This window comes from Paenibacillus sp. FJAT-26967 (genome assembly GCF_001541095.1).
GTDB lineage: Bacteria > Bacillota > Bacilli > Paenibacillales > NBRC-103111 > Paenibacillus_F.
The window spans coordinates 980,333-1,095,675 of record NZ_LMXH01000001.1 but is presented as its reverse complement, the minus strand read 5'-3'; the positions used below and the strand labels follow the sequence as shown (position 1 = coordinate 1,095,675).

Here is a 115,343-nt window from a genome sequence, read left to right as displayed (position 1 = left end):
CGCCTTTGACATAAATTTTCGCTTTATCTACAAACATGTGCATCACACCTCAACTGATGTCTGGTAAGGCAGCCGCAGGGCGAAGGCCGCCTCCTGTTCCTGATAGTCACTTTGTTCCACAACCGCGTTGACCGATCTGCCTGCTCCGGAGCGGACCACATGCTCCAGTGCTGCTTGAAGTTCTTTGCGGACGTAAACTCCCTGATAAACAAAATCGAGCAGCAGTGAATCCTCTTCAGGAACGATCTGCATATTCAGAACACTGCCTTCTTCATTTTCCCCTGCGGAAGCTTGTTTGAAACCTTCGATTAATTCGGGAATGAGTCTGCAGACGGCCTCACCATTAAGGCTGAGCTGCCTGAGATTCACTTCTTTCTCAAGTTCGACTTCAAGCTGCATATGCTTGGCGCCAGTCCTGCATGACAGCAGGAACATAATCAAGGCCGGGTCACCCAGCTTGGCCAAGTGACTCTCATCCTGCAGTTTCCCCATGATATTGGACATGACAGCATGGAGATGATCGTATTTCTTCAACTGGATATACCCAAGCAAAACCTGAATATCATTCATCCAATCGTGACGGAGATGATTAATCATATGAAGCATCTTCTGCTGGGCAAGCAGTTTCTCCTGATGACGCTTCTCCTCTGCTTCGAGCTCCGCCATGCGCTTCTGTAAAGTCCATACAGCAATCCAGCATACCGCTATCATTACCGCCAGAGCAAGCCGGTATAGGGCCGCCATCGGCACAACAGCCAGCACTGTCAATCCAAGCAGGCTTAAACCCGCCAGCATCCACGTACCGTTCTTCATTTACGCATACGCTCCGTTTCTAACATTCCGTTAGCACATTATACCATCTCCGGCCGCAAAACTCATCCGGCGCAGCGGACTAAACAGTCGCATATGTATCTGAAGAGCCCGATAAAAGAAAGAAAGCCCCAGCAAACATTACGTCGCCAGGGCTGTACATGCATGAATCTATTCTTACGCTTCTACAGTAGCTGCTACAGGAGCAACTTCGTGTGGGTATACGCTAACTTTCTTACGATCACGTCCCCAACGCTCGAACTTCACAACGCCTTCCACTTTAGCAAACAATGTGTCATCGGAACCGATGCCGACATTGTTACCTGGGTGAATTTTCGTTCCGCGTTGGCGTACGAGAATGCTGCCTGCAGTAACTGTTTGACCGTCTGCACGCTTAACGCCAAGGCGTTTTGCGATACTGTCACGACCGTTCTTTGTGGAACCTACACCCTTCTTGGATGCGAACAGCTGAAGATCCAAATTCAACATAGATGTCAACCTCCTTCATTATAGGTTGTATGAATGGCTATATATTCACTGTAATTAACTGCGATAGTCTGAAGCATCACGATCATCGATTCCAGAATCAGCTGCACCTGTGCCATTGAACCCGGTTCAAGATCAAGAGGCAGGATAACATCAAGCCAGCCCTTCTCCATCTCCGTCCCTGCAACAACACCAGTTAACGACTCCACCGAGTTGACCGTCCCGACCGTAATGGCCGATACCGCGGCGCAGACGAGGTCTTTGCCGGGAACGTCGAATTCCGCATGTCCTTCGACTTGGTAAGCTTCAATGGCTTGGTCTTCTTGAGACCGTCTAAAAATCGTAACGTGGATCATCTTGTCGGCCTCTTAAGCTTCGATATTCTCGATTACGACTTTCGTGTACGGTTGACGATGACCTTGCTTACGACGGTAGTTCTTCTTCGCTTTGTACTTGTAAACGATGATTTTGCGTCCTTTGCCTTGTTTCTCAACTTTACCAGAAACTGTAGCACCTTCCACGACTGGGGATCCCAGAACGAGACCTTTGTCGCCGGAAACAGCCAGAACACGGTCAAATTTAACCACATCGCCAGCACCAGCTTCCAACTTCTCGATGTAAAGAACATCGCCTTGTTGTACTTTGTATTGCTTGCCGCCTGTTTCAATAATTGCGTACATTTCGTTGCACCTCCTCATGTCTCAGACTCGCCAATATCCAGGTGACGCGGCATCGGCAGAACCTCTGCGCGTGCTTAGTAAAACCCGATCCGTGCGGTTACAGCGCATGCCTAAGCAACGCACTCAAAATATTATAGCAAAAGGCATATCCAATTGCAACGGTTATTATTTATTTGTTCCGAGATCAATTTGCCGGGGCCGCCGGTAGAAGAAGCTCGCCACTGCAAACAGCAGCAGACTCCCGCCTAACAGAAAGAACAACGCCTCTCCCGATACGTATTCCATCAGCAGGCCGCTCAGAGCCGGTCCGGCCAGACTGCCGCCGTCAAAATGAAGCGAAGCAAGGACGTTGCCCGCAGGCAGCAGAGTAAGAGGCAAGACCCCCGCGATATAGGCTAAGCCCAGCGAGAAGAACGATCCGACAAAAATTCCCGCGCAAGCGATAAAAATCAGCAGGGATATTTCATTGACGGCCAAGTACGGGATCGCGATAAAAGTAAAGCCGCCTAGAATGGAGCAAACCATCATAATCTTATTGGGACCGATTTTATCACTCAACATACCGATCGGCACATTAAACAGCAGACTCCCGGCCACAAAGCACGGCAGAATAATGGATATCCAGCCGACAGAAATGCCTTTGTCCGCCGCATAAATCGGAAAACTCACATTGAGCGCAGCTTCCATCATACCGTACAGCATAGGACCCAGAAGCGGGAGCCAAATCATCATGTAAACAGCCGGATATTTCACGGCATGCGCACCTGTGCGGTCCCGGACCGGAGGTTTCTCGTTAGTCACAAAAACAAGCGAGGAACCGATCAGGGCAAGGAGCACGCCGGTGACGGCAAACGGAACCCACTGACCGAATTCGAGAAGGTTAATAAACAACGGCCCGATCGCAAAGCCCGCTCCGTACATTAATCCATACCAGGACAAGTAACGCCCCCGCTTGTCGGGCGGACTGATCGCAGTCATCCAGGTTTGGGTAGAATAGTGAATTAAGCTGTCCCCCGCTCCGATCAAAAACCGAAGCAGCAGCCACAGTATGGGCATGTACCCCAGTGTGAACGTAAGCGTACTTCCCGCGACCATAATAAAGCCTGCAACGATAAGCGGCTTGTATCCGTATTTGCCGATGAGGCGTTCTCCTGCAAAAACGACCGAAATCGCCCCGATATATAGAACTGCAGCCTGCATATTGTTAGCCAGAGCCGATACACCCTGCTGCTCGAGCAGCAGGGAAAGCAGCGGCAGGATCATGCCTTGACTAATACCGGCAGCCAGGATCATCCCAAGCAGAATAATTAGTTTACGATTCATTCATTCTCTCTTCTTTCCTTATGTCATGGTGCGTCTCTTCTCGTGAGAATGACATTTATTCAAATAGTTGTATCAGTATGCCCTATTTCACCGGAACACAGACCGCAAAAAAACCCTTCCCGCAGGCAGAGTTTTTCTTGTCCATATGTTGATATAGAATCATAGGAATGCAGCGAGCAATATCTATCAGAAGCAGCGGCATGCGGCTAGAGTTTGATTCCGCAGCACGTTGTACTTCGGCCGAGTCATTTGCGTTTGCGCGTGATTTCCAGCAGGCCCAGCTTGGTCCAGCCAAGCAGGACGGTCTTCGAGCGGTCTTTCTTGACCGCTTCCGTCATGGTTTCCAGCACCCTCTCACGGTGCGAGGGCAGCTCCATGTCGATGAAGTCGACAATGATAATGCCGCGCAGGTTGCGGAGCCTGAGCAGCCGCGGAATCTCAGCGGCCGCTTCCAGGTTCGTGCGGAACACGGTCTGCTCCAGGGACGAAGTCCCTGTATAGCGCCCCGTGTTCACATCGATCACCGTCAGCGCCTCCGTCGGATCGATGACGAGATACCCGCCGCTTGGCAGCCAAACCTTGCGGCGCATAGAACGCGCGAGCTCTTCGGTGATACCGAAGCGCTCGAACAGCGGCTCGGCGCCGTCGTCCAGCTGGACACGCGCCGCAAGCTCGGGACTGCGCTGCTTCAGCAGCCCGCGCAGTCCGTCGCAGACGGCCGCGTCGTTCACCCGGATCTCGAGCACGTCATCAGTGATGACATCGCGCGCCAGGCGCGGCAGCAGCTCGAGATCCTGGTAGACGCAAGACGGCGCTGCGGCCGAAGCGGCCCTCTGCTCGACCAGCGCCCAGATTTCGCGCAGATCGAGCAGGTCCCGGCGCAGCTCTTCTTCGCTGCGTCCTTCGGAGACCGTGCGAAGAATGAGCCCTTCTTCGCCGAACCGCAGGCTGTCGGCCGCGGCCTTCAGCCGGGCCTTCTCATCGTCCGCTTCGATTTTGCGCGAGACGGCCGTGTACCCGGCCCCCGGCATGTAGACCAGCCAGCGGCCCGGAATGGAGAAATGGGTCGTGATTCGGGCGCCTTTGCTTCCTTCCGGCTCTTTGACGACCTGAACAAGTACCTTTTGACCCGGAGTCAGAAGATCTCCGATAGGCGGCTTCGTTTTGGGCTGTTTCTGCATATGAACCGGCAGTACATCATCTATGTAGAGAAAAGCATTCTTCGTTAATCCGATATCCACAAATGCGGCCTGCATTCCCGGCAGCACGTTAACTACCCGGCCCAGGTAAATACTCCCGGCACGCTGTGTGTCGCTCGGGTGCTGAGCGTCGTATTCTACGAGCTTGCGTCCTTCGAGCAGCGCAGCTTGAATCGTTGACGATTCGCAGCTCACAATCAATTGTTTCATGATGTTTCACCCCATCATTATTGTACATGAAGGAGATGATTTTCGCACTTTACTGGGTTAAAGCGATAAATTAACTGTGACATACGGCTTTTTAAAACAAGATCATTTGGACTGAGGACGGTACAGAACTATCCTGTTTCGTTAAGTCAGAAGGTCAGAAACCGTACTGGAACGGTTTTTATCCAGCAAATAGGAATCGACGAGTTTCTGTTCAGGAAGAGTGCCTTGAATACGCCCCTGATTTCCTACTATATAGATCAGATGGTATTTTTCCCTCATAAAAAGCTTCACCACTTCACCAATGCCGCGCTGTCCGGACACGACAATCGGTCTGGCATGAGTCCCCATGAAGGCAAGCCGTTCGGATACCTTTTGCCGATTCATCAAAAACCTTAGAAAATGATAGGGCAGCTGCTTACGGTGAACCCAGTTCTGGTAGAAAAGAAATAAGCCGATCATAAGTAAATTCATTTCAATGTGACCCGACCCCGATGGCCACACCGCCCATACCGTAACCAGCAGACTCAGCACCATGCTCGTCCAGGCTGCATAGACAATGGTCCTCTGATAAGGAATCCATTCCCCTAATACGCCTTGCAGCAGTTTGCCGCCATCAAGCGGAAGAATCGGCAGCAGGTTAAAGAGCCCGATCATCACATTCACTTCTATAAAATATTGCCACCATACAGGGTCTCCTACGGCGAGTGATTGACAAAGAAGCCCCAAGGCAATTAACCAGACATGCTGTAAAGGACCAGCCAGCGCCACGATCATTTCCTCTCGGGAGGGGACCGAAGCCAGTTCATCAACGATTAAAACCCCTCCGAAAGGCAGCAGTCTTATTTCGCGGACACGCCAGCCAAAAGCGGCGGCAGCCCCATAATGGCCGAGCTCATGCAGGAACACAATACCGAACAATGTAGCCGATTCCAGGAAGTGTCCGGTTGCGAGCGATAACAGCATCACGATCGTAAAGAGCGGGTGAAAGCGGAAACGCACCTGCAGCCACTTACTCAATGGAGATCACATCTGCCGGGTTCACATACCCGTTATTCTTCTGGATGGCGAAGTAAAGAAGCCCTTTGCCGCTTTTCGCATCCCGTGATACTTGACCGATGGTTTCGCCTCCCTTGATCCAGTCGTTTACTTCTACACGGGACTGTTCGATCTGCCCGTATTCAGACTGCAGTCCCCCCGGATGCCGGATGATGACCGTATAGCCGGTGTCCTCTCGGGAGCCGGCATAAATAATCTGCCCCGCATCCAGTGCGTTAACCGGAGCGCCCGGATCGGCTGTTACCACCAAAGCCTTGTGCTGGTCGGAGTAGGGAACCATTATTGTTCCTTGTATGGGAGCAAAAAACGACCTTTTGCTGCTACTCGCTTTTATAGCAGGATTATTACCCTCCGAATGAAAGGCAGGGATAAATGATGGCGCTCCATCGAACATGTCACTGTACCAGGCAGACAGCTTCTGAAAATCCATCGGCTCCGTCAAGGCAGCCGTGACCAATCCTTTACCGCGTTCCAACAGAGGATGCTGAAGCTGAAACATCCCCCATACCAATCCGAACAAAGCCGCACTAGCCACAAGCTGCCGCAGAAAACGGACGCTAAACGGTACATGCACACGGTCATCCTCATTATGAGGCGGTCTAGACCCTGAACCGGCATACGAAGGAGGATAGACATCCGGTTGGCGAAGCTCCCTCTCCATTTTCTGCTTCCACACGAATTCCGGATCATTCCACCTCGGATCATAAACAGATTCATGTCGGACTGAATTCCGGCTTGCAGGCTGCAAATCTGAGTAAGCCACCGGCGGTAATTCTATCGGCTTGTTGGTCAATCTTTCTTGATTGGCCGTGAATTCCTGTAATTTCCTGATCTTTTCTAATCTCCGCTGGCGAACATTATCCTTATTGTCCATGGCTTGACCTCCTGTGAGGCAGGGCTTGTTTACTACAGCATATGAGCGGTTTGTACAGATTATGAGAAGAGTTCCCTTTTGTTCTCGATTAGAAAAAGGACGCAAAAAAACGAGCCCGGGCGGACTCGTTTTGCCTACTCTTTTATTCCTTCTTCATCGTATATCTTAACGCTCAAGACCATCCCGATACAAAGCATATTAATTAATAGAGATGTTCCCCCATAACTGACGAACGGAAGCGTAATACCTGTCAGCGGCATCAAACCGATCAGCATCCCGACATTCTCGAAGATCTGGAAAACGTACATCGCTACAACACCCACAATAATATAGGCCCCGCTTCTGTTCCTGCTTTGAATAGCAATCAGAATCATACGGTAGATCAGGAAGAAATACAGCATAAGCATGATAGCTGCACCGCGGAAGCCGAACTCTTCTCCAACCACTACGAAAATCGCATCCGAATACGCATAAGGAATGAAGTTGGAGTGAATCGAGCTTCCATTCAGGTAACCTTCTCCGCCAAGTCCACCCGAACCGATCGCCCGTAGGGAGTTCTCTGCCTGATATCTTAGGTTATAATTCGCTCGTTCCGGAAATAAAAATGTATCTACTCGATCAAACCAGTGTTTTTTAAAACCTAAATATTCGCCAAGATAATGCTTAAACAACCAAGGATACATGGAATAAAAATAGATCGCGACAATAAGGGCGCCTCCGATGACGACAAGCGCGAAAAGCGCATGAGAGTATTTCATATTCCCGATCCAGTACATCCCGATGAGAATGCCGATTAATATAACGGCGTTTCCTAAATCCGGTTGTACAAACACAAGACCGAAAGGAAGTAAGGTAATCAGACCCATCGGTATAACGTCTCTTATTAACAGGAGATCCTCTCCCTGCTTCTTGTGCAGCCAGGCTGCAAGAGCAATGATCAGGACCAGCTTCATCAATTCGGCAGGCTGAAAGGAAAAGTCCTCTGTTATCTTGATCCAGCCGCTGGATCCATTAATTACTTCAGCTGTTCTCCACACATAGACAAGCAGCACTATCGTAATTAAATACGGATAAAGGGAAAACCGGACCAGAATCCGGTAATCAAAAAAACTGCTGGCTACCAGAGCAATTAAGGCCATCACATAGATGATAATCTGTTTTTTCAGAGGAATATTGATCAAAGGATCACTTACATCGGCGCTGTGTACAAGTAGAGAACTTATAACCATAAAAACCAGCAAAATAAGAATGATGGTGTAGTCCAACTTTTTTAATTTTGCAAGCATGGGGCGATCATCCTAATTTAAAAAACTGTTTTAATTTGGTGAACATACCGGGTTTCTGCTCTAGCGGCATTAACGGTACCGATTCCCCGAGTATACGACGGGCCACATTGCGGTAAGCAATTGCAGCGCGCGAAGTCGGATTCATAACCGTCGGTTCACCTGCGTTAGCAGCTTTAATCACATGCTCGTCATCCGGTACAATCCCGAGCAGATCGATCGCGAGTACCGAGCAAATTTCATCGATATCCAGCATTTCGCCCTTCTTGACCATGTTGTGACGAATGCGGTTGATGATAAGCTTAGGAGCATGGATTTTCTCATTCTCGAGCAGTCCGATAATACGGTCCGCATCGCGGACGGCCGCATTCTCCGGCGTGGTCACCACAATCGCCTTATCCGCACCGGCAACGGCATTGCGGAAACCCTGCTCGATTCCGGCAGGGCAGTCGATAATTACAAAATCAAAATCTTTCTTAAGCTCCAGTACGATGTCCTTTACGCTCTCCGGGGAAACCGCATGCTTGTCTTTGGTCTGCGCAGCAGGGAGCAGATACAATTCCTCGAACCGTTTATCCTTGATCAGTGCCTGGGGCAGCCTGCAGCGTCCCTCAACGACATCCACCAGATCATAGATAATGCGGTTCTCCAATCCCATGACAACGTCCAGATTGCGCAGCCCGATATCCGTGTCGACCATACATACTTTCTTGCCCTGCAGAGCGAGTGCGGTCCCTACATTAGCCGACGTGGTCGTTTTGCCGACGCCGCCTTTTCCGGAAGTAACGACGATTGCCTCTCCCATGGTATTCACTCCTCAGCGATCCGATTATTGCGTACAAAACTGCCGCTTATGCGGTCCGTCTTTGTTCTATGCAAGCACCATGCGGTGCATTCCATTCAATTTGTCGATTTCCATATGACCGTCTTTGATGCAGGCATATTCCATGAAAGCCTCCTGGAACCCCCATTCATCTGGAGGACGGCTAATTACACTCGCAATACGCAGCTGAGTCGGACGCATATGAGAAGCCGCGATAATCGCTGTGTCATCTCCATCCGACCCGGCATGAGCCATACCTCTGAGTGAGCCCATTATGTAAATACTGCCGGTACACAGGATAGTACCCCCAGGATTCACATCTCCCAAATAAAGAAGATTCCCATCGTGCTGCAAAGTCTGTCCAGAGCGGATCATACCTTTGAGCACGGTGATCGGCGCTGCGGTTCCGGCAAGCGGTTCCGGTTCATCGGATTCAATGGATTGTATAAGAAGATTGCCCTTCTGTCCGATGATAGCCCGGATTTCCTCTTTTTCTTCATCGCTGACAATGCGCCTGCCAAGTCTTACATGGACATGCACGATGGGGCCTGTCAATATGCGGTCATGGGTGCTTTCCAGCTTATGCCGCAATTCATCCAGAACAGCCGCCAGCTCGCAAGAATCATCGAGAAGAAAGTTTAGGCCGTCTTTGACTCCCTTAATAATCACATGATGTTTACCAGCCGTCGTCATAAACGTTCCTACCTCCCACCCCATACAATTCGGCTTGCAGGCTGTGTTCTCCTGCCGGGGCGTATCCCGCAGGCAAATTTATTAATCCGCCTGAACCTTCTGACCTTGCAGGGCTTCCATCAGCTTCCGCATCGGAATATACACCGCAAGAGCAAAAAGCATATTGAATAACACGCTCGGCAACATAATATGGGTAAACGCAAATTCAAAGTCCATGTTCATAACATCAAATAAGCGGTATACCCCATACTTGGTCAGTTCGAACAACAGCACCCCGATCCCCATCATCAATAAGGTAGACAGGATCAGGCCGCTTTGCCTCCGGGGCATCATTCCCGCAATATAGCCAATCAAGCCGAAGCCGAAAGAATACACGCCGAGAATATGTCCGTAATAAACAAAATCATGAAGCATACCGAAGGCTAGACCATAGAGCAGGGCCGAATGCCGGTTTAAATAAAGTCCGATGTACAAAATAATAATAAGCATAAAATTAGAAGATATCTGAACGATATCCTGCCAGTTCTGAGGGATAAGCCAATGAATAAGAGACCCTTCCAGAATAAGCAGTCCCATTAAAATGAGCCAGAGCGAGTTACGAATCATGATCATTTCACCTCGGGCACTTCAACAATGAACACTTCATAGATGTGCCGGAAATCGGCGAATGGCTTCACAGCGACTTTGTGCGTAATTCCGAAGTCTCCGGGTTCACGGGAAACAACCGTTCCTACAGGAATTCCGCTCGGGAATACTTTGCCCAGGCCCGATGTAATTACGGTATCCCCAATTTCAAGCCTGTCATTGACATCTACCTGATTCATGATCAACAGGCCTTTCTCCTTATCGAAGGATTGAATCATTCCATAGGAGCCTTGGTTCTGACCTGATTTATACTCTTTTCCTTTAACCGTAGCGGCAATTGCTTTGGATTTGTTCGCTTGCGTATCGCTAAGATCGGTAAGAAGCTGTACGTTAGAGGTAAACTCGGTAACGGTCAGAACCCTGCCGAGCATGCCGTCCACGTTCATAACGGCCATATTCGGTTTGATCCCGTCTTTCTCACCCAGATTCACGGTAATCGTCCCGTTATAAGGATCGGGACTTGCAGCTATCACATCCGCAATCCGGTACCGGTAATTCGATACCTGTTTCTGCCGCTCTGTAAATTCCAGAGCTTCTTTATATCTCTTATTCTGGTCTTCCAGCGAATTCAGCTGCTGGGTAGCCAGTGCGTAATCGGTAAGCCTCTTCTTAAGGATCTGATTCTCCTCATGAATGGTCTTAAGTTTGCTTACGTCTTCAAAGAAACCTGAAACACTTGCAGCCGGTCGGTAGAACAGGCTTTGTGTCCAAGCGATGGAGTCTTTCAAAAATTTCTCCGGCCAGTAAAAACTAGTCCGACCGCTAAGCGTAAGACCCATCAGAATAAAAAAACAGATGAGTCCCAGCATTAGCACGATCAGCCTTTTGTTCCCCATGAATTTTAACAATTCAGCACCTTCTCACGTCGTCGCGATTAGACTAACGTCTGTACTTGGCGCCAGATCTTGCGCCTTTGAACAGATGAATATGGTCGAGAGCACGACCTGTACCGATGGCTACACAATCCAGAGGGTTATCTGCCACAATGACAGGCATTCCTGTTTCGCCTGCAAGGAGCTTATCCATATTACGCAGAAGAGCGCCTCCGCCTGTCAGCACGATACCGCGGTCCATGATGTCTGCAGCGAGCTCCGGCGGGCACTTCTCCAAAGTTACTTTGACCGCGTCAATAATGGCATTGACGGTGTCTGTCAAAGCATCTGTAATTTCGTCTGAAGTGACGGAAATTGTCTTGGGCAGACCTGTGACGAGGTCACGACCGCGAATTTCAAGGAATTCAGGCTGCTCCATCGGCAGCGCGGAACCCACTTCCATTTTGAGCGTCTCTGCAGTCCGCTCACCGATCATCAGGTTATACGTGCGCTTAATGTACTGGGTAATCGCTTCGTCCATTTCATCACCGGCGATCCGGATGGAACGGCTAGTTACGATGCCGCCGAGAGAAATTACGGCAACTTCGGTCGTACCGCCGCCGATATCCACAACCATGCTTCCGGTCGGTTCCCAAACCGGCAGATCCGCGCCAATAGCCGCAGCAAAAGGTTCCTCGATGGTATAGGCATCGCGTGCGCCTGCCTGCTTCGTAGCATCTTCTACCGCGCGCTTTTCAACTGCGGTAATTCCGGACGGTACGCAAACCATCACGTTAGGATGCCTTTGGAACATAAAGCGGTCTTTCTGTGCCTGGCGCAAGAAATAACGGATCATTGTAGCCGTTGTTTCAAAATCGGCAATAACGCCATCTTTCATCGGACGAATCGCACGGATGTTGCCCGGAGTCCGGCCGATCATTTTCTTAGCATTGTCGCCGACAGCCACAATAGTTTTGGTATCCGTACGAATCGCAACGACCGACGGTTCCCTCACTATAATGCCTTTTCCTTTTAAATACACCAATGTATTGGCAGTACCCAAATCGATACCTAAATCCTTTGTAAAGCCTCCGAACATAATAAAACGGCTCCTTCCCAAAATCCATCTTCTCTCTGATTAGCTGCTCAACAGGCAGCAAAATACCGACGGTTTATTGTTTTCGTCATAGTTTTCGTATTCATTGTCGAAATTAGGGGTCTTTCTCGAACATAATCTCTATTATATTACATATGACCTTGCTCCTTCAAACTGACGTAGCGATCGTCACCGATGACCACATGATCCAGTACATCAATACCGATAATTTCGCCTGCTTCGATCAGCCTGAGAGTGAGTTCAATGTCCTGTGGGCTTGGCGTAGGATCCCCGCTGGGATGGTTATGTACGCATACGATAGAAGCGCTGCTGCGCTGGATGGCAGCCCGGAAAACTTCCCGCGGATGTACAATGGAGGCATTCAGAGTGCCGATAGACAGCGTTTCTCTGCCGATGATGTGGTTCTTGGTATTGAGGAACAAACAAACGAAATGTTCTTTCTGCAAATATCGCAATTCATCCTTCAGCAAGTCAAAAACATCAAATGGAGAGCGCACTGTCGTAGTCTCATCCATCCGGGTCCGCGAAATTCGGCGGCCGAGTTCAATTCCTGCCATGATCTGCAGTGCCTTGGCATCGCCGATGCCTTTGATCCGGGTGAGCTCCTCTCTGCTGGTCTCAACTAACCCGCGTAAACCGCCGCTTTCGGACAATATCCGCTGAGCCAGACCAAGTGCAGATTCAGAATAAGTTCCGGTACGCACCAGAATAGCAAGCAGCTCCGCGCTGCTGAGCGATGAGGCCCCTACCTGCATCATTCTCTCGCGCGGCCTCTCTTCGGACGGAATCTCGCGCAAGGTGACAATTGATGATATCATATATTCCCTTCTTCCGGTATGTAGTTTACGAAATTCCTGATATTCCCTAAGCCGGAATTCTCTATGTATCCGGGCAGTAAAATAGTCTTTTGATAAAAAGAACGAACCAAAGAAAGAGAATAAGCTTGCAGGGGCTTCTATGTAACGACGAAGCAAGCCGCTTGAAAGTCTGCAGCATGAATATATTTTGTTACTGCGCCGCAATAGAAACAGAATAATTTGTCGTGCGAGATTGCTTTTGCAGAAGGTGTGTACCAAGGAAGTGCCTGAAAAATAACGGCCGTGGGCATGTCCTTACGCTTGTTACAGATAAGTCGCAGCTAGCCTGTGAGCTTACTGTGTGAGTATTTTGTGGGAACAGTTTTACGGGAGTAGGGTTTGGGTTTGGGTTTGGGTTTGGGTTTGGGTTTGGGTTTGGGTTTGGGTTTGGGTTTGGGTTTGGGTTTGGGTTTGGGTTTGGGTTTGGGTTTGGGTTTGCGTTTGGGTTTGCGTTTGGGTTTGCGTTTGGGTTTGCGTTTGGGTTTGCGTTTGGGTTTGCGTTTGGGTTTGGGTTTGCGTTTGGGTTTGCGTTTGGGTTTGGGTTTGGGGAGTTGCATACGGAAGGACTAGCTGCCTCTGCCTGACAGGAGCAGGCATACAGCACGTGCCCGCTCGTTAAGTCAGAAGGTTTAAGAAATAACGGCAGGCACCGGTTATAATACTGCGTTCTTCTCGGATTGGTTTAACTTGCGAAGCATACTTCCAATCGTAACGCCTTTGAGATAGTGAATCATATTCTGTTCAGCTCCATCGAGCATTTCATCCATAACGTTCTGCATATTAGCAGAAATAACACAATCGTCATCTTCATTACCTGAACACCAATGGGGCTTGAGTGTTCCTAGGGAGGTCAATGTGTAAATGTCCCCCAGAGTAATCAGGTCCGGGTCGCAGTTAAGGATAAACCCTCCCCCGCAGCCTTCTTTGGTCCGGACATATCCTGCTTTGCGCAAACAGCCCATAATTTTACGGATACGCGCAGAATGTGTCGAAACATTAAGGGCGATATCGTCACTCGAAGCCATATGCTCCGGCAGATGGGCCAGTAGCACCAGACTGTGAACCGCGATCGTAAACTCACTGTTCATGACAAAAGCACCTCCTTCTCCTGATGTCCTCCTTATTGTACCAGAAGCGGGGGATCTTGAAAACGGCCGGAACGACTCCGCATGGCTTTTATAGGACCATAATCCCAAAAGGGATGAGCATGTCGCTCAGCAGGGAGACCGGCAAGCCTACCACATTGAAATAATCCCCCTCGATTCCTTCTATCAATGAAGCCCCGATTCCTTGAATTCCATACGAACCGGCTTTATCCGAAGGTTCTCCCGTGGCGATGTAGCGCCGGATTTGGCCCGCATCCATCGGTTTCATATGTACACTTGTTCTCCGGTGACGGACTTCTCGCATGCTCCCGTTCACACGAAGACAAGCTACACCGCTGTAAACCTCGTGCGTCTTTCCTTGCAGTGAAGAAAGCATCCGGAAAGCATCCTCTTCATCCACAGGCTTGCCCAGCACCTGTCCCTCCAGTACCACAATGGTGTCCGATCCGATAACCACGGTCTCCTGGTCGTGCGGACTGGAGTGAAAACGCCCGGAGACTGCCTCTGCTTTGCGGATTGCAAGCGCCTCTACAATTTGCGGCGGAGTCAGACCCGGAGTAACACTTTCGTCAACATCACTCACTACAATTTCAAACGCAAGCCCCATCCCTTGTAACAGTTCCTGCCGCCGGGGCGACGAAGAAGCCAAAATGATCCGTGGTATGGTTGTACTGGTTGGTCTCTGCATTTCATCCATGAACTAAAGCCTCCCGAAAATTTGTGACAAGTTAAATACATGCAGCCTGAGAATGCTCTTAGGCTGCCTTCCCGACTATAGCGGCCTGGTAGCCAATAAACGGTGAAAACCGCTATCTATTGCTTATACTTTGCGGTACAGCCAGAAGGCAGCAGCCAATCCGAGGATACTGCACAAATTCAGCTTAATTTGAAGATTGATGTCGTAACTGATCACCTGGAGATCTGCCCGAGGCTGCCAGACAATGCTTGTCGATTGGGTGAGGAATGACAGGGCTTTGACAGGAGCCAGCAGCTGACCCGTTATAATGCCGACAATAAGACCGATGATCAGAAATAAGATAAGGGTGAAGCCATTTTTCTTCATTCATTACCCTCTCTTCCCTTGTTTCCCCATAATTATACGGAACCTCCTGACTACGTTCAATCCAAGAAAACAACAATTTGTAACATATTTCTTGCTTACGGCACTGGTAAGTTCCTGTACAATTGGAAACGGGAGGGGAATTCCAGATGAGAAAAAGCAGCAAACTCCTATGGCTGACCCTTGTGCTTCTGCTCGTTTTCCCTTATGAAGCTATGGCCTACAAAGTAGTAGTAGACCCTGGCCATGGCGGGAGCGATCCGGGAGCCATCGGTGTAAACGGTTTGAAAGAAAAGACGGTGAATCTCGATATTTCACTGAAACTCCGGGATGAATTGATCAAAAAAGGAATCGGAGTGGTCATGACACGATCGGACGACCGTTACTTGACACTTGCCGAGCGAGTGGAATTCACAAATGCCCAAAAAGCAGATATTCTCGTCTCCGTGCATGCGAATTCCAATCCAAGCTCATCACCGGGCGGTTCGCAGGTGCTCTATTATGACAGCGCTTATCCGCAGTCAAGTTATCCAGCCAGCCCTGAGATGGAAGCACTCACACCTTACAGTAAGCAGCTCGCGCAAAAAGTGCTGAACTCCGTGCTGAAGCAGACCGGTCTTAAGGATCAGGGGCTTGTCCCAAGCGCTGTCTATGTGGTCCGCAAAGGTACGATTCCAAGCGTACTGGTAGAGACAGCGTTTCTGAGCAACTCCAAGGAAGCTGCAATGCTTGCAGATTCCGCTTTTCGCCAGAAAATGGCCAAAGCGATTGCGGACGGTATCGCTGAGTTCCAGCCGCCTGTTTTTGCAGATACGTCGGTCCACTGGGCTAAAGACGCTATCCTGCGCATGAAGAACAAGGGCTGGATGGAGGGAATCGGGAATCTGTTCGAGCCTAACCGCGCTTTGACACGTGCCGAATTCGTGACCGTGATGGACAGAGTCTTCCATCTTGACGGCCTGACTTCAGACGGTCCTGATAACGAAGTGCCTGTCTTCAGCGATTTAAAAAGCAATCATTGGTCCTACACGGTCATGTCCAAAGCCGTCCGACTCGGACTGCTGGACGGATACGAGGACCATACGGTTCGTCCGAACCAGCCGATTACGCGTGGAGAAGTAGCAGCCGTTTTTCAACGGCTGCGGCAAATGACCGGCGTACCTACTCAGACGCCGCCAAGCGGCAGCCTTGTTTTCAATGATGTGCCAGCCTCCGCCTGGTATGCGCCAGCGGTTTTTACACTTAAAAAAGCAGGCATCATTGATGGCGTGACCAACACCGAATTCAAACCGAACCGTTACATATCCAGAGCGGAAATTGCCGCAATGATGGACCGATACGCTACAAATCAGCCATAGAATACAACAAGAAAACAACGCCTGGACATAAACAGACCAGGCGTTGTTTTCTTGTTGTAGAAGCAAGTCTAACGGCTGTTGGTTCTGGCCGTTGCAGTACTGAACTCTGCGTAATTTCACTACTGCTTAATTTCGCTTAAGCCCCTCTGCGCGGATAAACGGCCGCGCCTAAGCCGAAGCTGCGGTCAGCAGCTTCATCAGCTGCTTCTCGGCGACGACGTACTGCATCAGCGCCTCCTGCGCCTCCGCAAGAAGGCCGGCAGCCGGCGCTTTGGCATAGTCGCCGAGCTTCGCTACCGCCCGGCCGAGAGCGGCATTCATCGCGTCGATCTGCGGCTTGGCCGCGTCGGGGACGCCGGCTCCGACCGCCGGCTGCAGTGCCGCCCACGTGCTCCGGGCGGCAGTCAGCTGCTGCAGCGACGCCGCATCGAGCGCGCCCGGGGCCGCTTCCGCAAGCTCCGCTGCGGAGAGACTGCCGGCCGTGCCCGCCAGCTTCGCGCCCTGCGCGAGGTAATCCGCGAGCGGCTGGGCGCTGCCGCTCTTCCAGAACACCTTGCCGACAGCAGGAAGATCCAGCGGCTTCGCGAAGACCTCCATCTTCTTCGCGGCAAGAGCGTTCTTCAGCTTGGCGGCGTCCTCCTTGCTCCCGGCGACACCGACGTACACCGTCGTCTTGGCCCCGGGCTCCGCAACCGCCGCAGCGCCCTTGCTCCGCGCGTCGGAACGCGCCGTCTCCGCGCTCTGCGGCGTGCTGAAGATGCCATGCTGCAGCACCGTGTAGGAACGCGCAGGGATTGACACAGCAGCGGAGTTGCCGCCTACCGGCGTCAATGCTGTGCCGGCGGCCCCCGCGGCCGGAGCCGTGACGCCAGGAAGGGCTGCAGAGTCTTCCGGCTTCTGCGTCGGCGTGGTGACGCCGCTGACCGGCTGAGAGGTTACGACCGCAGACTGGCCCACGTCGATAGAAATCGGCTTCTCACTGTTTCCCGAGAACATGGATAACACAAAATAGCCAAAAGCTGTGCCGGTTACAAGCGCGCCCGCTACGGAGGTCGCCACCTTCAGCCAGCCTCCTTTGTCACCGGAACGGGCATAGCGGACTCCGCCAGTCCCCGGCTCATCCCAGTGCAGCCGGTTATACGGATCTTCATAAACGGGCCCCCGTTCTTGAACTTCTTCATACGGAACTGGACGGCGGTGACTTTCTGTATGGAGCTCATACTTTTCAAACTGCAAATCCCGTCTGTTTTCCCTAGAAAAGTCAGGCTCATCATCTTCATCTAAAGCTTCCGGCGCATAAGATGGCGCTAATTCCTTGTTCTCTTCCTTTATTTTCTTCTCGTTCACGGGATAAACAAAATCAGTATCCGTTTGCCTGTTGTGAGCTTCTATTCTGTCTTGCTTATGAGAAGCCTCCCGGCCCGAAGAGACAGGTTCAGAACTATCCCTGTATTTCTGCTCCATTTCCCATTCGTACGTACCGAATTCCGGCTTTCTGTCCCGAGCTGCATATTCATACCGATCCCCCGTCAAGACCGGATCTTTACTTCCTGACAACCCCGGTTTATTCTCTGCGGAGGTACGAGTTTTTCCACGCCTCTGATCCTGTGCTTCTTGATCCGCAGGGTTAGATTCGCGAATGAGCCGGGCGATACGTTCTGTTTCCTCATCAAAAGGGCTCTGCCAGGATCCAAAGTCAGAAGTAAATTCATTCAATCCTTCATGTTCATGCGCAGGTCCTCTCCTGTGTTTGCCGGTGTCAGCACCCCCGTGCCCACCTCCGGCGTCCGGTGATACGGTATTATCCTCCCTCCAGAGCGTTTCGGATACGGAGAACTCCTCTCTTGTCAGAGGTATAATTTTGCCGCCTGATTTATGATCTTTATGTTCCGGGCGGTCATATTCCTCATCCATCCGGTACGTAATTCTCGCTTTATTCATGATCTTCCTCTCCTTATGACTGTTCTGCTATGAGTCTATGAACCGCAAAAGGAGAATATGCCTATCGCTTGCACAAGATTGATAGATTTGTGGTCCGTCACCGTACAGAGTCCCTCAAACACAAAAAAGCTCCCCTTCATCCGAAGATGCAGGAGAGCTTGTGAGTCATATATACAGTTACCTTGCAGACCGGAGTTTCTCCGGATTATTCTTCGTAACGGGCACGCAGAGTCTTAGCTAGACCATCGGCCGTTTTCCAGATGTCGCCTGCGCCCATCGTAATCACAAGATCCCCCGGCTTGACGCGTTCGGTCAGGTAAGTCTCCGCTTCATGGCGGGTCGGGATGTAAGTAACATTCGGATTGCTGTTCTTACGGATCATCTCAACCAGCTTCTCGGAGGAGATTCCTTCGATCTGTTTCTCTCCCGCAGGCGAGTAGATGTCCGTAATAAGCACTTCGTCCGCTTCTTTAAAAGCATGACTGAACTGCTCGAATAAGTAAAAGGTGCGGGTATACCGCTGCGGCTGGAACACAGCAATTAGATGCTTGCCGGTTGCTTTGGCAGCGCTGATCGTCGCTTCGATCTCTGTCGGGTGGTGAGCGTAGTCGTCAATGACCAGGATGTCATTCACCTCGCCAAGCACCTGGAATCTGCGCTTCGCGCCGCGGAATTCCTCAATGGCAGCGGCTACCTGCCCGAAGGTCAGTCCCGATTCCATACACGCAATCAGAGCGGCCAGCGCATTGTAGACATTGAAACGTCCGGGTACCGACAGACGCATCCTCCCCAGTGTCTCGCCTCCACGCAGTACGGTGAATGCGACTTTACGATCGCCAAGTTCTATATCCGTTGCCATGTAATCCGCCTCACGGTCGATTGCAAAAGTAACCGTCTTGCTGCGGATTTGCGGCACCATTGCACGCAGATGCTCATCGTCCAGACAAATAATCGCACGGCCGTCTTCACGAACCTGACTCAAGAACTGGGCATAGGCAAGCTTCAAATTCTCGAAATTCCCGTCATAGTTCTCCAGATGATCGGCTTCGATATTATTTACGATGGCAAGGGTCGGATGATACTGCAGGAAAGTTCCGTCGCTCTCGTCCGCCTCAGCCACTACATAGTCGCCTTTGCCCGCTTTGGCATTGGAGCCGATGTTCATGATTTCGCCGCCGATGATATAGGTCGGGTCTGTTCCGCAGCGTTCCATCACGAGTGCAATCATGGAAGAGGTGGTGGTTTTACCGTGCGCACCCGCAACGGCAATCCCTTTACGCTCATTCATGAGCCTTGCAAGCATCTGGGAACGGTGGATGATCGGAATATTCAATTCCCCTGCCGCAACCATTTCCACATTATCTTTGGATAAAGCCGTGGAGTACACGACCAGATCTGCGCCCTCTACGTTCTGCGCTTCGTGGCCGATAAAAACGCGGGCTCCTTTGGCTCTGAGCTTCTCGGTCAGTTCCTGCTGGGCAAGATCGGAGCCGGATACCTGATAGCCCATTTCGAGCATCACCTTAGCGATTGCACTCATGCCGTATCCGCCGATGCCGATAAAGTGTACGTGTTCTAGAGTATTCAATGTCGTTCTCACCATCCTTTTTCAGAGTCGGTCGTGTATAAGAGCCAAGAACGAACATCGGAGATCATATAGAGCGTGCCGGATACGACCGCCAAATCTTCCTGTCCCGTTCGCTGCTTTAACTGTTCAAGCGCCAGCTTCCAATCCGATTCCACTACGATTTCAATATCACGGTCTACTTGTAGTTCCTGTAGTGTTTCTTTGGCACGCTGGGCAAGCCGGGAAGCACTTTCTTTTTTATGAAAATCCGGTTCCGTAACAATAAGGGTATCCACCATTGGTAGTATATGCCTGAAATACCCGGGTTGATTCTTAGTGGACAACATGCCGATCATCAAATGAAGTTTCTTATACGTGTAAATATCCTCCAGGGCAGCTGCCAGGGTTTGCGCCCCTTCTGGATTGTGCGCGCCATCCAGCAAAATGCGGGGCGACTCCGACACCATTTCAAGGCGTCCCGGCCATTTGGTTTTGCTCATAGCTGCATACAAGTCTTCTTCTTCGACAATAAGCGCATTGTACTGCCGCAGTACTTCGAGTGTCATGAGCGCGGCAGCCGCATTCTTGAATTGATGCGCCCCGTCCAGCGAAACAGGCACATTCTCGATTCTGCGGAAAGGGCCGTTAAAATTCAGCCGCTGCTCACCCAAACCGGCAGATACCGACTCATAGCTAAAGTGCTCACCCAGCACATAGGCTGTCGCGCGCTTACTTTTGGCTTCATTCTTGAAGAGCTCGATAAGCTCCGGCTGCTCCACCGTCGTAATAAGCGGAACGCCCGGTTTGATAATACCGGCTTTCTCCATAGCGACTTTCTCAAGTGAGTCTCCCAGAATGTCCATATGATCATGACCAATGTTCGTGATGACAGATACGACCGGAGCTACTATATTGGTGCAGTCCAGTCTTCCGCCGAGTCCCACTTCCAGGACTACGTAGTCCGGGTATGTAACGGTCCCGAAATAAAGCAAAGCGAGCGCTGTGCAGATTTCAAACATCGACGGGGAACCGAGCTCCGTAGCCGCGATTTCATCCGCGACCGGTTTCAAGCGGTTTGCCAGTCTCAGCAAAGTCTCTTCTTCTATGTCTTGACCGTTATACTGTATACGGTTCGTAAACTTCTCCAGATATGGGGAGGTAAAAGAACCGACATCATAACCGCATTGTCTCAAAACTTGAGTTAAAAAGGCGCAAGTGGAGCCTTTGCCGTTCGTTCCGCCTACATGAATGAACTTCAATCTGCGATGAGGATGGTTCAATTTCTCCATCAGCAGCTCCATCCTCTGAAGTCCCGGTTTGATTCCGACGGGAATTAAACCATTAATCCAGTTTACCGCTTCGCTATACTGCCTGAACGCGGGAATGGCTGTTCCTTGTTCTTCCATCATAATCATCCCTTTAGTTGATATGAATCGCGGTGCCTCCGCCGTTAAAGGGCGTCATGCACCGCGATTATAAAAGTGTTATGCGCTATTCTTTGAGCTCGGCCAAACGAGCCTGTACTTTATCCCGTTTCTCGGCATAATCGGCCATTTTGGCTTTCTCTTCTTCAATAACTTTGGCTGGAGCCTTGGCGATGAAGCCTTCATTCGAGAGCTTCTTCTCAATCCGGCTGACTTCGCCGTTCAATGTCTGGATTTCTTTCTCCAGACGGGCGACTTCCTGGCCGATATCGATTAAGCCTGCAAGCGGGAAGAACAGCTCCGCGCCTGTCACTACAGCGGTCATAGCCTTATCCGGCGATGCAATATCCATGGAGATGCTCAGCTCGGAAGTGCTGCAGAAGCGGCGGATGTATTCTTCGTTGCGCGACAGAATCGTCTGCGCGTCCGGAGTAGACGGTTTGACGAGCAGCTCGACTTTCTTGCTCATCGGAACGTTGACTTCCGCCCGGATATTCCGTACGGCACGGATCACGTCCATGAGCAGTTCCATCTCGCGCACAGCATCGGCAGCTTCGAACTTCTCGTCATAAGCCGGCCACGCTGCCAGCGTGATCGTGTCGCCTTCGTGCGGCAGATGCTGCCAGATTTCTTCAGAGATAAACGGCATGAACGGGTGAATCAGGCGCTGCGTACGATCGAGTACGTAAGCGAGTACGGACTGAGTCGTTTTCTTCGCCGCTTCGTCCTGACCGTACAGGGACAGCTTACTGAATTCGATGTACCAGTCGCAAAGATCATCCCAGATGAAGTTGTACAGCAGACGGCCGGTTTCGCCGAATTCGTACAGATCAATCAAGCGCGTCACTTCACGGGACGTTTCGTTCAGACGGTGCAGGATCCAGCGGTCTGCCGTTCCAAGCTCCCCGCTAAGATCGATGTCCGCCGCGGTGAAGCCTTCCAGATTCATCAGCGCAAAGCGCGATGCATTCCAGATCTTATTCGCGAAATTGCGAGTCTGCTCTACGCGTTCCATGCGGAAGCGCAGATCCTGGCCTGGCGTGCTGGAGGTGGAGAGCATGTATCGCATGGCATCTGCCCCGTAGTTCGCAATAACTTCGAGCGGATCTACGCCGTTGCCGAGCGATTTGGACATCTTACGTCCATCCGCATCCCGGATCAGACCGTGCATCAGCACATCTTGGAAAGGAACTTGATCCGTAAATTCAAGGCCGCTGAAAATCATCCGCGCTACCCAGAAATAAATGATGTCATAGCCGGTAACGAGTACATTGGTCGGATAGAAGCGCTGCAGATCTTCGGTCTGCTCAGGCCAGCCAAGGGTAGAGAAAGGCCACAGCGCGGAAGAGAACCAAGTATCCAGGACGTCTTCATCCTGGCGGATATTTTCACTGCAGCAATGCGAACATTGGTGAGCATCTTCATGAGCTACGGTTACTTCCTGGCAGTCCGAGCAATACCATGCCGGAACGCGGTGCCCCCACCACAACTGACGGGAGATACACCAGTCACGTACATTCTCGATCCAGTTCAGGTAAATCTTCTCGAAGCGGTCCGGTACAAAGTTAACGCCGGAACCGTTCTTCTGAGCTTCGATTGCGCGGTCGGCGAGCGGCTTCATCTTAACGAACCACTGCGTGGACAAGTAAGGTTCCACGACGGCGCCGCTGCGCTCACTGTGGCCAACCTGGTGTATGTGCTCCTCGATTTTGACGAGGATACCCTGTTCCTGAAGATCCGCCACAATCTTCTTGCGGCAATCCGCGCGGTCCAGTCCCTGATACGGGCCTGCATTGCTGTTCATTGTGCCGGATTCGTCCATCACGAGAATTTGCGGCAGATCGTGACGCTTACCTACTTCAAAGTCGTTCGGATCGTGAGCCGGCGTGATTTTAACCGCACCGCTTCCGAAATCCTTTTCTACATACTCATCTGCAATAACCGGAATCTCGCGGCCCACAACCGGAAGCACGAGCATTTTACCGATCATATGTTTGTAACGGTCATCCTCCGGGTGAACGGCTACGGCTGTATCGCCAAGCATCGTCTCCGGACGCGTGGTAGCGACGGTAATCGAGCCGCTGCCGTCCTTGAGCGGGTATACGAGATGGTACAGGTTGCCCTGCACTTCTTTATATTCAACCTCGATGTCAGACAGGGCCGTCTGCGCTTTCGGGTCCCAGTTAATAATGTATTTGCCCCGGTAAATGAGCCCTTTGTTATAGAGGCTTACGAATACTTCACGCACGGCTTTGGACAAACCTTCATCGAGCGTAAAACGCTCGCGGGAATAATCAAGAGAAAAGCCCATTTTGGCCCACTGGTCCCGGATCGTATTGGCGTAGAGGTCTTTCCATTCCCAGACCTTCTCCAGGAATTTCTCGCGGCCCAGATCATGGCGGGATAATCCTTCCGCACGCAAATTCTGTTCAACTTTGGTTTGTGTAGCGATACCCGCATGGTCCGATCCCGGAAGCCACAGCGTATCGTAGCCCTGCATCCGCTTCGTACGGATCAGAATATCCTGCAGGGTGAAATCAAGCGCATGGCCCAGATGCAGCATGCCTGTTACGTTCGGCGGGGGAATAACGATCGTATAAGTCTCCGCATCCGGACGCTGGCCCGCACGAAAGTATCCGTTCTTGATCCAATAGTCGTACCACTTCTTCTCGCTTTGCGAGGGATCATACGTAGTCGGCATGGAAACCGAAGTTTTATCGTTTGTTTCTGCCATAGTCCATTTCCTCCATTTCAAATACCTGCACACTATTTAAGCCAACAAAAAAATCCTTCCGCCGCAAAGGACGAAAGGATGTGCTTCCGTGGTACCACCTTCATTTCACGCCCGTTCCGCGAGTAAAAGGAGACGGTGCATGACACTTGAGGCGCAGATAACGGTGCGGCCGGTTTGCGCTAATCGACTACCGTGTCCAGCACGGCAAAGCATTCACGCAAACAACTCCGGGGCGACTTCGTACGGCCGTCTTATCCCTGCGGAACCTTCCAGCGCTGCGGTTCCACTCTCTGAAGGGCTCGCCGTCTACTACTCCCCATCTACGTTGATTCAGTCATTGAGAACGATTCATAGTTAAGCATATAAATTACACTCTATGATAAACCAGAACTACCGATAACGTCAATCTTTTCGGCCCTGAAGCTACCTGTTTTCATCCTTCCCAACTTAGCATCTGTATAAACTCGCATCGTGTATTTTCATAGACGGATTTTATTACAAATGTTTGAAATAAAAATAATTGTATTATTTCATAAAAATACCAAAATCGAAACAATTAAATAGGGATAATAGTTATACTCACTAAAAAACCATTTTAGAAGGAGTTGTATTATGAACCGTGGTTCGAAACGAGTCCTCTTGTACAACGTGGAGGTGCGGGAATTACTTGGACGTAACTTAGAAAAACAACCACGAATTAACTTCCTAATGCTATTATCTAATATAAGGAGGTGATGTATTTGGATGAAAATTTAATAAAATTAATAGTGCCTATACTTCTTTCTCTGGTCGTTACAATTATTTTTAGTATGAGGAGTATTAGACATAGCCGCTTGAAATCGACATTATTATATACGGCTCTTATAAATGGTGTAATCCTGCTTGCAGGATTCTTATGGCTCTGGATAAGCGCTCCTGATGGACTTGCTCAGCTTGTTCAAGCGGGTATTTACGGGATTTCATTTATCATCATTCTGGCAATAAATATTGTGATTGTATTAATCGGCAAAAAAAATCAGTTTAAATTTCAAAACAAACAGCTTTAGTCCGGTGTCAGACCGGGCTAAAGCTGTTTTGTTGTCTCTGAGGAATGAGAGGGTTGTTGCGCGCTGAAATTTCATCATACCCAAGAATGCCGCCGCATAAACTGGTAGCGGTCATTTTTAAACCAAACGAAGGGGATGCTCATGCAAAAATGGTGGTGGAAAACCCGGTACACTGTTCGGGGCGTGCTTTTCCCGCTGATCTGCATACAATTTGTACGCACGCTGATCCTTCCGACGGGTCTGGACGTGTTTCTGTTATTTGTCCTATTTCTCGCTTATCTCGGTTTTCTGTTAGACATGTATTAAAGACGCCAAGGGCGCTTATTAATGAAGGAACCGTTCAGCCGCTCCGTACAACAAGGTCAATGGTGCTTCTTGACAGCGTAAAAGGAGGTGCCTTTATTAACCGGCACCTCCTCCGCTTGTCATACAACACATGAACCCGAATTTTCCTCGTGCTGCTTCTATAAGAGACGCGTCTCTCGCGCCCTTCAGAATCCTCAAATTAAACAGAGCCGCTCACGAGGCGCCCCCGGTGCCATACCGCTTGGCGCTCCGCCCTTCGCGCCACCGCTTCGGCGGAGCAGCTTGCATGGACCAGTACAAAGCTGGCCGTATCGCCGGCCTTAGGCCATACCTGCTCACCGTCTTGATTCAGCGGTGTTATCCCGCCTGTAATCAATCCGAGAGACCGGGACAAGGACCATTCATCCTGGTACCCGTACAATTCTGCGTACCGCCCTGCTTTCTCCAGTTGATCTCCATTCCCAAAAGGTGACCAGTGATCCGTAAGGCTGTCTGTTGCCAATTTGACGGTAACACCCTGGTCAATCAGCATAGGAAGGGGCATCGCCGTTCTTCCGATCGGTACCGTTGAAGCGATGGACATGCCAAGCGCCGCCAGCCTTCCGGCTATTTCTTGCGCTTCTTGAGGCTCAGCGCCTGCAAACCAGAATGCGTGGCTGATTGTGACTTGCCCCTGTAGTCCAGCTTCCTCGGTCAGATCAGCAAGTCGCATCAGTGTATGCTTGCCCGCGTCTTCGCTATCGTGCAGGTGAATATCAATACCGGCTTGATGCTGAACCGCTAATTCAACCAGGGTCTGCAGTGATTTCTCGATATCCCCATCCACCGTGTGCGGATCTACTCCGCCTACATGTGTCGCCCCCTCGGCCAAGGACTGTTTGACCAGCTGGGCAGAATCCGACCGGAGCAGTCCATGCTGCGGAAAAGCTACAATTTCCGATGAAATTTTGCCGGAGAATGTATCCAAAGCCTGCACGGTCGCCTCTAACCTGCGCAGACCGCTGACCGGCTCGATATTGCAGTGGCTGCGTACATGTGTTGAGCCCAATCGTTGAATAAGCGCCAGAATAGCTTCCGCTTGTTGTCTCGTGAGTGGCAGCAGCTTAGGCAATAATGCCTTCTCTTCCTCAATCCGCCCGAAGATGCCAGGTACCTGCTTGACCGCTTTCCACGGGCCGCCGTAATACGTTTTATCCAAATGAATATGTGCTTCTTCGAAAGAAGGGAGCAGCAGCAGCTCTTTACCGTCATATTTCGGAAGATCACTCGCAGGAAGCGGCTGTGACCGGATCACTTCAGCGATTACACCGCCCTCAATCCGAATGTGACAAATCTCCGTGTCTGTGCCTGCTATTTGTCCATCTTCCATGATATAGCCCTGTTCTATTCTTACATTCGTTAACCAGTAGGAAGCATTTAACATACCACCCCGTCCTTTCTTAACTATATAAAAGAGACATCATTAAGCCCCGGCATCTGCCAATAAACGTTCGATCGCTGTAAAATGATGCGCTTTTGCATGTTCCAGCGGTGTAACCCCATTCTTATCCGGGATCGTCACATCCGCACCGTGCTCAATCAGCAGCCGGATGACCTGCTGCTGATTTTCCCCGCCGTCACTCAAGACAATCGCTTCCATTAATGCCGTCCATCCCAGATTATTAACATGATTGACGTCAACCTCCGAACCCGTAAGCAGCTCCCGGACAACGTCTACATAGCCGTGTTCCGACGCAGGTATAAGCGCTGTTCCTCCATAGCGGTTCGTGATCGCCGGATCTGCTCCGGCATCGTTTAATATCTTCACGATTTCGAGCAAGCCTTCCGCGCCGGCGTATAGGAAAGGATTGTCCAGTTTGTGATCCTGCAGATTGATATCGGCGCCCGCTTCAATCAATGCCCGGACCGTATCTGCCTGGTTGCCGTGTGTGGCGGCAAGGATCGGTGTCCTTCCCTGCTCATCTCTTGTATTGATATCTGCCCCATCCCGGATTAGTTGCAATACCCGGCTCGTATCTCCGCTTTCTGCGGCTTCAATAATGGATATATTCATTGTCGACACATCCTCTTCGGCTAAATTTGCAGGCTGCTGACAACCTGCCAACAGCCAGATAACCATGGAAATGATGATTATACGCATGAAAGTCGCCCTCTTTCTTCTGAAGGTACTTGTATGGTACCATAGCCAGTACTATACGAAAAATATTTATAAAGTTTAGTTTCCATACTTTTATCGTTTGAATAGGAGACCTTCGCCCAATGGATATTCGCCAGCTGCGCTACTTCATAGCGATCGCGGAAGAGAAGCAAATTACCGCAGCAGCCCAAAGACTCCACATGACGCAGCCCCCGCTCGGACAACAATTAAAGACACTGGAGCAGGAGCTCGGAGTCCAGCTTGTGATCCGAACCGGTAAACTCTTAGAACTGACCGATGCCGGTCAGGCCTTATACAAACATGCCATTCACTTAACCAAGCTCTTGGAAGAATCGCAGACCGAGGTCAAAGAAATCGGCATGGGAATACGAGGCAAGCTGACGATCGGAGTCAACACCTTGTCATCGGCCCCTTTGCCCCGTTTGCTGCGAGCTTTTAAAATCCGCTACCCCAAGGTTACTTATAAAATACAGCAGAATGAATCCAACCAGCTTCTCCGGCTCATGAGAGAACGCTCCATCGAGCTCGCCATCGTAAGGCTCCCGCTGGATCTGAGCGATTTTGAAGTGCTGCGGCTTCAATCCGAGCCCTTCTACTTCGTAACAGCTAATACCTTCGTGCCTGAAGCACGCGAATTCAGCTATGCCGATATCCAGCACTATCCGCTTATTCTGCCCAGTGCAGAAGGACTCGGACTCTATCGGAGCATCATGGATCAATTTGCCGGACGCGGTCTGACCGCCGATGTCATCGGGGAATGCTCAGATATCGTCACGCTGCTGGAGTGGGTATCTTCTGGTGACGGGACCACGATTATTCCGGAGTCCATCCTGAAGCTGCATCGCGGATACGAAATTCAATCCTTTGCCATCGCAGATAGCCAGCTGAGATTCGCCACCGGACTAATCTGGTTGAAGAATCGCTATTTAACCAAAACCGCGCAGCACTTCATCGAACTTATGAAAGAAATGAAACTGACGGAATAAGGAAATAAAAAAAGACGATCGGCTGTTACTCCGGTTCGTCTTGTGTTGCATATAGCATAAAAGAGCAAAACATATCTTGCGTTATGAGCAGAGAGCGCCTGCCTTACGCTCCAAACCTCTGTCGATACCCGCATTTTCTGCACAATTCTTCGACCGCTTCCCTGCGGGAAAACCCATCGACGAGATTATTTGCCCGCTCGCCCTCCACGATGTCAGCAAATGAAGTCTGATTAATGTTCCCCAGATTGATGACTCCTTCTCCATCCAGGCAGCACGGCACCACTGTCCCGTTCTCAAGAATGGCCGCCTGGCTGCGAAGTCCATGGCAGAAGCCTTTTCCGTCATCCTCCGGTGCTGTCAGACTTGGCCATTGGAATTCATAATCCTGGTTCAAATAAACATGATCGGAGATTCTCACCCCTCCGCCAGGTACGACCTTTTCTTCAATTTTGTAATCGAGTCCGAATTCCTTCTCTATCATTTCGAGTGTCTGGCGGTTCCTGCTCTTTTGAAGGTTGGTCGCGTTATCCTGCGTCAAATTCCAGAGACGGAAAGAAAAGATAACCTTGTGTTCCTCTGCCTCACGGACAAAGGAAAGGATCTCTCTCAAATATCCCTCGCGGTTAGTTGAACCCTCATGTCCGTCAAAACTGTGGAGCGAGAAGTTCATTTGCCTAAGGGCAGGCTTGCCCAGCAGTTTGTGCCGATTCTTCGCAATCAATGTTCCGTTCGTCGTGATATTGACCTTAAAGCCCTTCTCATGGCTAATATCCAGCAGCTCCCCGATCTTGGGATGGAGAAGCGGCTCCCCTTTGACGTGCAGATAAATATAATTTGTATAAGATTTGATCTCATCCAGCCTCTTAGCAAAGTCCTCCACTTTAATAAAACTCGCCTTACGTTCGGTAGGCGGACAAAAGGTACAGGCAAGATTGCAGATGCTGGTGATCTCTATGTAGACTTTCTTAAATGCTTTCAAGATGTTCTGTCTCCGTTCCATATGTCTATAATGTTAGGATATTTACTAGATCTCACCCAACATCGTAACATAGGAGGGATTGTACAGCTAGAGTTAAACCTTAACTGATCCAAGTCTCTTTCGATTCTTTAAGCTTCCATCTGTCGTTTTTAAAATAAACAATGCCCTTCACACCGACAGCCCCATCACCCGCTCTATATTTAGCGCCTTCAAAAATAAAATCATTCGTGGCATTGGATACGAAGTCAACGTTTTCAATTTTAAGAAGCACACCTTTTAAAACCAGGGTGTCGGGATTATACAAGCCTTTTTCTTTCAGTTCTTCATACGAAGCTTCCATAACTTCGACTTTATATTTTTCATGAAAATATTTTGTGATTTCTTCCTTATCCTGTCCGGTCAATTCATCCGAATTTTTCAAGTCAATCGCTATGAACTCCATCTCATTACTTAAGGCTTCGTCTTTTTCCATGATGGAATCCAGTGCGATGCTGTATATCTCTCCCAAATAATCTTGTGCTTTGATTTCATTCCTATTGCCGCAAGAGGCAAGTAAAAGCAAAGTTATAATCAACACAGCAACCTGTTTTATTCTCAAAATAAACACTCCCTTGCTGTAAGTTACTTTACGATAACAAGATCGGCTTACCGCCGTCAGCCAGCGCTACCTTTATATCCTTGATTATTCTTATAATACTATACATTTCCAAATTAACAATTCCTTTGCCTGACCATACCGTGTTGCTTGCCTTAGCTTGGCTTAGGTTAAGCATTTTGCCATCCTCTTTTTCCTTTTGGTAAAAACAAAAAAACGCGCAAGACCTCTTGGTCCTGCGCGCTCACGCCGCATGAGGCTAACGCAAGTAGCGCCAGCCCATCCTGAATAAATTGCTGTTGTGCTATAAATTTAAAAGCGCAGGGACTTCTTCAGGGAAATCCGTAAGGCCTAAACGGAAACTGTAATCATTTATACTAAAATGAAGTTGACCCTTTTCGTTATTTTCATCATAATGTATGCCTTTTGCAGTTAAATTTGTTTTGACCATCTCAATAAACCCGGAACTGCTTGCGCCAAAAGATACATTCATCTTCGGCGGTAAAGCAGTCATGGCAATCGGAATCCACTTCCGTTTTTTGGAAGCGATAACCGCATGAGCTGTTCCACTAATAGCAAAAGTAAAGTCATCGAATACTTTATCAAGTTTGAAATTGAAAATATCAACTAATAACTCTCTGAAATCAATTACACTATCGACCGGAAACCCAATTTCTCTAAGGTACAGTATCTTTAACTCGCCACCAGGAGACAGTATTCCTTCTTTAACATATGTATGCGTAATGATTTCGAGTAAATTGCCATCCCCGTCTCGGAAGTAAACATTCTTCCCCGTTCCGAAATCATCAATATCTCTGCCGTCTGGCCATTTCAAAAATGTAATACCAGTTTCACGCAGCCCCTCCACTACATTTTCAAATTCAGAAGCAGGTATTTCGAAGGCAAAATGGACAGGAGATAATGGCTCTGCAGCTTCTTTAAATGATAGTGTAAAGTATTCAGTCGGCTTGAAACATATTTCATTATCAGATTCATATACAATAGGGAGTCGTAACTGGTCATGATAAAATTGTTTGATACCTTGTATTGAAACCGTATTTAATTGAAGTTGAGCGAAATGCGTAATCATGAATTGTCACGCCCCTTTTCCGGAAAATGAAAGACTCAAATTTTATATACTTAGTATACATTTATGTTTATAAAGTAGCAATATTATTAATTGAAGTATATGTCCGTTAGCTGCGATTTACTTTAGGCCTCTATCAAATTCTGCCCCTGTCAGAATAAAAAAAGATGGTGCCTGGAAGGTCACCATCTTGGAGCACAAACTTATACGGCTTGAGCCTATTCTTCTTTATAATCAATCTTTGTATCGATTCCGATCGTGTTGGTCTCACTATCCCAAGTAATGCCGATGTTGAACGCTTTGGCGATGTCACGAAGCTTCAAATAGTTATTACCGTCAATGTTATAAGCAACGATTTCTATTTCTTGACCATCCAGATACATCTTAGAATTTGTTGGTTTGGCCTCTTTAGAAATCGGATTGTCCGATAGTGCAAGTTCTCCGCCGGCAGTTGTATAGGCTTTGCCCGATTCAAGATTTATAGCATTTTTGGCATCGTCCCAGCTTACCTCAAAATTCTTATCGGTTCCATTCACAACCATAGCAAGATCACGAAGCTTGAAATAGTTGTTATCGTTTATGTTATAGGCTTGGAAAGCTATTTCTTTTCCGTTGACCAAAACCTTGGAAGCTGTTGGTGCAGCCAAAGCTGCATCCTGTTTAACGGTTTCACTTGCCCCGGCTTTATCTACAAACATAAAATTCAACTCGTTAACTGAGAAGATACTATCCCCATTTTCATTCTGAACAAAGAAATCAAATCGATAGGCGGCTTCCGTGGTCACCTCTGGCTTCAAATTATACATAAAGCTGCCATCAGCAGAAAAATCTCCGTTAACATTATCCATTTGTCCCCACAGGACGTCACCTGGATAGGAGTCTAAAGTCTTGGCACTTTTATCCGTAGTGATAACTTTAAAGATAGTATATGTACCGTCGCTATTCTTTTCCGGTTTTTCCATGACAACAACATTACCTTCAAAAACATCTTCTTCAGATTCCAGCTTAACTTGTTTAATCTCAACAAAGTTAGGAACCATTATTTTGTAACCGGAATTTTCATCAACCAGATCAAAAGTCTCCCCTTTAAATTCCTCGGCAGAAGCATTGATTGATGCAAAAACTGAAATTACTAAAGCGAAGATTAGCGTAACCGAAACTTTCTTAAACTTCCTGCGCATTGTTTCATCTCTCCCATTTCCCTTTTTTACCTGAGGAATGCTCAGGCTTCAAACTTATAAATTTTTACTTTCCAGATTATTATAAACAAAGTATGTTCAAAAATCCATTTAATATATGTCTATTTACCTAGTTATTCATGAAATAAAATAAATCTTAAGTCCTAATTTTTATAATCATGAAAACTCTATGCGTTTAACGCTGAACCGGAATCGAACTGGACTCGTTTGGCTTTGACTAAGGCGAAGAGCATTACCATAGCGACAAAAGCAAAAATCGCACACCATAGATAGACGTTGCGGTATCCGAACGCATCCGATAGTAAACCGAACAGCAGGAATCCGAGCAAGGAGCCGATTTTGCTTGTGTTGGAATAGAGAGCCGTTGCTGTACCGGGCATTTCCGGTATGAAGTCCTGGAAGTAGGTAATAGCAATGCCGCTCGTAATAGAAATGTATGCCGCGCTGAGTATCTGGATCGGGAATATATGCCAGATTTCAGTGGCGAAGAAGATCGCTCCAAAGTAAGCGAAAGCGAGCAGAGAGCCTAGACGAATCAGGTTATCGCTCTTGATCCGCAATGCCAAAATGCCAAATCCAAGCATAAAAGGAATTTCGAATACTGGCGGAATGCTGAATATGATACCGATATCCTTCTCCTCACCGTTCAACACTTTCGTTACGAATTGAGCCATATTCAGCGAGCCGATCGTGTTCGCTACTGAAATCAGTGTGAAGGCAATCAAGTTAACAAATATAAACGGTTGGAAGATGACCTGCCGCAGAGGGACCGAAGCTTGCGGTGGTTTGGGTGCGGCTTTTTCCTTGGATGTCTTTTTGAGAGAAAGCAGAACGATCCCTACAACGATGATATAGCAGGAGGCTGCTACCAGGAACATTCCTTTGAAACCGAAATATAGCAGGACATAAGCCGCGATGGCCGGACCTACGGTCCAAGAGAGGGCAAATAGAACTCGCAATATATTCATATAAAACGGAATCTCTTTGGCAGGCAGTTTAGCCTTCACTAATACCTCCCGTCCGTAAGCAAAAACTTGTGGAAAGGTGGAGGACGCTATACCTAAAAATATGGCAGAGATGGCGAGAAGCACATAATAGTTGCGGGAATAGGCAAAACCGATATACCCGATTGCTCCAGCGAGAGCACAAAGAATTAGAATCATCTTACGATCAGATGCACGGTCGGACAACTTGCCGATATACGTACTAATGCCAACACCGCAGAGCGTGGATACCATCATAAAAACACCGAAAGCCGTATTGCTCATACCGATTTCATCAATCCCGAACATGGAGTTAAACGGCAGTACAAATGAGAAAGCGATTCCAAGAAAAACATTTACCAGCAAAATGACAGGAAAACCATCAATACTCATTACAGATTGTGTACGATTTCTAACTGCAGCCAAAAAGTTACTCATCCCATCCCCCACCTTTTCTCTATCTAATACAATATTTTGGAATTAGTTTATCGTACAGTAATGAATAGTTACTCGTAAAGTTGCTTAATCAACGAATTTTTACCGCCAACAACTGGCGTGTCTGAATGAAACTGCCTTAAGTTCACCCCCTAGGCAGGAAGAAACATAAATATTAAGTAAAAAAATTATTATATAAAAAGTTTCTCTAGAATTTATCTGAAATTTATAAGTAAGATGTACGTCAGATAAAATTGAATGGAGGAAATTTTATAAATTATAACGAGGAGTGTCTTTTCGCATAAATGTCTGGAAGACGATATACCGCCTGTCCGGACAAGTACAGTCCTTCATTTTCAAACTAACCGGATTGGGCTATAATCATAAGGGTATGAATGGGAAAAATCTTGTTCATATCCTGGTTTTTATACATAAAAATCCACCGCGAAGGAGCCTGAAGATGAAAAAAAAGTTTTTATCCATACTCATGGCCATTGTCATGGTCCTGTCTGTCAGTGTATCGGCGTATGCTGAAAAAACGCCGCCGGCGACAAGAGGAGATCTTGTTGCTGCTTTGCTAAAGGCTGCGGATGCCTACAACTCCGGCATTTCGAAAGAAGCCGTTATTGAAGGCTATGAAGACGGAGATTTGAGAGAGAAGGATCCAGCCAGGAAGGTTGAAGCCTTGATTATGTTAAGCAGGGCATTCGGCAAATTGCCGCAGCCGGTCGGAAATGATCTGCGTACCGGGACATTTGATGTTAAGTTCACCGATGTACCGGCTTGGGCTAAGGAAGATATCGACAAACTGGCTCAAGCAGGCGTGCTGACGGGTAAGTCTGACGGCACACTTGGCGTAAACGACACGATTACGATCCACGAGTTCCAAACCGTTATCGCCAGAATATGGGCGCTTAAAGGCTCTCATTTAAATGACGATTTTTATGAGTCCATCAATAAAGGGTGGCTGAATAAATCGACCATTCCGGCCGGAGAAATCATGGGCGGAGGATTTTCGGAGCTGAGCCTGCAAAACGACGAAAAAATAGCGAAAATCATCAAGGAGCTGACCGGCAAGCAATTCGCGGAAGGTACTAAAGAACAGAAGCTTGCCGATTTCTATGCGGCGGCGCTTGATACCGAGAGTAGAAACAAACAAGGGTTAGAGCCCCTTCAAAAATATGTAGCGTCAATCGACGGGGCTAAAACTCTGGACGAGCTTGTTCAAGCAGATCTGGTCATGGAGAAAGAATTGGGGCTGAGCTTGCTGTTCCGCTTTACTATCATGGGCGACGCAAAGAACAGCAGCGAGAATGCTCTGTATTACACCGGATTAACCACAGGTCTGGATAAAAACAGTTACGTAACGGAAGACGCGAAAGCGAAGGAAGCCTATGTCCAATATATAACCAAACTTCTTGTGCTGACTGGCGAGAAAGAGCCGGTGGCGAAAGCCCGTGCCGAGAAAGTATATGAAATGGAGAAAAGCCTCGCCTCCGTCTCGCTTGAACCTCATGAACAAGGCGACGTGAATAAATACTACAATCCTTACACAATCGGACAATTCGATGACCTGCATAAAGAAGTAAATATGAAACAGGCTCTGGAATCGATGAAAGTCGGCAATGCGGATAAAGTAATCGTATTCGACGTGAAGCTGGCACAAAAAGGCGCGGAGTTTATGACGGAAGCTAACTTGGAATTGCTTAAGGCTTACTCCAAAACACAACTGCTTACGGCAGCGGGCAGTTTGTTGTCGGATGATTTCAGAGACGCAGCAGACGATTTTGCCGCAACATTGTATGGCGTTTCAGGGAAAAAGACGAATCAGGAACTTGCCGTAACCATGACGAAGTCCGCGATGGGCGGATACTTGGAGCAAATGTTTGCTGAGAAGCATTTTTCGCCGGAAGCCAAGCAAGATGTGGAGCAAATGGTAGACAAATTAATCGCTACGTATGAGAAAAGAATACAAGCGCTTGATTGGATGTCGGAAACAACAAAAGCCAAAGCGATTAAGAAGCTGGATACGATGATCGTGAAGATCGGTTATCCGGATAAGTGGGATACGACATTAGACAAAGTCGCTATCAAGACCTATGACCAAGGCGGCTCGCTGTTCTCGAACTTCTTCTCCGTAAACACGGCGGCCGTTGATAAATTGAAAGCCAAGCTGGGAAAACCGGTGGATAGAACGGAATGGGTAACCAGCGTGTACACAGTCAATGCTTTCTATAACCCGCTGAATAACGAAATTACGTTCCCTGCCGGTATTCTCCAGGCGCCTTTCTACGATATTAACGCTAAACCGGAAGAAAATTATGGGGCAATCGGGATGGTCATCGGCCACGAGATCAGCCATGCATTCGATAACAACGGGGCGGCATACGACGAGAACGGGAATGCGAAGAACTGGTGGACGGAAGAGGACTTTAAGAAATTCAAAGAGAAAAACCAGGAACTGATCGAATTCTACGATGGAATTGAGATTGTCCCGGGTGTACTGAACAACGGTCTGCTTACACTAAGCGAGAATGTCGCCGATTTGGGCGGATTGGCCGCGTCCCTGCAAGTTGTATCCGAAATGAGCAATCCGGATTACAAAGGGTATTTCGAAAGCAATGCGGAAATGTGGAGATTCACAACCACAAAAGAATTTGCAGTGCTCCTAAGTACAAGCGATGTCCATTCAGCCAATAAAATCCGGGTAAACCGCACGGTTGTGAACTTCCCGGAATTCTATGATACCTATGGAATTAAGCCGGGGGACGGCATGTTTGTCGCTCCGGAGGATCGGGTCACGATCTGGTAAAATAAGCACGCATAACGGTAATTAACGAATCGCGCCAGTTGAAAAAACCTGATTCCGGGTGTCTGTTGACACAAGGAGCCAGGTGATTTCACTGGCGCTTTCTTCACTTCGTTCCGGGTGGACAGGTCATGAGAGTGCCGCATTATTTGAGCCTGTTTGCTTATAAAGTGATCCCAGTCAGCAGCGATCACTTTCTCGTTATCTTGGAATCCATCTCTATTACTTCAAAAGGGAGACTGCGGTGAAATGATATCGGCATTTTTTAGTTGCTGTATCGCGGCAGAAATTTCTTTAATAAAAGAGTTCACATATCCCACATCCAAACATACCTTGGTTAAAGGACTAGAAAGGGGAAAAATCAATGTATTTGATTTGGGTGTTAATCGTGGGTGGATTGATAGGTTGGTTAAGCGGCAATTTTATTGGCAGGGATGTTCCGGGTGGCGTGCTGGGGAATGTGATTGCAGGGTTTATCGGCTCGTGGTTAGGTATAGAACTGCTGGGCGCGTGGGGACCGGTTGTAGGTGGATTTCATATCATTCCGGCCATTGTTGGATCTATCGTCGCCTTGCTGATTTTCTTTGCATTGGCCCGCGGGGGCGCTTTCCGTAAACGGTAGAAGCTTACGTATTCCGGGAAACGGTCTTGTGGTACGATTCTACGTGTATCACTAGGTATTAGAATTTAAGAGGCACCCAATGGGTGCCTCTTTGTGAAGGTCCCGGATGTTCCTATCAAGCTGATTACTTCCATCCGTTTACTAGAATGTAGCCACTCATACTGCGTAATGCCGTAATGTGTAGATGTATAGGATCTGTACCCCCAAAGATGGTTCGTCTTAACATCGAAAAATCGATTATGATAAATCACATAAAAAATAGATAGGATGAACTGAAACATTAATCCAGTTGCTGATAATCCATTTTAATTAAGATTCATAATGTACTGCGCCGTAGTTCATAAAAATACTGCACAATTGGATGCTTTAACTTCATTACCTCGGTCATGTTCAAAATCCGCTTTTTTCCAACCCGTCTGTCCACCAAAGCTAGAATATTCAACAAAATATCATTGCTCTCTAAGCTTTCTTCTATAGAAGTAGATAAAAACTTATTTGCTATAACGATAAAATTTGATTTACTTAATGAAGCCTGTGCCGACAAAAGCTCTTTTGCATATTCGGATATTTTTCTGTTTCTTACCATTACTTGTAGACGATCCTCCGGAACGTTCCCCTTGGTTTCTATTCGGATCGTTTCAATTTCTTCATGGTTGACAGGAATTTGGATATCGGAATCATTCTTAATTTCCAGCTCCGTCTGATACCATTTGATTAAGCCCGTTCTATCACTCATATTAAGTACGTTCTTTTTATCTACCGAAATATAACAAAGCCCTGCTTTATCAGGTAAATAACGGTAACTGGTTGCGCGGTACTCGACCCTGCCATGTAAGGCGGGACAGAGAAAACTCTCCAGTTGTTGCTTCAGTTTGCTCCAGGACATTATATCCTCCTATGTTCTCAATATTGGCTTCACTGATGACCTGCCAGTATGTTTACTGATTCTATTTCTACAACAATTTGTTTCTCTAATACTTGAATTTTCTCTACAACAGCATCCTGAAAATCTAAGAAATCAAAGTATTCATCGGTCGTGGAATATTTCCATACTTTCAACGTGCTTCACCACCATGGTTTACTGCCTTTTATCTGGATCCTTAATCCAGTCCCAAAATGCTTTCCCATAATGCATCGGAGCAGAAATAGTATCGTCTGGAATGAGTCTCCTTCTCTTTTCAAAAAAACGTTTCTTACTTTGTAGCATCTGTATTTCATTCGTGAAATCTAAAGTCTGTTTTAATTGCCTATCATAAACATCAACATTCTTTCACCATATTCATCTGATGTTATCACTGCCTTGTTATCTTTAGCAAAAAGCAAAAAATTATAAGATTCCCACCCCATGAGGTCCACCCTGTTTATAATTTTTCTTTTCATTCGCCCCAATCTATCTCATCACACTTATCAAATAAACGTTCAAAGTCCCCTGTGTTTAACAGATGTTCAATAACTTCTTCAATTCGATTGCGACTACATTCATCAACAAGAATCATGTCACTTCCCCAAAAGTACTTACCACATAAGCACTCGCCAGTTTGTTGATTCGTTCTAGCAAGCGTCTGTATGTTTGTATAGCTAAAAAAAGAAGCAACCCATCTTGAGCCATCTTCAAATGTCACATTTACATCCGTATTATCATCATGTATGTTCCATTCTCCTTCGGCCCACTGCTCCGCTTCAATCCAAATGGTATATGAATTACCCTTCAATTCATTACCCCCAATATTTCGTGTAATTTATTGTAGCATATGTGGGAATATCCAATAACTCTTTAATCTGTTCTATGTAAAATCGTGAAGCAAAGCTTCGAAGCTTCGAAGCTTGACTATTACACTAGTGTTACAGTTTATACTACCTTTGAGGTTTAATAAAAGAAATGGAAAGGTGGGAGACCTTGATTATAAAATCATTACCACCCTGGGCTATTCAATATTTGAACTACATTCAAGTTCCGGTTCAAGAGCCTTCTTATGACTATTTAACAATGATTTGCACTGCCCATCTAAATCGAATTCCTTTTGAAAACGTGAGTTCATTATTGAATTTCAAAGCGTACCACAAGCAAAAAAGGCTTCAGCAGGATGAGCAGAAGTTTGTGAAGCAACTCTTTCAGCATCATACGGGAGGAACATGCTATGTCATCAACAGCAGCCTCAACCAATTGTTGAACCGTCTTGGATTTCACAGCCGCTACGCTTTATTGGGCGGCGGTCACGTTGGACTGCTCGTCCGGCTCCCGGATGAACAAGAGGAAATGTACGTGGATTGCGGGAACAGCGCCCCATTTTTTGAGCCCGTTCGATTGGAGACGGATCCTAATCAGGTATCCCGTTTTGGCGGTATAGAAATTAGGCTGCGCCCGGGGGATGAACCCGGAACGTACACGTACCACAGAGAAGTCGACGGAAAGCCGCTTACCGAAATGAACTGGACGTTCGATATCCGCAAAATATACCGCTTCGATGATTTTCAAGAGGCAATCGAAAACTATTACAAGCCAAACGGTATTTTCACCTCGTTCTTACGGTGTCAAATATGGCAATTGGATCGCCAGCAATCACTTTCATTAGTCAACAACGTGTTGAGTATCCGAAACAACCGCGGGGAGGTCGAAAAGCACACATTAGCTAACCGAAACGAGGTTCGGGAAGTGATCGACCGTGAGTTTAACTTACCGAGACTACCTGTCGAGAAGGCAATCGATGTTCTTGAGGAACTGGGTATCAATTTGTTCCAAAACCACAATCCGAAGGGAGAGACACAATGACCATTCTAGTAACAGGCGCAACCGGAAATGTCGGCCGCCATGTCGTTCAACAGCTTGTTCAGTCCGGACAACAAGTACGTGCTTTGACGCGTAATCCCGCAGCGGCAAAAGATATTTTGCCCCAAGGAGTAGAGCATGTATATGGGGACCTTACGGCACCGGAGACGCTCGCATCGGCAATGCAAGGAGTCAAGGGCATCTACTTGATGACCAGCAGCGGGGGTGGCGCTCCTCTGCAGACCGGAGACGACATCATTGACCTGGCTGTAAAAGCAGGCGTACAACGCGTTACCATTCTGTGGAGCGGTGTGAAGGGAACGGTGGAACAAGCAGCCGAAGCGAGCAATCTTGAGTGGACGCACATTCAACCCTATTGTGAATTCATGTCCAATACACTGTCGTGGGCCCAGTCGATCCGTACGGCAAGCTTCGTTCAGGAACCCTTCGCCAATTCCTTAAACGCCATCGTCCACGAGGCGGATGTGGGCTCAGTAGCGGTGGCGGCATTAACTGAAACGGGGCATGCCGGTAAAACGTACACGCTAACGGGGCCTGAAGCTTTGACTCCACGCGATAAAGTGAACATCATCGCAGCAGCGCTCAGCCGGGACATTCGATTTGACGAACTTACGAAGCAGCAGGCTCGCGAACGACTTAAAAAAACAGGTGTATCGGATGAGATGATTGATTATGTACACAATTGGCACGAAAATCTGCCTGAAGAAGCGTACAACGTAGTACCGACCGTTAAAGAAGTGACCCGCCGAGATGCCCGAACGTTTGCACAATGGGTTGCAGAACATTTACACGTCTTTAGCTAATAAGCTTTGCAGCAACCTCAATCAAGGCGTTGTTGCATTCAAGAGTGCCTCCATTGTTTGTCCAGAACAGGTTGATATGCCATACTATGGAAAAACAATAACAGGATGTTAAGGAGCTGTTTTCGTTGAAAATCAGCCAATTGGCAGATTATACAGGGGCCAGCATACGCTCCATACGCCATTATGAGTCCAAAGGACTGCTTCAGGTTTCACGACTAGCCAATAATTATCGCGAATTTGATGAATCGTCGGTTAAAAGCGTTCGTACCATACAAATGTATTTGGGCTTAGGTCTAACAATAGACCAGATCAGGGATATCATGTATTGCAAGTACCCTGAAATTCAGGAAACAGACGAGAATAAAGGGATATATTGCGAAGAATTGCTGCAAGTGTACGAAAAAAAACGAATGGAAATCATTGAACAAAGAAAAACATTGGACGAAGCACAACAAAAGCTGGAAATGCAAATCAATCTGCTGAGAAGAAATCGGGAGAATTTAAAAAACTGATGCTATCAGACTTTTATCTTCGAAAGCCGTCGAGAGAACAATTAGAGTCGTTGAAAATCCGAACGGACTGCATAACAAAAACACACCGTTATTGGGTGTGTTTAACTTTTGTATTTGGACATTGCTCGAAAAGGACTAGATTCAGACGCCGTGCTCCTAAACTTGAAGCATATCTTCGGAGCCCCTTCAATCGTTCCGTCTATTTTACAGCCATATGCATGGCTGCGACGCCGCCGCTGTAGCTTTTTACATCAACTTTGGAGAATCCCGCTTCTACAAACATTTGTTTAAGTACATTTTTGTTCGGGAAATCACGGGCTGATTCTTGCAACCATGAGTATTCATCATAACTTTTGGCAATAAATTTTCCAAGCAGCGGCATAATATAACGCATATAAAAGAGGGAAAGTTGTCTATAACCGATTAATGTTGGTTGGGATGTCTCTAAACAAACTACTTTGCCGCCAGGTTTTGTTACCCGGTGCATTTCGCGTAAAACGGTTAAATAATCGGGTACATTCCTTAAACCAAAACCAATGGTTACATAATCAAATGAATGATCTTCAAAAGGGAGCTCCATGGCATTGCCTTGGATAAATGTAAGCTGCTTTAAAGCTTGCTTTTCTTGCTTATCTTGTGCAATTTTGAGCATGTTGTTGCTAAAATCCAGTCCAATTACTTCTCCGCGCGTTCCAACAGCATCTGCTAATGCCATCGCCCAATCCCCGGTTCCCGTGCATACATCAAGAGCTCTGCTTCCTTCTTGAACATTCATCCGTTTCATGACATCTTGACGCCATGCGATATGTCTCTTAAAAGTGATGATAGAGTTCATCGAGTCGTATTGATTCGATATCTTTTCAAATACATGATGAACCCTTTCCGACTTTGTTTGTTCAGACATGAAATCCCCCTCTTTCACAAATTCATTTTTTAATTTAATCCCATTTAATAGAGAACTGCCGCTCTTGCTCACTAACTGTGAATACAAATATACCATATTTATAAGCTAATGTTACAAGTTAACTATGGCGGCTAAATGAACGACCACACCTGTCAAGAATATAACCAGCAGTATTTGATGCACTCTTTTCTTCAGATTAAAAAGCATGATTTGTAAAATGGTTCTCACCATCCAAAATATCATTGCACCATATGTAACCGCTTCGCCTAATGATGTCGTCCGCATTTCGTCCGCATGGAAAAAATACAAATAGGCCGTTAAAAAAAGCACAAATGTCAAACACAAATTCAACGTCTGCATAACCGCTCTATTATCTGGTGACACCCGCTTTAATTCGACTTTCCATACGAGTAATTTCCAGAAAGTTAAATGAAAGATGCCAAACAACAGGTTGTAAATAGCGCAAAGCATGAACCAAGACATGACGAAGCCCCACCTTTAAAATACTAGTTTGTAATCGTTTTTTTGTTTAGAACTATTTGTCATAGGGCTCGCGCGTATCACTCTATCAACGAATTATAAAAGGGACACCCTGATTGGAGGGCCCTGCAAAACATCAAAAATGACATAATAGTCTCATTGATAGCTAATTAGGCAATTTCTTTTATCAAGGAAATAATCTTTTCAATTTCCTTATTTCCGGCCAACCACCAATTACGACTCCAAATACGATGGATTCTCCATCCCTTACTTTCCAAAAATCGTTGCCTATACAGATCTCTTTCTCTGGCCACTTTTGAAGAGTGAAACGCAGCTCCATCACATTCAATGCCCAGGATGTATTTCTCCTTACTTACTGGATCAACGATGGCCAAATCTATTCGATATCCCGAGAAACCTACTTGAGTATGAACCTCATATCCACGAGCCCGTAAAGCATGGCAAACTTCTTCTTCAAATCCACTGTCAAATATCAGCTGGTTGTGTAAGTCCTGTACATTCGTAGCATCCACGAGCCCATTTAGCATTGACTGAGCCAGTTCATAGTTGTTATCAGATATGGCTTTACCATATTCTAAATACCGTTTGAACAATTTAACCCCTCTGGCATACGTTTCAACTCTTGTCCATTCACTTGGCTCAAATGAACAGACAATATATACTTTTTTCTTCGCCCTAGAGATCGCAACATTCAGACGATTTTCTCCGCCATCTCTTGAAAGCGGGCCAAATTGACTAACCATTTTCCCCGACATGTCTTTTGCATAGCCCACTGAGAAAAGAATTACATCCCTCTCATCACCTTGAACATTTTCAATGTTTTTAATAAATAATCCTACGTTCTCTTCACCATTTTTCCGCGACTTGGCTTCCTCGATCAGCATTTTGTTATCTGTATTAGCCGCCATTCTTGCTTCAAACACATCATTAATTAAATCAGCCTGTTGTTTGTTAAATGTTATGATCCCAAGCGTTGGTTTCCTTGTATCATTTTGAAGAACGTCAATAACGGTATCTACGATTCTTTCCGCCTCAATTCGATTGGATCGATTTTCCCACTGGCCATCCACTTTGATAAATTCAATAGGTTTTGAATCGCCACCCTTTGCAACTGAAGGAGCAATTTGGACTCTTTTATCGTAAAAAGCATAGTTCGAAAAATTAATGAGCTCTTCGTACTCAGAACGATAATGCCATGTTAACCATTTATCAGGGAATTTCGGTTTTGCCCATTCTAATAAGCTTTTCGCATGTTTGTCCGTATTATCAACGTAAGCAGCATTATCTTCTTCCTCTTCGTCTTCATCATCACTGGAAGCTTGAAAGAAAGAACTAGGTGGAAGCTGTTTCTCATCCCCAGCAATTATCAATTGCTTGGCACGATAAATCGAAGGGACGGCGTTCTCAACAGGACACTGTGAAGCCTCATCAAATATGACGAGGTCAAACATATCCTGATTCATTGGAAAAATGGCACTGACTGCTTCAGGTGTACATAACCAGCACGGAATAAGCTTTAATAAATCCTCATAGAAGTGCCCAACAACTTGACGAAGAGGAATTAGTTTTCGTTTCTTATTAGATTCATGTTTTAGCTTTTGCCTCGTGCTCCCTACTACCTGAGCTGATGTATTCGCCAGTACCGAATCAATCAGTGATGGAACAGTTTTGCGTTTCTCCTTTAGTAGATCTCTGAATCTCGCCAAGTTCCGATCGTAAATCTCTGTCGAGACATCCTTAACTTGAGGATCGGTAGATTCAATCTGTAGAATCCAAGCGTGTAAAAAACTGTTTCGAATAACATCAATCCAGTATGTAACTACATCTGGAGTATCTTCGAGTGATGATTTCTTAGCACATCGCTCGAGCAAAACATTTTTAAAACTCCCTAACTCCTCCTTCATTTGATCCAAGCGACATAAGCTATCGAACTGGTTCAATGTTTTATGTAGACCTTCATAGTCAGAAGGGTTATATATACCCGCATTAATCTGTTGTTTAAGATCATTAACTTGTTCATCGATCAAATATAATCTCAAACTACTTAATTTTATATGCAGTTCTTTAGTAAGTTCGGCTAATTTTATAAGTCCTTGAACTTGTTTAACACCAGCTTCGCTATGATAATCTTCTAGAACGCTATTACTCTCTGGATTCCTAAGCAACTGCGGGAATGCCACTTGTGCTTGCACAAAGGCATGAAGAAATTGGATCGACTTCTCCTTTAACTTCAACCAGGTATTCCACTGTTCGATTTTATTCTCCATCGTAGAATCCGAAAAGAAGGGTACATCAAGTGTATCTAGACGAAGTTTTTCAAATAATAAGAAGGATTCAATCTTCTCTTGGTACTCTCGCACAGAATGACCATCAAAGGAAATCCCATTTGCCTTACAATGTTCTTGAACTTCCTTTTTTAATGAGTACCAATTAGAATTAAGGAACCTCGTTAGCTTCTTATTAAATTCATCAAATTTAGTAATTTTCTCATTCCATTTTGTAGCCTCTTCATAAGAAAGATTAGTAATAGGTTCTGGCCGATGATTTAAAATGTTTATCTTTTTTAGAAGTATCCCATAATTTTGTCTAACCATTTCAAGATAAACTTCGTTATCGGACTCTCGTTTCTCATCATTAAAAAACTTTGTAATATGTTTATACAAACCTCGCTCTTTCAGCGCCACAATCGCTTTTTCCAACTCTTGAAGTACGGGCATGTTCTCAAGATAATATACAGGTTCAAACAATACACTGGTTTCTCTCTTTACTTCAACGGCTTTTTTAATGTCCATAACCATCGGTTCTAATATACTATTTAATTCCAGATGTTGCTTTACTGTGAAGGCAGCGAAGCTCTTTCGTTTGCTCCATGGATAGTTACGATTATCGTACTTCTTTTTAAGTTCAATAATTGTCTTAAGATCAACAAGATGCGATTCCAAATCATTATAAGTTAGGTTGTTTAGTAAATCTTCTACCTCGATGATCTGAGCCTGATCCAATTTGGCCATACTGTACAAATTAAAAAGACTTTTTCCAAACGGACGTTCTTTGTGCAAGGCACTTGCAATTTGATTTAGCTTTTCTGCTAATACATGCTTTTCGTTAGAGATGCGGCTATAATCCTGTCCTGTCTTAGGTAAAGCTCGATCAATGACCGAAGCTATTTTTCCATACACATCTACCTTGTTCTTATTAAAGTCATGTACTAAAGCCACATGACTTTGTAAATTGATTTGTCCTAATCGATTATACACAACATCAAGAGCGGCGGGTTTTTGACACACTAATAGCACTTTTTGCCCTTTTGACATACGATCAACAATTAAATTTACAATTACCTGGGATTTCCCTGTTCCAGGTGGACCATGCACAATGAGTCCTTTTTTATTTCTTGAAGCAATTACCACCGCTTCTTGGCTCGCATCTGTATCAAGAACAAAGAAATTCTCTGAAGGATGTACCTTATTCAACTCTTCAAGTGATATTTCATCAAAATCGCCTTCACTATTTTCCGACCCGTTAAATAGCTCATTTAAGAACCCAGTCTCGGGCATGTTTTCAAGCAATGAATTATAATCGTTTAACAAAGTACTAGCAGATTGCTGGAACTTGCCCATTAATGCATAGGGATACAACGTAAATCCCTTTTTACCTTCTGGAATGTTTTCCTTCTTCATGTTTTTAAAGGGCATGATTACTTGGGAAGTCTCTAATGTCAAGGAGATATCGTGTTTCCTAAGAAGTTCATAAATATAAGGTAAAATCTCTGGTAAATTAGCAGGCAATGAAGACAACTCTTCTTGTATCGATAAACTTATGTCTCCTCCGACGTACTTATGAATAGCCATGATGAAAGTTCGATTAATAAATGGAGAAGCCTCTTCGCCTACTTCTAACATCCAAAACGGTTTATTATTTACGTTTTTTCTAGACAATCTCACTGGATAGAATAAAATAGGACATCTGATAAAAAAATTAGGTACTAAATAACCTTCAAGAAAACCATAACCAACGTAGAATGGATTATTCCCAGTTTCCTGTTCAATGAGATCAATTTCTCTCTTGAGTTGGATGAGTTTACGATTTGCAAGGACAGCTTCTTCCTCAAGACTACTCTGTGGAATAAGAATTATCTCGTCTTTCTGTGCACAAACACCTTCCATAACACATGTTTCAAGCCCCTTTTCAATATTCGCAAATGAGTGAATGTCAAAATGGTTTTTATTAGTGAGCCTCATCAGTTTGAGACTTTTATTATTTGCAGTAAGATCTGTCAAACGATCTCGATATAGTTTCAGTATTTCCTGCATTTGATTTCTCCTCAGTTAATGTTTGTGTTAAACAGTAGGTAAAAATACCCATATCCATAGTATCATTAATGCTGTTCTTATATAAATATTATTTTACAGAATTGTCCTCATTTTGTATTTCGTATGAAATTTCGGACTATTTATGATACAGTTCACCACATATCATCTTAAACCATCCGGCCCGTGACCTGAGTGTACAGTCACACCTGATGTGGCAGTATTTTCTTAACAATGAAATGAATTATTTAAGTCTACTGAAAAAATTTGTTTACCCAGTTATAACACTCCCACAGTTCTTCATCTGAGACTAAATCTGACCTATGCTCGAACATTATCTTTACGTTCTTGTTCTCTTGAATGATGGTATGTAAGTATTCTTGGATTGGAGCCCAGCCTTCACTTGGGTTTTGACTAGGCAACACGGGATATCGATTGTTTTTAATAGTATTATCGTCCGTGATTTGAACATTAGACAAGTGAATCGTGTCTGCGAATCTTGCATATTTCTTTATGGCTAATTTGGAATCAAAGAATGGATCTAATCTATCTTGCAAAAATAACCTTGCTGTATCCAGACAAAGCCTTATATCGCTATGCTTTTCCAACAATTGTTCAAGAAAATTATCGTTGTATATATATTTATTCAAAACATCAAACTCTAAAATAGGAGTAAAGTTATACTCACGACCTTTTTGGGAAAGCCACGTAAATAAGAGTTCACTAGTTTCTTTGAAGTCCTTAAAGGAATGTAAATTTTCATACTCATATTCACTTCTATCTTCAAAACGCCACTTACTCCAATCAACCCTCTCATCTAAGATAACAGGCTTGGGATAATGAAACAGAACATAAGAAGGCTTTATAGCAGCTATAAAATCTAACTCCTGTTGAATAATATTATAGGCCTCTAATCTAACAATCCTATCACTGGACAGAAACAACGCATCCCTAAGTCTTGAAATTCCTGCCCGCAAAGGGAAATGCACGCCTATTTGAAATCCTACTTTCTTGGCTTCTTTTAATAAGTTCGCAATATCATTTTCATGATTAAACAAACACGCTTCAATACCATAAAATCCTTCTTTGAAGTCTCTGTTGTACTTCTTATAGTCAAAGCTCCCGTATTGACCTATGATAAATCTGTTCATGTTCCTTAACCCCCTTAGCTTAAGCCTGCCACGATGTTATGTAGAGTGCGGCTTGTTCTAACTTTATTGCTTCTTCTCCATAGCTTAATCATCATGGACGGTTCAATCCAAATCAGTTACAACTTCCAAAACCTAAAATAGGGGGCGCGGCCTATTTAAGCTCGCCCCCCATTCCCTCCATAAATACATCCTTTATCGTCGATTCAAGTTCACATTATAAGAATAATTAATCCATCGCTGTCCAAATGTCTAAAGCAAGTGTGCGAATCTCAATGTTTATGTGATTCCTATAGGATTTTAGAAGGTTAACACAATCCGGACTCCACAATAAAGCTCTTCCGGCAACCTCAAGTATAGAAAGTCCAATAAACTGGGATTCGTAACAACCTTCAGACCACAGTACTTCTACAATAGCTGCAGCGGTTTCTGGATTCCAATACCCTTTGCTGTCTTTTAAACTTAGCGCAGTCTGCTTATAAGCTTCACTCAAAAGATGCGGCTGCTTTGAAATACGACTAACCATCCTGTTTAGATTCGCAACGGCTCCCTCTACATGATTCCAATCCATTGAGGCGATATACAATTTCATTTCAACATGCTTGAGTGTCTCATTGGGCTCCAGAGCGTCAATAATACCCCTATACAAAGGTGTAAGGTTTACACGCGTACCCGTCGGCAAAGATACCAGCTTGTCTGCAAATTTCAAGAGACGTTGCCGATGAGGCAGATCTCTTGCAGCATTTGCATTCCAATCATCACTTATTGCAGCACTAGCCAAATGCTTAAACACGCCTATTACAATCTCATTGACCTTACCGTCACGGCATGTTTCGATCAACGTGTTCATTGCAGCATTCCATCTAGAACTATCTTCTAAATCCACAATAGCCTTTGCCGTGGCAATCGCAATTCTTTCTTCGTTGCCATTCGTCCAATGCATCATACAATTGAAAGCATATCTTCCTACATCCGCATCCGTATGACTTGCAATTGCAATGATTAATTCTAGATATCGAGGTCTATATTCTACTGGAAGCTCATTAGGCTGTTGGAATAATAAACTCCTTGCAATATCACTTTGTGATGAAGTTGCCATTGAACTTATAATCGTCCATCCACGTTCATCATCCAGAAGCTGCCTTGCAGCATGCCCTATTGCAATGATGACATCCTTATGTGAATTTGTTTTTTCAAACTCGTTCATTAACAGCGGAATGCTGTCACTACTTCTATAAGCACCCAGTAACCTGATGGCTTCTTTTCTAACCGTGATTTTCAGTTTGTCCCGATTTAAAAGTTCTTGGAGCATTGAAGTCAATACAACCGGATTAACTTTACGACTGCATCTGGGGATCGAGTACATGGCTACACGAGCTCTATCTCCATCTAAATTCTGTAGTAGAATGGGGAGTGCCTTTTCGGGTTCGTCCGATAATGAAAGGGCATAAAGTGCAGCTTCTACTACAGATACCTCGTCATCCTTCAAAAGTTCTAGTATCTTACCCGGGCTAAGATCAGGCATTCTCGCCATGATCTTGATAACTCTTGAACGCTCCCAAAGACTGTGCTTAGCATCGAATGCAATTCTTTCTAATAAGGAACTGAACGATTTTTGCTGACGCGGCAGCCACCTGTTAAACCCCTCCGCAGCCGGAACAATATAAATGGTTTTGCCCGATAAAAACTTACCTTTAATAACGGCACCCGAAATAAAGGGATCTAACCATTCTTGACGTTTTAGATGCAAATGCAGGAATACTTCATGAATGGTAATAAAAGATTTATCCGAAGCTAGTAATTCTTTGACTCTTTCATCACGTGTTTTATTAGACGCAAGCCAATGTCTTGTCGCCTGCACGGCTATAGAATCTATATTCGCTTTCGTCGCTTCCTTTAATAAACTTTGAAGTTTGGATAGGCTAAAACCTCTTTTTCCGAATGAATTTGCCAAACTAATCACAAAATTATAGTTTTCTCTTTTGTTTTCCTCCACAGCTAATGGATACATCTCGTCAAATAGTATTTCTTCTATACCTCGAGGAAAATTTCCCTCTAAGGATGGTAATAGCGGGTGGCCCTTCTGTTTAGCTAGTTTTACAATCGTTCTTAAAGCGAACTTGAAAATCTCGCTTTGGGGATTTGATGCCTGGTACCGCATAATGAGAAAAGCTAAGTTTTGAGTTGCAGCCTTTGTACCATATGAAGTATCCCTAGCTTCAATCACACTATCAACAAGTAGTGTAAGCTCTCTTATATTCTCATCCGTGAATAGGGACATGGGACTGTTTGAAAGCTCTGCCAACACTGCATATCGCACAGAGTCCTGATCATTCTTGATACGGCCCAGAAACACTAAAGTCTCCGTAACACCTTGTCTCGAAAGAGCCGTACTCTTAATCAGCTGCGTAAGTGCCCTAGCGCGTTCTTCTGCACTGGATACATGTGCTGCTTTTTTAAGCATCTCCCTTGAATGCTTAATAGAACGACAAGCAGTAATGCTCATTGTTTTTTCCCGATTATCATAGATTTCACGGATACCAAGCATTCGGGCTGCTTCCTTATCACGTAAAGCATGCGGCAACTCATACAGTAATATTTCTGGAAAAATGCGCTCTTGGCGTTTATCTTCTTCATATACGGAATCAAAGAGCACTTTACGATTTGAAGGAGCTATATGGTGAAGTAATTTCGCTACATGCACCGGGTATTCGGCAAGTAATTTCGCCAATTCGATCCATTGATCTATTGAAAAACAATCTCTCCTTTTTAAAATACCGTCCGGTACTCCTTGAGAAATCAGATCGCTTCGCGACTCATTTCGTGTTAGCAGCCTATACACGGCATCAGGATTGATACGAATTAAAATACCCAGCTGTTTTTTTAGCGCAGGATGTATGATTCCCATCGGGCTGTGTTTCAGGGCACATTCTAAAACCAAATCCCCTTTTAAATTGCATAACATTTCGATAGCGGATGAAAATCTCCACCAAACAGATCCCTTTTCCCTAAGGGGTGTGCTTTCTAAAGTTGTTTTAAAATACTCCGCAACCACGTCAATATGCCGACTAGCTAATTTAGACCAGCTTTGAATCGCATATCCAATATCTAATATCCATTTACTAACCGTTTCCTTATGACATGCCGGCAGTAAAATGGATGCCTCCTGCGCTCCCCACCGGGCATACACAAGAGGCAATAGACGCTCTGCCAATTCTTTGCGATCTATAAATGAAATACTGTGCAATAATTTGCGGCGACAATCATACGATAAAGTTACTATTTCACGTTCAATATCCATATCGGAGACCACTTTGGCTAAAAGTCCTGCTGCCTGATTTCTAACAGAGGCTTTAGGATGCTTTAATGCCAGCAAAATAATAGCTGCATTGTGTGTTACACTCGCACCGGTTAATGCAAGATGTGCCTCGTAGGCACCACCTTCCAGTAAAGAAAAAAGCAATTTGGAATACGAAGCGGATCCAATATTATTACGACCTAGTATTGCTATTCTATGAATTCTGTCTGAATATCCAAGTGTATCTAATTCTTCAAGTAAATTCTTCTTATCCAGCAGATCTTTTTTGAAAAACATAAGTCCCCCACTTTCACCTGTTCTTATTTTCATGCCACTTTATTCTCTATTTAACCATCTGTTCCCTTTAATAAATCCATGGAAGCGATGCTCTCCTGTTAATCCAACCAACGAAGCGTAGATGTATCGAATAAACGGACCAGAGATATGGGCTGTAGAGGGGCATTTACAGCAAGATTTGATTAAGAGAGGACACTAATAACTGTAAGAACATTCGCAATTCGAAATATGTAGTACAATCAGGTGTATATGGAGATCATTAAGGAAGGAAAGATAAAGATGTTAATTGACCTTTCTCATATCATTCAAGATGGAATGCCAGGGTTTCCAGGAGATACGGAGACAGTATTGTTACAATCCAAGTACATACACAAGGATTATTATAATAATCATCAGATAACCATTAATATGCATGCAGGTACTCATATCGATGGCCCCATGCATCTAATAAATTGTAATTTGTACCTTAACGAATTTCCCCTCGAGACCTTTGTGGGTGAGGGATGTTTACTAGATGTATCTGAAGAAACCACCATCCATTACAAAGAAGAGTATGAGCAGTCCATCAAACAGGAACAAATTGTTATTTTATATACGGGTCACAGTAAATACTACGGGCAATCAAATTATTTTACGGATTATCCCGTACTGACAGAAGAATTCGCGGAGTTATTAGTAAGGAAACAAGTGAAAATGATCGGTTTGGATACACCGTCACCGGATAAGTATCCATTTGACGTACATAAGTGTCTGTTTCAAAATAACATTCTAATCATAGAAAACTTAACGAATGTTGAACAACTACGACATGTAAAGTCTTTTGAAATCATTGCACTGCCTCTGCATATCAGGGCGGATTCTTCCCCTGCACGTGTGATTGCGCGAGTGAAATGATCTATCTTTACAGACCGTTGATCAATGCTAGTGTGATAATCACGCATTACGCTATCTAACAATTCATAATCAAATGGGGTGTTCATTTGAGAAGAACCGAAATTGTTCCTTGGACGGAAAACTGGTTTGATTTATACCGTAAAGAAGAAGCCCTGTTACAGTCCATATTCTCGAACGAGTTAATTGATATCCATCATATTGGAAGTACTTCCGTACCTCAGATCGGGTTTGCAAAGCCCATTATTGATATACTCATTATCGTCCAGAATATTATCAAGGTAGACGAATATAACGAACAAATGATTCATCAAGGCTACAAATCACGAGGGGAACAAGGAATTGCTGGACGACGATATTTTCCGAAGGGTGGAGACTGTAGAACTCATCATGTACATATTTACGAGGCCGGAAATATAAACATCGAGTATCATCTGAACTTTAAAGAATACTTAATGAATCATCCTGATGAAGCTACAACATACGGAAAATTGAAATTACATTTAGCCCAACAATCACCGGATAATGTTCATGCCTATCAAGATGAGAAAGAAGCCTTTTGCACCGAAATTGTAAAGAAGGCAATGAAATGGGCGACTGAAAATGAAAGAAAAGATATATAGCGTAGAACCGAGCTTTGCTGCCCATACATCGTCATGCCGAAGTAGTCGGGGTTGCGCTTGCGCTAAAACTGTGCGATAGATTTGCGGCTGCGGTACAAAAGGAAGGGCTCTTCCCTTCGCAGATAACCTGCGAGGGAGAGCCCTTCTCGTTTGCATGCAAGATTCGCTAGATCAGATCAGATTTCGCCAACAGCTTCCGAACAACCTCGGCGACTTCAGCGCGCGTCATCGAAGCTTGCGGCGCAAGTTCCGATGCGTTCCGACCGGAGATAATTCCCGCCTTCACGCTCCCCGCAACCGCTTCCTTCGCCCATTTGGAGACCGCATCTCTGTCGGTGAACGGCTGCAATGCGTCTGCCGTGCTGCCGTCAGCCTGCAAGCCGGTCAAATTCATCGCTTTCGCGATAATAACCATTGCTTGCTCGCGTGTAATCTTGTCGTTCGGACGGAACGTACCGTCCTCAAATCCGCTGATCAGTCCAAACTGAGAGGCCGATGCGACCGCATCATGGTACCAGGCTTTCTCAGCTACATCCGAGTACGATACGTATGCATCCGTACCCTCGGGCTTCAAGCCGAGTCCGCGAACGACAATGGCAGCGAATTCTGCTCGAGTGATATCGCGATCGGGACTGAACAAGCCGTCACCTTCGCCGCTTATAATAAGGCGCGAGCCCATCTCGTTCACCGCCGTCTTCGCCCAGTGCCCTTCAACGTCTGCGAATTCTACCTCGTTACCGATCAAAGCATACACACTGTTCGTCCTGCTTTGAATGAGCGCGTGATATTTCCCGTCCAAGACGACGAGCTTCGTAGGCACATGACGTACCGCACCGTCCGGCTCGACGACGACCGCCGTTGTGATCAGATTCGGATCGACACCGTCAGGAATCACGATCGTCCGCTCGACGTAAGCGTCAAACTGAGTGACGGTCACTGACTTCTCGCCGTGTACGCTTCTTACAGTAAACTCAAGAGGCGAAACGACGAGAGAGAATCCGCCTTGCGCTGCAGCGTTTTTTGCAAGGCTTGCCCTGCCGGACGCAGCCGAAGCGATCTCGACCTCGAGATTCACGTCATTCACGTCAGTCGTGCCAATCTGCTTCAATATTGCATCAAGATCAATGAGCTGCGCCGGAAGCGAATACGACGCATTCGATGTCTGGAGCTTCAGTGTCATCTGCTTCTCATCCAGGCTCTTCAGCAATGAGCCCCTCACAGATAGCACAATGACGTCTGCCGACTGGGTCACCGGCACTGTGACGATGCTGCCCTCTTCTGCCGCAGCAAGCAGCGACTTAGCGCCATCCGCACCGATCGCTACAGTCGTAACCTTCCGGCCGCCGACCGCAGCGCTGGAGGCGGATACGTCCCGAACGACTTTCCCATTCACGCGCAGCTCAATTTCGACTTTCTGTTCAGTATCCCCGGCAGTCGGTGGAGTGATACCGGTACTGCCGCCGTCGCTGCCTCCAGCGGGATTATCTTCCCCGCCAGTATTACCGCCTTCGCTACCTCCGGCGGGATTGTCCTCCCCGCCAGTATTACCGCCTTCACTACCTCCGGCGGGATTGTCCTCCCCGCCAGTATTACCGCCTTCGCTGCCTCCACCCTGAGCCGCAATTGGCGTGGCGCTCAGCTCGTTTGAAATCTCGCTGTCCCCTGCTGGACTTGTCGCCTTCACCACGTAGTAGTAAGTCGTTCCATTCGTCAGTCCCGTATCCACATAGCTGTGTACTGCGCTGCTTACAGAATGAATCGGCTCTCCGTAATCGCTCGATAACGTGCTCCGGTATACCTCATACCCCGTCGCAAACTGCACTTCCGACCACTCGAACGTGACACTCGTATCTCCCGCTTTTGCCGAAAGAAGCTCCGGTGCCTGGTCCAGCGCCCACTCCGCATATAACGAGAGACCGGTTGAGCCGACTTTCATTTGCGCTCCGGGCGCGACATGCGTCCCGCTTCTATCGGCCGCCGTGTTCCACCCAACGAAACGGTAACCTTCCTTCACAAGGCCGCTTGCATTGCCGGCGATCTGCGCATAGCTTCCGGACGTATATGCTTGCGGATCGATCGGTACCGTCCCATCAGTCTGGCCATTGCCGTAGTAGGTCACACGCGACATCGCCAGACGACGTAACGTCGGATAACCGGCTTGAACATTAGAGTCGATCATCCAGATCTCGTTCATATCCCATCCCGCTTCCGAATACGTAGCAGCCGACTTCATCTGTGAAGTCGTTAAACCATAAGACGGATGCGCTATATTCGCGACATCAGCGTCGTAGAAGCTTTTTTCAATCATTCCGTAGCCGTAGGGTCCAGCAATTCCTCCTACTTGATTCCCCCCCGTCACCTTGATCACTGCATAACTTGTACCGATTCTGCCATAGTTTCCTCCCGCGATTCCTCCGGCACTTCCCGATCCGCTTATACTGGCAATCGCGTAGCTGTTCTCGATTTTGCCGTTAGTATCATTGTAACCGACCAAGCCGCCTGCCGAATTATTGCTTTGCACTTCTGCCTCAGCATAGCTTCGTTGGAGAGTGCCGTAATTTTCGCCGGCCAGGCCGCCGACTTGGATATTGCCCATGGCTTGGCCGGAGAAAGCGCTCCGTTCGATGACAGCTGTGCTGTCATTAATGCCGACCAAGCCGCCAACAACATCGCCTCCCTGTACGATGCCGGCCACCACGCTGTCCGAAATGGCCCCTCGGTTCACGGCAGCCACCGCTCCGACTCTTCGGGAGGACTTCGCATTAACGCCAATCAGCTTTAGATCACGGATCTGAGCTTCTTCTCCAACGTAGCCGAACAAGCCGCCATCGCTCTTAAGATCAAAGGCCAGGTTCGATATGGTAAATCCGTCGCCGTCCAGTTGCCCCTTAAAGGGCATCCTCTCTGTACCGATCGGATCCCAGCCCGAATCATCAGTTGGTTTACTCATATCAATGTCCGCTGCTAACTTGAAATAAACATCCTTCATGCCAAGATGCTGCCTTATTTGGTCCATGTGATCCGGTTCTGTGATCAGATAAGGCTGCTGCTTAGTCCCCAGCCCTTTCATGGCTGTGTGCCGCAGCACATTCACCGTATACGTCTTCGACGTTTGGCTCGGCAACGTGACGGTGACAGGAATCTTGTTCCATCCTACATTCAGGAGGATCTCCCCGCTCGGAATACCGGATTCTGCAGCCGCTCCATTGATCGTCAACGACCCGTCGGGCCTATACGCAGCTGCCGTAACGGACAGGCTCTCCACGCTATACGGCACCTTGACCTTATAAGAGTTTACACCGGGGTGAAATGCCGGCTCCATGCTGCCGCCCCACAGTTTCAAATCCGACAAATCTGTCGCACTGTCAGAATGCAGCAGCTTCGGTCCCGACCAGATGCGTAATTGCAGATCCTCAATGGCCACTCCCGAGGGCGGTTTAATCACAAACGTGACCTGACCGCCTGTTGTAAAGGAGGAGAATCCGCCATTGGCGTCGCTATTCCGGTTCCCACTATCCATCGGATCCGTATTTTTAAATTGAGCGCCCTCCGCTCCAACGAACACCTCTGTCCTGCCGGTAACCGGCAACTCCTGCCCGCCGCTTGTGCCATACACGTTGAGCGTGACGGAATAGAAACCATCGAACTCAGAATTCGGAACGGAAACGCCCTTGTGGATGGACGTTGCCGCGAAGGCAGGCTTTTCTGCCGCAGTAGAATTGACCTTTACAGTAAAACCATCGTACGAATAACCGGCGACCCAGCTCACGGTGCCGTCCGTAATATAAGCGCCGACGATTTGCTTGCCCAGCGGATTATCGATTGTAATAGTCGACTTGCCCGCTTGGTCAGCGGACGTCGCTATCGTCCCGTCAGCGAAGCGCATATACAACTGCTCCCCTGCCGACAGCTGCGCCTGCATGTCGAACGTTACGGAGCTTGACGTCGAAATACAACCGGCTAAGAGCGAACAAACCAGCATAATGCTGATAAACAAGCTGCCGAGCTTTGTCATCCTTCTGTTAAAATACATGTTTCCACCTCATCTGATTAACGTTCTCTTTGTCGAATATAATCGGAAAACGCAAAAATAAAAATCCCCCAAACGGGGGAGAACCCTTCGGGGGATTTCAATCCGGCAAGCTTAGTTCTTTGGCGCGTCGCATAGCAGCACCCTATTCTAAGCTGGTGTCACACTACAGACGTTGCCTATGCTTTGGCATCGAATCTTTCTTATACGCCTGTATACGCTACTCCATCGATCATCATAAGGCAGTCGGAGTCAATAAACTCTGTTGTTGTTGTCATTCTTGCTGGAAAAGAATCTGCGGCAAAGTAATCTGAAAATACCTTCTCCATTTCAGGTAAGTCCTTAATGTTTTTCAAGAATACATGTACCTTTGCAACCCTTTCTAGCGGAACCTCACATTTTTGAAAAGTTTCTTTTAATCCTGAAAAAGTACTATGTATTTGTTCAGTAACGAAAGGAGGCTGTTAGCAAACAAAGAAAACCTAAGCCAATGTGAGTCTTTAGGATGAATAAGGCCGCCTGCATTGCCTGCGATTTGAGTATAGCTCCCCAAACGGGTACGCTTGCAGGTCGACCGGCGCCTCAATATGACCATTCCCGTAGTAATTCACACGTGATATCATCGGCCGCAGCGCCGACTACCCAATCATTGACATCAGCGTTGCACGGCACCCACCGATCCTACCTGAGGGCCGCGTTAACGCGAAACAGCTATCCTGAGTTTGTGCTCCTTCTCCAACCTAGCCTAACAAACCACCATCGTCCTTGAGATCGAAGATCAGATTCGATATTGTAAACTTTGCGGGTCAGGCGATCGTTTTTACCGGTTCACATGTCCATTATACTATTTTGTGAAAATATGGACACCCCGGTTAATGGTTCCTATGTCAAAATAATTACTAACGAAAGTTTACGCAATGCTAGTGAATTTAAATAAAAAGTTGACTATCTTAAAATGTAATGTTATCTTGTTTATGTATTAAAATACCATAATATAGGAGGTAAGACATGAAATCAATTATATCAAAAGCACTAATTTTTACTCTATTAAGTACGTTGTGTTTATTCGGTAATTCTAGTAATTTTGCTAGCGCTAGTTCTAACTCTGATCCATTAGACAACCAGAGATATTTAATTGAATTCATAGACGGTGAAGAAGTAATCAACGATACGAAGCAAAGGCTGTATATTTCAAGTCCTATAACAGCTGATGGTACATCGCTTCCTCTACAAGAATACTTAGAAATTCTAGAGTACTCGGACCAAATGCTAAATCAAGTGCAGGATCACACGCCTATTGAGGAAAAATTAATCGAAAAGGATAACAGTTTAGCAACCCCAATGTCAACCTATAATATTATTAGTTATGTATCAGATTTAGATTGGAAATCAACGGGTCCGAAGGAAGTAGTTTCCGCTTCTGTTCAATGTCCAGTTGGTGGAGGTTCTTGCCAAATTCAATCGACGTCACAAAGGACTTATCAAGAATCTTTTAGTGTAGGTGTAGAAGGAGGATGGAAAGAGTATATTAGGGGCCATTTCGGTTTCTCTTGGGGGAACTCTACCTCTTCACAACTCGCGTACCAATTGCCAATTCCTGAAGGAAAGACTGGATATATGGCATTCAGGCCATGGATCCAATACACAAGAGGCAATATCGTAACAAAATGGTATACTTATGGAACATTGATCTCGACGTCAACAAGTAATATGGTTTTTGCAAATGCCGCCGAAAAACTTCCTAATGACTTTGCTAACGGAATTTATTCAATTGAATTTCCTTATTAATTAGTATAATAAGTAAGGCTTACACTATGTAGGTGTAAGCCTTACAAATATCAAGGGGTGATATATATTTTTTTTCTCGGTAGCGTATTGTTATTTACAGGATGTTTTGCGATTATTTTTGCTGGATTTGAAAAAGTACTATTGTTTTCTTTCGTTTATGCCAAGACTCAATACATAACAATGGATAATATTAGGTTAAATGTCCCGACATATGTTTGGAATATTACCAATGCAACATTTGTTTTTGGTATTTTCTTAGTTGCCGCAAGTATAATAATACTAGTTTATCAAAAAGATAGGAGAAACAAAAAATAAAACTAATTAATACATCAATTCATTTTATTTCCAAAAAAAGATTCGGTCCAAGGGTAAACGTAATATGTTATTAGGTTCATAACGCATTCTGGTTGTGTATCGTCGGCTAGAATGCTGAGCCAAACTGGACATGATTGCCTGATTGCCGCTACAAAATAAAATCCTCTCACAAGGTAAATTATTCTTAATGAAACCTTGAGAATGTCAGAACAAATAAGCTGTTGCGATATTATTAATATTTTTCCATTCAAAAGAAAAGTCATAGTAGTTAAAGGGTACTATTTTCATAGTAAGTACCGCCATTTTATTTCCTTATTTTACAAAACTAACCTACACTTTGCTTTCGGATTGTTATTAGACATAACGTAGATTTAACACTTTGATCCGGTTAAATTATCTACAAACGTTTATAAACATTCGGCTCTCTCCTACTACCTTCTATTAACTCCCTCTTCTTCATTGGACTTTTTAAAGTAGCTATGCCGGGAGACTTTTTATCCGGATCAACTTTATAAATTACTGGTGGCTTTGGAGGTTTACTTATTCCCGACTTCCTTATAGGCTTTCGTCGAGTAGTGGATTGTCAACAGTAAATCAGAAAACCTTTTTAAGAGCGAACTTCTTAACGATACTGAACAGGTGTTATATAGCCTAATGTTCCATGAATACGATGCTAGTTGAGCCAATTAACATAATCGTACAATTCCAGTTCCAGATGACGAAGAACATCTTCACTTACCTCTTATCACTTATAAAGTAGTAGAGATGGAGTCTTTTGCACGATTATTACATCATCCGGGAAGTCATTTGCATTAACAGGTACAGAAACCACATAAAACGTATTGAAATCCTCTAGCTTATCTAATTCAATTTCAGCATCCACAACAACCGCATTCCCCTTAGATAAAACGGTTTCGAATGAACTGACTTCCTCACTGGCCAGGGCTTTATGGTTAATATAAAACGTATTCCTGTATCTTACTTCAGGATGACCAAAAAGTTTGAATGTGATTTTAAGTTTTCCACTCTTATCAACCTTAAAATTGTCTTGCTTTGTTTCACCGTTCACAGATAAGTCACTAAAGACACGCTTTTCCAATGCTTCTACATCAACTTTCTCCATCACACTATGCTTCTTCAGCAAATCCTCCGTCACGGGTTCCGTTGACTGGTGGACATTACTTAATCCCTCTTGTTGCGAAAGAGCAGCAATATCCAACATTTCTGTATCTTGGTTAAAAATCAGTTCCGTGCCCGTTTCCAACGTTGTTTGGTAACCTCCATACGATGTCGTCTCTTTCATATCCGGAAGAAAAGAAGGATTATACATACTGACAATGCTGATATGAAGATTGTCCCCTGATTTCCCTATGATCGGAGTAAACAAGAATGTGAATGGTGTATCTTGATCATCCTCTTTTACCTGTATAGTATGCATATATTGATATGAAGCTGCGGTTTTATTCAATTTGTAGGGCTGCGGTTTTCCATCAACAAAGATAAGAAAACCAACATTTTTGGCATCTCCCGAAGCTCGCACGGAATAATCGAGCGTTAACTCACCGCCGTTGTACTGTAAAGGGAGCATTTTTCCTTTTCCATCAATTTTGGGATTATAAAAACCATGAAACAAATTACCCTTAACAATTGTATTCTCTTCCAATGTATTCTGAGTTTGAGTTGTTTGGCCAGGAGAAGCCTCCGAATGCAAGCTTTTCGTATTATTCGTAGAACAGCCGGCTATCACCATTGTAAAAATTATACAGAAAACTGCCCCTTTAAAGACCCGTAGCTTTTTCATCTAAATTCTCTCCTTATTCTATAAATAAAAAAAGAAGATGCTTATACCGATGCAGATAAAGACGAAAAATGCTTTATCTGCACGGTCTAAGCATCTTCTTCTACCTATTAATCAAGCTTAGATGCGTACATACGTATAAACCGCATAGGCGCCATATGTGTTGCCGCCTTGTACACCATGTGTCCCATTAACAGCATAGGAACCTGCCGGAAGACCAACATGAGAACCATAGAACGTTGTTATTCCTCTTGAACTATTGGTTTGTGGTTTCGTCGCAATTGTTGCACCCGATGAATTTTGAACCGATGAAGAGTATGATAAGTAGGCTTGATCATTATTTGAAGTTACATTTGTAATAAATGATGCCGTGTAAGCTGTACTGGTTAACGTTCCTTTTAAGATTCCATATCCATTTGTCGATCTAGTCTTTACGTCTGCAAATGCTGACACTGAAAATAAAGATACGCTCAACATCGCCGCTGCACCAACAACAATTACTTTTTTGCTGAATTTCATAATAATTCCTCCTCGAATTTTTTGGTTTTTGAACACCACCAGATTGAATGAGCATCGTCAAACAACCATAAACAGCCTATCACCTCCCTATTAATTGTGAGCTACGCTTATCTTTGTCAGAGCAACATAAAGAGTAACATGATCTAGAGTTAAATCTTAGTTAGTCCCTGCAAAATCAAAGTGGACTAATCTGCTACCTAAACGAATCCTACTAACAAAACATGACGATTTTTAACCAAAATTTTGTTTTTTTTGATACAATAGGAAATAAAGGAGGTAATTTAAATTGATATGGAGAAATGGTTATCTTTTCTTCAATGTAATTTTTATTACCTAGATCGTTCGACACAAGAATTGATTTACCAGTCATTCCGGGATTTAATTTATAAAGATATTTACATTCTGTTCCAGAACCATGAACTAGCAGACGACGTTGTTCAAGAAGCCTTCATAAAAGTAATTACCAAAGCGTCTACCTTACAACACCCCGTGAATTTAAAAGCATGGATCAAGAAGGTTTCTAGAAATACCGCTTACGACATGTTCAAGAAAGACAAAAAATATCGATATTTCCCGGATCCAAATATCGTAAAATATCAATACCGTAATGGTTTTCCACCTTCATATGAGTTAAATGTAGCTGAGTTAGTTGAACAGCAGCTTCGTGATGGACTATTACACGACTCCTTGAACGATTTAAAAACAAAGTATCATTATATTTTGCTGCTGTACTACCTAGAGGACAAATCGCATAAAGAAATCGCTCACCAACTTAATATTTCCGAACAAGCTTCTGCACAATTATTAGTCCGGGCGCGTAAAAAATTATTGCAAAACTTCTCTAAGAAATGGGTTGAGGATGACGTATAGAAAGAGACATTAAGATATTTGTGCTATTCAAAATGGAAGTTCATCTATGAGCAATGCACGGAATCTCATAACATGCAGAGGAATGTTACCGGTCGTATTTGGGAGGGCACAGTTCATGTTTAAACACTATCCAGAATCATTGAAGGTAGACGCAATTAGACTGCATGCGTAAGAAGGTTGGAGCTGCAGAAAATAACAGAGCATTTGGAGATTCATGACAAGGACCTTGTGAGGAAATGGATGAGGAAATATCGCCTGGAAGAGTTGTGTGCTTACTTGGAAGTCAGCCGAAGTGGTTGCTACGCTCACCTAAAGCGTAAAGACAGTGATCCGGATCAAGAGCTGAAGCAGAGGATTCGCACCATTTATGAGCAGCGCAACAAGTTTGGCTCGTCGCAATAGCAGTATCCTATTGCTGACACCCAGCTTGCGTTACGAATTTTTAATATGCCATTTTGCCGTCTGCGATGCGATATTCAGACGGCCCGCGATTTCCTTGTTCGTCAAACCTTCGGCGATCAACCCAACGACGCGCTGCCTGCTCGGTCAGATGCTTGTACTCGGACGGTTCCATTATCGGCATCTTCCGGAAAACCTTTGCCTCGTCGGCCGCTGTATCCCCGTGCTCACTCTTTATTTTCTCCAGAGTCTGCGACTGCCACCGCCCCTTTCCTGACCAACAGGAGCAAGTTTCAACATAATGAGAGAAACATTTGAGACTAATTATTTTGGTGTTTTACGAATGATTCAAGCTTCGGTCCCTTTAATGAATGAGAATAGGTATGGGCGTATCGTTAATATCACTTCCGGATCGTGTGAAGGTCAAGCACCCCAATCCTCATAATTTATAATCAAAAAAGAAGCGGGACAATGCCCGCTCCGTAGCTGTATACGCGCCAATACACCAACTTAGCGTTCTTAAAAGCAGTCCACTGGCTGACGAGGAACGAGTTGCTTTTTTAGTCTTCGGAGTACTCATTTTCTCATAACCAAGACTTTTGCAGATCTCTGTTGAGGTTTTGTTTTTTACAATTTTTCTTTAGTCAATTTGATATCCATCCAAGGTTGCCAATTAGAACCGTCACTTAATAATTCCCATTTTCCCTTTAAAGTGTTACCATCACTGCTGAATTCGCCCCTAAAGCGTTCCAATTCACCATTAATCGTCCAGAAACGATTTTGTAGATTTGCCAGATAAGCACCTGCGTTTCCTTTATTGTCGAAAGAACGAGTGAAATACGTCTTTTTCGAAGAATCATACCCGATGACCTCCGTGGTTTTGACCACTTCATTACCCATGTGTCCATCCACTTTGTGAATAAGGAAGAACCCCCCAGGTAGCCATTCGTAAGTGTCCACTGCAATTAGTCTGGTTGCAGGGCTGGATGAAGTAGCTTTAATTTCCCCTTCCGTATTCCACTTGCCGACAAATATCTCTAGAAGTCTGTGCTCGGGACCAGGGATGGGTAGTTGCTGTAGATCTTGGGTTTCGTCATTCATTGTCATGAAATTATCCTCTTTTCTTTGTTTCCATAAGTCTATCTCATATAATTACTATCAACTTCTTCTCGATTGCTAACTGCTCAGACGTTCACATTGAGCTTCTGAGCAAGGTATTGTGTCCCCCTCGTTTTCACTTGCGCCGAAGCGCTTTTCGACAGAATTGTTAGTATAGACCGACAATACATTTCTTGAATTGAGCAAATCAAAGAAACCCAAGTAATCAAACTTGAGTTCCTTTGCACCACATTTGGATTATTACCTAACACATAACACATGTCATTGGATTGAATTCATTAACTCGTAGAAATATTTAGGTTCATGCGTTTTATTAAGATGATACCAAGCATCTAATGTTTTTGGAGAAAATACATCTAGCCTTTTTAAAACATGAACAGAAAATTCTAACGGAGCTACTCCGGATGCGGTGATCAATTTCCCATCGGTGACAGCCGATTCCACTTTGTAATATTCTTCGCCCGTGTAAGAAGGGCAAATCATTTTAAGGTAGTCCAAATCATTGCTTGTGTGCCAACGTGAATCTAACAATCCTGCTTGAGCAAGTCCTAAGGTAGCTCCGCATATTGCTCCAACTACTATCCCTTCCTTTAAACACATCTCGGCAATTTTTAATACGGGCACGTGAATAGCTTCTGTCCATGTATTGCCACCAGGTAAAATCAGTGCATCTACGCTTTTAATGCTGCACTCATCCACTTTAATGTCAGGCATTATTTTCAATCCGCCCATTGTAGTTACTGGAGTCTTTTCTATCCCAACGGTGACTATTTTTGCTGGAGCCAGCCCCTGCCTAAAGTATCTTCCAGAGTTCAGTTCGGCGGCTAAATAACCTATTTCCCAATCGGACATGGTATCAAACACATAAAGATATACGGTATTATTCATTTTTAAGTGCTCCTCATAAAGTTTATTAGGTAACAGCAACCATTCATCCTTAATTAGTGGTTATCCTTATAATAAAACAACTTCACTGACAACTGATGTCAGTGAAGTTATTAATCTTGATAATATTCCATTAACTCTGAAGCAACCGCCACAAGTTTATTCTTGAGATTCTGTGGCTCCATAACTTGAAGAGATTTTCCATAGGGAAGAATTATATACGGAACATATGTATACAGTGATTCTTCCTCAAGTAAAAAAACGGCTTGCGTTGATGTCCGCTCCTGCAAATGATGCTCCAAAAACCAATGTATGCATAAATCATCCAACGCCTCTGCCCGGCCACCAATAACTACAGAAATTAATCCGGATTTACCTCCTACATCTGGTAACAGATTTTTCATAAAAAAAGTACGCGCTGAAAAATCAATGGGACGCCTAAATGAGAATGGCGCGCGCGTGATGTTCAGAATTCTTTCTACCCGAAAGCTGCGGATCTCATTCCGCAGGCGGCAAAATGCAATGGTGTACCACTTATTGTTCCAATTAACCACGCCATAGGGGTCTATTACCCTATTGGGGGACTGCTCTTCATGACTGTTACGATAAGAAATTTCTACAGAACATTCATTTGCTACAGCGTGTTCTAATTCTTGCAATACCGGCTGAACAGCGGGGTATCCCCTGCGGTTTATTACTTCAAATCCGGCTACATGATGACTTAGTATACTTTCCTGCTCCTGATTCGAATACATTTTCAACTTGGATGTTGCATTCTCTAATGCCTCACTCAAAGGATATCCGGCTTCTTTTGCAAATAGGGCAGCATGAAGCAGTGTCTTTTTTTCATCCATACTAAATAGCAGAGGAGATTTGATAAAATTGTGCAGCAAGCTATACCCGCCATTGTGCCCTGTGTCGGATATGATAGGGACGCCACTGGCACATAGTGCATCCATATACCGATAAACGGTTCTTATATTTATCTCTAACTTTTCCGATATTTGCTTTGCAGTCAATTTCTCTCCCGAATTCAACATCCATAGAATTGTTAGCATATTATCATTTTTTGGCATAACATAACCCTCACCTTTGATTACCACTATACTTAACTTCTAACAAGCATTTTAAGTGTATTAAGTTAATTATACATTTCATATAACAAGGAGCGTAGCCTATTTAGGCTCGCTCCCCCATTCCATCCATATTACACACTCCACATGTGATGAGCAGACAGTGACAACATACATGAATGTGTCCGTAAGAATGTGTTTGCTCTAGTAAATTTGAATATTGTCATAGGTTGAACTAAGAACTAATCCGCTTCGATAATTAGGCGGTTTTTTATCGACTAAAAGTGATTAATTACCAGTACAAGAATTAGTTTTTTGGAATCGAATTGAAAATATATTCTTTGTAGTGTCCGTTGTCAGATGAGAATCTTAAAATATTCCCGTCTTCGGGAATACCTTCAAAATAAGCCCCAATACAACCAGTAGTACATCTGTGACCTGATATTAAAATATTAACATTTTTTAAGCTGTATTTATCTTCAAGTTCATTCATAAAGTTGAAGACTCTTGATATGTAGGTCTTAATTTCTTCAACGCCTTTATAAACACTCGCATCAGGTACTACTCCGACCATTTTTACATCGCTTTTTTTTAATCCATCGGCTTCACCTAAATCGAATACATCTAGTCTCATATCAATTATTGCTTTAGCACCTGTAGCAATCTCAGCAGTTTGGATAGCTCTTTCTTGTGGGGAAGTAAAGACGTAGTCAAATTTTATATTCTTAAGTTTATCCCTTAGAAGTTCCGCTTGATTGATACCTAGTTCATTTAATGGCAACCCTAGTCTTCCTTGGAGTCTTCTCTCTTTGTTCAAATCTGTTTGTCCGTGTCGAACTACATAAATCATACTGTAACCTCCCCAACGTAATATTCGTATTTCCCCTCTGTCCCTTGAACACTTTAATGTAGTCACAGTCATAATACCATATACTGGTACACAAGGAGAATGCACAAACTCTTTGTTCGTTTTGGATGTAAGTACCATTGCATTGAGGAAAATTTTGTACGGCAAAAAGCAATTCACTAGGCACTGGGTAGGGTCTTTTTTAGCCTAAGGCATATGAAAAGAACCGCCTTTTTGGGGTGGCTCTTCTCCAATCAGTTCCTTATACAGCCCTATAGTGGCTCTTAAACTGTCTCAGTTGCTTTTGTTGCTTGCTTCCTGCGATTAAGTTCTCGGTAAAGCGAACCTTTGCTTACTCCCGTCATTTTCTCAATTTGTGTTACCGTAAATTCTCCGCCCTCATGTAGCTTGATTGCTTGGTCTAGTTTCTTCTTATCCGTCATAGGGCGACCGCCCTTCCGCCCGCGTGCTTTAGCGGATTCAAGCCCTGCTATTGTGCGTTCCCGAATGATTGACTTCTCAAACTCCGCGAATACCGCCATCATTCCGAACATAGCTTTTCCTGCCGCAGTAGATGTGTCTATGTTATCAGACAGGCTTACGAACTCAACGTCCTTCTTGTTTAGCAGATCAAGGGTCTCGATTAGCTTCAATGTCGAACGTGCCAAACGGTCAAGTTTGTAAACTATAAAGGTATCCCCTTCACGTAACATCTCCAACGCCTTAGCTAGTTCGGGGCGGTCATCTTTGCCACCGCTTGCCTTCTCGGTATCAAGAAAGTCTATTCGCACACCTTATGCTGTGTCCTGATTGTGGGCAGGGTATGACATATCGTAAGGATAGGCTAAAGAAGCAGAACGGAGCGTATGTCTGTTGTGGTTACGTGAAACGTGGGAAAGCATTCTGTTCTTCTCACGTCATCGGGTATGATACGTTACTCGCGGCTGTGAAGAATGACCTCAAGGAATTGATTAACAGTAATGTCAGATTGGATAGGCTATTCGATGCTGTGAAAGGGAATGTTGGTCTAAAACAATCCGCTCTAATCAAAGAGTTAAACAAACTGAATAAACAACAAGAACAGCTATAGAAGAATGTTCAGGGGCTTATAACTCTCTTCTCCAATCAGGCTCTTACCCTTGAACAGTTTACTGCTCAAAATCGACTGAATCAGAAAGAACAACAAGCTCTTGCCAAACGCAAAGCGGAATTGGAGTCCGTTCTCGAAACACAAAAAGACACGGAAGAGCAATAGAAGAAAATTGCGTTGTTTGCACAGCGTGACATTGATGACGAGCAAGTCCTTAAACAACTGCTTCATCAGGTCATTCAGAAGATAGAAGTTCATCAAAACGGTACTATCAAAATTCACTACAACATCGCCCACCCTCAGGGAATGGGTGATTACTGCAAGGGGCTTAATCAGAAGCCCCTTTCCATTTAAGTAACACTGTACACTCCACATGTGTGGAGTTGACAGGGAGTACAACCTTAACACTGGAATGGCATTTGCTCTTGATTGGGCGGCTGAAATAAGCCGCTCCTTCACATTCTATTATACCCCCACCCAGTGCCTGATGAATCGATTATCCCGTGTTCCACAGAGTTTACCCTCGTTAGCTCCGCATAATATTTTTTCAAATATATTATGAATGTAGCTCAATAAGTTGAATTGTATAACCTACTTTCGACAATCCGCAACTTAATATCAACCCCAAAATCACTAGATACCTCCATTATATAGTCTTGAAATGTTACCTTCGTTTTCTCGCATTTTTTACAGATATATGCCATTGAAATCTTTAACCATCATTTGTTATTTCATGACAATCCACTTCTTATAATGTAATCGACCAATATTGAAGGAGTTGATAACATGATAATCCAAAACGATAGGTTGATGACGATTGATGAAGCCGCTTACTACCTAAACGTTTACCCGCGTACAATTTACAGAAAGATATATGAAGGGGTACTGCTAGCCTACAAAGTGGGCGGAGTATGGAGGATGGAACCTCAAGAGGTATTGAAGTATGTACGACAGCCTAGAAGAATCTAAGGGATTCAACATGAATAATCGCAACTTAAAAAAGCCTCGCTACGATGGCTACAATGGAACTCCATTGAACAACTACATATGTATTTCTTTACCCGTGGCTTTGCGGTAGCACACGTAAAATAACCGCCCCTGCGTTCACAAGTAGGTGTTGCCCCGTTAGATGGACAGGTAGTTTGTATTGAAGTTGTGCTTCATCCTCAGATACTACAATGATTTGTAGCCCCGTCACGGTCGCCATATGGCGAGGGATTCATGACAGAGCATTTTATTATGCACGTGGTAAAGCCGTACCTGAGCACGTCATATGTCATGTAGGAAACCTAAACCCACATGTGTTTTCCTTTCCCCCACCCCATTAGGGGGAATAATGTTTCCTTACCCACCTGTGTTTCCATTAAATATAATCTAAAAATCAAGGCGACAGCCCCGAGCGGAGCGACCACTAGAATAAGTAACCCCCCGGAGGGGGGAGGATAAACATCATATAAGTGAAAGCAGTATTTCTCCTCGCTTAAAATACTTTACTAAATGTTCTTTCAGAAGAGTATCTTCATTGTTCTTTATTAACTCAATTGTCTTGGCAGTAAAATTCCAATTCAAACATCCAGTTAACCATAACAATGAAGGAAGTCGCTCAAAATCTCTTTGTGAGAGTAATTCTTCTGCACCATATCCCCGTAGTACTGATTTTGCAAGAATTGGAGACATTTCATGAGATGCGATTCCATGAGTTCTTGAGTACCATTTTACTAACCATGCTAGCCCCTCCACCCTATCCGTGTAAGTTATTGACTCGAAATCAACAACACCAATAATCTCCTCAGCTTCATTCCAAAGAATATTTAGTGGATTTAAGTCAGACTGAACTATATATTCATAAGAATCAGTCTTGGCTTTGTCTTTATGATATTCAACTTCATTTAAGTAACTTTTTAATAATTCGTTTGTGGGGGGTGAAAATTTAGATGATTCAGCATGATTACAAAGTAAATTGTAAAAATGTTCATGACCTTTACTATGTGACTCTTTAGGAAAAACCACAGTCTCGAATTTCGATGATATGTTATGTATCCTTCGTGCAAAAGCACCAAATTTTCCTGCTATGGATTCCGTACAATGAGTAAGATGTTCACCTTGAATCCACTCGAAGAGTACCAATTTCCATTCTTTGTCTACATCTTTTACCGATGTAAACGGTTCTCCCTTACCAGTTGACACATGTTCCATAAAAGGGCTACCGGAATTAAGAAGGTATTTACAAAATTTCATTTGTTCAGTCAGAACTTCATCTGATAGTTTAATAAATACGTCCGTTTCGTAACGATTATTTCCAATAAATCTTGCTGAATAAGATTTCTTATCCACATGGATTTTGAAATGTAAATCCCCATGCCAACTATTAGGTTGAAGTTCATTTTCAATCACTAGACTAGTAGGATTTATCCCATACTGTTTTATTGCCTTTTGCAGTAATTGTGTCTTATCCAAACTTACACCTCCCCGAAATTAGCTTATGAACACGTTCGCAAACAGTACTATACTTCTAAAAAATGGAATAGGTCAAGGGGAGTAAACACATTAATCGCAACACCTTCCCACCATAGAACGATGGCTACTTTGGGAGGGGAAACAAAATGAAAATTGAGCGAGCATTTACCGGAACAGCAACTCTTGAAGATACTCTGCCATTCTAAGCCATCAGATTGACACTATAGACGCCAAAAAGTACGATAATGATAGAGCAGATGTCATTCCTTCAAAATCGGAAGGAGTGGCGGAATAATGAATTGTGTTATCTATGCTAGAGTTAGTACACGAAGAGAAGAACAGAAGAACAGCTTGCAAAACCAAATTGCTTTAGCCGAAAATATTGCTAGGGAGCAAGGTTTTACAGTTGTTGAAAGGTACATTGACAATGGAATAAGTGGTTCCGGTATGAAGAACCGAACCGAGATTTTACGATTGCTCACTGACGCCAAGAAGAAGAAATTTAATGTTGTCATCGCAAAATCGGTTTCTCGTTTGGGGCGGAATACCTTACAAAGCTTAGAACTCGCACATCAATTAGAGGGCTCCTCTATTCGCCTTATCTTGCCGGAGGATGGCTACGATACCGATACTAGCAAAAGCAGGTTGATGTTCCATCTAAAGGCAATTTTAGCAGAAGAGGAAAACTCAAGCCTATCCAACAAAATTAAGTGGGGGCTAAAATCCAGTGCAAACCAAGGAAAACGTATTGTTTCGGTAGCACCATTTGGTTACTGCACCAATTCCGTCACTAAAAAGTTGGAGATAGAGGAATCAGCCGCTCCTATCGTAAAGGAGATTTTCAGACTTTATCTTCACGAAGGTTGGGGATGTTTAGTATCGGTAATCTTCTCATGCGTAGAGGTGTTCCGACTCCAAGAGCCACATCAGGGGCGGCAAATGGAGGTACTAGATGGCATCAGAACTCCATTAAGGGCATCCTAACCAATCCCGTGTATACTGGAAAACAAGTTTACCATAGAGAAGAAACGACAGGGATTCTAGCCGCATCTGAAACATACAAAATAAGGCGTAAGATTAAAGAAGAAGAACAAGTTGTTATTGAGAATGCCCATCCTGCTCTTATCTCTGAGGATGACTTTAACGCAGTTCAGGAACTGATGAAAAAGAGGGGCAAGCATAAGAGCAACGGCAAGGAAAGCCTGTTCTCGTATATCGTCAAATGCCCTGATTGCGGAAGTGGAATGCACTTCAAACCTGACAGACGAAAAGGTGCATACGTTTGTGGCGGCTATGTCAAGTACACATCCTCCTACTGCTCCTCACACATTATTGAGGAAAAAATCTTGCTACGATCAGTTAAAGGCGACCTTAAATCATTGATTAGGGATAACGTGATGATAGAGAACCTTTACGGAATCGCGGAAGAAAAAGCGGTGGCTTCGGACTCTGACTTGCAAAAGGAACTTAAAAGAGTCAATAAGCAGTTAGGAGAATTGGACAAACGGTTTGATAAGTTGCTTACTCTCCATGTAGATGGAACTATTACAGCAGAGCAATTCAAGCATCAGAACGAGCGTAACGCCCAACAACAGCAAGAACTAATGGATAAAAAGGCTAACCTCATCGTAGCCTTAGAAGAAGGAAATAACCTCGCTGAACGTAAAGAAGCCTTTAGGAAGGAAGTTGAACGCTTCATAGATCTTGACATTGACGATGAGCAGGTACTAAAGCAATTCCTTCAAAGGCTTATCAAAACAATCGAAGTATTCGAGGATGGAAAGATTAAAATTAACTACAACCTTTCCAACCCTCTCCCCTCGAACTAAGGTACAGTTTATTGAACTGTATCTTTTCTTTCAAGTCTCACTGTCACCTCCACATGTGACGAGTACAGAAACATAAGAATAGTTACGCATATTTTAGCAAGCAAAATCTCGATCAATACTCCTGCTCCTATCAGTTATAAACTCCACAACAAAAAACCGGCAACGCATATAGCGTCACCGGTCTCATTAATCTTACTTCACAATAGAGTCAAGCAACATGCGGCCTGCCTCCATTTGGCTATCGTACTCACGCTGGTACTCTTTCAGAACATCCGTGCTGAAGCCCTCGCTCTTTAGTGTATTCTCCGTGCTGTTCACAATATCTCTGAAGTCGGATACGCACTGAGCAAATCGTCCCGATGCTTCTTTATACAACGTCGACTTCTCATGGGTGGTTTGCGCCCCGGCAAACTGGAACGCATAGCCCATTAGATCTCTCTGGCAAGCGGATTTCAAAGCCTGCAATTGGCGTACGGTTTCTTTATTAATTGAATCGTACCGCTTATCACGATCCGCACCATTGTTGTTGCCATTGCCATTGCCATTGCCGTTGCCGTTGCCGTTGTTGCCGTTGCCATTACCGTTTCCATTACCGTTGTTGCCTTTATCCTTGTCCTTGTCTTTGTCCTTATCCTTGTCCTGGCCATTTCCTTTATTGCCGCCGCTGTTGTGATCCTTGCCACCGGTGCCTGTGCCGCCACCCGGTTGACCACCGTTACCCGGCTGATTAGAGCCTTGTCCGGGTTCCTTATCAGGAGCAGGAGTCGGAGTTGGTTTGGTTGGCGTAGGTGTTGGTGCCGGTGTCGGCTTCGTCGGCGTCGGCGTCGGCGTAGGTGTTGGTTTCGGTGCCGGAACGGAAGGACCATTCCCGTTCAGAATGGGAAATAAGAAGTCATTAAAAAATCCCCATACATGATTAGCGAACTGGTCGAGATCGACACGAATCCCGTAAGCTTCGACTTGCTTGGCACTAGCCTGTCCGGAAGGAATCGCCGGTGACATTAAGCCCACAATCAGAACAGCCGCAAGTGCTTTATTCCGAATTTTCATCATTTCACTCTCCATTTTTGGACGATTTTGAATTATTCCTGCTTCTGTTCTTGAAGAGATTTCTGATAGCTTTTGCCCTTGCTAAGGCCATACTTGCTTGCAATGGCAATAAGCTCGTCATACTCTTCCTGAGACAGTTTGGTCAGAATAATCTCCTTCGCCTTTTTCTTTTCTTCGCGTGACACGCCATCTCTCAGCAAGTGACTTAGCTGCTTCATGTCGCTTGGATTCAGCCTCTTCACCATGACGGAGACCACTTTCGCCCGCTCGCTCCAGGAAATTTCCCCGCTCACCTTCTCTGCCTCATCGGCGGAAATAGATGCGCGGTCACTACCGCTTCCTGCCGTTTTGCCGGAAGATGCCGATCGCTTCTTGTCTTCCTCACTGGAAGACGCCGGTGGAGCGTGTGAAGACGGTGCATCAGCATCCGCTCCATACTCAGGCGGAACTTGCGGAGCGGAAGATTCCGAAGTTGGTGGAACGGACGACGCGCCTTCCTTCTCCGCTTGCCGGGCATTTGAAGTTTCCAGCGCCTCCGAAACGGCAGAGCGCAGCACCTGCTCCGAGATCCGGTCCACGGCTATTCGCCCGGCCACTACGAGAACAAGTAAGCTAATGCATGTCCACAGTACAGTGCGGTACGTTCTGTTCATAAATCGCCATTCCACCTCCTGGACGAGAATCGTCTGCGTACGAACCGGCTCCCCCATGGTACTGCCCATACGGCTGCCCCAAGCCCTACTATGCCGCCTGCTGTATCGAGAACAACATCCTGTATTGCGCTGGTACGCATTGCTGCAGCCGATTGCACCCATTCATCGCAAAGCGCGATGGCAGTAACATACAGCAGGGAGATGATGAACATACGCGGCCTCTTCATCCCATATGGATAAAGGGCCGCATAAGCAAACAAGGCCAACACCGCATAGACGAACAAATGCGCCGCTTTTCGGAATAAAAATTCAACGAACCGGTACGGTTCGGACTGCGAATCAATCACAGCCCGGCTATAACGAACCGTTACATCCGGTATATAAGCATGGATCTCCTCCTTTGGGACAAGTTTATGCAGAAAAGGCTGTATGCTCTGCTCGCGGAACGTTTGTTGGGACAAATCGAAGACGAGCAGCGTCCACAGCAATACAGGCAAGAGCCAGATTCCCTTATAGAGAAAGGGTTTGGGATTCCACGGCATGAATGCTTCCCACCGTAACAGCCGGACGGCCGACCGAGTAATAGTTGAAGCCTTCGTCTGCCATCTTCTGAGTCGTGAAGCAGTTGCGTCCATCGACCATGACCGGTGCTTTCAGCAGTTCCTTGACACGGGTCAGATCCATCTCCACAATTTCACTCCACTCCGTTAGAATCAGGCAGGCATCGCAATCCTCCAACGTTTCCTCAATGCTGCCGAAATCCTCGTAATATTCCGCAATTTGATTGCGGGCGGCCTGTCTCGCGATTGGATCAAAGGCGCGCACGGATGCTCCCTGATTGACGAGTTCCGGAATGATCGTAAGAGAAGGCGCATAGCGCATATCGTCCGTGTTCGGTTTAAAAGAAAGACCCAGCACGCCGATCCGCTTCCCTTGCAGGCTTCCAAGCGCTTCTCTCAGTTTGTTCACCACGACAAAACGCTGTTCGTCATTTGCCGTAATCACGGATTTCAGAAGGTTGAAATCAAATCCCGCCTCCTCGGCAATGTAAGACAGCGCGAACGTATCTTTAGGGAAGCAGCTTCCCCCATACCCGATACCGGCCTGAAGGAACTTGCCCCCGATCCGGCTGTCCAGCCCCATTCCGGCGGAAACCGCGGTTACATCGGCCCCTACACGCTCACACACGTTAGCAATTCCGTTGATAAAAGATATTTTGGTCGCCAGGAAGGCGTTAGCCGCATATTTGATCATTTCCGCGCTTTCTAGATTGGTCTGGAAAATACGGGTACGGAACGGCGCATGCAGCTCCGCGATTCTTTTGGCTGCCTCGTCGCTTGTCGCACCGATTACCGCCCGCTCCATGTTCATGCAATCCTCGATAGCCGAGCCTTCCCGCAGAAATTCCGGGTTCGAAACGACATCGAATTTCACAAACCGGTTTTTGCGGTTTTCTTTAATAATTTGTTCGACCGCTCTCCCCGTTCCTACAGGCACGGTGCTTTTGTTTACGATAATTTTGTAACGGTTCAAATGCTGGCCGATGGTGCGCGCAACCTCATGCACATACCGCATGTCGGCTTCACCGCTTTCTCCCATAGGAGTCCCGACCGCTATATAAATGATATCCGACGCTTCAATGGCATCTCCAATTTCGGAGGTGAAGAACAAGCGCTCGGCTTCGATGTTTTTCTCAACTAATTCTTTCAGACCCGGTTCATAAATCGGAATTTCACCTTTGCGGAGCATGGCAATCTTGAATGGATCCACGTCACAGCAGATGACCCGGTTGCCGATATCGGCAAAACAAGTACCCGACACGAGACCGACATAACCACTACCCACAACCGTAATTTTTTCCATCTATTTCGCCACCTTATTAATCGTATTGTGAACCGCAGCATACTGCTCGTGAACGGATTGAATATAGCCTAGCAAATCCTGTTTGAGATCTTCTCTCTGCAGGGCAAAATCCAGTGTCGCTTTGATAAAACCGAACTTGTCGCCGACATCGTACCGGACTCCGGAGAAATTATAAGCCACGACAGGCTTCTGCTCATTAAGCTTGCGGATTGCATCGGTCAGCTGGATTTCTCCCCCTGCTCCGGGTGCCTGATTCTCCAGTATTTCAAAAATTTCCGGCGTCAGCACGTAGCGTCCCATGATCGCATGATTAGACGGCGCCGCTTTGCGTGACGGCTTCTCGACCAGTGTCTCCAGGAAGAAGACATCCGGTTCGATCGACGAGCCTCTCGGGGCAATTACACCGTACTTCGATACATCCTCATCACTGACACGCTGTACTCCGACAACGGATGATGAGTAGCGGGAATGAATGCGGAGCAGCTGCTTCAGGCACGGCTCTTCCGACTGCACGATATCGTCACCGAGAAGAACGGCAAACGGCTCATTGCCGACGAAACTGCGGGCGCACCAGATGGCGTGTCCGAGACCTTTCGGTTCTTTTTGCCGGATGTAATGAATATTCGCCATATCGGAGATCGCCTGAATCTGTTTCAGTTCCTCATGCTTCCCTTTCTTGTCCAGCGTTTCTTCGAGTTCGAACGACTTGTCGAAATGATCTTCAATCGCACGTTTGCCGCGCCCGCTAATAATCAGAATGTCTTCAATGCCGGACGCAATCGCTTCTTCAATAATGTACTGGATGGTCGGTTTATCTACGATCGGGAGCATTTCCTTCGGTTGGGCCTTCGTAGCGGGCAAGAAACGGGTCCCGAGACCTGCCGCCGGAATTATCGCTTTACGTACTTTCATGATTCATTCCTCCTTAGTTGTCGTTACTTCTTCAAAGCGTCCATCAATATATCAATTACAAGATTCTGATCCTGCTGCGTCAGGCTGGAGCCCGATGGCAGGCACAGCCCTTGAGCGAACAAACGCTCAGATACGCTTGGGGCCTCTTCGTCGTGCGGATAGTAATCGCAGTGCCGGTACAAAGGCTGCAGGTGCATCGGCTTCCATACCGGGCGGGATTCGATGTTCTCGGCAGACAGCCGGGCGATGAGATCCTGCGTCGACACTCCCGCCTTGGCAGAGTCGACCGTGAGCGCCGTCAGCCAGCGGGTCGAGCGTCCGTAAGGCGCTTCCGGCATGAAGGCCACGCCTTCAATGCCGCCGATCGCGCGCTCATAACGCTCGAAGACAGCTCGGCGCGCGTTCACGCGCTCATCCAGCACCCGCAGCTGACCACGGCCTACTCCGGCGAGAATATTGCTCAGCCGGTAATTGTAGCCGAGCTCGCTGTGCTCGTAATGAGGGGCCGCGTCCCGTGCCTGGGTAGCCCAGAAGCGCGCTTTCTCCAGCGCTTCCGTGTCATTGGAGACGAGCATACCGCCTCCTGAAGTTGTAATAATCTTGTTGCCGTTGAACGAATAGACACCGAACCGGCCAAGTGTACCGCTTGCCCTGCCCTCGCAGGTGGCCCCGAGTGATTCGGCTGCGTCTTCCACAACCGGCACCCCGTAGGCATCCAGCAGTGCGAGCAGGGGCAGCATGTCCGCGCTCTGTCCGTACAGGTTCACGATAATGGCCGCTTTGGGAAGGCGCCCCTCCCGCTTCATATCGGACAAAGCCCGCTCTAATGCGGCCGGCGACATGTTCCATGTCGCTTCATCCGAGTCGATGAGTACAGGCTCCGCGCCCTGGTAGACGATCGGGTTGACGCTCGCGACGAACGTCAGCGACGAGCAGAGCACCCGGTCGCCGGGACCGACACCGAGCAGGCGCAGTGCCTGATGAATGGCAGCCGTGCCGGAGCTGAGCGCAACCGCGCCCTGCGTGCCGACATAGCCGGCCAGCTCCGCTTCAAAAGCATCGACGTTCGGTCCGAGTGGAGCAATCCAGTTCGTCTCGAACGCCTCCCGGACGAAATTCTGTTCCTCTGCTCCTATATGGGGAGGGGACAAGAGGATCCGGCTGCGGATGCCTTGCGGCCTTGGCTCAGTTGGAGCCGACTGATTGGGCTCCCTGGTTACCGTACTGCTGTGCAGCGGATGTTGATTATCGAGTTGAATGGCCATGTCAAGCCTCCCTTTGTTATGTAACGAGTGTCAGTTTTCTGGTTTGTAGCGGCAGGAACGCGGGATTCACCCGTTAATCCCCGTTTAAGCAAATGCTCGCTAAGTCGTATGAACAACCTCTAATAAAATCGTTTGATACTCGCCCTGTCACTAAGTTGTATAGTCACTTAGTCGATTTGCCGCTCAATCGTTCCGTCCCTTGATCACCGCGGCCGGCACACCTACCGCCGTGCAGCGGTCCGGGATATCGCGCACCGCCACGGCTCCCGCACCGAGCAGGCTCCAGGCGCCGATGGTGAGCCCCTGGATGACGGCTGCGCCGATGCCCACGTGGGCGCCTTCATGCACCGTGACGCCGCCGGCGAGCGCACTGCCGGGCGACAAATGCGCGTAGCCGCCCACGACGCAGTCGTGCTCCACGATAGCGCACGTATTCACAATGCCGTGCGCGCCGATGCTCGCACCGGCATTAATGACCGCGCCCGGCATAACGACTGTGCCGGGCGCAAGTCTCGCCTCCGTGCTCACGACCGCACGGGGGTGGATCAGCAGCGCGAAGCGCTCGGGCGCTGCCTGCAGCGCCTCCGCCACCTTCCGGCGGATGGTGTTGCTGCCGATGGCGACGAAGACATCCATGCCGTCGTCTTCGCGGAGCATGTGCCGGGCCAGCTTCACCGGCCCCCGCAGCAGGCCGTCCTCACCCCGTCCGGCTTCCTCGTAGCGGTCGTCGAGGACGGCGGTCAGCTCATAGCGGTGCTCGCTAAGCGCCACGTCGCGTACGACCTTGGCATGGCCGCCGTCACCGATCAGGATGAGACGCCTCATGGCGTGCTTCCGTATCCGGTACTCGCATTGCCCGTATATTTGGTCGTCGTAGCCTGACCTTCCTGGGACACGCCTTCTTTGCGGACTACCTTGACGGCCGTAAGCATCAAGATCTTCGCATAAAGCTTCAGGGAGCGGTTATCTACATACCACACATCGAGTTTGAATTTCTCTTCCCACGAAATCGCATTGCGTCCGTTGACCTGCGCCCACCCCGTTATGCCGGGACGGACCCAGTGGCGCCGCTTCTGCTCATCCGTATACAGCTCCAGATATTCCATCAGCAGCGGGCGGGGACCGACCAGACTCATGTCCCCTTTGATCACATTCAGCAGCTGGGGAATTTCATCCAGGCTCAGTTTACGCAGCAGTTTGCCGAAAGCAGTCAGCCTCACCTCATCGGGAAATAAATTTCCCGAACTGTCACGCTTGTCTGTCATCGTCCGGAATTTATACACATGGAAGGCTTTTCCGAGCTTACCGGGCCGTTTCTGCTTGAACAAGACAGGCGAGCCCAGCTTAAGCCGGACCAGCAGTGCGACCAGCGCATAGACCGGCAGGAGCAGAAGCGCGAGCGGGAGCGCGATGGCAAGATCGGCCGTGCGCTGTCCGGCGCGCTGCATCCAGCCCCCTAGCCGCGTTCTACCGCAGCGTCCCGCACGCAGCTCGCCGTACATTCTTTGGAGACGGCCCACCACGTGCTGTTCCGTGAACTCGGCCTCTATTCTTCTGCGTCCCCCGTCACCGAGAGTTCTGCGCAGTCTGTCGTCCGCCAGAAGCACAGCATAGGCGTCGGCCAGTGCAGCCGTACTCTTGTAAGGGACCAGCAGCCCGGTTTCGTTATGCTTCACAAGTTCTCTCGTGCCGAGGACATCACTTGCCACGACTGGTTTGGAGAAGGCCATAGCTTCCATCAGAAAACGCGGAATGCCTTCTTTTTCCGAAGTGAGAGTAACGATATCCGCCATCTTCAGGAAGGAGTACAGATCCGGACGGTGCCCGATCAGAAGCACCTCTTTCTGCAAATCCAGCTCCTTTATCCGGGCCAGGATTTCCTTCTCCAGCGGTCCTTTGCCTGCCATCAGGCAGATGAAATCTTCATTTCCCCGCTTCTTGAGCAAGGCCAGTGCTTCCAGCAGGAAGTTAGGGTCCTTGACGGGCTCTAATCTGGCTCCCATCAGGAGGACCTTTTTGTGCTCCGGGATACCGTAAATGCGCTTCAGCTCTTGAAGATCGGCCGGAGTCACCTTGGCAGCAGCCCCATCCAGTTTCGCCAGGTCGACGCCATTGCCTTCGTAATACACGACCTTATGCCGGTTGAGATCCTGGAGCTTCCCGATATCCTCATGATTCTGAGAGGCAAGGGCATCGCAGAAGTAAGTTCCGATTGTCTCCAGCGTCCGGTAAATTCGGTAAACGCCGGCCGTCTGTCCCTCATAAAAGGGCAGTCCGTGACTCGTATGCATAATGACGGGCGTACCGGCAAGCCATGCGCCTATCCGGCCGATGATGCCCGCTTTGGCGGTATGGGTATGCACGATATCATAGCCCTCCTGCTTAATGAGGCGGCGCATGGCGAGAATCGATCTGAAGTCCTGGACCGGACGGATCTTGCGGTTCATGTTAATAAAGCGGAGGCCGAGCCCGTAGCCTTTCATCGACTGTTCATCGTATCCTTCCGGCGACGAGATGATATGGACTTCGTGACCCGCCTCTTTCAGAACCGCCATTTTATCCGCCAAAATTTTGTGCGAAATTCCTGACGTGCATATATGCGCAATTTTGCTCAAAACGAAGCCCTCCTTTCTCCATCTGGATGTATGCAAGCTGGGTTCTTCGAATCTCGTTCTTCCGGGACTAAGAAGGACTTCCTGAGCCATAGTAGCTCACATACCAGTCCGCGAATTTGGCCAATCCTTCTTCGATGCTCGTGGATGGACGGAAGCCCACATCCCGCTGCAGATCGTCAATATTGGCGTAAGTCGCCTTCACATCACCCGGCTGCATCGGCTTGTACTCGATGTTCGCATGGCGTCCCAGACTTTTTTCCAGCGTCTGGATAAACGTCATCAGAGGCACGGGCGAGTTGTTGCCGATGTTGTAAATTTTGTAGGGAGCGTAGCTCGTACCCGGATCGGGGTTCTCCCGGTCCCAGTCCGCATTGGCTGCCGGGGGCCGCTCCAGCAATCTCACGATGCCCTCGACAATGTCGTCGATATAAGTGAAGTCGCGCTGCATACGTCCTTCATTGAAGACTTGAATCGTATTGCCCTCCAGAATATTCCGGGTAAAAGAGAAGTACGCCATATCCGGACGGCCCCAAGGACCGTATACCGTAAAGAATCTGAGGCCCGTAACCGGCAAACCGTACAAATGACTGTAGGAATGTGCCATCAGTTCATTCGCTTTCTTCGTGGCCGCATAGAGACTGACCGGATGATCCACGTTATCTTCTGCCGCAAACGGCATTTTGGTGTTCGCACCGTACACGGAGCTAGAAGAAGCAAAAACGAGATGGTCAATTTTGTAAGTGCGGCATGCCTCCAGAATGTTCAGGAAACCTGTTAAGTTCGAATCCGCATACGCTCTCGGATTTTCCAGACTGTATCTGACACCCGCCTGCGCCGCCAGATTAACGACAACCCGGATGTCATGACCGGTAAATACTTTATCCAGCTGCTCATGATCGCATAGATCGGCTGTGTAATGATGATAATTCGGATATTGCTGGAGCTGCTTCAGTCTGTCCTCTTTAAGCGTCACGTCATAATAGTCGTTCAGGTTGTCGTAGCCGACCACCTCAGCCCCGCTCTCAAGCAGTCTTGCAGCCAAATGAAAACCGATAAATCCGGCAGAGCCGGTCACAAGAATGGTCACACGCTTACACTCCCCTGCTTTACATATTGGTGAAAAGACTCCCAGAACTCGCTCCGGCTCCGGTCCAGCTTCGTCTTGGTAAAGCTGCCCGCCCGGGCGAAGTTGCGGCTTGCCTGTTCCAGCATCCAGTCCCTGTTAATGATCGTGCCGGTCAGCAGCTCAGCCAGCTGCTTATCGTTGCCCGGCTTGAACAGACAGCCGGGATCAAGCAGTTCCGGGATGCCGCCGGCGGTTGATCCGATCACGGGACAGCCCCGGCCCATCGCTTCGATCGTTGCGCGTGGCAGCCCCTCCTGGAAGCTCGGCTGGATGTAAATGTCTATCTTATCAAGCCACTCGAATACGGCTTTCCCGCTGGGAAGGATACCGCAGAACTCTACGTTATCTTTGAGCCCGAGGCTGTCGGCCATTGCTTCCCATCGGGACTTGTCGCCATCTCCCAGAATACGGAACTTAAACGGCGGTATTTGATTTTTAATTTTGGACAGGGCTTCCAAAGCTACATCTATCCCTTTGGCGCGTCCGTTCAGGGAGCCGATTAGTCCGATCGTCACAGGTGTTGCCATGCTCCGGATTCGTTCCAGCCGGCCGGCCAGCACGTCCTCACCCATTTCAGGCAGCTCCACATTGGAACAGGATTGGGTGCGTCCGCCCGGACATGGATATCGTTTCTGAAGAAACTGCTCGGTGACATAGATCGCGTAAGGCGCTTCTTTGACATCGGTCTTCGTCTTCCAGGTAGCGATCGGCGCATACAGTTTCCCCTGCATACTTCCGTAATTCCAGAGGCCGTCCCAAGCGCAAGCCACTACTTCAACGGCGAAGGGCTTGCCGAGCTTCTTGGCGATGGCAACCGCCTCGGAGCCGATCTCGCTGGGAAGCCGGGCGATAACCGCATCGGATTTCATAATGGCTTCCGTCAGAAGCCGCTCCACATACCCCTTCTTCGTAATTTTGTTCACCGGATTGCTCAGGGAAGGCAGCACGATGAAATTAACATTCTTGCCGCTCGACAAGCTCTTTTTGTCCAGATCGCTTGCGGCGGATATTTTCTTGCCCCGGGACACGACCGTCAGGGAGTCGAACACGGACAGATACCTCTCCCACACGGCGTAAGGTAGCTTGCCGCCCGAGTAATATTTCCCCGAGTCCGTAAAGTAAAACATATGATCATGAGCCCACAGAACGTTCATAAGGTCCCTCTTTTCTGATTGACTTGATGATTTTGGCCGGTACACCTGCCGCTATCGTTTGGCCGGGAACCGGCTTTGTAACGACGGCCCCCGCTGCGATAATCGAGCGGCTTCCGATACTTGCACCTGCCAAGATCCGGCATCCGCAGCCGATCCAGACATCGCTTTGCACGTGAATTCGGGCACATACAACCGGGTTGTCACGGATGGGCTGAGCCTCATCTTCCCAGGAATGCTGGAAAGAAATCAGCGAACTCTGGTGCGCGATGGACACATCATCATCGATCTGAATCTCTCCGCATGCGTCGAGATAACACTGCTTGTGAATACTTACATTGCTTCCGATATAAAGCCGTTCCCAATATTTAATTTCAACCGAACGCCCGATGAATACATTATCCCCGCACCCGGGTATGAGACATTTCAGCAGACAGTATCTGAGTGCTACCCCCAAGATATCCGGCAGGAAATCCGTCAGGGTCCAGGCGTATTTAAGCGCCGGCTTCGGGAAGAGACGAAGGATGCGGATGGCGATGGCCAGCACCGCCTTGAATTTGTGAAACCGGTCTCGGCCTCTCATGTCGACCTCTCCTTTTATTGCGGATCGTTGCCAGCCATTTTACCGTGTAGCAGGCCGTATAGGCTTGAAACATGTACAGCAAAGGAAGAATCGGGAGTTTCTTGCGAACCATATTGTCCCCGATTGTTCCCAGTCCATAATCCAGATTCCGTCCGGTTACGGTCATGTAGCCAACCAGTACGAGAGTGCAGGCGTACGCGAACAGAAGTACCAGACAGAACAGGTAGAACCGCCTCGTCTCTTTGTAACGGATGTACATGAGCACTGCCAGAACGAGCGCGACCAGCATGGAAACTGCCTCCAGCGAACGGTAAAATACATGAGGCTCCCAATTCTCTAAGTTGATCGGATTCGGACTCATAAACAGAAAAGCCGTCAGCAGAAAAGCGTTGACCAGGCCGAGCCCGCCGATTTTGACCGCAAGCACGCCCGCCGAAACCAAGAGCATACTGAGCGCAATCTTAAACCGCCGGGTGAACAGCAGATAAAAGCAAAGCGTGTACACAATGGCGTAGTCCCGGAGGCCGGTGGCATAGAGCATTACAATCAGGAACCAGAAATACTTGCGGCTCATCAGCAGATACGTGCAGTAAAGACCCAGTGCTACACAAGTGACATCTTTGGCAAAAAGGGAAGACATCATCATAAAGGACGGGCTCAGGAACAGGCCCAGAATGATCCATCCTTCGTACAAACGGCGGTTCACCAGCTCGAATCCGAAATAAGCCTTGTTCAGTGCATACAGCATGTACGCGATCCAAATCAGCAGGATGGAATTGTAAGTAATGATGACAAGCGGATCGGACACGTTCAGCAGTTTATAAAAAGGCATGTACATCAGGCCGAAGATCGGATACGCCGATGAATTGAACAAATAAGTGGAAATATGCTCACTGGCGTAGCTGAGAAAATCGCCTAATCCCAAATACGACTGCACCTGCGCGTAATAGTTGTTCTCATCGGGTCCCTTTAAAGGCGTGGATGAGACGGCGTAGACGAATTTGCCGATCAGCATAGCGCTGAATCCCACATACAGCAAGAAAGGCTGATCCGGCCATTTGAGCATGCAGAAAAGCGGCAGCAGTAAGATGAAAAAGAACACGATCCCGATTCGTTCGTCGATCAGAAAAGCTCCTTTGGCTGTCAGGAGCATCAGCAGGACGTAACTGATCAGAAACAGGTTCCGGAGGGGAGGCGCGCCCGCCGGCAGTCTCTTTGCTACAGCCTTATGTCGCAGCGTACATCCGCTCCAGCCTCTGCACACTGGTGCGGATATCGTAGCCGTGCTGCTGCAGCGCCTCCAGCCGTGCCTGCCAGTCCAGTCTCGCAGCTCCGGTCATGCTGCCCATCTGAGCCGCCCACTCACCCGCATCCGCCTGCAGAGGCAGCCGGGTGACCAGCCCGAGCTTCAGGTCGGCCTCCTCCGGCACCTGATCCGAGATCAGGCAGGGGACCCCCGCAGCCTGGGCTTCGATCACGACAATGCCAAGCCCTTCATACAGCGAGGGCAGCAGGAACAGATCGAAGGCACCGATGAGCTCCGGTATGTCCTTGCGGACCCCGAGCAGCTTCACGCTGCCTGAGATGCCAAGCTCCCGGATGCGGTCCTCCATCCTGCTGCGCAGGGGACCTTCACCGATCAGCACGAGCTGCGCTTCAGGGCGGATTCTCAAGTAGCCGGCAAAAGCATCCAGCAGGAACGGATGGTTCTTCTGCTCGCTGAACCGGCCGATGTGTCCAATGACCGGCACATCCGGATCGGTCACACCGATTGCCCTGCGGTAAGCGGTCCGGTCCGGATGCAGCTGGCTGTACGGCTGAACCTGGATCGAATTCGGGAAGACAACTACCCGTTCGTCCCTCCAGCAGTCGGCGCCGAACAGCGCCTCGCAGGCTGAACGCGAACACCCGAGCATCGTCGTCGAATTGCTGCGGATGAGCCCCCGCATGTATTTGCGGTAGAGATTGCGCAGCCAGGATTCCTGCTTGCTGTCGTGTGTATTGTGACTGTGACTGATCCGCACCGGCACGTTCATCTCTCCGGCCAGCTTCAAGACATATCCGCTGAACTGGTAAATATGGCTGTGGACGGCCTGATAAGGACCGTGTTCTTGTAAATTGTTCAAGAATGCTTTGCGGAACGCTCTCAGCCCCTTCTTCGGATGAGGCTGTCTGAAAATCCGGCCTCCCAGCTCTACGATTTCATCATCGTAGAATCCTTTCTCTGCGAACTGGACGGCAAAGTGGAATTCATACTTGTCCCGGTCAATCGTCCGGTAGAGATTCATCAGCAGGGTTTCGATACCGCCGGGATGCATTTTGCCGACGACATGAAGAATTTTGATTTTAGGCTTCATTCAAGATCCTCCCGACATAGGCAACGAGGTCCCTTTTTTTATCGTTCACAATCCGGGTTGCCCCTTCCTGGCTTCTGGTGTCCGGTGCCATCTGGGCCAGCACGAACCGGGGATCGCTGCGAAAATCGACGACATACTGGGATAGTCCCAGATCCTTAAAGATACTGGCCAGCTTCTTGTCCCAGGCGATACCGTACGTCGGTTTGCCGAACGAAATCGCCGGAATGCAGGCATGCAGGCGCTGGGCAATGACGGCATCGCAGTCCCGGATGCTGTCGACCAGGTCGCTTACATCCGCCGGATACGAAGCGAATTCCACATCCCGGACGGCTGCCAGCCTCGGCTTGATGTAATGCTCGACGAAGGCGTTGTCCGTATCAGCCCCATTCGTGAAGATACGGACGCGTCCGCCCCCTTCCACAACCCCCTGAGCCAGCCTGTACCACCAGTCGGCGCAGTCATCCCGGTCCCATAGGAAGGGAGAATGCCGCCTCATCTCATTGGGGTCCATGATCCCTAATCCGATCGTCTGAACGGAAGAATCCCCCTGTTTCGCAGCCATCCGGGATGAAACAGAGAACCGGGCAGCCGGTTCAGGGAATGCTTCCCGGGTCACCAAGGCCGGATCGGATAAGGCCACTGCCTTGCGTGCAAGGGACGAATCGAACGAAAGCAGATAAGCCAGGGAATCTTCGTCGCGTACGGAGATCGTTTTGGCATACTGAAGAATTTCGGTGAACCATCTGCGGGCCAGGAAGCTCCAGGGTCCCCTCATTCCGACAAAAACGATATGCAGCGGTTTACGCTGCCTGCGGACTTCCATGACCAGCCTGCGCATGGCAATCGGAAACGACAGGTACGTGTCGATGAATAAATGGCCGCCGCCGATCAGCACCGCATCACTGTCCGCTACAAGCTGCCGGATCTGGTCATTCAGTACACGATCCTTTTTCTTGTGAACGGAATAAGACTTGACGTACCGCAGAAAATCCGGCGTCAGCTTTTTTTTCACACTGACTTCATTCAGTTTGTAGACTTTCCCCTCTTTGTCGGCTTTCGTAACCTGCGGTTCATTGTATAACCCTGCCGTAAGGTCAAAGTTGGTGATGGTATAATCTCCGCATGTACGGATGAGCTGGTTGACCGTCATCGCGATCAGACCGTCGCCCAAATTGGTTGAATGGGGCACACCCGCTAGTAAAATATGTTTCACGTTCTATCCCCCCGCTTTCTTCTGGCGCTCAGCCATGCAAACATGCCGATTGATATCTTCAGTTTTTTCCGGATCACGACAACCATCGCCGTTTTCCAGACAATCGTACAAATTAAATTTGTGACGGCGGCTCCCACCATTCCATAGGCCGGAATCATCACTAGATTAAGAAGCACATTCAGAATTGCCGATATAAGCAAAATTTTGCCGAGCATTTGCTGCTGTCCCGTCATCGTCATTAAGGTCCCGGTCTGTCCGCTGAACGCGCTGACAAGCTGACTTGTCGAAAGAATAAGAAGCGCGAGCGACCCCTCCTTAAATTCTTCCCCGAAGAGGCCAAGGATCGGGTCATTCAGCAGCAGGAACGCTGCATAGATCACACCGGCGAACAGGAAACCCGCCAAATTGCTGATGCTGAGTACCTGCTGAAGCTGCCTGTCGTCTTTTCTCGCGTAGGATTCCGAGATAAACGGAGCTGCCGTCATATTAATGGCCGTCAGGCCGAAGGATACGAGTGTCGCAATCCGCACAGCGGCACTGTAAATCCCCGCTTCCGTCGTTCCGTCCATCCAGCCGAGCATAAGTATATTCAGCTGTCCGAGCACCAGATACATGCCGGACACGAACATCAGCGACAAGGATACGTTCATCCATTCCCTTGTGTTGTAAGCTTTCTCCGCAGCTTGGACTTGTGGCGGCATCTTACGCTTCAAGACGACGGCGCCGATTACGTAAGAGACGGCAATGGCGGCCAGGAAGATCAGCATAGCTTCACCCGCTCCGGCCGGACTGCCTGCAATCCGGTTGTATCCGAGAAGCAGCGCCAGGAACAGGACGGGCCGGATGATTTTCTCCGGCAGCTGCGCGTGCAGCATTTGTTTCAGCGCCTGCAGAGAGCTCTGCCGGAGAAGCGCCAGGGCCATGACCGGAATGCCCAGCAGACCGGCCATATAAGTAAAGAGCAGCTCACGGTTCATGGAATCGCTTATCAGCAGGACCACAATCATAGAAACGGCCGTTATGGCAAGAGATAGCGCCAGCGTAATCTGATTCGCCCGCTGAAGCAGGCCCTTCACTTCATTCCAGCGCTCATGCGCCCGGTAGGAGGAAACGAAGCGGACGATCGCCGTATCGAATCCGAGCTTGGCCGGGAAAACCAGGAATGTCACGACCGTAGTCACGAATGAATAATATCCGTAGCTTACGGCACCAAGCTGCCGGGCCAGCAGGATCTGCATCAGCAGTGCCAGGCCAATACCGCCGATATTAACGGCGAACGATAAACTGCTGCTTTTCATAAGAATTCTGGATAAAGAACGTTGTGTAAGTTTGGCAGTTGTATTCATGTCAGGTTCTTCCATCCCCTTGTGGCTTTACGAAACATTGCGGTATGTAGGGACCAGATGCTGCAGCAGGGCACGGATCTCCTCCGGTTCGCTGCCCAGTACACGCTCCAGCCTGCGCATTTCGAATTCAAGCTCTGTCCGGTTAATGTTCATCGGCTTGCCGATAAAGATCCGGTCGTGCATCGTGGACGACATGCCTTCTTCACTGGTGAGAAGTTCCTCGTACAGCTTCTCTCCCTCCCGGATCCCCGAGAACTGGATGTCGATGTCGACATTCGGCTCATAGCCGGATAACCGGATGAGATCCGTTGCAAGATCGACGATCTTGACCGGTTTGCCCATATCGAGAATAAATACCTCGCCGCCCTGCGCGAACGCCCCTGCCTGGATAACAAGCTGAACGGCTTCAGGAATGGTCATGAAATATCGGACCATCTCAGGGTGAGTAACGGTTACCGGACCTCCCCGGGCAATCTGATCTTTGAATCTCGGGATTACGCTGCCCCGGCTGCCGAGCACGTTACCGAACCGGACCGCCACAAACTTCGTTTTGCTGTGTTTGTCCAGACTTTGGATGAACATCTCGGCAATCCTCTTCGTCGTTCCCATAATGCTCGTCGGATTGACGGCTTTATCCGTCGAGATGAGCACGAAGCGCTCGGCGCCGAATTCGTCAGCACATTCCGCTACGTTGCGGCTGCCGAATACATTGTTCTTAATCGCTTCGGAAGGATTGCGCTCCATGAGCGGAACATGTTTGTGCGCTGCCGCATGAAAGACCACCTGCGGGCCGAATTCCCGGAATACATCGGCGATCCGGGTCCGGTCTTGAACATCGGCAATGACCGTCTCGATCTGCAGTCCCGGGTGCAGCCGCCTCATTTCCATCTCAATGCCGTAAATGCTGTTCTCCCCGTGTCCGAGCAGAAGCAGCTTCCTCGGCTTGAACGGCGCTACCTGCCGGCAAAGCTCCGAGCCGATCGAGCCGCCTGCCCCGGTGACCAGGACAATTTTATTCTGCACATAGTCCGCGATATTCTCGAGGTCCGTGTCAATGGGGTCGCGCCCCAGCAAATCTTCGACCTGCACATCTCTCATCTGGTTGGCTGCCATTTTTCCCTGAATGAATTCATGGATATGAGGAATGATCTTAAGACGCGCCTTTGTCGTTTTGCAAATGTTGATGATATCCGAAATTTGTGTTTTGGAAACCGAAGGAAGCGCAATGATAATGTCGTCGATCTTCTGCTGTTCAACAAGCTTAGGAATATCGTGACGGGTACCCATAACGGGTATTCCGTGGAGCTGGAGCTTCTGTTTGTAAGGGTCGTCGTCAATGAACGCGACTGGCTGCATGTGGAAGCTCTCATTGTGAGCAACTTCTTTCACGAACATCACGCCGCAGCTGCCGGCACCGACCACAAGCGTCCGCTGGGCGGGTTTGCCTGCTCTTTTTTTGGAGCTTCTGGAGCTGCTGCCATAGAACTTATCGCAGAAGACCCGCCAGATAAAGCGTGAACCTCCCAGCATCAGCAGGATGCCGTTCAGGTTCTGCAGGAACATGTACAGGGTAATTTCGCCCGCAGACAGAAACGATATAATTGCATAGGAGATCAGACAAGAAACAACGACGGCTTTGGCAATCGCCACCATTTCACCGACGCTTGCGTACTGCCAAATCCGGTTGTACAGCTGAAAATAGAACATCGCGCAAGCCAGTGCGACTCCGGATATGAGTGTATACATCATAATGACACTCATGACCTCGGGCGGAATCCCGCCCCGGTAATGCGACAAAAAAGTAAGGTAAATGCTGGCCCATACCATGATCATGTCGATCAGTACCAGCATGGGCGTCCGTTTTGAATAGCTCATCTTCTTCCCTCCTTGTAGACTTCATACAGACCGCCTGGTTAATTCAACTGCTGTAATCGTAATAGGTGTTCATCTTCGCATCTTTACGGGCTACCTTGTTCAGTACTACACCCAGAATGCGCGCATGCACGAACTGCAGATTGTCACGCGCTTTCTGTACCAGGTCCCGCTTGACGCCCCCGGCGCTTACCACGAGCAGTACACCATCGCACTGGGACGCAACTACTTGCGCATCGCTGACGGCAAGTACCGGTGGCGTGTCAATGAGGATGACATCGAACTTCTCTTTCAGCTCCAGCAGCAAATGTGCCATCCGCTGAGATCCGAGAATTTCGGATGGATTGGGCGGGATCGTACCGGATGTTATGACGCTCAGCCCCGGCACTTCTGTTTCTTTGAGCGCTTCGCCGATCTCAATCTGATGGGTCAGCACGTCCGTCAATCCTGCACGGTTGGTGAGACCGAAGGTTCGGTGAGCCGTAGGTTTGCGCAAATCTGCGTCAATCAGCAGCACCTTCTTTTCCATCTGTGCATAAACCACCGCAAGATTATCGATCGTAGTCGACTTGCCTTCCCAGGGAGTGGCGGATGTAACCATCAGTGTACGGATGTCCCCGTCGACGCCGGAATATTTAATGTTGGTTCGCAGGGTCCGGTATGTTTCCGAAATAGGGGACATGGGATTGGTATGCGCAATAATAGGTCTGCCTTTATTGGACACCGGCTGCTTCACCTACCTTTCCTGAGGGGGCCCGCTTCGGTTTCATATCGCCCGGCCGGATTTCCGGCACAGCAACCAGCATGGGCAGCTCCAGGTAATGCTCAATGTCCTCTTCGGACTTCAGCGAGTCGTCGAAATATTCAAGTGCGAATACAAGACCAATGGCAAACATCAGCGAAGCAACGAAAGCGACCGCTGTATTTACAGCGACATTAGGCTCAACGGGCGCCGGTATTTTGGTTAGATCCGCCTCGTGCAAAATAAACACATTGTCGATCTTCATGATGTTCGGAATTTGCTTCTGGAACATCTGAGCGACCGTGTTTACGATAACAGCGGCCTTTTCATACTTGGCATCCTGCAGACTCAGTGTAAAGATCTGTGTATCACTAACCGAAGTAAACTGAATGCGTTTCATTAGTTCCTCTGCAGTCAGACCGAATTCAGGATGCTGCTCTACAACCAGATTCATAATGGCCGGTGTCTTAATGATCTCTTTGTACGTGTGGATAAGACTTATATTCGTATTGATGGCATTCATATCAAGCTGGAGCATCCCCTGGCTGTTGGCAGGAGAGTTTACGATCAGCTTCGTGGATGCCTGATACTTCGGGGTTAAATACAGGGCGCTTACCGCCCCCGTAGCCGAGCATCCGACAAACACAATGAGAATGATCAGCCAGAACCTTTTACGCAGAACGGATAAATAACGTTTAATTTCAAAATCCATATTCACAACATTCAATCCCTCACTTTCCTTGCGTTTCATCAACTTGGCGGACTATTAAGGCTGTACGCACCGTATTGTTTTTACTTTCATACATTAAAGCAAAAACCGATTACCGCTGCGTAATCTTAAAGCGCGCATGGGCACGGCTCAGCGAAAAATGGCGAACAGCCCTCGTGGCTTGGAAGCAACCGGCTCCCCATGCTGCAAGGGAGCGTCCTCGGCAAGCAGCCGGGCATTGCTGCGGCAATATTCCGCAAAATCCCCATCAATCCGCTCTTCTATCCGTGAATAAGCTTCCCTGAGCCTGAACGGTCTTCTTACCCGATCATGCGCATCTGACGCCAGCAAATGAATGAGACGCCGAGAACACAAGTCGTGGGCAAGCGTCTCAACTCTAGGGCCGAATGTGCCAAGCAGTGAGTCCGCCGTCATTTGAAAAACAGCTCCCCACTCCATAAGCTCCAGCAGCTTATCCGGGTCTTCCGCTACCGCCCTATTCCGTTCCGGATGCGCTATAACCGGCACTTTCCCGAGAATAGACAGTTCGTGGCAGATCTCTGCCAGGTCATCAGGAATTTCATGCGATGGACATTCAATCAGCACATAGCGGGTTCCTCCAAGAGTAAGTAGGCCCCCGTCATACCAATCATCGATCAAGCTGCGCGTAATCCTAATCTCCTGCCCGCCCCTGACATCAAGCGGAATTCTTTTCTCGGCAAGAGCCTCGCTGAGCTTTTTTATCGCTGCTTCTATCTCTTCTGGAGAAGTGAAGTAACGGCTCGTCCGGTGATGAGGAGTGGCAAAAACCGTGGAAATTCCATTCGACACAGCCATACGCGCCATTTCGACTGAATCTTCCAGAGTCATAGGCCCATCATCCAGACCATGAAGGATGTGAGTATGCATATCAATCATTCATTTACCTCCAGATCCGAATGTTACTAAAATTATGTCACAAATCGTATGGATTGTAGGAGGGAGCTAGGTTATAAATTGGACTAGTTACTATAGCTTATTTTACCAATGGTTGTTATGAGCAGGAATTCCCGATTGGATTTTTCTGATTTTATCATTTTTGTAATTTTTTGATAATAAACCAGCTTTTTCACTCGTTTTATTCTTACTTTCGAGGTCTAGTCAGGTTAATATGATGCAGACCTTTGTAACTATGCCTTTATGAAAAATTTATATCTGTTTGCCTATTAAAAAACAGAAGCAGTCTGCCCTAGGCCAGGCCGTAGGCGGTTTGAGGGGGTCGTAAGAGAATTATGAAGAGTTGATTCGAAAGACAGGTCCTAGACGCGGTTATTTGGACCCGGTGATTTTCGGGGTATAGGCCAGGGTAACTAGTGTAGGTCTTAGGGATGTATTTTGAGGTCATAAAATAAGTTCGACATTAAACCTATCATGTTAATCGGAATAATCAGAACAAAGACCTAGTTCCATTCAAACCCGGGACATACTGGATCAAAATGATCCCGGCTATCCGGGCAGATTCGTGCGATAAATAAAAAATGCCGTCCAAATCGGCCGTTTTTCCGGCTTCCCCTGTTCCACTGCCTTGGAATAATAAGCGAAAACCCTCTGTTTTTCGTACTTTCACGGGTTTTAGAGTCCTCCGGCAGTGACCCGGGACACAATTCCAGAAAAACCTTCCTTCTTTCAGCCCAATCTTTGCCGGACTCAAGGGCTGTTTTTGAAGCGTTTTATCCAGGATTTACCGATGGATTACTGCATTGAGCGCCGGACAGCACAAAAAAAGAGCCGCTTAAGCAGCTCCCTGGCAATAAAGGATTAAAGCAGCCTTACATGCGGACGTTATTCCCCGCTCGTTTTGGATCTCGGTATATACAGAATCTGCCCTGCATTGACATCCTGCTCCTCGAGCCGGTTGTACAGCTGCAGTTCTCTGGCGTTTACTTCATATTTTCTCGCAATCGTTTCGATCGTTTCTTCCTTCTGCACAATGCACATGGTGACTTTACGAAACTTCTGCACTTCCTGCTCTCCGTTAATAAAGAGCTTCTTCCATTCCAAAGCATCCGCTTTGAATTCTTCCGTCACCGGAATCTCCGCTTCCCGTTCTTTACGGTCCGTCCGGTCGCTTGCAGCGGAGCCTGAATAAAGGGAATGAATCCCGCTCTGGTGACCGGATGCATCATCTCCCGGCCTTCTGCTTCCGAACGCTACCTTAAGCTCCTTCGGCTCTTCCTCCGCAGCAGGTTCGGCTGAGGCTTCCGCCTGTTCTACTTCTGTATACAGCTGCTCTTCAAATGCCAGATCGTTCTCCCGCTTCTCCTCGGCCCCCTGCGTTTCGTTCTTTTGAACATCTTGCTGCAGGAACTCCCCGGCTGGCTTAAGCTCCGGCTGCCCATGTATCTTTGATTCCGCCGAAGATTCCGTATCAGCAACAGGAGAAGATTCCGGTATCCGTTCTCCACCGTCTTCTTCGGATAGGTCGGGCCCAGCCGACTCTTGGATACCCGGCTTCTGATCCGAGGCGACTTGACTCAGTGTCAACTCTCCGAATCTGCTATCCGAATCGGAGAAAGACGAAGAGACCCGCTCATCCGCCGAGGTATGCCGGTTTGGCTCCTGTACCTCCCAGGGATTAAAATCCGTCGGTTCCGCTCTGGGCTCCTGCCGCTCTGAACGCGCCTCTCTAAGCCACGGATTATCCGCCTCTAAAGAAGCATATGGATTGTTCCCGTAGGTGGACAGATAAGAATCCCCGGCTGGCCCGTCCGAATATGCCGCACTTTCAGATGGATTCCTTGACTGCTCTTGCTGCCGGTTTCCCGTGTCTTGCTGACGCTGCTGCTCCTGGTAAGCTGCACCGGACTGGAACTGCTGCTGCTGCCGGAACGGCTGCGAATCCCCCGTATACTGGGTATGAATGATCTGCTGGACCGGTTCTTCGTCAGCCCTATCTGCGGTTTCGTGAACGAAGAGAACTTCTTCCTCCTGAGCCCACACCCCGCCACCCAGAGCCGTCTCCACCCCGTGTAAGGACAAAACTCCCGTTACATTTATACTCCGGGCAGACAACACATCTACATCAAACGTCTCAATTTCCACAAGAATATCCTCGATCCGCTGCACCCGGTTTAAAGGCAGCGTAATTTCGACCGGGATATAGTGTTCCAGCGTGCGCTTTGTTTCCTCATCATCCAGATAACTTCCATTCAGCAGCAGGCTCCCTTTAAGCAGCGCCTGTTCCTGTTGGGTAATGACCTGGATGCGCGGAACCAGTTCCACATCTTCAAGATCCCGTATGTCGGCGGCTTCGTCCGCCAAATGAACGCGTTCATAAATGTCGAATCGCAGACCGTTCTGCTTTTCTGTCACACTGCCATCCTCCCTTCGGTTGTCCCTTATTAAACATATGAATTACCGCAGGACCACCCGTTCTATCTTATATATATGGGTAGAAGGAGGACGGCATGACTGCCAATTTAGTTTTTATGCAAAAGCGCTGCAAGAAGAGCGTTAAAATCATCCGGGTAGGAGGCCTCAAGATCCAGCTCTTCCCCTGTGATCGGGTGCCGGAGCAGCAGCCGTGCTCCATGCAGCGCCTGACGCGCGAACAACTTCGGTGATCCGCCGTACAACGTATCCCCGAGAAGCGGGTGCCCCAGGTAACTCATGTGAACGCGGATCTGGTGCGTCCGTCCGGTTTCAAGGCGCAGCTCAAGAAGCGCAGCTCCCCGGAAACTCTGCAGCGTCCGGTAATGCGTAACGGCATGATCGCCTCCGGGCGAGACCCGTCTGCGGCTGCGGTGGTGCCGGTCCTTCCCGATCGGAGCCGCCACAGTACCGGCCGGCGGCGCAGGATGCCCTGCACATACGGCCGCATAGATGCGCTCGATGGCTTTCTCGCGCATCGCTTCGTCCAGCAGTACATGCGGCAGCTCGTACTTGGCGTACAGCACAGCGCCGCTCGTATCCTGGTCGAGGCGGTGGATGTGCCTGACGGCGCAGCCCTGGCCTGTCGACTCATAATAGCCGGCTACCGCATTCGCCAGTGTCCCGCCTTGACCGGGCTCCGCGGGATGAACCGCCATCCCGGCGGGCTTGTTGACGACGAGGAGATAATCGTCCTCGTACACAATCTCCAGTTCCGTCCATTCAGCCGGAACCGATGGGGCTTCCTGCGGGAAGATGCGCAGCAGCAGACGAGGCCCCTGATTCCGGATGCCTCCTTCGCGTTCCAGCTTGCGCCAGAGTTTCTGCGGGATAGGCAGAAACGGATACACATCCTCCCATGTTGCCCGCTCAGCCGGCACCATAAGCTCAATCCATTCTCCTTTTCGCTTGCCTGCCGCGTGCATCATGGCGTCTTCCCCCTTTCCTCATCCCGGCTGCCCAGCCGGCGAGCAGCAGTACAAACACACAAACAACCGCGATTAAATCGATCGGGAAATCAAAAAAGTAGTAGCGCTTCAACCTTAACTCAGCTCCGATCTTCTCTCAAAAAGTCTAGATCATTTTACCAGATTCCGTTCTCAAAAGAAATGAAGCCTGCCCTGCCCGCTGTTCTCCTCCGCAGCATTCAAAGTCCCTGTCCACTGGCGGATCTGGTTAGCCGTTTACCCCGCAATCGCAGACCTCCACCGGCAGTCCAACCGGACCAGGAGGAATTGCCGATGTTGCTGTGGCAGCAGCTAAAGAAGCGCCAACGGACCACAATATTTAGACAGCGGTCCGCAGGACGCAAATAACAAAAAGACCGCCGGTTAAACCGGCGATCCATTCACGTTAAAGGGATTCTACAGCCTTGCCCCACTCCGTTAAAGCCTTTTCAGTGCTTCACGCTGAACTTCGATCGTTCTCTCGATATCTTCGTCCGTATGAGCCGTGGACACAAACATTCCCTCGAATTGCGAAGGAGCTACAGAAACGCCCAAATCAAGCAGATTGCCGAAATATCGGGTGAACACGGACAAGTCCGATGTTTTGGCCGTCTCGTAGTTGATGACGCGCTGCCCGGTAAAGAACGGGCATACCATCGAACCGACGCGGTTAATCGTGCTGGCAATCCCGACTTCTTTGGCATTCGCCAGGAAACCTTCCTCAAGACGGGCGGCTTTGCGCTCCAATCCCTCGTATACGCCCGGCTCTCCAAGCAGCTTGAGGGTCGTATAGCCCGCCGCCATCGCCAGCGGGTTGCCCGACAAAGTGCCTGCCTGATAGATCGGTCCGCTCGGAGCTATCTGCTCCATGATTTCTTTCCGTCCGCCATAAGCGCCGACCGGAAGTCCGCCGCCGATCACTTTACCCATACAGGTGAGGTCAGGAGTCACTCCGTATAATCCCTGCGCACAGTTCAAATGGACACGGAATCCGGTCATCACCTCATCGAAGATCAGAACTGCGCCATATTCTGTCGTTACGTCCCTGAGTCCTTGCAGGAATCCGGGAAGCGGCGGCACGACACCCATATTGCCCGCAATCGGTTCGACGATAACAGCGGCGATGTCTTCACCGTATTTCTCAAACACAAGACGGATGGAATCAAGGTCGTTGTACGGTACAGTCAGTGTGTTCACGGCAACCGACTCAGGTACACCCGGGCTGTCCGGCAGGCCCAGAGTCGCTACGCCGGAACCGGCTTTGATCAGCAGCGCATCCGCATGGCCGTGATAGCTGCCCTCGAACTTAACGATCTTGTTGCGCTTCGTGTATCCGCGCGCCAAGCGCAGCGCACTCATAGTAGCTTCCGTACCGGAATTAACCATACGTACGATTTCAACGGACGGCACACGCTCCACAACAAGCTTGGCCATTTCCGTTTCGATTAGAGTCGGCGCACCGAAGCTGGTGCCCTTCTCGGCCATGGAGCGGACAGCTTCAATCACGTCCGGCTGGGCATGTCCGAGAATAAGCGGCCCCCAAGACCCGATATAATCGAGGTATTCGTTGCCATCGATATCATACACGCGAGGTCCGACTCCGCGCTCCATATACACAGGCGTCAAGCCGACTGATTTGAAAGCGCGTACCGGACTGTTCACTCCTCCGGGAAGATACTGCTTAGCTTCGGCAAAAGCTTCGGCTGATCGGGTATCTATTCGCTTGTGGTTCATTTCCATTAGACAATAACCCCCTGGGTCATAGTTGTTTCTTCTCTGTCAATATACGAGAAGACGAAAGCCATTCTCATAAGAGAAGAGCCTGGCTTCACAGCCGGTATCCTTTATTATACACGGCAATCGGCTCTTGTGCCGATCACATGGGTTAATCCGGCAGAGATCAGCGCTTCAAGATCACGTTTGCGCTTGCGTTTCCGATCGCATTTTGATCGCATTTTGATCGCATTCTGATCGCATTCTGATCGCATTTTGATCGCATTTTGATCGCATTTTGATCGCATTTTATTGCATGTTGATTGGATTTGATTTGATTGCATTTGATCGCATTTCCAATCGCATTTCCGGTCACCTTGCGTCTTCGATTCGATCACGCTTTAAGTTCTAGTCCCGCCTTACGATCACGCTTGCCGCCCAGGAGCTGCTGAAGCCGCCACGCCGTCTATGCCGTCCACGGCAGTCGAAGCCATCAGCCGCTCCGCCGCTTCATAGGCCGTGTCGCGCCCCTGCCTGATGCAGTCCGGCAGCCCGACCCCGTGGAACCCTGCGCCGGTAACATAGACGCCGGGCATCTGTTCCGCCAGCTCGCTGCGCAGTTCGCGGATGTTGTCCAGATGGCCGACCGGGTACTGCGGCATCGAGCGGTGAAGCCGGGTCACCTCATGGAACAGAGGCTCCGCCTCTATTCCCATCAGCTCGGCGACATCTTGGCGCACCTTCGCGACCAGCTCCCCGTCGCTCAGTTCTACCCAGTCCTCCGCTCCGGAGCGGCCTACATAGCAGCGGAGCAGGACATGGCCCTCCGGAGCCGTATGAAGCCACTTCGTCGAGGTCCATGTGCAGGCTGTAATGCTGCGTCCCTCTAGCCGCGGGATCAGGAACCCTGAACCATCGAACGATACATTGGCATCCTCCTGCCGGTAAGCAAGCACCACATTCGCAACGGACACATAGTTGATCGCTTTGAGCTTCTCCACGCCAGCTAGCTCACCCAGGAGCTCTGCCGTATGATAAGTCGGCAGCGTTACAATGACACTGTCCGCTTCTTCCGTCTGCCCGTTACCCAGTGCAACCCGGTAACGTCCCCCCTGCTTTTGGAGGCCCGTTACTTTCACACCGGTACGGATATTTACTCCGCTGTCCCGCAGCACTTCCTCAAGCCGCTGCACAAGCGTACTCAACCCGTTCTTATAAGTAAGGAACGTCGACTTACGTCCGGGTACCGGCAAGTTTCTTGCTTCCAGCTGTGTCTGCTTGCGGTTATTCATCATCCCGTAGATGAGACTGCGGTGCTCCTGCTCCAATTCCCCGAACTGCGGGAAGGTGGACTGGAGGCTCAGCGCGAAGGTATCTCCCGCATAAATGCCTGCAAGCAGCGGTTCCACAACTTGCTCCAGCACTTCCTTGCCGAGCCTGCGCTCGAGGAAGTGGCCCAGGGACTCATCCCCCGGCTCCTCCTTCTTGGGGAGGATGAGATCAAGCAGTGCGCGCGCCTTACCGGCGGGAGATACGAGAGCCGTTCTCATGAACGGGCCGAGCTCCGTCGGAATGCCAAGCACGAGACCGGGAGGCATCGGATGCAGCTTGCCGTCGCGAAGGATATACGTCTTCTTCGCCTCGGGATTAGTGCCGGTCAGCTCATCCTCAAGTCCAAGCTCCTTACTGAGTTCAATGATCGGAAGCTTGCGCGCCAAGAAAGAATCCGGCCCCTTCTCAATCACGAAGCCGTCCTTTCTAAGCGTGTTGATTCTGCCGCCCAGACTTTCCGCTCCCTCAACCAGAGTGATGTCAGCTTTGAAACCGCCGGCATCCAACCTTTTTTTCAGATAGTAAGCTGCCGTCATGCCGGTGATGCCTCCGCCGATAACGATCACTTTCCGTGCCTGGCTCATAGTCAACGTCCCTTTCTGCCCGGACTTCCTCGGAAATCCGGATTATAAAAATGCAAAGGGGCGCCCGAATTCAGCGCTCCCCTGGTGATCATTAATCCTGTGATTTTAACTCGCCGTATTTGTTCCAGACCGCATCGCTGAGCGTTTCCATATACAGAGGATCCGTATTAAGCGATTCTGTCCGTTCCAAATGCAGGCCGAGCTCTTCCGCCGCCTGGCGGCATTCAATGTCGATATCGTAAAGCACTTCCAGATGGTCCGAGACGAACCCGATCGGACAGATCAGGACACGCTCTACGCCTTCTTCGCTTACGGAACGCAGCACATCCAGAATGTCCGGTCCGAGCCAAGGAGCAGCCGTCCGTCCGGCACTCTGCCAGGCAAACTGCCAGTTCGTCACGCCCGTCTTCTCCGCGACAGCTCTGGAAGTCTCCAGAAGCTGCTCGGGGTACGGATCGCCGAGTTCGAGAATTTTCTCCGGCAGACTGTGTGCCGAGAATAGAACACGTACGCTGGAGCGGTCTGCATCGGCGAATTTCTCTAGTGCGCGCTCTATCCGCTCCGACAGAGCTTGAAGAAGTTTCGGATGCAGATGATAGCTGTCAACGCACGCCATCTTAATGCCATGCTCCGCCGCTTTTTCCTTTGCGCGTTTGTTGTAGCTGGCAATGCTCATCGTGGAATAGTGAGGCGCCAGAACGATTCCGACCGCTTCTTTTATGCCGCTCTCAGCCATTGAATCCACACCGTCTTCAATGAAAGGTTGTGCGTGTTTCAGTCCTTGATAACAAACGAACTCCACGTCCGGATGTTCCTTCTGCAGCGTCTTCTGCAGACCGGAGACTTGATTATCGGTATGCTCACGAAGAGGGAATACTCCCCCTACGATCGCTTCATAACGGCTCGTAAGCTCCCCGAGCTGCTCTGGACTTGGCTTGTTTCCGCGCCGGATGTGCGTATAATAGGCCTCCACATCATCCATGCTCTGGGGCGTACCGTAGGACATGACGAGAACGCCGACTTTCTGCTTTTCCATGTCTTAGACCCCCTTGCCCGCGTTCCGCTCTGCAATTGCTTTGGCGGAATACGAATGTATGAAATCAGTCAATTCTTTGAGTTTATCCAAAGACGCTTCCGGGAACAATCCATGCCCGAGGTTGAAAATATAACCCGGCTCTTGAATGCCATCATCAATGATCCGCTTCGCATGCTCTTGAATGACTTCCATCGGAGCCGTCAGCACAAATGGATCAAGGTTTCCTTGGACGGCATAGCGGCTGCCTAATCTGCGGCGGCCTTCCGAGATCGAAACGCGCCAGTCAAGGCCGATAACATCCGCCTGAAGGTCTGTAAGAAGCGGCAGCAGCTCGCCCGAACTGACGCCCGGGAAGTAGATCTTGGGCTGCGGCAAATCTTCAAGTCCGCGGAAAATTTTCTGGATGGTAGGAAGCACGAATACCCGGAAATCTTCCGGAGCCAGCGCCCCCACCCACGAATCAAACAACTGGACGGCTTTTGCCCCCGCTGCAATGTGCGCCCGCAGATAGGTGATAACCATATCCCCTAGTTTATCCATGAGTGCGAACCAGATTTGCGGACTGCCGTACATCATTTCCTTGGTGCGTATGTAGTTCTTTGAAGGGCGTCCTTCGATTAAATAACTGGCAATCGTAAATGGAGCTCCTGCAAACGTAATAAGCGGTACCGTAAGCTCCCGATCCAGAATGCGGATCGTTTCAATAACGTGAGACAAATCAGCTTCCACATCAATCGGCTTCAGACGGGCTACATCCTCGCCCGAACGAATCGGATTCTCAATGACGGGGCCAACATCTTTTACAATGTCGAAATTAATTCCCAGAGAAGCTACCGGATTCATTATATCCGAATATAAAATAGCTGCATCTACGCCAAGCTTCTTAATCGGCATCAGCGTAACCTCAGCTGCTAATTCAGGCTGCTTACAAATCTCAAGCAAAGAATACTTTTCTTTAATTTTGCGGTAATCCGGGTCGTAGCGTCCAGCTTGGCGCATGTACCACACAGGCAGTTGATCCACATCTTCCTTACGGCTTGCTCTAATAAAACGATCGTTGTTTATCACGAGACACCTTCTCCTGATCCTGTCATGATTTGTTACCATTATGCCCTAATTATAACTCCCTCACAACCGCGCCCTGCCAGTCCTTTCCGACAAAAGTTTGACAAAGCGTCAAAATAAATGTGTTGTTGTTTGCTCATACCACGGAGTGACGTTATGCGATTGAAAAAACTCTCCGCACCACCTTGTCAGGATCATGCGGAGAGATTCCAATCGTATCACAAAAAACCTGCCTTAAGACTCTTTTAACCAGCGCGCCGCGTCTTTGGCATGGTATGTCAGAATGATATCGGCTCCGGCACGTTTGAAACCAAGCAGCGTCTCGAGCACGATTTCCTTCTCGTTAATCCATCCGTTCTGAGCGGCAGCCTTAACCATCGAATACTCGGCGCTGACATTGTAAGCCACAAGCGGGAGGTCAAAGTTCTGTTTCAGCATTTGAAGAACATCCAGATAGGCGAGTGCAGGCTTCACCATAAGGAAGTCCGCGCCTTCGAGCACATCGCTCTCCGCTTCACGTAGTGCTTCGCGGGAGTTGGCCGGGTCCATCTGATAGGTCTTGCGGTCACCGAATTGAGGAGTTGAGTGTGCCGCATCACGGAAAGGACCATAGTATGCGGAGGAGTATTTCACCGAGTATGCCATCACAGGCACATGCTCCAGCCCCTCGGCATCAAGGCCGGTACGAATCGCATGAACATAACCGTCCATCATATTCGAAGGGGCGATGATATCTGCGCCGGCTTTGGCCTGGGAAACTGCGGTGCGGACCAGAAGTTCCAGCGACTCGTCATTAGCGATATCGGCACAGCCGGTTTCCGGATTGTGATGAACCACTCCGCAGTGTCCCGTATCTGTAAACTGGCACAGGCAGGTATCGGCGATCACAAGCAGATTCGGATTCCATTTTTTGATCAGACGGGTTGCCTGCTGGACGATGCCATCCTCAGCGAAAGCAGAGGAGCCTACAGCATCCTTCGTTTCGGGAACGCCAAACAGCAGAATCCCTTGAATACCCAGTTCCGATATTTCATGAATCTCTTCTTCCAGGCGGTCTAGAGAAAAATGGTAAACGCCCGGCATGGAGAGAATCTCACTCTTCACATTCGTTCCCGCTTCTACAAAAATCGGCTGGATAAGATCATGCACAGACAGCGCATTCTCACGCACTAAATTACGCATCGCCGCGGAACCGCGCAAACGGCGGTGTCTTACAACTGGAAAACTCATTGAAACTGCCTCCTTAGTTAAACACATGAATAGAAAGCCGCTTCGGAAAACTATCACCCGCAGCTTCCTGTCCAATCGAGTATTTAAAGAATCGTTTATTGAAGTGCTGCTCAGTTGTCTATAAGCCTGTAGAATCTCAGGAACCGGGAGTCTCAAGGCCCGCATAGTTTAAGGTCCTGCGTCCCGAAGCAATCGTTTCAACTAGAGAAGCAACAGTCGCTTCCGGCGGCATGTAAGCTGCAGCGATCTCATAGCGGGCCAGCGTATCCGCCGTCTTGGGGCCGATACACGCGGTTTCCGTACCCTGCAGCAAAGCGCACGGGTCTTCCGCTCCGAGCCGGCTCAGCGCTTCCATCAGGTTCGTCACGGTTGACGAGCTTGTGAAGGTCGTAATGTGAATCTTCCCTTCCTGAAGAAGATTCAGTACCTCTTCTCCGCCTTCCGTAGACAGCACGTTCTCGTAGACATCTACTTCCGTCACCTCGAGTCCCATGCTGCGCAGACCTTCCGGCAATGCTTTGCGGGCGAGGTCGCCGGTTGCGAGCAGAGCGCGCTGGCCAGGACGGACAACCTGTCCAAGCTCTTTCAGCAGCTCATCTCCATCGAATTGCCCGGGAACCGGCGTCTGGGTATAGATCCCGTGAGCTTCCAGCGCCTCAGCGGTTTTGGGCCCGACAGCGGCAATGCTCGCCCCCGCCAATACCCGGAAATCCTGGCGCAGTTCCCTCATACGCCGGAAGAAGAACTCTACGCCGTTCACGCTCGTGAATACGACCCAATCAAATTCCTCAAGCCTGCCGATGGCTTCATCCAGCAGACGCCGGGCCTCGGCGCTGCTCGGCGGCTGAATCTGGATAACCGGGAATTCCAGCGGCTCCCCCCCGAGCTCTTCGATCAGCTCGACAAGCTCGCTCGCCTGGCTGCGGGCTCTCGTAACGAGAACCCGTTTGCCGAAGAGAGGCTTCTTCTCAATCCAGGCCAGCTTCTCGCGAAGCTTGACAACTTCGCCGATAATAATGACGGCGGGGGACTCGAAACCGGCTTCCTTGGCTTTGCGGCTAATATCAGCCAGCGTCCCCACCAGCGTCTGCTGCTCCGTCCATGTTCCCCAGCGTATTAGAGCTACCGGGAGATCGGCCGGTTTTCCATATTGAATCAATTGCTCGCTGATTTGCTCCAGATTGGCTACGCCCATCAGGAAGACAAGCGTGCCGATCCCTTTGGCCAAATGCTCCCAATCGAGCTTCGTATACGTTTTATTCGGATATTCATGCCCGGTAATAATGGCAACGGAAGAAGTGAAGTCCCGGTGAGTCACCGGTATTCCCGCATAGGCAGGCACAGCTATGGCAGACGTAATACCCGGAACAATTTCAAAAGGGACGTTATGCTCGGCGAGAAGCTCTGCTTCTTCCCCGACCCGGCCGAATACGCTCGGGTCTCCGCCTTTCAAACGTGTCACGATTTTACCCTGAAGGCCCAAATCGACCAGGAGCTGATTGATATTCTCCTGCTTCATCATATGCTTGTCCGGTGTCTTGCCCACAAATATCAGTTCCGATTCCGGCTTGCGGTGCTTAAGCAGCCTGGGACTGGCCAGCCTGTCGTAGACAATGACATCGGCACGCCGGATCGCTTCCATGCCGCGTACGGTGATCAACTTAGGATCACCGGGACCTGCGCCAACCAAATAAACTTTCCCTCTCCCCACTAGCTCCACTCCTTCTCAAAACCCCATTCGTAATCTGCCGATCCATCCGCAAAGCGAGAGGCTAGTCAATCGCTTTGTTCTCGTAAGCCTCCGCCAGTATGCGGTCCGCGCCGCGCGCGATAAGCTTGTCCGCCGCTTCCCGGCCGAGCGCTTCCGGATCGCTGCCGCTCAGCGTCTCCTTCAGCAGTTCAGCTCCATCCGGCGATCCGACAATCGCCGTAATCGTCAGCTGAGCGCCCCCGCTTCCGTGCTCGACCGTCGCGTATGCGCCAAGCGGAACCTGGCAGCCTCCCTCGAGTCTGCCGAGGAAACTGCGCTCGGCCCGGACGGCCAGCGCCGTATCTTCATGCTGAAACTTCCCGAGAAGATTCAGCACGAACTCATCGTCCGCCCGGCTCTCAATGCAGAGCGCCCCCTGCCCGACTGCAGGTACGCACACCTCAGCCGGCACGTAGGCGCTGATGCGATCCTGCCAGCCGATCCGGTGAAGGCCGGCTGCGGCCAGAACAATCGCATCGAACCCTTCCGTTTCGAGCTTGCGCATTCTCGAATCAATGTTCCCGCGGACCGACTGGATGCGCAGGTCCGGACGGCTGTGCTGCAGCTGGCAAGCGCGCCGCAGCGAACTCGTACCGACGAGCGCTCCCTGAGGGAGCTCGTCCAGGGAAGTCTCCCCCTTCGTGATCAACACGTCACGGGGATCCTGGCGCTGAGGAATAGCGCCGATCACAAGTCCTTCCGGCAGCTCGAATGGCATGTCCTTCATGCTGTGTACGGCGATGTCGATCTCGCCGTCCTGCATGGCCTGCTCGATCTCTTTCACGAACAGCCCCTTGCCGCCTACCTTCGACAGCATCACATCCAGAATGCGGTCTCCTTTTGTCACAATTTTGCGGATTTCAAAGTCACATTCTATTCCATGCTGCCGGCTAAGCTCTCTGAGCTCATCCACAACTTGATTGGTTTGGGTAAGCGCCAGAGCGCTCTGCCTGGTTCCGACTACGATCGTACGCATAAGTTATATCCTCCCGTTTCTGCTAAAAGCCTTCGCTTGTAAGGTAATTCATCAAAGCCAATGTCCCAGGCCTGATCTTAACGCCCGTTCTTTTGCATCCTTTATTATCCATCATTTCCGCTCGGATTACTATCCTTCTAGAAGAACGGACCGATCGAAACGTATGCGGCAGTGAACTCTTCAGGAGAAGAAGCCTCCTTAAGCGTATGCAGGACTTCTTTGCGCCAAATCTCGAAATCACCTGCTCGGATGCGTTCCGGCACATTCCAGGAGGGAACCCTTCGCAGCAGCTCTTGGCGCTTCTGTGTATCCGGAATACGTTCGCGCATGGTCTCTCTGAGCTCGCTCAGAAAATCCACATAGGGGGCATACTCCGGCCCATATGCACTCTCTAACTCGCGGCGTATCTCCGCTGCCAATGCCGGACTTGAACCGGAAGTAGACACGGTCAGCGTCAGCTTGCCGCGGTGAACAACTGCGGGTACGGTCATATTGCCGGTATCCGGCTGATCGGCTATATTCACGAGCTTGCCCAGCTTGTCCGCTTCACGCCGGAGCAGATCGTTCACCTCGCGGCTATCTGTAGCCGCGAATAGGATTACATATGGAGAGAGGTCCGGAAAAACAGTTCCGCCCTTGTTAACCGGATCTTTTTCCGAACCTTCTAATTCGTGATTTCTTATTATTTCTGGAGTTCCGTAATGAAACGACAGCCAGCTCAGTCCGCCGGTTTCAGCCCAGGACCGGATCGCAGGCGTTACGGAAGGGGAGATTACCGTTACATCCGCCCCGGCTTCCAGCAGCGCTGCGATTTTTCTTTCTGCCACCGCCCCGCCGCCAACGACCAGGCAGGGTCTGCCAGTCAGCTTCAGCATAGCCGCATATTCACGGTTCATTGCCCCACCCCCGTCATTTCCCAGTTATGAAATCCTGAGAAGCCATTCGACAAAATAAAGTTCAGCAGAACAATGACAAAAGCGGCTAGATTCCACTTGGCCAGCTTCGGTCCCGTCATGCTTAATGAATGATGCTGGAAAAGATAGAATCCGTATGCGCATAAGACGAGAAGTGAGTTAATCACTTTGGTGTCCCACAGCAGATACACATTATCCTCAATCAATACCCAAGCGACGCCGAGCGACAACGCCAGCATAAGAAGCGGTGTACCGATAACCACACTAACATATGTATACCGCTCTATTTTCTCCAGCGAAGGCATCTTCTTCATGCTTGCCGTCCAGCTTTTCCGCTTAAGTTTGCGGTGAAGAAACAAGTACATCCCGGATAATACGAATGAGACCGTGTAAGCTGCGTAACTGCCTACCGCTAGCGATACATGGATAAAAAGCAATTCATCATTGATGTTCCATTGATCAATTAACGGTGATACATGTGAATCGCTGAAGAAGTTCAATGCGAGTACGGCAAGACCGAACAAATTTACGAAGAACACCACCAGCTCAATCCGGTAAAACCGGCTGATCACCAATGAAGCGGTAATCAGCACCCATGAAAATAAGAATAAGGTCTCAAACATAGAGAACACCCAACGGCCCAGATGCTCATACAAGCTGTAGCCGAGATACGCCGTTTGCAGGACCCACACAAAATAAAGCAGCCCCGTTCCTAACTGTTTCGCACTCCGATTCGCGCGCGCAACATCAGAGAAGTAAAACAGCAGGCTCAGGGCATATAAATAAATAATCGCATCGTACCAGATGCTGCGAGTAACCATCGGTTGTCTCCTTCCTCTGTCTCGGAGAACCGTGAGATCAGGAGTGGGCGAGCGCCGGCTGAAGACTGAATCCGCTGCCTGCAAGCTCTTCCTTGGCATGCGCCTGCGACGCTTCTGCTGCATCGGCGCGCGCATCTGCCAATGCTTCCGCTCTTTCCTGCTCCTCCATAAGTTCCTCTAACGCAAAAATCTTAGTAAACATTTCAAGCGCTTCTTCGCCTTTCTTCTCTCCGGCCATCTCTTTAATGGATAGAATCGGGTCGCGAAGCATTTGATTGACAATGCTCTTCGTTAACTTACGAATCACTTTCATTTCCCGCTCTTCAAGATCGGGAAGCTTCTTGAACAGACTTTCCATCGTTTCCTGGTGTACCAGGTTTGCTTTGGCCTGGAGGGCATGAATCACCGGAGAAACACCCAGTGTCTTGGTCCATTGATCGAATGCGGCAATTTCATCGCTGATCATCGCCTCGATCTTAACCGCTTCTTTCTGCCGTTCCTTCAAATGGCTGTCCACAATAGCCTCCAGATTATCGATATCGTACAGGAAGACATCTCCCAGATCATTAATTTCAGGGTCCAAATCACGCGGTACTGCAATATCCATCATGAAAAGCGGCCGGGACTTACGCTTCGGAAGTACGGACTGCAATTGTTTCTTCGTCAGTACATAATCACTCGATCCCGTGGAGGATATGACAATATCCGCTTCTGTAAGGCGTTCTTCCAGCTGTTCCATCGGATAAGCTCTCCCGCCGAACTTCCCTGCAAGTTCCAGAGCCCGCTCATACGTACGATTCAACACGTCAACGCGCTGCGCTCCGCTTGAATACAAATGCTTAACGGTCAGCTCGCTCATCTTGCCGGCTCCGACAATGAGGATTTTCTTGCCTTCATAGCTGCCAAAAATCCGTTTGCCGAGTTCTACAGCGGCGTAGCTGACCGACACGGGATTGTCGCTGATGGAAGTTTCGGAATGAGCCCGTTTGGCCATCGTAATAGCCTGTCTGAATAAAGTATTGAAATACGTGCCCGTGGCACCAAGCTGCTGGGCCGTGTAATAAGCATTCTTCACTTGCCCCAGAATCTGGGTTTCGCCGATAATCATCGAATCCAGACCGCTGGCTACCCGCATCAGATGCTCAATCGCCCGGTCATGTTCATATATATATAGATGGCTGTTGAATTCCGTACGCGGAATCTCAAACCAATCTTCCATAAACTTACGGATGTAGTGCCCGCAAATGTGTACGCGATCGACCACGGCGTAGATTTCTGTACGGTTGCAAGTGGCCACGACAACACATTCCAATATGCTTTTTGTCTCTTTCAGTTCCAAAAGCGCTTCGGACAGTTCTTGTTCGGTGAACGTGAACTTCTCACGAATCGCTACGGGAGCTGTACGGTAATTAAGTCCGACGACGACAATATGCACAGGGCACACCTACCTTTCTTTGCAATTAACAATAATAATTATAACATAGCGTACCTTCGTTACCGACAAATATTTTGACTAATTTTTGAATGCTTCGGCTCTCAAGAAGGTCGCTATGCCTAGTGTGGTCTATGATTCGCCTAGATATACCGTTTATTGGAGAAGCTTTTTCTCCAGAAGCGATTTTAGCTTTTCATCAATTTCCGACACTGTTTTACTCTGGGAAGAAACGATACTGCCGCTTGAGGCCATCAGTTTACCATAGGCTTCGTGCAGCCCGGCGAACAGCTTCGCTGCTTCCTGCAGCACATTCTTTTCCTCGGCTTTAAGCGCACGCTCCCCGCCGATCTGCAGGCGAAGAATATACTGCATAAACAGAGGAAGGCTGTGCAGAGGGTCCACATTATCTTTACCCAGCGCAAGAACTAACCTCTCATGCGTATAACTTGCCGAGTACAACGTTTGTTTGAGTGAATCAAGCTGCCGTGTATCCATAGGCTGTGCGGAATCCTGCAGGAAACGGTTCAGCAGTTCGATCTGAAACAAAGATACCTGATACAGCAGACGCTCGGCGCCCGGGTTATCCTCGTGCCTGGTTGCGTATCCGTATAGACTTGTCAGCGGCCATGCTATTAGTCCGGCAAGCAGTAAGCCCAGGATCAATTTCTTTTTCAATTGGCTTCGCACAATCGGCTCTCCCCTTCCAGGTCCGGTAGTTAAGACCCGTACCATTGTATGAGAGCCCTGACAAACAAATAACCACGGAATAGAATACTCCGTGGTTATCTAGCTTTTATATAAACATTTTCTTTATTTACCCGACTTATTTAACCAGTACAGCTTGCTTGATTTCCGGTGTTTCAACTTCAAACTCGCCCATTCCGCGAACCAGTTTCTTAGCAAAGACCTTCTCCGGCTTAAGCAGTGAGATCATGTGGTCGATAGCTAATTGAGGATCAACAGTTTCACCGCAAGTGTAGCAATCCAGCGCAGCAAAACCTCTCTCAGGATACGTATGAATGGAAAGATGACTCTCAGACAGTAATACCAATACTGTGGCACCTTGTGGTTCAAATTGTTTGGACTGAACAGACATTACTGTTGCTCCGCATGCTTCCGCTGCATCTACCATTTGGGCTTGCAACCACTCTGCATTGTTCAATAGTTCAAAATCTACTCCCCAAGTATCTACAGCAACGTGTCTTCCGAAAGTTGAATATTCCATCTCTCGGTTCCCCCTTCCTAGGAATAAAATTGTTCTTGCATTTCATCCGCTAGGACCTACGTCATTCACTTCCCGAGGGAATAATCTCTCGCAACATTCAATGTCCTGAGTGAATCCTGGTTCCTATATTGTTTTCAACGAGATTAAAAATAACATCTATTGACCAGAAAAGCAATAGTTTTTTTCGAATAAGCTAAAATAGTTTTGGCAAGCTCCTGATCTTAGCCATCCGTATACAATATGTTCCAGATGGAATCGACGTACCAAATAATTTTACGACTCAAGACCGATTGTATGCAAAATAAAAAGAGCCGGTTACCCGGGCTCTTCTATGGTATATGGCTGCGCTTATTGGGTTAGTCAATCAAGCTTCCAGAATGAATAATCGGCGGGTTAACTGAGTCAGGCGGCTGTCAATATCCAGCTTCATCGTCAGGCAGCTAACTTCATTCCTCATATCCAGCAGATGGTTGATTTGATCGTGTATCATGCTGATTTCACGTTCTATCTCTGTTCTGCGGAACAATTTCTCAAGCTGGCCAAGTGTATCTTGGTATTCGTAGACCACATTGGTATGTGAGCCCTTAACCTCAACAATCTTCACCACTCTGCCGAGTTCATACGTATAAATCATGACAAACGTAGCATAGATCCGCTTCACAACCGCTGATCCTTTGAATTCGGCAATCGCTTTGCGCAGTACATTCGTCAAACGCAGACTCGTCACACGGCAGGTACCAGAGCTTATATACTGTCTACCGACCCGTTCAAACGAAAGGACAATTTCTTCCCCCGCTTCTTCCTGAAAAACAAATTCCTGGTTTCCGTTTTCAATAACTTTGACCTGGGATGTAACTTGATGATCGGCAAGCATTTGGACAAATTTGGACATTTCGGCTTCCGTTAAATGCAGGCGGGTTTTGACATATTCAGTCGCTAACCTCTGTGCCATGGAAATCCCTCAATTCTATTTTTTACAACACCTTTAATCTTATCTACTACATAGTATACTACATCCAAGCTTAATATTCCTGCGTGCTTAGGATGAAAATCAGGCGAAAACGAGAAAAAACGATCGCCTGGCTGTAAAAAACAAGGATCATCCCGTAAAAGCCTTCGTTTGGCTTACAAACTCATCACTTTCCACGCAAAAATGTTAAACTTTAGCTGTCTCTTTTTCCTTACCCCTTCGCCTTTTAGATAAAACAGAAAAAAGCGTGCTATCCACGCTTTTTCTTATTGACCGGCGGTTACCTATCAGATTGGGATAATTTGCGGTAGGACAGGTAAGAATAAACAGTAGGGATAAGAATGCTCAACACAACGGCCGTGAATGCAAACCATGGCGGAATGATAGCCGGGATCAGCGAGACACCTATAAAGATTATACCTGCAATCATCCATATCGGTCCTGCCATTCTATGCGTACGGCGCCATACCTCTTCATTCGCTAAAGTCCAGGGTGTACGTATTCCAAACGTATAGTTGGGACGTGCTCTACCTATATAGTTCCCTACAATCATCCAAAGAATTCCTACGAAGAGCGGTACCCACATCTCGATCGACACATCATACCCCAGGTTATACAAAAGAGTGAGGAAGAATGCTCCGCTTAGAAGAAGAGTCATCATCAACCGGAACAGATCATAGAAACCTTGGAACTTCTCGTAATTTTTGCGTCCGGGATCGAGGGAAGGCATCCATTTCATCAAGAGCGGAAGAGCCAGATTCAGCAGTGAAATCAATAAAATAAAGGCCAGCTTCGATTGATAGCCGTTCGGATCGCCGCCTGTACCGAAGTGAATGGCCATTTGATCCGGAAGCCTCTCGTACACCCATAAGGCAAACAGAGTTGGAGCCGCCGCAATAATAAGCAGAAGAGCGTCCTTCCAGGACCAGGTTGTTAATTTACTAGCCGGATTTGTCATTTTCTTTTCCCCCTTCGTCTTTTCGGGTAAATTCCATCAGCCACCCGAGCGTATCCTGTATGACGGTCGTATTAAGCGAGTAGATGATACTTTGTCCTTTGCGCTCATCCAGCACAAGCTTAGCCTGCTTCATCACATTCAGATGATGAGATATGCTGGGTTTGGACATTTGAAAATGATCGGCAATCTCTCCGGCTGATAAATCTCCCGCTTTCAGCAGCTTCAAAATCTGCCGGCGTGTCGGATCGGATAAGGCTTTGAACGTATCATTCACCGTCATCACCTCCTGTAAAGTCATGATTGTTGGTTAATTAGATATTTAGATAACTTTCTAATTAAAGGATACCCTTCCCCGCTCTTTTCGTCAAGAGATGGTTGCCTATTTGTCTCTTCCTATTTTCCATTAAGGACTTAGCTCAGCCGAAGCGTTATGTTCCCGTAAAAATATAAAAAAACCGTCTCTACCGGTAGAGACGGGTAAACTTTCAATCTCGAAGCTTCTTCAATCTGCGGCCCGTGATTCACTCACTTTTTCACTCGCTTCGGATTCATCCGGACTCTCCAGATCTTGCCCCGGCTGCTGCCAGCCGATCGCGGCTTCGAGCAATTCCCACAGCTCGTCCTTGCCCAGACCCATTTCCGAAGAAAAAATAACAAACGGCTCCGAGCGGTCAAACCCCAGCTCGTCTTTAATGATTTTGGCGTGTTTTTGCCATTTGCCCTTTGGGATCTTGTCCGCTTTAGTAGCGACCACTATCACAGGCACATTCATATGCTTCAGCCAAGTATACATAGCCTGGTCATCTTTTGAAGGCGGATGACGGAGATCGACCAACTGCATGACCACTTTAAGTGTCTCACGCTTCAGCAGATAACTCTCGATAAATTTGCCCCACTCGGCACGCTTGGTTTTGGAAACCTTGGCATAACCATAGCCGGGAAGATCGACGAAATATAAGTCGTTATTAATACGGTAATAGTTCAGCTGCTGCGTCTTGCCGGGCTGTGAACTGGTACGGGCAAGATTTTTGCGGGAGATCATGCGGTTAATCAGGGAAGACTTCCCGACGTTGGAACGCCCCGCCAGAGCGATTTCTGGCAAGGCATCCTGCGGGTATTGTCCGGGTCCCACCGCACTGATAATAAATTCAGCCTGGTTGACCTTCATATTTCACACTCTTTTCGTAGTTTAAGGCCGGGCGCGTTAAGCTTAATCCTTGATTGAACCCGCCTGCAAGTCTACCGGCTTGACAAGCGCATGTTCAAGCACCTGGTCCATATGACTGACGGGGATAAACGTCAGGTCATTGCGCACACTTTCCGGGATATCCCGGATGTCTTTCTCGTTGTCCATCGGCAGAAGTATCTTGCGGATGCCCGCTCGGTGAGCCGCAAGCGCCTTTTCCTTCAGTCCGCCGATAGGAAGCACACGCCCGCGCAGCGTGATCTCGCCGGTCATCGCCACCTGGCTGGAGACCGGGATATTCGTCAGCGCGGAGATCAAAGCGGTGGCCATCGTAATCCCTGCCGATGGGCCGTCTTTGGGGATCGCACCTTCCGGGATATGAATATGAATGTCATTCTTCTCATGGAAATCCGGTGCGATCTCGAGCTGGCTCGCTCTGGAGCGCGTATAGCTGAAAGCCGCCTGCGCGGATTCTTTCATCACATCGCCGAGCTTGCCCGTCAGCGTCAGCTTGCCGCTTCCCGGCATGACGGTGACCTCAATGACGAGTGTATCGCCGCCGACTTCGGTCCAGGCCAGCCCCGTCACGGCCCCGATCTGATCCTTCTCCTCCGCCATATTATAGCGGAATTTCGGCGGACCGAGGTCTTCTTTGACGGAAGCGACGGTAACCTCCACTTTTTGCTCCGGATTAGAAACGATTTTCTTAGCGGCTTTACGGCAAATGGCAGCGAGCTGCTGCTCCAGATTACGGACGCCCGCTTCACGCGTATACTCACGGATTACCTGCAGGAGCGCATCGCGTTCCATAACCATCTGTCCGTCCTCGAGCCCGTGATCGCGCTTCTGCTTGGGCAGCAGATAAGTATCCGCGATCTCCAGCTTCTCGATCTCCGTATACCCTGGAAGATAGAGAACTTCCATACGGTCAAGCAGCGGGCGCGGGATGTTGTGAATGGCATTGGCCGTCGTAATGAACATTACATTAGAGAGGTCAAACGGCACCTCGATAAAGTGATCGCTGAACGTGTTATTCTGTTCCGGATCCAGCACCTCCAGAAGGGCCGAAGCCGGATCGCCGCGGAAGTCCATCGCCATCTTGTCGATCTCATCCAGCAGGAACACGGGATTGACGCTTCCCGCCTGCTTCATCGCCTGGATGATACGGCCCGGCATAGCGCCTACGTACGTGCGGCGGTGACCGCGTATTTCGGCTTCATCCCGTACACCGCCCAGGGAAATGCGCACAAACTCGCGGTTCATCGATTTGGCAATCGACCGTGCGATTGACGTTTTCCCTACACCCGGCGGCCCTGCGAGACAAAGAATAGGCCCCTTGAGCTTCTTGACGAGCTTCTGCACGGCCAGATATTCGAGCACGCGCTCCTTCGGCTTCTCAAGGCCGTAGTGATCCGCGTTCAGGATTTCCTCCGCTTTGTGAATGTCCAGATCGTCATCCGTCTTCTTCGTCCACGGAAGTGCCAGCAGCCAGTCAATATAATTACGGATTACGCTTCCTTCCGCAGAAGTAGACGGCATTTTCTCCAGACGGTCGATTTCCTTCTCAATCTTCTCCTGAACATTCTCAGGCACCTCGGATTCGGCCAATTGACTGCGCAGTTCCTCGATCTCGCCCGCACGGCCCTCCTTATCCCCGAGTTCCTTCTGAATCGCCTTCATCTGCTCGCGCAGATAATATTCCTTCTGCGTCTTCTCCATCTGCTTCTTGACCCGCTGGGAAATTTTGCGTTCGAGTTCCAGAACTTCCCGTTCGTTATTCAAGATATTCAACAGTTTTTCCAGGCGGCTTCTAACTTCCACCGTTTCAAGAATTTCCTGCTTGTCTTTGATTTTAAGAGAAAGATGACTGCAGATCACATCAGCAAGGCGGCCCGGCTCATTAATATCGGAAACAGCAGCCAGGGTCTCTGGCGTAACTTTTTTGGACAGCGTAATATAATGTTCGAATTGATTCAGCA

General features: G+C 48.0%; 107 protein-coding genes, 1 pseudogene and 1 other annotated feature (2 of these 109 running past the window's edge). Of the genes and pseudogenes, 18 read left to right on the top strand and 90 right to left on the bottom strand.

Going from position 1 to position 115,343, the window contains the following annotated elements; all coding sequences use genetic code 11:
• The 20 genes from obgE to AR333_RS04710 form a co-directional block, all read right to left on the bottom strand.
• Positions 1-37 carry the start of a GTPase ObgE gene (obgE, locus tag AR333_RS04805; RefSeq protein WP_068774158.1) on the bottom strand. Its footprint begins 1,274 nt before the window's first position, so only the first 37 of its 1,311 coding nucleotides appear in the window; its start codon is at positions 35-37; the stop codon falls past the left edge of the window.
• A 5-nt stretch (positions 38-42) separates the two neighbouring features.
• Positions 43-813, bottom strand: a complete 771-nt coding sequence (locus AR333_RS04800; RefSeq protein WP_068774157.1) for a Spo0B domain-containing protein — start codon at positions 811-813, stop codon at positions 43-45.
• Between the two features lie 174 nt (positions 814-987).
• Entirely contained in the window at positions 988-1,299 is a 312-nt protein-coding gene (gene rpmA, locus AR333_RS04795) for a 50S ribosomal protein L27 (protein ID WP_068774156.1), read from the bottom strand.
• Positions 1,300-1,304: 5 nt separating this feature from the next.
• A complete protein-coding gene (locus AR333_RS04790; protein WP_068774155.1) occupies positions 1,305-1,652 on the bottom strand; it encodes a ribosomal-processing cysteine protease Prp in 348 nt (115 codons plus the stop codon).
• A 12-nt stretch (positions 1,653-1,664) separates the two neighbouring features.
• Entirely contained in the window at positions 1,665-1,976 is a 312-nt protein-coding gene (gene rplU, locus AR333_RS04785; protein ID WP_068774154.1) for a 50S ribosomal protein L21, read from the bottom strand.
• Positions 1,977-1,989: 13 nt separating this feature from the next.
• Positions 1,990-2,085, bottom strand: a sequence feature (ribosomal protein L21 leader region).
• Between the two features lie 56 nt (positions 2,086-2,141).
• A complete protein-coding gene (locus AR333_RS04780) occupies positions 2,142-3,299 on the bottom strand; it encodes an MFS transporter (protein ID WP_068774153.1) in 1,158 nt (385 codons plus the stop codon).
• Positions 3,300-3,544: 245 nt separating this feature from the next.
• Positions 3,545-4,708 carry an Rne/Rng family ribonuclease gene (locus AR333_RS04775; protein ID WP_068774152.1) on the bottom strand — a complete coding sequence of 388 codons (1,164 nt, stop codon included), beginning with the start codon at positions 4,706-4,708 and terminating at the stop codon, positions 3,545-3,547.
• Between the two features lie 141 nt (positions 4,709-4,849).
• The gene (locus AR333_RS04770) at positions 4,850-5,725 is read right to left on the bottom strand and encodes a M50 family metallopeptidase (RefSeq protein WP_253735720.1); all 876 of its coding nucleotides are present in this window, start codon (positions 5,723-5,725) and stop codon (positions 4,850-4,852) included.
• Entirely contained in the window at positions 5,718-6,638 is a 921-nt protein-coding gene (locus AR333_RS04765) for a M23 family metallopeptidase (RefSeq protein ID WP_068774151.1), read from the bottom strand. The genes AR333_RS04770 and AR333_RS04765 overlap by 8 nt, the downstream gene beginning before the upstream one ends.
• A gap of 134 nt (positions 6,639-6,772) precedes the next feature.
• The gene (locus tag AR333_RS04760; protein WP_068774150.1) at positions 6,773-7,924 is read right to left on the bottom strand and encodes an FtsW/RodA/SpoVE family cell cycle protein; all 1,152 of its coding nucleotides are present in this window, start codon (positions 7,922-7,924) and stop codon (positions 6,773-6,775) included.
• A gap of 7 nt (positions 7,925-7,931) precedes the next feature.
• Complete coding sequence (minD, locus tag AR333_RS04755) at positions 7,932-8,726, bottom strand: septum site-determining protein MinD (RefSeq protein ID WP_068774149.1); 795 nt, start codon at positions 8,724-8,726, stop codon at positions 7,932-7,934.
• A gap of 66 nt (positions 8,727-8,792) precedes the next feature.
• Entirely contained in the window at positions 8,793-9,437 is a 645-nt protein-coding gene (locus tag AR333_RS04750; RefSeq protein ID WP_068774148.1) for a septum site-determining protein MinC, read from the bottom strand.
• An 81-nt stretch (positions 9,438-9,518) separates the two neighbouring features.
• Positions 9,519-10,043, bottom strand: coding sequence for a rod shape-determining protein MreD (gene mreD / locus AR333_RS04745; protein ID WP_068774147.1), 525 nt, complete (start codon positions 10,041-10,043; stop codon positions 9,519-9,521).
• Positions 10,044-10,045: 2 nt separating this feature from the next.
• Positions 10,046-10,930: a rod shape-determining protein MreC gene (gene mreC, locus AR333_RS04740; RefSeq protein ID WP_367583895.1), complete on the bottom strand. Its 885-nt coding sequence runs from the start codon at positions 10,928-10,930 to the stop codon at positions 10,046-10,048.
• A 31-nt stretch (positions 10,931-10,961) separates the two neighbouring features.
• Positions 10,962-11,993 carry a rod shape-determining protein gene (locus tag AR333_RS04735; RefSeq protein WP_068774146.1) on the bottom strand — a complete coding sequence of 344 codons (1,032 nt, stop codon included), beginning with the start codon at positions 11,991-11,993 and terminating at the stop codon, positions 10,962-10,964.
• Positions 11,994-12,139: 146 nt separating this feature from the next.
• Positions 12,140-12,829 carry a DNA repair protein RadC gene (gene radC / locus AR333_RS04730; protein WP_068774145.1) on the bottom strand — a complete coding sequence of 230 codons (690 nt, stop codon included), beginning with the start codon at positions 12,827-12,829 and terminating at the stop codon, positions 12,140-12,142.
• Between the two features lie 320 nt (positions 12,830-13,149).
• Positions 13,150-13,425, bottom strand: coding sequence for a hypothetical protein (locus AR333_RS24550; protein ID WP_156430831.1), 276 nt, complete (start codon positions 13,423-13,425; stop codon positions 13,150-13,152).
• A 96-nt stretch (positions 13,426-13,521) separates the two neighbouring features.
• Entirely contained in the window at positions 13,522-13,956 is a 435-nt protein-coding gene (locus AR333_RS04720) for an Rrf2 family transcriptional regulator (RefSeq protein ID WP_068774143.1), read from the bottom strand.
• Positions 13,957-14,044: 88 nt separating this feature from the next.
• Entirely contained in the window at positions 14,045-14,671 is a 627-nt protein-coding gene (locus AR333_RS04715; RefSeq protein WP_156430830.1) for a nucleoside triphosphate pyrophosphatase, read from the bottom strand.
• A gap of 123 nt (positions 14,672-14,794) precedes the next feature.
• Positions 14,795-15,037 carry a DUF4321 domain-containing protein gene (locus AR333_RS04710; protein ID WP_068774142.1) on the bottom strand — a complete coding sequence of 81 codons (243 nt, stop codon included), beginning with the start codon at positions 15,035-15,037 and terminating at the stop codon, positions 14,795-14,797.
• A 146-nt stretch (positions 15,038-15,183) separates the two neighbouring features.
• Between AR333_RS04710 and AR333_RS04705 the strand changes: the two genes are divergently transcribed.
• Positions 15,184-16,392: an N-acetylmuramoyl-L-alanine amidase gene (locus tag AR333_RS04705; protein WP_068774141.1), complete on the top strand. Its 1,209-nt coding sequence runs from the start codon at positions 15,184-15,186 to the stop codon at positions 16,390-16,392.
• 168 nt (positions 16,393-16,560) lie between these two features.
• Here AR333_RS04705 and AR333_RS04700 read toward each other — a convergent pair whose 3' ends face one another.
• From AR333_RS04700 to AR333_RS04685, 4 genes are all read right to left on the bottom strand, one after another.
• Positions 16,561-18,333 (bottom strand): SPOR domain-containing protein, encoded by a 1,773-nt coding sequence (locus AR333_RS04700; RefSeq protein ID WP_068774140.1) that lies wholly within the window; start codon positions 18,331-18,333, stop codon positions 16,561-16,563.
• 205 nt (positions 18,334-18,538) lie between these two features.
• The gene (gene murC / locus AR333_RS04695) at positions 18,539-19,921 is read right to left on the bottom strand and encodes a UDP-N-acetylmuramate--L-alanine ligase (protein ID WP_068774139.1); all 1,383 of its coding nucleotides are present in this window, start codon (positions 19,919-19,921) and stop codon (positions 18,539-18,541) included.
• Between the two features lie 8 nt (positions 19,922-19,929).
• Positions 19,930-21,309, bottom strand: a complete 1,380-nt coding sequence (locus AR333_RS04690; protein ID WP_068775125.1) for a folylpolyglutamate synthase/dihydrofolate synthase family protein — start codon at positions 21,307-21,309, stop codon at positions 19,930-19,932.
• Positions 21,310-21,391: 82 nt separating this feature from the next.
• A complete protein-coding gene (locus tag AR333_RS04685) occupies positions 21,392-24,058 on the bottom strand; it encodes a valine--tRNA ligase (protein WP_068774138.1) in 2,667 nt (888 codons plus the stop codon).
• A gap of 740 nt (positions 24,059-24,798) precedes the next feature.
• On the opposite strand from AR333_RS04685, the gene AR333_RS04680 reads away from it, so the two are divergent.
• Positions 24,799-25,104, top strand: coding sequence for a hypothetical protein (locus tag AR333_RS04680; protein WP_068774137.1), 306 nt, complete (start codon positions 24,799-24,801; stop codon positions 25,102-25,104).
• 505 nt (positions 25,105-25,609) lie between these two features.
• Here AR333_RS04680 and AR333_RS04675 read toward each other — a convergent pair.
• Complete coding sequence (locus AR333_RS04675; RefSeq protein ID WP_068774136.1) at positions 25,610-26,833, bottom strand: amidohydrolase; 1,224 nt, start codon at positions 26,831-26,833, stop codon at positions 25,610-25,612.
• Between the two features lie 39 nt (positions 26,834-26,872).
• Positions 26,873-27,529, bottom strand: a complete 657-nt coding sequence (locus AR333_RS04670) for an ankyrin repeat domain-containing protein (protein ID WP_253735787.1) — start codon at positions 27,527-27,529, stop codon at positions 26,873-26,875.
• 140 nt (positions 27,530-27,669) lie between these two features.
• Here AR333_RS04670 and AR333_RS04665 point away from each other — a divergent pair, with 140 nt between their 5' ends.
• Positions 27,670-28,554 carry a LysR family transcriptional regulator gene (locus AR333_RS04665; protein WP_068774134.1) on the top strand — a complete coding sequence of 295 codons (885 nt, stop codon included), beginning with the start codon at positions 27,670-27,672 and terminating at the stop codon, positions 28,552-28,554.
• A 103-nt stretch (positions 28,555-28,657) separates the two neighbouring features.
• Here the strand turns inward: AR333_RS04665 and AR333_RS04660 are convergent, their stop codons facing one another.
• The 6 genes from AR333_RS04660 to AR333_RS04640 all read right to left on the bottom strand — a co-directional run bounded on the left by AR333_RS04660 (position 28,658) and on the right by AR333_RS04640 (position 33,835).
• Positions 28,658-29,533, bottom strand: coding sequence for a radical SAM/SPASM domain-containing protein (locus tag AR333_RS04660; RefSeq protein WP_068774133.1), 876 nt, complete (start codon positions 29,531-29,533; stop codon positions 28,658-28,660).
• A gap of 100 nt (positions 29,534-29,633) precedes the next feature.
• Positions 29,634-30,140, bottom strand: a complete 507-nt coding sequence (locus AR333_RS04655; RefSeq protein ID WP_253735719.1) for a peptide ABC transporter substrate-binding protein — start codon at positions 30,138-30,140, stop codon at positions 29,634-29,636.
• 19 nt (positions 30,141-30,159) lie between these two features.
• Positions 30,160-30,306, bottom strand: a complete 147-nt coding sequence (locus AR333_RS24545) for a hypothetical protein (RefSeq protein WP_156430829.1) — start codon at positions 30,304-30,306, stop codon at positions 30,160-30,162.
• A 126-nt stretch (positions 30,307-30,432) separates the two neighbouring features.
• Positions 30,433-31,218, bottom strand: coding sequence for a VOC family protein (locus AR333_RS04650; RefSeq protein WP_068774131.1), 786 nt, complete (start codon positions 31,216-31,218; stop codon positions 30,433-30,435).
• 215 nt (positions 31,219-31,433) lie between these two features.
• On the bottom strand, positions 31,434-32,396 hold the full coding sequence (locus tag AR333_RS24540) for a stalk domain-containing protein (protein ID WP_068774130.1): 963 nt from the start codon (positions 32,394-32,396) through the stop codon (positions 31,434-31,436).
• A 185-nt stretch (positions 32,397-32,581) separates the two neighbouring features.
• A complete protein-coding gene (locus AR333_RS04640) occupies positions 32,582-33,835 on the bottom strand; it encodes a sugar efflux transporter (protein ID WP_068774129.1) in 1,254 nt (417 codons plus the stop codon).
• Between the two features lie 457 nt (positions 33,836-34,292).
• Between AR333_RS04640 and AR333_RS04635 the strand changes: the two genes are divergently transcribed.
• Positions 34,293-36,644 (top strand): M13-type metalloendopeptidase, encoded by a 2,352-nt coding sequence (locus tag AR333_RS04635; protein ID WP_068774128.1) that lies wholly within the window; start codon positions 34,293-34,295, stop codon positions 36,642-36,644.
• A 361-nt stretch (positions 36,645-37,005) separates the two neighbouring features.
• Positions 37,006-37,263, top strand: coding sequence for a GlsB/YeaQ/YmgE family stress response membrane protein (locus tag AR333_RS04630; RefSeq protein ID WP_068774127.1), 258 nt, complete (start codon positions 37,006-37,008; stop codon positions 37,261-37,263).
• A gap of 316 nt (positions 37,264-37,579) precedes the next feature.
• On the opposite strand, the gene AR333_RS04625 is transcribed toward AR333_RS04630, so the two are convergent.
• The 3 genes from AR333_RS04625 to AR333_RS04620 form a co-directional block, all read right to left on the bottom strand.
• Positions 37,580-38,149: a hypothetical protein gene (locus AR333_RS04625; protein ID WP_068774126.1), complete on the bottom strand. Its 570-nt coding sequence runs from the start codon at positions 38,147-38,149 to the stop codon at positions 37,580-37,582.
• A 29-nt stretch (positions 38,150-38,178) separates the two neighbouring features.
• The gene (locus AR333_RS24535; protein WP_156430828.1) at positions 38,179-38,322 is read right to left on the bottom strand and encodes a hypothetical protein; all 144 of its coding nucleotides are present in this window, start codon (positions 38,320-38,322) and stop codon (positions 38,179-38,181) included.
• Positions 38,323-38,639: 317 nt separating this feature from the next.
• The gene (locus AR333_RS04620; RefSeq protein ID WP_068774125.1) at positions 38,640-38,975 is read right to left on the bottom strand and encodes a hypothetical protein; all 336 of its coding nucleotides are present in this window, start codon (positions 38,973-38,975) and stop codon (positions 38,640-38,642) included.
• 167 nt (positions 38,976-39,142) lie between these two features.
• Between AR333_RS04620 and AR333_RS04615 the strand changes: the two genes are divergently transcribed.
• From AR333_RS04615 to AR333_RS04605, 3 genes are all read left to right on the top strand, one after another.
• A complete protein-coding gene (locus tag AR333_RS04615; protein ID WP_084783502.1) occupies positions 39,143-40,033 on the top strand; it encodes an arylamine N-acetyltransferase in 891 nt (296 codons plus the stop codon).
• Complete coding sequence (locus AR333_RS04610; protein WP_068774123.1) at positions 40,030-40,854, top strand: NmrA family NAD(P)-binding protein; 825 nt, start codon at positions 40,030-40,032, stop codon at positions 40,852-40,854. Before AR333_RS04615 ends, AR333_RS04610 begins: the two co-directional genes overlap by 4 nt.
• Before the next feature lie 125 nt (positions 40,855-40,979).
• Positions 40,980-41,366 (top strand): MerR family transcriptional regulator, encoded by a 387-nt coding sequence (locus AR333_RS04605; protein WP_068774122.1) that lies wholly within the window; start codon positions 40,980-40,982, stop codon positions 41,364-41,366.
• 199 nt (positions 41,367-41,565) lie between these two features.
• On the opposite strand, the gene AR333_RS04600 is transcribed toward AR333_RS04605, so the two are convergent.
• The 5 genes from AR333_RS04600 to AR333_RS04580 form a co-directional block, all read right to left on the bottom strand.
• Positions 41,566-42,270 (bottom strand): demethylmenaquinone methyltransferase, encoded by a 705-nt coding sequence (locus AR333_RS04600; RefSeq protein ID WP_068774121.1) that lies wholly within the window; start codon positions 42,268-42,270, stop codon positions 41,566-41,568.
• 111 nt (positions 42,271-42,381) lie between these two features.
• Entirely contained in the window at positions 42,382-42,753 is a 372-nt protein-coding gene (locus tag AR333_RS04595) for a hypothetical protein (protein ID WP_068774120.1), read from the bottom strand.
• 167 nt (positions 42,754-42,920) lie between these two features.
• Positions 42,921-47,084 (bottom strand): AAA domain-containing protein, encoded by a 4,164-nt coding sequence (locus tag AR333_RS04590; protein ID WP_068774119.1) that lies wholly within the window; start codon positions 47,082-47,084, stop codon positions 42,921-42,923.
• 251 nt (positions 47,085-47,335) lie between these two features.
• Positions 47,336-48,232, bottom strand: a complete 897-nt coding sequence (locus tag AR333_RS04585; RefSeq protein ID WP_068774118.1) for a hypothetical protein — start codon at positions 48,230-48,232, stop codon at positions 47,336-47,338.
• A gap of 226 nt (positions 48,233-48,458) precedes the next feature.
• The gene (locus AR333_RS04580; protein WP_253735718.1) at positions 48,459-51,857 is read right to left on the bottom strand and encodes a HEAT repeat domain-containing protein; all 3,399 of its coding nucleotides are present in this window, start codon (positions 51,855-51,857) and stop codon (positions 48,459-48,461) included.
• A 246-nt stretch (positions 51,858-52,103) separates the two neighbouring features.
• Between AR333_RS04580 and AR333_RS04575 the strand changes: the two genes are divergently transcribed.
• Positions 52,104-52,718, top strand: a complete 615-nt coding sequence (locus AR333_RS04575) for a cyclase family protein (RefSeq protein WP_068774117.1) — start codon at positions 52,104-52,106, stop codon at positions 52,716-52,718.
• Between the two features lie 86 nt (positions 52,719-52,804).
• Positions 52,805-53,338 carry a GrpB family protein gene (locus AR333_RS04570; RefSeq protein ID WP_068774116.1) on the top strand — a complete coding sequence of 178 codons (534 nt, stop codon included), beginning with the start codon at positions 52,805-52,807 and terminating at the stop codon, positions 53,336-53,338.
• Positions 53,339-53,504: 166 nt separating this feature from the next.
• Here the strand turns inward: AR333_RS04570 and AR333_RS04565 are convergent, their stop codons facing one another.
• Together AR333_RS04565 and AR333_RS24165 are read right to left on the bottom strand one after the other, a co-directional pair.
• Positions 53,505-57,371: an S-layer homology domain-containing protein gene (locus tag AR333_RS04565; protein WP_068774115.1), complete on the bottom strand. Its 3,867-nt coding sequence runs from the start codon at positions 57,369-57,371 to the stop codon at positions 53,505-53,507.
• 200 nt (positions 57,372-57,571) lie between these two features.
• Positions 57,572-57,808, bottom strand: a complete 237-nt coding sequence (locus AR333_RS24165) for a RidA family protein (RefSeq protein WP_084783501.1) — start codon at positions 57,806-57,808, stop codon at positions 57,572-57,574.
• Positions 57,809-58,376: 568 nt separating this feature from the next.
• On the opposite strand from AR333_RS24165, the gene AR333_RS04560 reads away from it, so the two are divergent.
• Positions 58,377-59,156, top strand: a complete 780-nt coding sequence (locus AR333_RS04560) for a hypothetical protein (RefSeq protein WP_068774114.1) — start codon at positions 58,377-58,379, stop codon at positions 59,154-59,156.
• 1,060 nt (positions 59,157-60,216) lie between these two features.
• On the opposite strand, the gene AR333_RS04555 is transcribed toward AR333_RS04560, so the two are convergent.
• Positions 60,217-61,272: a beta-glucanase/beta-glucan synthetase gene (locus AR333_RS04555; RefSeq protein ID WP_068774113.1), complete on the bottom strand. Its 1,056-nt coding sequence runs from the start codon at positions 61,270-61,272 to the stop codon at positions 60,217-60,219.
• Positions 61,273-61,389: 117 nt separating this feature from the next.
• Positions 61,390-61,788, bottom strand: a complete 399-nt coding sequence (locus AR333_RS24525) for a hypothetical protein (RefSeq protein WP_253735717.1) — start codon at positions 61,786-61,788, stop codon at positions 61,390-61,392.
• A 291-nt stretch (positions 61,789-62,079) separates the two neighbouring features.
• On the opposite strand from AR333_RS24525, the gene AR333_RS04550 reads away from it, so the two are divergent.
• Positions 62,080-62,658 carry an RNA polymerase sigma factor gene (locus AR333_RS04550; protein ID WP_068774112.1) on the top strand — a complete coding sequence of 193 codons (579 nt, stop codon included), beginning with the start codon at positions 62,080-62,082 and terminating at the stop codon, positions 62,656-62,658.
• 432 nt (positions 62,659-63,090) lie between these two features.
• Here the strand turns inward: AR333_RS04550 and AR333_RS25730 are convergent, their stop codons facing one another.
• On the bottom strand, positions 63,091-63,180 hold the full coding sequence (locus AR333_RS25730; RefSeq protein ID WP_084783500.1) for a LuxR C-terminal-related transcriptional regulator: 90 nt from the start codon (positions 63,178-63,180) through the stop codon (positions 63,091-63,093).
• Positions 63,181-63,358: 178 nt separating this feature from the next.
• Here AR333_RS25730 and AR333_RS24155 point away from each other — a divergent pair, with 178 nt between their 5' ends.
• A complete protein-coding gene (locus AR333_RS24155) occupies positions 63,359-63,502 on the top strand; it encodes an SDR family NAD(P)-dependent oxidoreductase (protein ID WP_084783499.1) in 144 nt (47 codons plus the stop codon).
• A gap of 182 nt (positions 63,503-63,684) precedes the next feature.
• Here AR333_RS24155 and AR333_RS04540 read toward each other — a convergent pair whose 3' ends face one another.
• The 5 genes from AR333_RS04540 to AR333_RS04520 all read right to left on the bottom strand — a co-directional run bounded on the left by AR333_RS04540 (position 63,685) and on the right by AR333_RS04520 (position 67,772).
• Complete coding sequence (locus AR333_RS04540) at positions 63,685-64,164, bottom strand: DUF1579 family protein (protein ID WP_068774110.1); 480 nt, start codon at positions 64,162-64,164, stop codon at positions 63,685-63,687.
• Between the two features lie 273 nt (positions 64,165-64,437).
• A complete protein-coding gene (locus AR333_RS04535; RefSeq protein ID WP_068774109.1) occupies positions 64,438-65,064 on the bottom strand; it encodes a type 1 glutamine amidotransferase family protein in 627 nt (208 codons plus the stop codon).
• Positions 65,065-65,174: 110 nt separating this feature from the next.
• Positions 65,175-66,137 carry a YafY family protein gene (locus AR333_RS04530; protein WP_068775123.1) on the bottom strand — a complete coding sequence of 321 codons (963 nt, stop codon included), beginning with the start codon at positions 66,135-66,137 and terminating at the stop codon, positions 65,175-65,177.
• 304 nt (positions 66,138-66,441) lie between these two features.
• Positions 66,442-66,984 (bottom strand): histidine phosphatase family protein, encoded by a 543-nt coding sequence (locus AR333_RS04525; RefSeq protein WP_068774108.1) that lies wholly within the window; start codon positions 66,982-66,984, stop codon positions 66,442-66,444.
• Positions 66,985-67,265: 281 nt separating this feature from the next.
• Complete coding sequence (locus AR333_RS04520) at positions 67,266-67,772, bottom strand: recombinase family protein (protein ID WP_084783498.1); 507 nt, start codon at positions 67,770-67,772, stop codon at positions 67,266-67,268.
• Positions 67,773-67,777: 5 nt separating this feature from the next.
• On the opposite strand from AR333_RS04520, the gene AR333_RS25725 reads away from it, so the two are divergent.
• From AR333_RS25725 to AR333_RS25720, 3 genes are all read left to right on the top strand, one after another.
• Complete coding sequence (locus AR333_RS25725; RefSeq protein WP_068774107.1) at positions 67,778-68,071, top strand: zinc ribbon domain-containing protein; 294 nt, start codon at positions 67,778-67,780, stop codon at positions 68,069-68,071.
• Positions 68,072-68,248: 177 nt separating this feature from the next.
• Positions 68,249-68,425 (top strand): hypothetical protein, encoded by a 177-nt coding sequence (locus tag AR333_RS25145; protein ID WP_216638960.1) that lies wholly within the window; start codon positions 68,249-68,251, stop codon positions 68,423-68,425.
• A gap of 432 nt (positions 68,426-68,857) precedes the next feature.
• On the top strand, positions 68,858-69,040 hold the full coding sequence (locus tag AR333_RS25720; protein WP_068774105.1) for a helix-turn-helix domain-containing protein: 183 nt from the start codon (positions 68,858-68,860) through the stop codon (positions 69,038-69,040).
• Positions 69,041-69,520: 480 nt separating this feature from the next.
• On the opposite strand, the gene AR333_RS04500 is transcribed toward AR333_RS25720, so the two are convergent.
• Positions 69,521-70,528, bottom strand: a complete 1,008-nt coding sequence (locus AR333_RS04500; protein ID WP_253735716.1) for a phosphotransferase enzyme family protein — start codon at positions 70,526-70,528, stop codon at positions 69,521-69,523.
• 294 nt (positions 70,529-70,822) lie between these two features.
• Here AR333_RS04500 and AR333_RS25310 point away from each other — a divergent pair, with 294 nt between their 5' ends.
• Together AR333_RS25310 and AR333_RS25305 are read left to right on the top strand one after the other, a co-directional pair.
• Positions 70,823-71,512: a recombinase family protein gene (locus tag AR333_RS25310; protein ID WP_253735715.1), complete on the top strand. Its 690-nt coding sequence runs from the start codon at positions 70,823-70,825 to the stop codon at positions 71,510-71,512.
• On the top strand, positions 71,398-72,357 hold the full coding sequence (locus AR333_RS25305; protein WP_253735714.1) for a recombinase family protein: 960 nt from the start codon (positions 71,398-71,400) through the stop codon (positions 72,355-72,357). The genes AR333_RS25310 and AR333_RS25305 overlap by 115 nt, the downstream gene beginning before the upstream one ends.
• A gap of 192 nt (positions 72,358-72,549) precedes the next feature.
• Here the strand turns inward: AR333_RS25305 and AR333_RS04490 are convergent, their stop codons facing one another.
• From AR333_RS04490 to lon, 39 genes and pseudogenes are all read right to left on the bottom strand, one after another.
• Positions 72,550-73,410 (bottom strand): hypothetical protein, encoded by an 861-nt coding sequence (locus AR333_RS04490; protein ID WP_253735713.1) that lies wholly within the window; start codon positions 73,408-73,410, stop codon positions 72,550-72,552.
• 29 nt (positions 73,411-73,439) lie between these two features.
• On the bottom strand, positions 73,440-74,129 hold the full coding sequence (locus AR333_RS04485; RefSeq protein WP_253735712.1) for a hypothetical protein: 690 nt from the start codon (positions 74,127-74,129) through the stop codon (positions 73,440-73,442).
• Positions 74,057-74,602, bottom strand: coding sequence for a VanZ family protein (locus AR333_RS04480; RefSeq protein ID WP_253735711.1), 546 nt, complete (start codon positions 74,600-74,602; stop codon positions 74,057-74,059). The genes AR333_RS04485 and AR333_RS04480 overlap by 73 nt, the downstream gene beginning before the upstream one ends.
• Positions 74,571-75,923: a UDP-glucose/GDP-mannose dehydrogenase family protein gene (locus AR333_RS04475; RefSeq protein ID WP_068774102.1), complete on the bottom strand. Its 1,353-nt coding sequence runs from the start codon at positions 75,921-75,923 to the stop codon at positions 74,571-74,573. The genes AR333_RS04480 and AR333_RS04475 overlap by 32 nt, the downstream gene beginning before the upstream one ends.
• Positions 75,924-76,835: a UTP--glucose-1-phosphate uridylyltransferase GalU gene (galU, locus tag AR333_RS04470; RefSeq protein ID WP_068774101.1), complete on the bottom strand. Its 912-nt coding sequence runs from the start codon at positions 76,833-76,835 to the stop codon at positions 75,924-75,926.
• A 23-nt stretch (positions 76,836-76,858) separates the two neighbouring features.
• Positions 76,859-78,100 carry a DegT/DnrJ/EryC1/StrS aminotransferase family protein gene (locus tag AR333_RS04465; RefSeq protein ID WP_068774100.1) on the bottom strand — a complete coding sequence of 414 codons (1,242 nt, stop codon included), beginning with the start codon at positions 78,098-78,100 and terminating at the stop codon, positions 76,859-76,861.
• 183 nt (positions 78,101-78,283) lie between these two features.
• The gene (locus AR333_RS04460) at positions 78,284-78,925 is read right to left on the bottom strand and encodes an acetyltransferase (protein WP_068774099.1); all 642 of its coding nucleotides are present in this window, start codon (positions 78,923-78,925) and stop codon (positions 78,284-78,286) included.
• Positions 78,922-79,548: a sugar transferase gene (locus AR333_RS25300; protein ID WP_253735784.1), complete on the bottom strand. Its 627-nt coding sequence runs from the start codon at positions 79,546-79,548 to the stop codon at positions 78,922-78,924. Before AR333_RS25300 ends, AR333_RS04460 begins: the two co-directional genes overlap by 4 nt.
• A gap of 72 nt (positions 79,549-79,620) precedes the next feature.
• Positions 79,621-80,655, bottom strand: a pseudogene (locus tag AR333_RS25295) (glycosyltransferase family 4 protein); the annotation flags it as partial.
• 127 nt (positions 80,656-80,782) lie between these two features.
• Positions 80,783-81,802 carry an NAD-dependent epimerase gene (locus AR333_RS04450; RefSeq protein ID WP_068774097.1) on the bottom strand — a complete coding sequence of 340 codons (1,020 nt, stop codon included), beginning with the start codon at positions 81,800-81,802 and terminating at the stop codon, positions 80,783-80,785.
• The gene (locus AR333_RS04445) at positions 81,799-82,995 is read right to left on the bottom strand and encodes a glycosyltransferase (protein ID WP_068774096.1); all 1,197 of its coding nucleotides are present in this window, start codon (positions 82,993-82,995) and stop codon (positions 81,799-81,801) included. Before AR333_RS04445 ends, AR333_RS04450 begins: the two co-directional genes overlap by 4 nt.
• The gene (locus AR333_RS04440) at positions 82,973-83,575 is read right to left on the bottom strand and encodes an acyltransferase (RefSeq protein ID WP_068774095.1); all 603 of its coding nucleotides are present in this window, start codon (positions 83,573-83,575) and stop codon (positions 82,973-82,975) included. Before AR333_RS04440 ends, AR333_RS04445 begins: the two co-directional genes overlap by 23 nt.
• Positions 83,487-84,839: a hypothetical protein gene (locus AR333_RS04435; RefSeq protein WP_253735710.1), complete on the bottom strand. Its 1,353-nt coding sequence runs from the start codon at positions 84,837-84,839 to the stop codon at positions 83,487-83,489. Before AR333_RS04435 ends, AR333_RS04440 begins: the two co-directional genes overlap by 89 nt.
• Positions 84,802-85,932 carry a glycosyltransferase family 1 protein gene (locus AR333_RS04430; RefSeq protein WP_068774094.1) on the bottom strand — a complete coding sequence of 377 codons (1,131 nt, stop codon included), beginning with the start codon at positions 85,930-85,932 and terminating at the stop codon, positions 84,802-84,804. Before AR333_RS04430 ends, AR333_RS04435 begins: the two co-directional genes overlap by 38 nt.
• Positions 85,922-87,145 (bottom strand): polysaccharide pyruvyl transferase family protein, encoded by a 1,224-nt coding sequence (locus tag AR333_RS04425; RefSeq protein WP_068774093.1) that lies wholly within the window; start codon positions 87,143-87,145, stop codon positions 85,922-85,924. The genes AR333_RS04430 and AR333_RS04425 overlap by 11 nt, the downstream gene beginning before the upstream one ends.
• Complete coding sequence (locus AR333_RS04420) at positions 87,142-88,491, bottom strand: flippase (RefSeq protein ID WP_068774092.1); 1,350 nt, start codon at positions 88,489-88,491, stop codon at positions 87,142-87,144. Before AR333_RS04420 ends, AR333_RS04425 begins: the two co-directional genes overlap by 4 nt.
• Before the next feature lie 27 nt (positions 88,492-88,518).
• The gene (locus tag AR333_RS04415; protein WP_068774091.1) at positions 88,519-90,366 is read right to left on the bottom strand and encodes a nucleoside-diphosphate sugar epimerase/dehydratase; all 1,848 of its coding nucleotides are present in this window, start codon (positions 90,364-90,366) and stop codon (positions 88,519-88,521) included.
• Positions 90,367-90,409: 43 nt separating this feature from the next.
• Entirely contained in the window at positions 90,410-91,045 is a 636-nt protein-coding gene (locus AR333_RS04410) for a CpsD/CapB family tyrosine-protein kinase (protein ID WP_068775119.1), read from the bottom strand.
• A 31-nt stretch (positions 91,046-91,076) separates the two neighbouring features.
• The gene (locus AR333_RS04405; RefSeq protein WP_068775118.1) at positions 91,077-91,823 is read right to left on the bottom strand and encodes a YveK family protein; all 747 of its coding nucleotides are present in this window, start codon (positions 91,821-91,823) and stop codon (positions 91,077-91,079) included.
• Positions 91,824-91,964: 141 nt separating this feature from the next.
• The gene (locus AR333_RS04400; RefSeq protein ID WP_068774090.1) at positions 91,965-92,732 is read right to left on the bottom strand and encodes a tyrosine-protein phosphatase; all 768 of its coding nucleotides are present in this window, start codon (positions 92,730-92,732) and stop codon (positions 91,965-91,967) included.
• 903 nt (positions 92,733-93,635) lie between these two features.
• Positions 93,636-95,165, bottom strand: a complete 1,530-nt coding sequence (locus AR333_RS04390; protein ID WP_068774088.1) for a LysM peptidoglycan-binding domain-containing protein — start codon at positions 95,163-95,165, stop codon at positions 93,636-93,638.
• 107 nt (positions 95,166-95,272) lie between these two features.
• Positions 95,273-96,151 (bottom strand): RluA family pseudouridine synthase, encoded by an 879-nt coding sequence (locus tag AR333_RS04385; protein WP_253735709.1) that lies wholly within the window; start codon positions 96,149-96,151, stop codon positions 95,273-95,275.
• 456 nt (positions 96,152-96,607) lie between these two features.
• Positions 96,608-97,909 (bottom strand): glutamate-1-semialdehyde 2,1-aminomutase, encoded by a 1,302-nt coding sequence (gene hemL, locus AR333_RS04380; RefSeq protein WP_068774087.1) that lies wholly within the window; start codon positions 97,907-97,909, stop codon positions 96,608-96,610.
• Between the two features lie 398 nt (positions 97,910-98,307).
• Positions 98,308-99,798 carry a protoporphyrinogen oxidase gene (hemY, locus tag AR333_RS04375; RefSeq protein WP_068774086.1) on the bottom strand — a complete coding sequence of 497 codons (1,491 nt, stop codon included), beginning with the start codon at positions 99,796-99,798 and terminating at the stop codon, positions 98,308-98,310.
• A 91-nt stretch (positions 99,799-99,889) separates the two neighbouring features.
• Entirely contained in the window at positions 99,890-100,834 is a 945-nt protein-coding gene (gene hemH, locus AR333_RS04370) for a ferrochelatase (RefSeq protein WP_068774085.1), read from the bottom strand.
• Between the two features lie 3 nt (positions 100,835-100,837).
• Entirely contained in the window at positions 100,838-101,902 is a 1,065-nt protein-coding gene (gene hemE, locus AR333_RS04365; RefSeq protein ID WP_068774084.1) for a uroporphyrinogen decarboxylase, read from the bottom strand.
• 231 nt (positions 101,903-102,133) lie between these two features.
• On the bottom strand, positions 102,134-103,129 hold the full coding sequence (hemB, locus tag AR333_RS04360) for a porphobilinogen synthase (RefSeq protein WP_068774083.1): 996 nt from the start codon (positions 103,127-103,129) through the stop codon (positions 102,134-102,136).
• Positions 103,130-103,265: 136 nt separating this feature from the next.
• Positions 103,266-104,840 carry a uroporphyrinogen-III C-methyltransferase gene (cobA, locus tag AR333_RS04355; RefSeq protein WP_068774082.1) on the bottom strand — a complete coding sequence of 525 codons (1,575 nt, stop codon included), beginning with the start codon at positions 104,838-104,840 and terminating at the stop codon, positions 103,266-103,268.
• A 61-nt stretch (positions 104,841-104,901) separates the two neighbouring features.
• Positions 104,902-105,855: a hydroxymethylbilane synthase gene (gene hemC, locus AR333_RS04350; protein ID WP_068774081.1), complete on the bottom strand. Its 954-nt coding sequence runs from the start codon at positions 105,853-105,855 to the stop codon at positions 104,902-104,904.
• A gap of 137 nt (positions 105,856-105,992) precedes the next feature.
• On the bottom strand, positions 105,993-106,751 hold the full coding sequence (locus AR333_RS04345; protein ID WP_068774080.1) for a bifunctional precorrin-2 dehydrogenase/sirohydrochlorin ferrochelatase: 759 nt from the start codon (positions 106,749-106,751) through the stop codon (positions 105,993-105,995).
• Entirely contained in the window at positions 106,748-107,590 is an 843-nt protein-coding gene (locus AR333_RS04340; RefSeq protein ID WP_068774079.1) for a cytochrome c biogenesis protein, read from the bottom strand. The genes AR333_RS04345 and AR333_RS04340 overlap by 4 nt, the downstream gene beginning before the upstream one ends.
• A gap of 37 nt (positions 107,591-107,627) precedes the next feature.
• Positions 107,628-109,025: a glutamyl-tRNA reductase gene (gene hemA, locus AR333_RS04335; RefSeq protein WP_068774078.1), complete on the bottom strand. Its 1,398-nt coding sequence runs from the start codon at positions 109,023-109,025 to the stop codon at positions 107,628-107,630.
• Between the two features lie 153 nt (positions 109,026-109,178).
• On the bottom strand, positions 109,179-109,712 hold the full coding sequence (locus AR333_RS04330; protein ID WP_068774077.1) for a hypothetical protein: 534 nt from the start codon (positions 109,710-109,712) through the stop codon (positions 109,179-109,181).
• Positions 109,713-109,848: 136 nt separating this feature from the next.
• On the bottom strand, positions 109,849-110,250 hold the full coding sequence (speD, locus tag AR333_RS04325; RefSeq protein ID WP_068774076.1) for an adenosylmethionine decarboxylase: 402 nt from the start codon (positions 110,248-110,250) through the stop codon (positions 109,849-109,851).
• 364 nt (positions 110,251-110,614) lie between these two features.
• Positions 110,615-111,202 carry a non-ribosomal peptide synthetase module gene (locus AR333_RS04320; RefSeq protein ID WP_068774075.1) on the bottom strand — a complete coding sequence of 196 codons (588 nt, stop codon included), beginning with the start codon at positions 111,200-111,202 and terminating at the stop codon, positions 110,615-110,617.
• Positions 111,203-111,500: 298 nt separating this feature from the next.
• The gene (locus AR333_RS04315; protein WP_068774074.1) at positions 111,501-112,178 is read right to left on the bottom strand and encodes an SdpI family protein; all 678 of its coding nucleotides are present in this window, start codon (positions 112,176-112,178) and stop codon (positions 111,501-111,503) included.
• Positions 112,162-112,452 carry an autorepressor SdpR family transcription factor gene (locus tag AR333_RS04310; RefSeq protein ID WP_172798799.1) on the bottom strand — a complete coding sequence of 97 codons (291 nt, stop codon included), beginning with the start codon at positions 112,450-112,452 and terminating at the stop codon, positions 112,162-112,164. The genes AR333_RS04315 and AR333_RS04310 overlap by 17 nt, the downstream gene beginning before the upstream one ends.
• Before the next feature lie 228 nt (positions 112,453-112,680).
• On the bottom strand, positions 112,681-113,346 hold the full coding sequence (yihA, locus tag AR333_RS04305) for a ribosome biogenesis GTP-binding protein YihA/YsxC (RefSeq protein WP_068774072.1): 666 nt from the start codon (positions 113,344-113,346) through the stop codon (positions 112,681-112,683).
• A gap of 42 nt (positions 113,347-113,388) precedes the next feature.
• Positions 113,389-115,343: the 3' portion of an endopeptidase La gene (gene lon, locus AR333_RS04300; protein ID WP_068774071.1), read on the bottom strand. Its footprint extends 400 nt past the window's final position; 1,955 of the gene's 2,355 nt are visible here — the last part of the coding sequence; the start codon falls outside the window, past its right edge — the gene reads right to left on this strand; its stop codon occupies positions 113,389-113,391.

Excerpts from the sequence above, each read along its gene's own strand:
- AR333_RS25305 (WP_253735714.1), top strand. The coding sequence starts at position 71,398 with ATGTTTAGTATCGGTAATCTTCTCATGCGTAGAGGTGTTCCGACTCCA.
- AR333_RS04775 (WP_068774152.1), bottom strand. The coding sequence starts at position 4,708 with ATGAAACAATTGATTGTGAGCTGCGAATCGTCAACGATTCAAGCTGCG.
- AR333_RS04445 (WP_068774096.1), bottom strand. The coding sequence starts at position 82,995 with ATGAACGTTCTGTGGGCTCATGATCATATGTTTTACTTTACGGACTCG.
- AR333_RS24525 (WP_253735717.1), bottom strand. The coding sequence starts at position 61,788 with ATGAAATTCAGCAAAAAAGTAATTGTTGTTGGTGCAGCGGCGATGTTG.
- AR333_RS04790 (WP_068774155.1), bottom strand. The coding sequence starts at position 1,652 with ATGATCCACGTTACGATTTTTAGACGGTCTCAAGAAGACCAAGCCATT.
- AR333_RS04430 (WP_068774094.1), bottom strand. The coding sequence starts at position 85,932 with ATGAAGCCTAAAATCAAAATTCTTCATGTCGTCGGCAAAATGCATCCC.
- AR333_RS04410 (WP_068775119.1), bottom strand. The coding sequence starts at position 91,045 with ATGTCCCCTATTTCGGAAACATACCGGACCCTGCGAACCAACATTAAA.
- AR333_RS04800 (WP_068774157.1), bottom strand. The coding sequence starts at position 813 with ATGAAGAACGGTACGTGGATGCTGGCGGGTTTAAGCCTGCTTGGATTG.
- AR333_RS04565 (WP_068774115.1), bottom strand. The coding sequence starts at position 57,371 with ATGTATTTTAACAGAAGGATGACAAAGCTCGGCAGCTTGTTTATCAGC.
- AR333_RS04555 (WP_068774113.1), bottom strand. The coding sequence starts at position 61,272 with ATGAAAAAGCTACGGGTCTTTAAAGGGGCAGTTTTCTGTATAATTTTT.
- AR333_RS04735 (WP_068774146.1), bottom strand. The coding sequence starts at position 11,993 with ATGTTCGGAGGCTTTACAAAGGATTTAGGTATCGATTTGGGTACTGCC.
- AR333_RS04780 (WP_068774153.1), bottom strand. The coding sequence starts at position 3,299 with ATGAATCGTAAACTAATTATTCTGCTTGGGATGATCCTGGCTGCCGGT.
- AR333_RS04630 (WP_068774127.1), top strand. The coding sequence starts at position 37,006 with ATGTATTTGATTTGGGTGTTAATCGTGGGTGGATTGATAGGTTGGTTA.
- AR333_RS04345 (WP_068774080.1), bottom strand. The coding sequence starts at position 106,751 with ATGAACCGTGAATATGCGGCTATGCTGAAGCTGACTGGCAGACCCTGC.
- AR333_RS24550 (WP_156430831.1), bottom strand. The coding sequence starts at position 13,425 with ATGCAACTCCCCAAACCCAAACCCAAACGCAAACCCAAACGCAAACCC.
- AR333_RS04700 (WP_068774140.1), bottom strand. The coding sequence starts at position 18,333 with ATGAATAAAGCGAGAATTACGTACCGGATGGATGAGGAATATGACCGC.
- radC (WP_068774145.1), bottom strand. The coding sequence starts at position 12,829 with ATGATATCATCAATTGTCACCTTGCGCGAGATTCCGTCCGAAGAGAGG.
- rpmA (WP_068774156.1), bottom strand. The coding sequence starts at position 1,299 with ATGTTGAATTTGGATCTTCAGCTGTTCGCATCCAAGAAGGGTGTAGGT.
- mreD (WP_068774147.1), bottom strand. The coding sequence starts at position 10,043 with ATGATTCGTAACTCGCTCTGGCTCATTTTAATGGGACTGCTTATTCTG.
- AR333_RS24540 (WP_068774130.1), bottom strand. The coding sequence starts at position 32,396 with ATGCGCAGGAAGTTTAAGAAAGTTTCGGTTACGCTAATCTTCGCTTTA.
- AR333_RS04490 (WP_253735713.1), bottom strand. The coding sequence starts at position 73,410 with ATGATGAAAATTCGGAATAAAGCACTTGCGGCTGTTCTGATTGTGGGC.
- AR333_RS04465 (WP_068774100.1), bottom strand. The coding sequence starts at position 78,100 with ATGGCCATTCAACTCGATAATCAACATCCGCTGCACAGCAGTACGGTA.
- AR333_RS04420 (WP_068774092.1), bottom strand. The coding sequence starts at position 88,491 with ATGAATACAACTGCCAAACTTACACAACGTTCTTTATCCAGAATTCTT.
- AR333_RS04625 (WP_068774126.1), bottom strand. The coding sequence starts at position 38,149 with ATGTCCTGGAGCAAACTGAAGCAACAACTGGAGAGTTTTCTCTGTCCC.
- AR333_RS04675 (WP_068774136.1), bottom strand. The coding sequence starts at position 26,833 with ATGTTAAATGCTTCCTACTGGTTAACGAATGTAAGAATAGAACAGGGC.
- AR333_RS04315 (WP_068774074.1), bottom strand. The coding sequence starts at position 112,178 with ATGACAAATCCGGCTAGTAAATTAACAACCTGGTCCTGGAAGGACGCT.
- AR333_RS04385 (WP_253735709.1), bottom strand. The coding sequence starts at position 96,151 with ATGATGCACGCGGCAGGCAAGCGAAAAGGAGAATGGATTGAGCTTATG.
- AR333_RS04720 (WP_068774143.1), bottom strand. The coding sequence starts at position 13,956 with ATGAACAGTGAGTTTACGATCGCGGTTCACAGTCTGGTGCTACTGGCC.
- AR333_RS04610 (WP_068774123.1), top strand. The coding sequence starts at position 40,030 with ATGACCATTCTAGTAACAGGCGCAACCGGAAATGTCGGCCGCCATGTC.
- AR333_RS24155 (WP_084783499.1), top strand. The coding sequence starts at position 63,359 with ATGAGAGAAACATTTGAGACTAATTATTTTGGTGTTTTACGAATGATT.
- AR333_RS04615 (WP_084783502.1), top strand. The coding sequence starts at position 39,143 with ATGGAAAGGTGGGAGACCTTGATTATAAAATCATTACCACCCTGGGCT.
- AR333_RS04575 (WP_068774117.1), top strand. The coding sequence starts at position 52,104 with ATGTTAATTGACCTTTCTCATATCATTCAAGATGGAATGCCAGGGTTT.
- AR333_RS04415 (WP_068774091.1), bottom strand. The coding sequence starts at position 90,366 with ATGAGCTATTCAAAACGGACGCCCATGCTGGTACTGATCGACATGATC.
- AR333_RS04715 (WP_156430830.1), bottom strand. The coding sequence starts at position 14,671 with ATGGATGAAATGCAGAGACCAACCAGTACAACCATACCACGGATCATT.
- AR333_RS25720 (WP_068774105.1), top strand. The coding sequence starts at position 68,858 with ATGATAATCCAAAACGATAGGTTGATGACGATTGATGAAGCCGCTTAC.
- AR333_RS04530 (WP_068775123.1), bottom strand. The coding sequence starts at position 66,137 with ATGCCAAAAAATGATAATATGCTAACAATTCTATGGATGTTGAATTCG.
- AR333_RS04685 (WP_068774138.1), bottom strand. The coding sequence starts at position 24,058 with ATGGCAGAAACAAACGATAAAACTTCGGTTTCCATGCCGACTACGTAT.
- AR333_RS04475 (WP_068774102.1), bottom strand. The coding sequence starts at position 75,923 with ATGGAAAAAATTACGGTTGTGGGTAGTGGTTATGTCGGTCTCGTGTCG.
- AR333_RS04690 (WP_068775125.1), bottom strand. The coding sequence starts at position 21,309 with ATGATGGAAGAACAAGGAACAGCCATTCCCGCGTTCAGGCAGTATAGC.
- AR333_RS04635 (WP_068774128.1), top strand. The coding sequence starts at position 34,293 with ATGAAAAAAAAGTTTTTATCCATACTCATGGCCATTGTCATGGTCCTG.
- hemL (WP_068774087.1), bottom strand. The coding sequence starts at position 97,909 with ATGGAAATGAACCACAAGCGAATAGATACCCGATCAGCCGAAGCTTTT.
- speD (WP_068774076.1), bottom strand. The coding sequence starts at position 110,250 with ATGGAATATTCAACTTTCGGAAGACACGTTGCTGTAGATACTTGGGGA.
- AR333_RS04400 (WP_068774090.1), bottom strand. The coding sequence starts at position 92,732 with ATGATTGATATGCATACTCACATCCTTCATGGTCTGGATGATGGGCCT.
- hemB (WP_068774083.1), bottom strand. The coding sequence starts at position 103,129 with ATGAGTTTTCCAGTTGTAAGACACCGCCGTTTGCGCGGTTCCGCGGCG.
- AR333_RS04765 (WP_068774151.1), bottom strand. The coding sequence starts at position 6,638 with ATGGACAATAAGGATAATGTTCGCCAGCGGAGATTAGAAAAGATCAGG.
- AR333_RS04320 (WP_068774075.1), bottom strand. The coding sequence starts at position 111,202 with ATGGCACAGAGGTTAGCGACTGAATATGTCAAAACCCGCCTGCATTTA.
- AR333_RS04640 (WP_068774129.1), bottom strand. The coding sequence starts at position 33,835 with ATGAGTAACTTTTTGGCTGCAGTTAGAAATCGTACACAATCTGTAATG.
- AR333_RS04650 (WP_068774131.1), bottom strand. The coding sequence starts at position 31,218 with ATGATTACGCATTTCGCTCAACTTCAATTAAATACGGTTTCAATACAA.
- galU (WP_068774101.1), bottom strand. The coding sequence starts at position 76,835 with ATGAAAGTACGTAAAGCGATAATTCCGGCGGCAGGTCTCGGGACCCGT.
- AR333_RS04480 (WP_253735711.1), bottom strand. The coding sequence starts at position 74,602 with ATGCCGTGGAATCCCAAACCCTTTCTCTATAAGGGAATCTGGCTCTTG.
- AR333_RS04485 (WP_253735712.1), bottom strand. The coding sequence starts at position 74,129 with ATGGGCAGTACCATGGGGGAGCCGGTTCGTACGCAGACGATTCTCGTC.
- AR333_RS04340 (WP_068774079.1), bottom strand. The coding sequence starts at position 107,590 with ATGGTTACTCGCAGCATCTGGTACGATGCGATTATTTATTTATATGCC.
- AR333_RS04710 (WP_068774142.1), bottom strand. The coding sequence starts at position 15,037 with ATGAAGAAAAATGGCTTCACCCTTATCTTATTTCTGATCATCGGTCTT.
- AR333_RS04705 (WP_068774141.1), top strand. The coding sequence starts at position 15,184 with ATGAGAAAAAGCAGCAAACTCCTATGGCTGACCCTTGTGCTTCTGCTC.
- AR333_RS04600 (WP_068774121.1), bottom strand. The coding sequence starts at position 42,270 with ATGTCTGAACAAACAAAGTCGGAAAGGGTTCATCATGTATTTGAAAAG.
- AR333_RS04440 (WP_068774095.1), bottom strand. The coding sequence starts at position 83,575 with ATGAGAGGCCGAGACCGGTTTCACAAATTCAAGGCGGTGCTGGCCATC.
- AR333_RS04585 (WP_068774118.1), bottom strand. The coding sequence starts at position 48,232 with ATGAACAGATTTATCATAGGTCAATACGGGAGCTTTGACTATAAGAAG.
- AR333_RS04580 (WP_253735718.1), bottom strand. The coding sequence starts at position 51,857 with ATGAAAATAAGAACAGGTGAAAGTGGGGGACTTATGTTTTTCAAAAAA.
- AR333_RS24545 (WP_156430829.1), bottom strand. The coding sequence starts at position 30,306 with ATGCTTAACCTAAGCCAAGCTAAGGCAAGCAACACGGTATGGTCAGGC.
- rplU (WP_068774154.1), bottom strand. The coding sequence starts at position 1,976 with ATGTACGCAATTATTGAAACAGGCGGCAAGCAATACAAAGTACAACAA.
- hemY (WP_068774086.1), bottom strand. The coding sequence starts at position 99,798 with ATGAGCCAGGCACGGAAAGTGATCGTTATCGGCGGAGGCATCACCGGC.
- minD (WP_068774149.1), bottom strand. The coding sequence starts at position 8,726 with ATGGGAGAGGCAATCGTCGTTACTTCCGGAAAAGGCGGCGTCGGCAAA.
- AR333_RS25725 (WP_068774107.1), top strand. The coding sequence starts at position 67,778 with ATGCTGTGTCCTGATTGTGGGCAGGGTATGACATATCGTAAGGATAGG.
- AR333_RS25310 (WP_253735715.1), top strand. The coding sequence starts at position 70,823 with ATGAATTGTGTTATCTATGCTAGAGTTAGTACACGAAGAGAAGAACAG.
- AR333_RS04540 (WP_068774110.1), bottom strand. The coding sequence starts at position 64,164 with ATGACAATGAATGACGAAACCCAAGATCTACAGCAACTACCCATCCCT.
- hemH (WP_068774085.1), bottom strand. The coding sequence starts at position 100,834 with ATGGAAAAGCAGAAAGTCGGCGTTCTCGTCATGTCCTACGGTACGCCC.
- AR333_RS04525 (WP_068774108.1), bottom strand. The coding sequence starts at position 66,984 with ATGATTTATGTAGTTCGACACGGACAAACAGATTTGAACAAAGAGAGA.
- AR333_RS04550 (WP_068774112.1), top strand. The coding sequence starts at position 62,080 with ATGGAGAAATGGTTATCTTTTCTTCAATGTAATTTTTATTACCTAGAT.
- AR333_RS04460 (WP_068774099.1), bottom strand. The coding sequence starts at position 78,925 with ATGAGGCGTCTCATCCTGATCGGTGACGGCGGCCATGCCAAGGTCGTA.
- AR333_RS04590 (WP_068774119.1), bottom strand. The coding sequence starts at position 47,084 with ATGCAGGAAATACTGAAACTATATCGAGATCGTTTGACAGATCTTACT.
- AR333_RS25300 (WP_253735784.1), bottom strand. The coding sequence starts at position 79,548 with ATGCAGCGCGCCGGACAGCGCACGGCCGATCTTGCCATCGCGCTCCCG.
- AR333_RS04670 (WP_253735787.1), bottom strand. The coding sequence starts at position 27,529 with ATGGTTATCTGGCTGTTGGCAGGTTGTCAGCAGCCTGCAAATTTAGCC.
- AR333_RS04665 (WP_068774134.1), top strand. The coding sequence starts at position 27,670 with ATGGATATTCGCCAGCTGCGCTACTTCATAGCGATCGCGGAAGAGAAG.
- AR333_RS04595 (WP_068774120.1), bottom strand. The coding sequence starts at position 42,753 with ATGTCTTGGTTCATGCTTTGCGCTATTTACAACCTGTTGTTTGGCATC.
- AR333_RS04760 (WP_068774150.1), bottom strand. The coding sequence starts at position 7,924 with ATGCTTGCAAAATTAAAAAAGTTGGACTACACCATCATTCTTATTTTG.
- yihA (WP_068774072.1), bottom strand. The coding sequence starts at position 113,346 with ATGAAGGTCAACCAGGCTGAATTTATTATCAGTGCGGTGGGACCCGGA.
- hemC (WP_068774081.1), bottom strand. The coding sequence starts at position 105,855 with ATGCGTACGATCGTAGTCGGAACCAGGCAGAGCGCTCTGGCGCTTACC.
- AR333_RS04535 (WP_068774109.1), bottom strand. The coding sequence starts at position 65,064 with ATGAATAATACCGTATATCTTTATGTGTTTGATACCATGTCCGATTGG.
- AR333_RS04560 (WP_068774114.1), top strand. The coding sequence starts at position 58,377 with ATGAAATCAATTATATCAAAAGCACTAATTTTTACTCTATTAAGTACG.
- AR333_RS04750 (WP_068774148.1), bottom strand. The coding sequence starts at position 9,437 with ATGACGACGGCTGGTAAACATCATGTGATTATTAAGGGAGTCAAAGAC.